Raw genomic sequence first — 98,443 nt, forward strand, 5'->3', positions numbered from 1 at the left:
CGGCACGGTTCAGATAGCCACGCGCAACCCCCGCCCCGCCTATGTAAAGCTCACCCACCGCCCCCAACGGCACAGGCGCGCCATGGCCGTCCAGCAGATACACACGCGTGTTGGCAATCGGACGGCCAATGGGGATAGTAGCCCCATCAAAATCAGCCGGGCAACTCCAGGCTGTAACGTCGATAGCAGCTTCCGTGGGGCCATATAGATTGTGCAGACCAGTCCAAGGCAATACGCGCCGAACCTTGTGCACAAGGGAGGCAGGAAGCGCCTCGCCACTGCACAGGAGACGCTGCAGCGAGCTGCAGCGATCAACACCCCTCGTGTCCATAAAGCTTACCAGCATGGATGGTACAAAGTGTGCAGTGGTAATGCGCTGGCTGATTATAAGGTTTACAAGCGCATCGGGGTCTTTGTGTGCAGACGGAGGTGCCAGCACCAGGGTCGCCCCTTCAAGCAACGTCCAGAAGAATTCCCAAGCCGAGACATCGAAGCCAAATGGCGTCTTCTGCAAGACGACATCAGTCGCATTGAGAGCGTAGGCTTTCTGCATCCAGACCAGGCGATTGATAATACCCCGATGCTCATTCTTTGCCCCTTTGGGGGTTCCGGTTGAGCCTGAGGTGTAGATGATGTAGGCGAGATGACGCGAGGTGAGGCCGAGGGCGCGCGGCTCGGGATCAGAGGCGGGCAGCTCGGCCCAGGCCGGGGTGGCTGTCGTAAGATCGACCACGCTCACATCGGCCAGCGCCTCGGCGCCGAGCGCGGCGCGACCGGCCGCATCGCAAAGCAGCAGCTGCGGCGCGGCATCGCCCAGCACCTGGCGCAGCCGCTGAGACGGATAGGCCGGATCCAGCGGCAGATAGGCGCCGCCCGCCTTCAGGATCGCCAAGAGCCCCACCACCATCGCCGGGCTACGCTGAAGGCAGATCGCCACCGGCTGATCCGGCCTGACCCCGAGCGCGATCAGATGATGCGCCAGCCGGTTGGCCCGCGCATTGAGCTCGCCATAGCTCAGGCGCTCGTCCTCATGGACGAGGGCGACCGCTTCGGGTGCGCGCCGGACCTGTTGCTCGAACAGTTCATGGATGCACCGCTCCGACGGATAGGCCGCCGCCGTCCGGTTCAACTCCTCCAGCAGATAGCTGCGTTCGTCGGCCGGCAGGATGTTGATGCGGCCGACCGGCTGCCCGGCATCGGCCATCACACCATACAACAAAGTTTGTAAATGCTGCGTCATACGGTCGATCTGCTTCGGCTCTAGCCGACTTGCATCAAAATGCCATCGAAGGCTCCCATCCAGAGCGGAAACCTCAAACGTCAGCAAATCGCCGCATAGGGCTGCCCCAGCACTTTGGCTCGTCGTCAGATCGCCAGCGCCGCTGTCTGTGGTGATTGTGATGCCAATCGGCCAGGGCTGGTGCGACTGTAGCGCCTCCACACCCCGCAATGCCGGGCAGCGCGCGATAAGATCCCGGGCAAAGCTACCGTGTTCCCTCAGCTGAGCGCATTCGGCCGCGACCGCTTTGCGCACTTCTTCAAAATCATGTGCAAGGTCGACGGTAATTTCCATCGGCACGACAGAGGTAATAAGCACCTCCACCGCTTTAGAGCCAGCTAGCGGTCCATCCGATACAGGCGTCCAGCCCAATTGAAGCTCTGTTTCTCCTGTGATGCGGGCGAGATAGATCAGACATGCCGTTACCAAATATTCCGTGCGATCATGTGGCGACAACTTAGCCAAAGCTCTTGCAATGAACCACGAACTCGACTGCCATCTGGGCGGCGCCTCAGCCACGGACAACGACAAAGGAAGCTGCAATATTCTAAGCTGCTCTAGCCGCTGTACCCAAAACTCCTCTGAAGGCGCCAGCAATTCATGGCTCGCAGTTATGCTCCGCGCCTCATCTTCGCTCAAAATAGGAAGGCGACCACCTTCATCCAGATTGGAGTGCCTGGCGAGGGCTTGCGCGTCCAGCACCTGACCATCGGAGCTGCCAAAGCAAACATCGACATCCTCTGTACCCGTCGCCACCCGCCAGTGGCTGGAGTGGACCTCAAGCAGGGAACCTGCCGGGAGGCCCGAGCGTTGAGGCAGCACCTCCAAGCGGCTGACTGTGACAACTTCATCGCCTACGAAAGCCTTGGACAGCCCCAATGGATTGGGATGATATGGCCCAAAGTTTAAGGCACGCGTCATCGCTGACAGATCTTGCGCGGGCCGATCCCATCGCAGACAGCCTGCCGCATCTGGGCGTCGACGTCTCGGAAAGTAGCTCCGGCTCACCAGTGCCTGCGGATAGGCAGTAAGCTCTCCCTTCGCTAAGCCAGTTAAAAGCTCACGGAAGCCCTCTATCGCGACTTCATAGCATTTGAGGTTCAGGGTCAGTGCCGTATCGGTGGGCGCAATCAGCACTTGGCGCTGAACCACGACGTCTCCTGTATCAACGCCATCATCGATCCGATGCCATGTGATGGCGTATTCGGTCTCCTGCGCCAGCAGCGCCCAGGACGTCGCGCGCGTTCCCGCATATCGTGGCAATGGACCGTCGTGGTAATTAAAAGCACCTCGACGAACCCGCCCCAATACATCCGCGGGCAATATGAACGGATTGGCAACGGAGAAAACCAAATCTACCGGTGCGGCCTTCAAAAAAGAAGAGAGCTCTTCAACGCTTGCTACAGACGGGATGTTCGAGCGAACAGCCCAATCGCGGAATACGCCGTCGGCACACAACGCTGCACCAATGACGTGGCCCATCTCAATTGCCAGCTGCGCGCATCTGATAGCGAGCGTACCACTGCCGACAACGACGGTAGAGGAGATCGATCGCGCTTCAGGTAGCCTGTCCTGATCGCGTGGTTGGCAGGCGCTCCCGCGCGCCGGAGATGCCCGATACGTCATCTTCACCGCTCCTGCAGTCCATCCATCAAGCTGGGCAGTTCCCACCACGTGCGTCGCGCCACGTAGCGACTCAAATCAGCCACACTGGTTCGAATTTGCTCGGGATAACCGCGCCCACAGTCGCTTGCGCAATATGGGTGTATTGACGGTGCCGAAACTCTTGCGCGCAGCCCAGATCTTCCCAATGTCGCCGGCAGGCCCCCACGCCTCCAGATATCGTCTCCGGCAGAATCGCAGCTGCCACCTTAGCCTGATCTGAGTTTCCGGTGAGCGTGATCATCGGACGACTTCTCCTCAGTCAATGCGCCTTTATAGAGGAGACTACGCATGTATCGTGCCAAAGGAGAAATCGTTCTCTGTCAGTATGCTAACCCTAACACTGCTATGTCACTCATCCGACATTGTCGGACATCTAACGTACTTGCGTTATCCACTCCGATCGGATTCGCCAGCTCCGCTCGCAGCCACAAATGGCATCTGGACGAAGTCGTTATCTCGATTCCCGGCGAACAACATTGGTTCTGGCGCGCTGTCGACCAGAATGGCCTCGTTCTCGACGTCTTGATCAAGCGCCGACGAGATTCGCGCGCTGCGCAGCGGCTCATGAAGAAGCTCTTGAAATCCACCGACACGTCGCCGCGCGTGATGATGATCAGCGACAAGCTCGGTTCGGTGCTGCAGGGGCGAAGATGACCTTTCACGTCCGCAGCACAAATCTCTCAACAATCGGGTCCGAGAATTCTCATCAGCCGGCCTGGCGACGCGATCGGATCATGACGCGTTCAAATCGTCCCGTCAGCCTCAACGGTTCCGTCAGTTCACGATCGGGTCGCGAACTTTCCCACATCCCCTATCCCGGATCCGTCACTGTCGACTTCCGTCGAGCTTCGCGCGAGCCAGCCTTTGCGACTTGCCGTGAGACTCCACGACAAACGCTATCGCCGAATCAATCGTCGATTTGAAGAGAATGAGCGGCAGCAAGGCTGCAGGCAAAAAAGAAGCCCTCTGTCTCCGATCGCGATCGAGGTGGTGCGTCGGACCGGTGCGGCGCGCTGGCGGGTTTCCGATTGGCGATGACGCTTGGGACAGAGAGGCGCATTGCTGCCGTGCGAAGCCTCGCAGTCGACATCCTTGCCGCTGGTTGTGGAAGGGCCGTCGGAGGAGCGTCACGATCCGGCGATCAAGGTCGAGATTGCGATCGGCGACGTCGTCGTACGGATGGGGAACAGCTATCTCGAGTGATCCGCCGCGGTGCGGGCATCACGATGATTGCAGCGGGCGCCAAACTGAAGATTTAGTCGTCCGTTAACAAGCGGGGTTGAGAGCGAACCGAGATTGCGAAGGCGCGCAAAAGGACGATCAGGATGAAGTGCAAGAGCTTACTGAGCCAGGCGAGGATGCGACGGAATATACTATGGGGTGACCGGCAGAGGCGTGAGAGTATTGATGCTGGTCATGAGCAATGGAGCACCCCATGCAAAAGGCAAATGATCTCGGCCGGTCTTCCACGGTCCTTGAACAGAATAGTACGCTGATCGCGGTCATGAGCCTCTCAAGCTGGCTGGTCGCTGAAATCGTCCTCGGGCTGGATCGTCATCTGTTGAAGAAGCTTGGCGCCGACGAAGAAGACGCGCTGCTCCGGTTGCTACACCGCTGGCGCGAGGAGGCGGCAAACTTTTGGCACGCGATTACACGCATAGCGGTCGCCTTTGAAGGCAGTCGCGATGGTTTTTGGCCGGCGAGCGTGATTCATTGGCTCCGACGAGATTCGGAGACGGTGCGTGCGCGTTGCCTCGACAATCGAACGGGCGAGTTGTTCAGCTACGTCGACCTGGAGTCGCGGGTGCGGCGCGATCATCCGCTGCGAGCGATCCGGAGGATGGTGAACGAGCCGCTGTCAGAGCTGGAGCGCGAGTTTGCCGCGCTCTATTCGCCGATTGGGCGGCCGTCGATCCCGCCGAAGAAGCTGCTGCGGGCGATGCTGTTGCAGGCGTTTTATTCGATCCGCTCGGAGCGGCTCCTGATGGAGCGGCTGGAATACGACCTGCTGTTCCGCTGGTTCGTCGGCATCGGCGTCGACGACGCAGCCTGGGACCATTCGGTGTTCTCGAAGAACCGCGACCGGCTGCTGGAAGGCGACATCGCGGCGAAGTTCTTGGCGGCGGTGCTGGCGCAGCCTATGGTGAAGAGGTTCTATCGAGTGATGACTTCTCGGTCGATGGTACGCTGATCGAGGCCTGGGCCTCGATGAAGAGTATCAAGCCGAAGGACGGCTCCGGCGAACCGCCGGCGCAAGGCGGCGGCCGCAATGCCGATGCGGACTTTCCACGGCCAGAAACGCTCGAACGACACCCATGCTTCGACTACCGATCCAGACGCCAGGCTGTATCGCAAGGGCAAAGGCAAGGCGACGAAGCTGTGCTTCATTGGGCACGGGCGATGGAGAACCGCCACGGTCTGCTGGTCGACGCCTGCCTGACGCAGGCCGACGGGCATGCCGAGCGGGTGGCCGCGCTGCACATGATCGAGCCTCGTGCTGACCGACCGACAGCGATCACGCTTGGCGCCGACAAAGCCTACGACGTGGAAGACTTCGTCAACGAGCTGCGCTCGATGAACGTGACGCCGCATGTGGCACAGAACACCAGCGGCCGCCGCTCTACGATTGACGGGCGAACGACCCGGCACGGCGGCTATGCTGTCAGCCAGCGCATCCGAAGCGGATCGAGGAGGCATTCGGCTGGATCAAGACGATCCCGGGGCAACAGAAGACCCGGTTCCGTGGCCGTGACCGCGTCGCATGGGCCTTTACCTTCGCTGCCACCGACTACAATCTGGTGCGGTTGCCCAAGCGGATCGCGGAGACCGGCTGATGGCCAAGGTGCCCGGCTTCGCCAAGGCCTTTGCAGGCCGCTGGCGCATCGTCGAGATGGACGTCTGGACAACGAGTACCTCGGTCTTCTCGAGGAAGCGCATCTCACCTTCCAGGGCAAGTCCAATGGCGAAATCGCGTTTGGGGCTCTCAAGAGCTTCTTGGACGTACGCTACGGCACCCGCGACGGATCGGCGTGCGCGGAGTTCTCATGGGAAGGGCACGACGAGAATGATCCGTCCTGCGGTCGCGGATGGCTATGATCGCCACTGCAGACAGGCTCCTCGGCCACTTCTACATCCACAATGGCGACGATTCTGCCTTCATTCTTGGCGGAATAGAACCCGGCGTCTGCTGCGACCAGGCGCGGCGTGCGGCCGAGCTTGGCTTGGTGGATTTCGATGGCCGGAACCAACAGGTCCGAATCACTCGGCCGCCGATCGTAGACTTCGTAGTCGATCACGATTTGGTTTTCGGCCTCCTGCAGCTTGACCATCTTGCCGAACTCGTTGGGCTTGCCGGCCTTACCCTTTCGAATGATCTCCGTCGAGGGCTCGAACACGCTGAAGAGCTTGTCCTCTGCCCGTGTGTTGCCGCGGAAGATGCGTTCCCGGGTCTGCCGCATCACCTGTCGCACGAGCGGCATCATCGTTTCCAGCTCCTGCCGCAAGCCTTTCAGCGCCAGCCGTTTCAAGATGCCCTTGGCCGATTCCATCGTCATGGTAGGACCCGTCGAGCACGACAGTGCGCACGTTCGGATTTTGGCACCCGGTACGTAATATATGCTGCAAGAAATCGACGAGTTCTTTGGAATAGGAATGCCCGCCATCGGTGATGACCCGCAATCTTTCGGTCATCACCCCGCGGTCATGCGTGCGAGGTTCCTCACGGTGATAAATGCCGGCGTCGGTCGTGCTGCGCCGTGATAGCCCCGCAAGATCACGGGTTCGACAGCCTCAGTAAGCTTCTCGATGTACTACTCGATGCGGGCGGTGGGCCCCCTTTTTGAGCACGCGTAATCGATCGGCATCATCACAGCACACATCGTAGAAAGTACCAGGCTTTTTCGCATACCGGGCTTGAGGCGTTTGAGCGTCGGGACAGTTACGATGCAGCTATCGAGTTCAATGGCGGCCGGTGCCGATAGAACGATTTTGGAGCTCCTGTTGCCGCTGAGTGAAAAGGGCGGCACAACCGATCGATTTCGGAAGCGACCCGAGTGGCCGGCTCTAGCAAACCGCCGCCGCTCGGCGGCGTTCAGACACTTTACGGCCGCCCGGTAGTCCGCAGACGCTTAGCGCTTGCATTGTCTATCTCTCACCCTCCCCTGAAACAAAATAGCCGATGGTTTTTCAGCACGAGCTGTCTAAAAGATGAAATCCGAAGAGAACGTTGTGCGTGATATTCAATGTGCTCCCTTCAAGGTCTGTCTGGTTATGGCCGCCATCTATCAAGCCGCTCGCAACCAGCGAACTTTCTGCCGCATATCGCCGCGGCATCTTACTGGACCGCGCAGGAAAGTATGGGAGCTGTTACGCATTCTCGCCTTTCGGCGGATAGCCCCTTGCATTTTCTTCGCCGCTTCACCACCCTGGCAGGTGAAGTGCAGCGATGCCAAGTCTCGCGGCAGCCCAAGAGCTTGACTCTGATGTGCCGAAGCCGCGCGCTCCACTGTGCTTCGCCGAGATTGCTGACTGTAGCGATTCAACCGGGCGGCCGACAGGGGGTGTAGATTCGCCCGGAATCATCAGCCGCCAAGCGAGATCCGACATCTCGTTGCGGGCCTTACGCGGCTCCGTCGTGAGTTGAGGCAGATTGTCCGCAGGTAGCCCCTGCCCCACGGCAAAGGAGCTTGCTATGCTTTATCGTAAAACCGCTTCAGCAGGACCACGCCTACACCTTTTTGAAGTTCCCCTATCTGCCGTAACGCTGCATCGCTTTCTGGGCCGCACGGAAGCCGCCTTGCTGACGATAGGATGCTGATTAGCAGTTGGAGCAGTTCCTCAATGGTGGCCGCGTCATCGCCCTTTTGAAGCCCGTCACTCATGCGAGCAGTCTCCTCCATCGCCTTCCAATCTTCTGGAAGCGGGACTTCTCGACAAAAAAGCATCGGTCGAGGGTTTAAAGCTGCCGGTACAGTGAGGCCGCAGACCGAAGAGTTGGAACAGGCGATGAACGGTGCTTTTGGCAATTTCCGTCTCTTTAGATGGGCGCACGCTCCAATGGATTGCGGCTTTGGGCTTGCGAGCAAGTGTCTTGCTGATCAGCTCGGCCACAGCCTCATCCTCAACCGTGCGGGGGTCCGCCGGTACGCGTCTCATCGTAGATGATCCTCGATGCGATTTGCGATAAAGCGATTGGGCCGTTTGCCGATCGTATGGGGCCGACCACCAGCCGCGTCGCCAAGACGACGTTGCTCGGCTCGCGTTGGCAGGCCAGCACGATCTCTGTTCGCAGCGTCAGCGCCGCGGCAGCGAGCGCGACCGTGTTATGGCCGTGAGCTGCGTGTCTTCGTCGCTGGAAATCGTCAGCATCGCCTTCGCCTGTCCGGTGCGCATCGATATCTCCTTCATCGGATACGCGGAACCCATGCAATAACCATGCTACGAACTTGCGGGACAGAACGCTAGCAGCGAGGCGGGTCACGGTTCTCTTCATCCATTGGCCGGGGAATGACCTGGGCAAACATCAACCGCGATGCTCTCGTGACGGGAACTTCGATCACTCGCGGAGAGCTGCTAACGATGCGCCGGCGGTATTGTCGACCAGCCCCCCGTAACTCGATCTGAATCTACGTGCATCGGGCGGTCGGCTATCGCCGGAGCAGCTCGGGAATGAAAGGTGCCACCACATCGAGATCGGGGGTGCCGCGATGGTGCCGGATTTGGAGTGTGCCTTGCTTCACGAGAGAAAACACACGCGTAGCCGCCAGCATGCCTTTGGATCGACGCTGCAGGTTGTCAGATCTCCGACATCTCCGTCTTGAACCCGACGTGTCTGATGTTGAAAGATGGAAGGTCATCTGATGACTATCGCCTCTCGTGCTGATCCGAACGGACGCCTGACGATCATACGCCGCTGTGCCGTTGGCCCCGACCTAGGCGCTCGACCTCACGTATCGTTAGGCGCTGCTTCTTCGCACGCGCTGGCCATCGGGGCTAGCCGGCTATCTGGTCGAATTATCGGCCCAATTTGGTGACCGTCGCGCCGGGTTTTCCCGATCCCTTTGGCGCTCTTGCCGCCAGGTAGTCGTTCGCGGCTCGTTTTCGCGGCTGGCACGGTGCTTGCTGGAGATCACTTGCTAAATGCGAGGTTTGCCTATGAAACCCGGTGACGTCACCTGCGCACCCAAGCGCTTCGTATCTTCTTGGAAGGACGAGATCGTATCCGCGATCGTAGAGAAGTTTCACCAAACCAATGATCGAAGGCAGTCTCGATGAGACTCTTCGAAGTTGAACCTGCCGGATCGTCGATCCTCAATCAAGCTAATGCTGCACCGAGGCAAGGGGCACCGGCGAGTTTCAGGCGTATCCCATCGAAAATGGTACGGATCAGCCGCGATCCATGCGTGGCCGCTTTTGCCTCGCACGAACAGCGCACCAACGGGCCGATTGCCGCGGATTTTGATGATTAGCAATCTAGCGTTCACCCATTCCGGGTCGCAGCTGAATGCGTTTGTTTGGTGAAGAAACCGCAAAGGCTGGAACATCCATGAGCGAAACGACCTTGATCGATAATGTCATTCCGCGTACCGATATCGTCAAACGCGCAGCGCGCATCGGCGCCGAAATCAGAAATATCAAGCTCTCGAGCGATTTGCCGGACCAGACGATCGCTGCACTCAACAGCTTGCTGCTCGACCACAAGGTGATCTTCTTCCGCGACCAAGGTCATCTCGATGACGCCGAGCAGGAGCGATTTGCTGCCCGTTTCGGGAAGCTGGTGCCGCATCCGATGCTCGGCGTTGCCAAGGGAACGGCATCGCTCCTCGAGCTTGACTCCGCGCGCGGCGGTGGCCGGGCCGATGTGTGGCACGCCGATGGGACCTTCGCCGATTCCTATCCCAAGATTTTGGTGCTGCGGGCCGTTGTGATCCCACTATTCGGCGGCGATACGGTCTGGTCGAACGCCGCGGCCGCCTATCTCGACCTGCCGCCACCGCTGCAACGGCTTGCAGACGAGCTCTGGGCCGTTCACAGCAACGTCTTCGACTATGCCGGAATGGCCCGAGTCCGCGAGGTCGATAAGAAGCATTTTGACGAGGTCTTCACCAGAACCAACTTCGAGACTGAGCATCCCGTGGTGCGTGTCCACCCCGAGACCGGAGAGCGGACGCTAGTGCTCGGCGCTTTGGTACAGCGTTTTCTTGGCATCCCCAAATATGACGGCCAAAAGCTGTTGGATATATTCCAGTCTCATATCACCGCGCCTGAAAACACCGTGCGCTGGAACTGGAGGGAGGGCGATGTCGCGATCTGGGATAACCGCGCCACACACCATTATGCGGTCAATGATTACGGCGACCAGCATCGCGTCGTTCGTCGCGCCACCATCGAGGGTGACGTGCCCGTCAGCATTGATGGCCGGTGCAGTGTAACGCGCGTAAGGTCACCAAGCAGCGGCCCAATGAAGACCGCCTAACGCGTTCGCAAATTCACTATAGACTATGCTCCCGCGTTCGTTGCTTGTGCTAGTTGAGGTCAAACGGCCAGCGCGGGTCTGACGAAGATCTGGTTTTCGCGAGCCTCATCGAAAGCGGGGTCGGCGCTGCAGTAGACGTACAGCCCTTCGCCGCCACGGCCTGTAGGCCACGAGGTGTGCGCGACGGCCGAGGTAATCAACGTCGAGGGAAAACGAGTTGACTTCAAGGTGCCGGCAAGCGACGGGATAGAGGAGATCGGCAGCGGCACCTATCAACGGGTGGTGATCGATCTTCGTTCGTCCAACGAGTGCCTTAAAAATGAGGAGCTCCTAACGCAACGGTCGGCCTGACATTGCGGCCAGCTTGTGATACAATGCATGCCGGATCTGCTCGTGAGGAAGCAGTAGCGCCTTGCGATGGGAAAAGGAGAATAATCGGGTGCGACCAGAAGGCGAGCATAGCGTGGCTTCTCACTGGCAGTATCAGGTTAGGTTCGATGTGAATGATTCCGCCACGGCGGAATCGGTAGGCCGAAAACTTCGTGTTCCGGCACTGGCACCGCTGTTCGATATCCTCGCCAAGCATCGCGCTGCGCCGAAATGCCAGTTCGATGCCTTTGCGGAGTATGTCGCCGCAGCAGAAGAGCACGGCGTCGAAAACTATCCGCTCTACCAGTGGACAAAGGCGACGATTGAGAATCCAGCGAAGAAGGAAAAGTATTTGAAATCCTTTGCACTCTACGTAGACGACCGGGAGATCTATGCCAAGGAGATTGCCGACGCGCTGGAGGCGGACTTGCAACCGCTCACCACTAGCGGGCTCATCACGCGAATATCGAAGTACGATACCAACCCCGCCAACAATCCTCAGCCGCGGCAGGGCCCCCGCGATTAGGGCTGGGAGCGAGCTGAACGCCGGCTATTGGCCCCAAGCCGAAGACCATCACTAAGGACGCGCGGTCCACTTTCTGGGGGATTGTGTTGCAAAAGTCGATTTTCGCCGATGACCAAAATTCTGCGGGCCGTGGGCGCGACTTTCGTATACAAAATGTGAGGGACCTCACGGCCTCACGCAAAATTCACAGGCAACTTCGATACCACGATTGAGGTCATACGAATCAGCGATCGCTCGCTGCTTAGTGCTTTCGCGAAAAATCTTGAGCCCTGCAACTTTCGACTTTTGCAACACTATCTGGGGTGAATCGGACAGGGTTGGCGCTGGCCTTCGACCGATGTTTGTGGGCCCAACTCGAACGTGTCAGCCTCGCGGGGCGGATCCGACGATTGTGATCAGAAGAGCGCTGGGGTCGAACCTCAATCAGCCGCATAGAACGCTTCCCGAATGGGATTCGAGATCGCGCCGGAGCCAATAATCGCCGTCTTGGTCATGAACCGCTCGGTGACAAACGATTCCAGGCTGTTTCCCGTCACTTTCTCGATCACGGCCCTCAGCACGTCCGTCGTAAGCGAGTATTCCCAGCCTGTACCAGGCTGATAACAAGCGGAACGGAGGCGAGACGCTGCATTGCTTCGACGCAACGAAGGGGGCGCCCAAAATGCCAGAATTGACAAATGGAGGCTCTGTCCAAACTTTCGACCGCTCCATCGCAGAGAGGTCATTGCCGGCTACTGCAACGTCGGCAATTTCGGCAGCGCCGATCGGATGGACTACAGTAATCTTATCCACCAAGGTTCCGCCGCGTCGTGCTCGCGTTTGGCAGCTTGGCGATGAAGTGTTCGGCATCATGCAGCGTTTGGGACTGCTCCTTAGCTGGAGGGTTAGCGGTTGCGCAGTACGACATCGCTCTCCCCCACTCGTCAGTGCAGAGGTTTGCCTACTAGACTAAGACTAGCAGGCTGCGGAAAAAGTATCGCGGATCGGCTGCGATTGTGATTCCTTTGTCCTGTTGAATCGGGGCAGAGGACAGCCGATGCGCGGAGAAGATGAGGCGTCAGAGGGCCTTTTTTCGTACGTGAGCTGCTCGGCGCGGGTTCCCAAAGATCACCCGCTGCGGGCCATTAGGCGGCTTGTCGATGGGGCACGTGAGGCGCTCTCAGGCGATTTCGCGAAGCTTGGCCAGCCTTCGATTCCGCCAGAGAAGCTGTTGCGGGCGCTGCTTTTACAAGCGTTCTACTCGGTGCGCTCAGAGCGCCAGTTGATGGAGCAACTCGATTACAATCTGTTGTTTCGCTGGTTCGTCGGGCTGTCGATGGACGCGCCGATCTGGGACGTGACGGTATTCACCAAGAACCGGAAGCGGCTTCTGGAAGGGGATGTGGCGGCGAAATTCTTCGGCGCGGTGTTGGACCAGGCTGAGGTGAAGCAGCTCCTGTCGAACGATCACTTCTCGGTCGATGGCACGCTTATCGAGGCGTGGGCATCAATGAAGAGCTTCCGACGCAAGGACGGCAAGGACAAGCCGCCGGATCCAGGCCGCAATGGCGAGCGCGGCTTCCACAAGGAGAAGCGCTCCAACGAGACGCATGGATCAACCACCGATCCGGACGCCAGGCTCTATCGCAAAGGTGATGGCCAAGGCGCCAAGCTCTCCTTCATGGGGCATTGGCAAGCCGTCCGCACATCGCAGGATCGCGCGGCACCGCTCAGATAGCGACCGCGCAACACGATGACGACGGACTTGTCTCTCCAAGTACGTCCGCTCCTGCGCACTCAGCACCAACGGCTCGATCGGCCGGCCTCTCACAGCTGCATTCGCCACAAGCGCTCTCCTCTACAGAGAGATTCGAGCTATCATTATAATGTGACGAACTTGCGTTCCAGATGACTAGAAGGGTTGCAGTACCACCGCTCGAAGCAGCTTCTCTGGTGCGATCGATGGCCGCCCGAAGTCCACGTAAAGCGCCGTGAAAGCCTTCGACACTCAACGCCGCGTTTGCTATTACCCGGATCGTTCGCAGCGGATGATCACCGCGGAGGCGGGCTTCCAAATCCACATAGCTGAATAGCGATCCATACTGCTCGTCAGAGCGGCGCATCTCCATTTCCCGATTCAATCACTCCAGAGAATTATGCCAAACGCCTGCCCGCTAGTGACTTCTTCAACAACCTGTTAGAGCTATCGCGACGTTCGAGAAACGGCCCGCTCGCAAGCCTTCCCGTCCGGACGCCCTGGGAGACTGGCCAGCGTTCGGCGAAAATGCTCTGGCCAAGGCCGTGCAACGGCAACTTGAGGCGTGGGCCGATCTCTGCAAAACCGGCCTTCAAATAGAAGGCCAAGCTGCGGTTGCGGCTCCACGTCGGCTGCCTCGGCGCCCCCAGTTCAAGCTGACCCCAGCCTTTTACCGTCCCCAGGCTCACGGCAGCCTCAATGAGGCGCATCGCGATCCCAGACGATCGCTGGTCCGGCACCACGTAGAGTTCGGTAATGATGCCGTAGGTTCCGCGCGCAAAAAGGGCCGCGCTTTCCGACAACATGATGATGCCCACAGGACGAGCCTCCGCGAAAGCCAGAAACCCATAGACGCGCTCTTTTATGAGGAGGTCGACAGCAAGCTGGGTATCTAGTCCGGCCTGCACTTGGCCGCCCTCAAGTTCGGCAAGTAGGGCAGCAACCATGTGGGTTACCGTTGTGACGTCATCGACAGACACTTCGCGCGTGGTCACCATGTCACATCCTCGTCCAAGCTCAAGCAACATGCCAGCTAGTTCAGTAGCGGCGCCGGAAGCTGCTGCAGCACCCAGCCTGAGGCTGATACACCCTCTGGTTGAAATTAATATGACGCCTTAGTTCACAATGAGGTGATAAGATGTTCGTGTCGCTCCTGGCCAAAAATATCACAGAAAATCGAAAGATAACCTGTCGACCACATCGTCATGGTCGTCTGGAGCGCTCTCTTCTTTGGACCTGCGTGCCGCCCCCCACATCGGGGCCCTCGTGTTCGTGCTGGGACGTCGCAGGAGCGCGGCTGACCGTTTGCGAGCAGCCCCGCGCATGTCGATCTATTCTCCCCCTTCGTGAACAGCTCGAGCGGCTGGCCGACCAGCGGCATCTGGGCAGCGTCAACAAAAGGACGCACACAAGTCATTAACAAGCTCTGCGCGTAACGGAATCACGATGTCGAAGATGTTGTTGCGCATCATGAGCTCCCTGACCGGCATCATTGCTTGATAATCAATCCTCTCAAAGAATTTTCGAATGCGCGAGTCTAAGATGAACCATTTTTCGTTGAGAGGAGATACTCAATTTTTCTTAATTTCGCAGCAGACGCATTGTTTGTTGCCGTGCGGTGACGAACAGCGTGCACGAACTCGTTACCTAACGAATTCGTACAATTCTGCTCCCTGCGTGCGCGATTGCAAGCGAGCGGCTCTCCTGTTCCTCCAACGACAATTGTCTCCATTCTGTCGAAGCGATTTGCGGCCACCTATCGCATGGTCGCTGAAAGCCCTCTCAAATCGTCGCCAGTCCGCGCTTCGCGGCATCATCTATCGTCCACTTGAATCACTTGCGTTTGCGACTTCGTCCGTTTGTTGAAATATTCTTCTAACGCCCCCGCCGACATCCACAACACGCGCGTCCTGTTGTGCTCAGTCGCCTCGCGAATAATAGAGACATCGCGTTCCGAAATATTATGAATAGACGGCATCGAACAAAAAATATCTCGGTTCGCGCGGGAGCAAGGTCTTCGGCCGTCCTCTGGCGGCCAATGGTGCAGAAATTCAGCGATTTCCGCCCCTATTGCGCAGGATCAATTAGCCGTAGCCCGAGCGATGCCAATTGATCGGGACGGACTGATACAGCAGGTTTGCGGAAATGCTTGCAAACGCGCATTTGGGGGAGCCCGCATCTGTTCATCATCTCATGCTCGATACTGTGGTCGTCGGGCGGTCAGCCTGGCCCTTTTCCAGACCTCACGCGATGTCCGGGCTGGAGCCCGGAATACGTATGATTGTGTTGAAAAAGTCCTTGTTCGCTGATGACTGAAAATTCTCAGGACCGCTGGTGCGTCTATCTCGCTGTGAGATGAGGGACCACATCAATTACCCAAAAACGATCGCTGGCGCTCGTATTGATTCTGCAAAGCTTTGCAGCGGCTGAAATTGCCAATGCGCGACACTTGCGAGATTTTCGGAGCCCCGCGATTTTCGAGTTTTTCAACACAATCCGTATCAAAGCGGAAGTCTGCGGACCATTCCGGATTTATAGGTTCACGTCCCTGATCCTGCTTGGTCGTTGGGATCTACGGATCGAGAACGTTTGCCATTTCTTCGATATGGGCATCGATCCGGCTGAGGACCTGGGCAGGCACAACATCGCGTTCTGGAAGAACCGACCACTTGTCGCGCACGGTCGCCGCCGTCTCGGCTACGGCTGTCACCACTGCCCCTTCCGGAAGACGACTTCGATTTGCGAAGTTGCGCCAGCGCTCTGGAGTAAGCGCCTTGAACGACTTTTCGCCGGCAAGGCTCAGCGCCATACCGTCCTTTGGGATGTAAGGAACTGTTGAAAGCACGTCGTAGACAGGCGACAGCGTTGGTGTCCGTCCGTCTCCGGGATACAGCAGCGACCAATTCTTGAGATGCATATCACCGTTCCCGGTGACCGCGGTGAGTGCAAGGCGCCGAACAAATTCGATGGCTGAATCAAAGGAGACGCCGCTGTTCAGCGCTGCTGCGATATTATGATAGGCTGCGCCAATGTATTTCTCCGACGGATAGCGGCCAAAGACCTGTGCGAAGTCTTCCATATGGACGCGCGCTCCGTCCGCGCCGCGGTCGAAGCGGCGGACAAGCAGCACCTTGCCCGTGGACATGGTGTTGAACTCTTCCGGAATGCCGGCGAACTCCTTCTTGTCGACGAGTTCGCGTGCCGGCACTTCCATCCCCAGCGCTTCCGCCAAGGCGAGAACTGCGAATTCGTTTTCCGAAAGCCCGATGTGAGTGAGCGAGGGAAATTTCGCGATATATTGCCCTTGCTCGCCGTCTACGGCGAGTGTGATCCCACCTTCCTTTCCTATGTTCTTCATGACGGAAAGCTTCATCTGCACACCGGCAAGCGAAAATCGCGCCTTTTTATTGCCCTCCGCTTCTGGACCAGTTGGAATGGGGATACCATCACTCGGCAAAGCGCATACCGCTCCTGGCAGGTTGATCCCCAGCGCAGCCAAGAGATCGAAGTCGTTTCCTGGTCTTACTGACGCCGCGTGGTGCTTTTCCATCGCCTCGCGCAGTTTCTCTTCGGGCAGCAGGTTCGCAAAGAACGGTGGCAGCGCGCCGCGTATGGGTTTTGGATCCCGGCGGAGGCTGCCGTCCGCTGAGCGAAGCGACAGGCTGAAGATTGGCGGGTTGTTTAAGTTCCGGTAAGCGGGCAAAAGGTTGAACGCATTGTAGTCGCCCGGCGTCCGCACGAGCGTGCCGACTGGAAGATCGTTCAACGAGATATCGAGCGACTGGATGCGCTCTGCCGCGAGAACGGTCGGACTCATGCGCCTTCCTCCTCTTCAACGTCTGACGTGAATGCGGGGCGATCATCATCGTCGGCGGCGGGCTGCAGCATCGACTGAATAGCGGGCACCATCGCCTGCGGGATCAACATCATTTCCATGCCAAGGGCGCGGGCGACGTTGACGAGCGTGGTTGCACGGGCGGCAGCGGCACCGGTTTCAATGTCCCGATAGCGGGGTCTGCTGATGTTCGCCCGAAGAGCGATTTGCTCCTGGGACAAGCCAGCGGCCATGCGCGCCTTTCTAAAGTGCATGCCAAGATCCTTGAGCAAGGGGTCTGGGGCGGACGTCATGATATGTTCCCGGATCATTTTGCCAGTGGGTGATACGTAGACAGATCATTTCGATCGGTCAAGATGAAACGTAAACGAATCTTTCGGATAGGAAATGATCCGTAAACGTATCTATCGAACAGTTTGGCTTGGGACGGTCAGTCGCACAGGTGCTGGCGCTCGGAAGGCGGGTGAAACGAGCCGGCCTCGGTCAATGGCCCGATCTGCCATACTCGCCGCATGCTGCTGCCGCTGATGATCCGGCCCTGCAGGACTAGCGCCCCTCAGGGAACACCGTCGTGCGGTCATGGAATTCCGGTGCCCTGAGGTGGCGCTGTCGTCGCTTGACCCGGGCCTCCGCGGGAAGGACCTGAGGTGCCACTACCACTTCGGCTCATCGCACAGCTCACTTGCCCCGCGCCCGGTCGATCTGCTGTTGCACCCAGCCATCAAATTCAGAAAGCGCTTCGGTGATAGCGTCATCCAAATAATCCATCTGCCGGTTGAGATCATCATGCGCCGCGGCTGCGCGCAGCCAATTCGTCTCCTTTCCGATGAGATTCGCCTTCTGCCGCCACTTAACAATGGGCACAGTCGAGTACCGTCGCTTCCACGTCGCCATGAGACGCGTTTTATGGCCCTGCATGAACGGCGCGTCCCATGGAATCCAAATGTTCTCGCCACTCTTCTTCCGAAGCGCGGAATTATGATCGTATGCAAATTGGAGATTTTCCAGCGTCGCAGCCGGCGGTGTCTCCCATCAAGATCACGACTGATGTAATTGAAGTGCTTTTCGATGCGTCCGATCCGCTGCATCAGTTCGGTCTTGAGCGACATTCCCAACGTGGCGCAATCCGACGTGATACAGTTCATTACGATAGGCATGCGCTATCGCAATGAAGCGTCTTTCATCCTCCGTGATTGCATCCACATGCCTCATTACGGCCAGCTTCGGCTCGAAGTAATCACCCGTCGCCTCGCGACGCATCTTGGGACTAAGCGGAGTCTTATCTTTTCGGCGCCGTGGGCAGCGTATTGCACGATCGGTGAATGAGCAATTCCGTGGCGTTATCGATCAGGATCAGCGCGAAGCGGCTGTGGATCGGCTGATCGACGGCAATCTCCGCAACCGCCATGTCCAACTGTTCGATGATAGTCGAAAAGAATTTCACAGGCTCTCGACCCTCGTATCCGTTGGCGCCGTGCGATAGGCGACACTACCGCTTTCCAAAACGACGCCTCAAAAGTACGAGACATTGCTGCATCGTTTGCTCCTCCTTGATGTAGACGCTTGGCGAGGCCAGTCCCGGCAGGTCCGGATCGCTGACTGTCATATAGAGACAAAGCTTGTCGGGGCGTGGAAACAGCTTGGACGCTTCCCGCTCCAACTCATCGACCCATTTCGCCGTCTTCGCAAACTCCGCCGCGAAATTGTGCAGCAGGCGTGTCGCGTTTTCGAGAAGTCCGGCGGATTGTGCTGCGGCTTCGCGCGGTGCCATCCCGTTGAGGCTTGAGTGCGGCGTCTCTATCCAATTCGAATGTGCTCGCCGATCGGTGCGTTTGACAGGGGCGTGATCGTGTTCAACCGCTCCAAACGCTTCAGCCGTTCGGCTTCATCTGCTTCAACATTGCGCTGCGCGGCTCGTGCTTCGTGAGTGGCACGCATTGCCTGAATCGCACCGCGGACCGGCAAGCCAAGATCTTCGGCTTCCTCCTCGCATTGATCTTTGAGAACCGCACGCGTGGTCGCGAGGGCTTTTTTCAACGTTCGCCGCCCGGCAGCCCCTCTACGGCGATTTGCTTCAAGGATCGCTCGCCATCCGAACTGTGCTCCGACCGACAAGACGTCGAAGCCCTGTATGGATCAATCAGGTCGAGCGCTGGTTCGCTGAACTCACCAGAAAGCAGATCCAGCGAGGTGTCCACACCTCCGTCAGGCAGCTCGAGGCCGACAGCCGTACCTTCATCGACCAGCACAACAAATATCAGAAGCCCTTCAAATGGACCAAGTCGGCGTACCAGATTTTGGCTTCCGTCAAACGCTTCTGCCACAAAGCCCAGGAGACTTTATGTGCCGAACTTTAGAGTCACGTGACTAGCCTTGAGGACTTAGAAGAATATCGAGGTAGACACCAACAAATTCAGAGCATGTCCCGTTTGGCGCGTGCGTGTAATGCTCGTCGGGTTGTTGATGTATGCCAGTCCTACACTTGCATATATCCCGGGGTGCCAGATGCGCGGTATAGGTGCCCAAGATCGCTGTGCTGTCGCGATGCACGAGATTCCCTTTAGCCAAGGCAGCGTCCACTGCAAAGTTGCTCCAGACGGTGTTAGTGGCAACAATAGCAATCTGATCACTGGGCCGGCTGTCAAACAGTCCCTTCGCATAGAGACGAAGCTCGTAATATTGACTGACTTTATTTAGGTCAGGTGGAGCGTACATTACAGAGAAACCACCATAGATACCACGATATGCCGAGCCCTGGACATCAGACTGCCAGAGTTGCCTGTCCGCTGCGACGTAGTAGACGCTGTTCGCGTCGGCTCTCGATTGCTGCTGATACTGCAAGTTCTTGTAGGTGCTGTTATTGAAACCGGCGCCCGCCCGCAACCAGGTCTCGGGTAAGCCCGGAGCAGCTTTGTTCTTGTAGCCAATTTCATCAAGCAAAAGAATGCCCGCGTTGGCCGTGCTCCAGCTTAAGCCGGTGGGATTTTCGGTGATCTGCGCATACTGACCGTCTGGACTGATTGAGCGCTGGATTGAGACCTTGTCATATAGGTGATCATCAAAATTGTACTTCACGTTGAGAGCTGGCGTAGGCGCGGCATTGTTGCTCATGCCAGCTTGATACAAAATATTCGACGAGGGGGCCAAAACGCTTGCTCCTGCGTTCCCTCCGACCAATGTGCCTGCGAACTCATTTACATTTCTGAGGTAACCCATTTTGAGTTCGAGTTTCCTGTCGAAAAACGTCTGGTAATAGGCCAATGTATTGAGACCCACTCTATCTGGCCCTCCGGGTTTCCATGTCCAGTACTGCTGCTCGGCTCCCACGACGATCTGACCATCGGGAATTCCAAAGCGGCTGAGATCGTAGGTCACAATCATGAAATTTACGGTACTAAATGTCGGATTCTGGCCCATATATAGCTGATTGGCGGTGGTGGCACTGGCTGCATTTGGCAGTTGATTGTCTACGAGGCTGATTACTGTCCCGCCAACGTAGCCGATCCCGACCTCTGCCAGCGCGGATCTAACGCCGCCTTTATCGTGATCTATCGTATCGGCAGGACCAGGGATATTGAGCCACATACCTTTTTCGCGGAGGTTCTCGAACTTTGCGAATGGGTCGATCTCCTTTTGAGTTCTGTTTTTAGCAATTTCATCCGCACTGTCTCGCTTTGCGGAAGGCAAACTGGCAGTTTGTGCTAGCGCCGAATTACCGACGAGAAGCGTTGCTCGTTTGAGCTGGCGGCTTCGGAATTTTGTGACCGAATCGGACTCCATCTCAATTCTTCTTTTAGCAACCTCATCTGGAATGTCGCGTTTTGGCTTAGGCCCATTGGCAGTCTGTGCCAGCGCCGAACTGCCGACGAGGCTCGCTGCCAGGGAGAGTGCGATAGCCAGCCCTCTGTGCTTCGTAGTTGATCGAAAGCTGACAACGTGTGCCGCAGCCGTCGCCACGACAAAGTAACCATGCATAGTGAACTCCGCGTCCGCATTGCTAGTCTTGAATGGATTACGCTCCGGCCTGATTGGCCCGGAGCTGACCCCCAACCTTCTAATGTCTGAAGGCTCCGGGGCTGATGCTTGGCAGCAATCGGCCCGTCTATCTCAGCGATACCCGCTGAGCCTTCCCGACCTCGTCACCGGCCGCCACGCGATTGGCTTTCGGCGACGCACGTGTCGAGCACGCCATACCGCGGCCAAGCCAATCGACTGTTCCAACGCAGTTCTGTTGCGCTGCCTCGGTGTCGACAGCGGCCGGCTCTATTCGGTGCCTTCGCTCGGCGAGATAGTGGCGACGGGCGGACGGCGCCGCCACCAATACACTGCGAACGACCCGCCTCTTCCACCACAAGCATGAGGATTTCGGCCGTGCAGCATTCTGATCGAAGAAGACGTCTCCTTCGAGAAGATAGCAGTCATCAGAAAGCAGGGCTCGCGCGCCAGCGACGACGCGTTGGCTCCATGATGCTTCACTGGCATCGCGGTAGCCGACAGACGAGGCAACTGACAGGCCCGAAGCCGAGAGACCGTTGAAACCTGTGCGCTCGGCGATCGCGCCAGAAGGTCCATCATGGGCTCGCATAAGAAAGGAGAGATCGCGGTTGGAGCCGATTTGATAGCCGCAGATGCGTTGGCACATCCATCAGGGCCGTTGGAGCGGCCAGTTCTATATTGCATCCCAGTTCCTTGACGTGTGACCCGCGCGACCTTTATTAACCGCCGATTGCCATGTGTCCGTCATCTCCTCCAACTGCTAACGTTGGTAGTTGACTGGGTCGCAAGGCGTTGCCTGTCGATGCACGGATCGTGGCTGTTTCGCTGCTCGGGGTGAGGCCCCTCGGCGACTAGACGAACTCTGGCGACGCTGGCATCGGTCCAGTGGAAATCGGGCGTCGGTCACTCGTGAGCGCTGCAGCCGCTCAGCTCTTTACGCGCCCATCTCTCGGCGGAAACGCAGTTAAACCGCGATTTGTTGATCTGCATCATTAGCGTCGTTCTCAAGCGACGGCTTTTAGGGGTTGCCCGGATCGGCCCAGGGAAGAAGTTGGCCGAGTTCATCGTTCGGGTGACCATTGACCATCATCCTCAGGATGTCGGTGACGTAGGCGAGAGGACCGACGTCATTGATCTTGCAGATTTATGCCGACCGCCGGACTCGCCGAACGGTTTGTTTTCCCCAAGATTTTTCTGTGCAATTGGGCTCGACATAGTTGGCGTTGTGCTCCGTATTCGACTGCGCAGGCCAGGATAGCTTGAAGAGTAATTGGGCATGAGCCGACTATTCCGGCGCGTGAAGAGTGGACCCACGGGCAGCTCGTAGAGCTCTAAGTGGCGCGTCTCGTCAAGGGATGGACTTGCGGGCCACGGCAAGTGGCGATGACTAGCTCGATACGAGCCTGAAAGATAATTCAGGAAATAACGACTGGCTCGCATTCGGTGCCGGCAAATGGAAGATTGTTCGCAGGCTTTTTCTGAATGCGAGGAAATGCTGCGCCATGGCCGATGAAGACGAGAACTATTGCTTTGCGGTGGCGCTATGATGTAGGAGCCGGCCATGCGCAAAAAGTGTCACATCGAACCGATCATAGGACTGGATGACCAAGCGATGAGGTCAACGTTGCGGATAACGATTTGTCGATGGTCGCGGCTCGCTGCAGCTCTTGACCATCGTGTGATAGCGCGTCAACGAGAAAAGCCAACACAGACCCGGACATCGAGCGAGGGACGATGGAGATGATGGATCAAACGGCCGGTTCGGACTTGCCGCCGGTATTGCACACGTCGTCGAGACGCGTTTCGTGGCTTTTACTACTCGTGGTTGTCCTCGTTGGCCTGTGCGCTGCAGGAGCCTATTTTTGGACCAACGTCGGACAATTTGTCGAGACGGTGGCGGCCGCCCGTGAAGTCGCCACAATGCCAAGCTTGTCACCGGAGGACCGGGCGGCCCTGTCGGAGATTCAGTCGGGACAACAGAAGGCTAGCGACGAGCTCGCCGAACTCAACCGCAGCATCAGTGCCCAGCTGGCCGATTTAACACGAATCTCAGATCAAATCGCAGCGCTGACTTTACGAATCGACTCATTGCAGAATCCCGCACCCACGGCTTCTCCTCCTCATGTTCCTCGTCCGACGCCTGGCCATGCCGTGTCGGAGCCGGCCAAGACACTCGTGCGCTCGTCGAAACCACAAGGGCCGGTTTCCGTCGGGGGCGCGCCACTGGTCTCAGGACCGAAGCCTGACGAGCCTTGATGACATCCCAGAGTGCTACAGGCTAGTCCAGCCCGCCACCTGCTCGACGCGGTTGATCGTTTCTTGCAAAGCTGGGCCTGCCGGGCGATTACGGTGCCCAAAGCTTACGGCAGTGCCGGGGTCTCCAACGTGACGCTCGCCGAGCGGCGTCGCCATCGTTGCCGCAGCCGACGGCAGTCTGGATCAGATTCCACAGAACCATTTCACTACATGGTCGAGGCGCCGTCCTGTTAGCGACGAGCGGTGATGCTTTTGGATCCGCTCACGCTGCTTGTTGTGCTAATAGGGTGAACGGTTGAGATAAGCGTCGAATGCGGCAGCAACAGCGCGAATCACAAAGCGGTGCTCCTGCCTCACGCGGATGAAACCCTTTTCGATGTCGACTACCCCGTCCTCGGCGAGCATCGACAAGCGTTCAGCTGATTCGAGAAAAGGGATCGCATAAACTCCGTGGGCGGCACAGATTGCCGGCACGTCGGCCTCCAGATCGCACATCAGCCGCTCGATGATCGCGGCTCGGACGCGGTCTTCATCGGTGAGACGGTAGCCATTTGACGTCGCCAGACGGCCAGCTCTGATGTGCCGGCTGTAGGAGCCTGTTGCAACATCGTTCTGGACGTAACCGTCGCCGAGACGGCCGATGGCCGACCTGCCGAAGCCGATCAGGGTTTTGCAGGTGTCGGCCGAGTAACCCAAGGAGTTACGCCGCAGGCGACCGGCTTTCTGCGCCAGCGCGAGCTCATCGTCCGGCAAGGCGAAATGGTCGAGCCCGATTTGGTGATAGCCGGCGGCGACAAGCGTATCGGCCACGGCCGCGGCCTGTTCGGCGCGGGCAGCGTTGTCCCCGGCAGCGCTGCCTCATCGATCAGGCGCTGACGTTTCATATACGAAGGAACGTGCGCGTAGCCGAAAACCGCAAGCCGGTCCGGGCGCATGGCCACCGCCGTCGTCGCGCTCTCGACGCAGGACTGCACCGTCTGATTTGGGAGACCGAAAATGAGGTCGAAGTTGATGCGGCTTATTCCGTGCTGGCGCAGATTTTCGACGGCAGCGGCCGTCTGCGCCTTACTCTGGACCCGGTTGATCGCTTTTTGAACAATGGGATCGAAGCTCTGCACGCCGAGGCTCGCGCGGTTCACGCCGGCTGCTCCTAAGGCTTCGGCCATCTCGACCGTGAACGTGCGCGGGTCGATCTCGACGGCGATCGCAGCCGTTTTCCTGAACGCGAAGCGGCGGCGCAGGAGTTCCATCAGGGCCAGGAACTCCGCTGGCTCGATGACGGTCGGCGTTCCGCCGCCGAAGTGCACGTCGCTCACGGGCAGCGCTTGCGGCGCTTGCTCCGCGACCAACCGGATCTCCTCGCGCAGCACCGACAAATAATTGAGGATCGGCGCAACCCGGCGAGTGATGGCCGTAGGGAAGCCGCAATACCAACAGATCGACCGGCAGAACGGAATGTGGAGATAGAGCGACACGGAGTCGTCAGCCGGCAGGCGCCTCAGCCATTTCTCACAATCCTGTGCACCGACAGCCGGGGAGAACTCCGGTACAGTTGGATAGATGGTGTACCAAGGCAGGCGGGCATCGCAATACTTTTTCAGGATTGAGGCCTGCAACGGTTACTATCCCACGCTTATATCAGCATCACCCTAACCGCTGCGCTCCCCTGTGTCTTTGCGCCATATCAATCGGTCCGCTTTAGCCGCGAAATCTGCGTTCCGTCGATGTCCATGCTAAGGAGACCAGTTAGCATGATAGCGGGAGCGATAGCCACTCCCTGACACTCATTTAATGATTGTGAGAAGAAGGAATTTATCACACAACTGATGTTGAGAGCAGGGCTTGATGTCGAGGATCGACGTGCGCGCCGTTCCGCTTCGAGTCCCATCCCGCATGTTCGGTCTGATTGATGCGCTCGAGGCGAACGAGCGCTTCATGAGAAGCGCAGGGCGATCTCCTCAAAGCAACAACGAAATGGCAGAAGTGCGATTGCGCTCAACAGATCCGGGGCAATTGTTCGCCCGACAGCCAATCGACAATTCGCCCGCCACCAAAGCTGGTTGACATCTGCACAAACTGATGATTGTCGGCTACGGCCTCGCCGATATCAGCCGCATCGCACCCGAGCGGATGCGCCTTCATGGCTGCAAGCACGGCATCGGCCATGTCAGGCGCCACGATGGCAACGAGCTTGCCCTCGTTGGCGACATGTAGCGGATCAAGCCCAAGGAGTTCGCAGGCGGCGGCAACCGCCGGCTTCACCGGAATGGCCTCTTCCTGCAGGTGGAACCCGAGGCCCGACTGATGCGCAATCTCGTTGAGCATCGCCGCAAGACCGCCGCGCGTGGGGTCGCGCATCACCCGGATGCTGCTGCCACCGGCCGCAACCATTAGGGCTACGAGATCATGCAGCGCTGCGGAATCCGAGACGATCTCGGTCTCGAAAGCGAGATTCTGGCGCCTCGACATGATCGCCGTACCATGGTCGCCGAGACTGCCGGAGACCAGCACGCGGTCGCCGACCCTTGCCTTCTCGGCGGAGAGATCGAGCCCATCGGCTAAAACCCCGACCCCCGTCGTCGAGATGAACAGGCCGTCCGCCTTCCCGCGCTCGACGACCTTGGTGTCGCCCGTGATGATGTAAACGCCGGCGGCGCGCGCGGCCTCGCCCATCGAATCCGCAATCGTCTTCAAATCCGAAAAGCGGAAGCCCTCCTCGATGATGAAACTTGCCGACAGATAGAGCGGACGCGCGCCGCCCATCGCGACATCATTGATCGTGCCGTGCACCGCGAGCGATCCGATATTGCCGCCGGGAAAGAACAGCGGCGAAATCACATAGCCATCGGTCGTCATCACCATCCTGCCGGCGCCAACATCGAAGGCCGCCTGATCGTTGCCGCGGGCGAGCCATTCATTGCCGAAGGCTTCGTGAAACAGGCCGGAGATCAGCTGCGCCATGGCGCGTCCCCCGGCGCCATGGGACAGGTCGACCCGTCCGTTCTTGATGTCGAGCTTGCGTTGATAGGCTCTCATCACGCCCGCCTCAACCGATAATCGCGAAACCGTCCATACGTCCATTGCGCGGCACAGGCGCCTTCCGATGAGACCATGCAGGATCCCATCGGGATTTCCGGCGTGCAGACGGTTCCGAACAGCTTGCAGTCAACCGGCCTCTTCACGCCGCGCAGGATGGCCCCGCACTCGCACGCCGGATTATCGGCGACGCGCACTTCGTGCATCGTGAAACGCATCTCGGCGTCGAATTGAGCGTAAGCCTGCTTTAGCTTTAGTCCGCTATGGGGTACGAGCCCGAGCCCGCGCCATTCGAACTGGTCACGCAATTCGAAGATATCCGACACCTCTTCCTGGGCGCGCCGATTGCCTTTCCGAGTCACCGCACGGCTGTATTGGTTCTCCACCTCATGTCGGCCTTCGTTCACCTGCCGCACCAGCATCAGGATCGCCTGCATCATGTCGAGCGGTTCAAATCCCGCGATCACGATCGGCTTGCCGAATTGTTCTGCGAGGACCTCGTAAGGTTCCGTGCCGATGATGGTGCTGACATGCGCAGGCCCGAGGAAGCCATCAATTTCGACCCGCCCGATATTGCGGATATCGGGACTCTCGAGAATGCTGTGCATCGCCGATGGAGTCAGCATGTGGTTGCAGAACACGCTGAAACTCTTCAGCCATTTCTTCTCGGCAAGCCGTATCATCACCGCTGTCGGCGGCGTCGTGGTCTCAAATCCAATGGCAAAAAAGACCACCTCTCGATTCGGCGCCTGTTCGGCGATCCGGATCGCATCGAGCGTCGAGTAGACCATCCGAATGTCGGCGCCGAACGCCTTGGCGCTCAGCAGGGATTTTCCCTGCGAGCCGGGCACGCGCATTAGGTCGCCATAGACACAGAGAGTGACCTCCGGCTGCTCGGCGAGCCTGATCGCCATGTCGATCCGGCTGGCGGGGAGAACACAGACGGGACAACCCGGCCCGTGGATCATGCGAACATTCGCAGGCAGCTTATCCTCCAGGCCATAGCGGGAAATCGCATGCGTGTGCCCGCCGCAGAATTCCATGAACCGATATTCCCTTTGCGAATCGGCTTCGGCGCCAATCACACGCGCTAGCCCCCGCGCGATGGTCTTGTCGCGAAATTCGTCGGCATATTTCATGACTGGAGGTCCTGCCCCACGCTGCCCAGCTCCTGTAGGAGCTGCAGCGTGCGCTTGGCTTCCGCCGGGTCAATTCTAGCCAGGGCATAGCCGACATGGACAAGGACGTAGTCCCCCACCGCGAGATCGTCGATGAACGCTATCGATATCTCCTTGCTGATGCCGTCGATGGACACGATGGCCATGTCATCAGAAAGAATTTTCGCGACCTCAGCTGGTACCGAGAGACACATATTAGGCTGTTCCTTCCAGGGCTGACGGCCGTTCTGCAATCTGCAGAGCGGCTATCCAGGCTTGTCCGAGGCTCAAGCCACCGTCATTGGGCGGAACCTGCCGTGGCAGCAGCGGAGTGAGGCCGGCCGCAATGCAGCCGCGCTCGATTTCATCCGCGAGTACCGCGTTCAGGAAGCAGCCGCCGCTCAGAACGACGGCGGTAACGCCAGTTGTCCGCGCCGCGCGCGCGACCCAGTCAACGCAGGCAGCGGCAAACGTGCCATGAAACAGCCCGGCTCCCTCCGTGGCGCCGACGTTGTCTGCAATCAAACGCGCAAACAGCGGGCGAAAGGACAGCACGTCGCCATCGATAATCCAGCCCGCTTCAAGCACCGCAGTCCGCCGCACATGCGCCTCGAGCTTCATCGCGGCTTCGCCCTCATAGCTCTGCAAAGTCGCGATCCCCAGCAGCGCCGCCGCTGCGTCGAACAGTCGGCCCGCACTGGTCGTGGTCGCCACGCCGGGCTGATCGAGCAATGACGGCAGACGCTCGGCCTGAGGCTGTGCTGCAAAGCGCAGCGTGATTTCGTTTTCCCGTCCCAACAAGTGAAGTATTGCGCTCGCCATGCGCCAAGGCTCGCGGGCTGCGCGATCTCCGCCAGGCATTTGCAACGGCGCGAAATGCCCGATCCGTCGAAACCCGGCGCCTTCGCACAACAAGAGTTCGCCACCCCAGTTGCCGCCGTCGGAGCCATAACCATGGCCGTCGAGGAGAAGGGCGAGCGTAGGCCCGGCAAGGCCATGCTCCGCGATGACGGCCGCAGCGTGCGCGTGGTGATGCTGGACAGCGACCAGCGCGCGGCCGCTTGCTTCCGCAAAGCGGGTGGCCGCCATGTTGGGATGCAGATCATGGGCAATGACGACAGGATCGATGTCGAGGGTCGATGTGAGGTGCCGGATCGTCTCCTCGAAGAAGCGGAAGCCTTCAGCCGTATCGAGATCGCCGATGTGCTGGGAGACGAAGGCCTCACTGCCCCGTGTGACCGTGATGGTCGATTTCAACCCGCCGCCGACGGCGAGCACGGGCGGCACAGACCTCGCAAGCCGGATCGGTTCGGGAACATAGCCGCGGGCGCGACGAATGAATTGGCGCCGCCCCGCCACCACCGCCACTACCGAATCATCGGCGCGCGTCAGAATATCGCGATCATGGGTCACAATAAGGTCGGCGATGCCCGCGAGCCGGCGCAGCGCCTCCGCGTTGTCGATCGGGAGCGGTTCGCCGCCGGGATTAGCACTGGTGCTGACAATGACCGGACCTTCAGCCCCATGCCATGCACCTGTCGAACGAAGCGCATGGAAGATGAGGTGATGCAACGGGGCCGCCGGCAGCATCACGCCGACGCGCGACAGACCAGGGGCTATCGCCGGCGCTAGATTGTTGCGCGACGGCAGGAGGACGATCGGACGGGCGACGGATTCGAGCAGTGGGAGCTCGGCGGCATTAGCCTGCGCAATCTCGCTGACCTGCTCTACGGAACCAACCATGACCGCGAACGGCTTCTGGTCGCGCTGCTTCCTCCTGCGCAAACGCTGCACGGCGTCATGGTTGCGAGCGTCGCAAAGGAGCTGGTACCCGCCAACCCCCTTTATTGCGACGATTTGGCCGCCATCGATCTCCGCGGCAATGTCGTTGATCCCATGACTGAGCCGAGGACCGCATGTCGGACATGCAATCGCTTCCGCATGAAACCTGCGGCTCGCCGGATCGGCATATTCGCCCGCGCAGGCGGCACACATCGCAAACTCCCCCATCGCCGTGTTGCGGCGATCGTAGGGAAGCCGTTCGGCGATGGTATAGCGCGGGCCGCAATGAGAGCAGTTGATGAAGGGATAGAGGTAATGGCGCCTGTTCGGGTCGAACAACTCATCGAGACATTGCTGGCATGTCGCGGCATCGGCGACGATCCGCGTCGAGCCCCTCCCGTGTTCGCTGGCGCGGATCGAGAAGTCTTTCGCCGCAAGCGCATCAATCTCCTGAACGGAGATGTGGTCGATCCGCGCCAATGGAGGGCTTTCGAGTGGCAAAGCGGCCACAAACTCGCACGTAAGGTCGCCCTCAACCTCGATGATCACGCCATCAGGATCGTTGGCGACGAACCCGGCCAACCTATAACGGGTAGCGAGACCATAAATATACGGACGAAAGCCGACACCCTGCACGGCGCCACTGACGCGCACCCGCAGCCGCGTTCCGCCGCGGATGATGGCGTCGCCGCTCGCGCTCATGGCAATGCGTCACCGACGGGACGCCTCTGATTCGCAGCCTGCTTCCAGATCCAGGCGTAGAGCGCGGCAAAGCCCTCGCCCGTACGCGCCGAAACCGTCAGCACCTCAATGTTCGGATTGACGCGTCTCGCATATTCGATGGTCTTGGCTGAATCGAAGTCGACCACCGGCGCCAGATCAATCTTGTTGATCAGCATCAGCGACGATGCGGCGAACATATACGGATATTTGAGCGGCTTGTCTTCACCATCGGCGGTCGAGAACACCACGATCTTGCAGGCCTCGCCGAGATCGAACGCCGCGGGACAAACTAGATTCCCGACATTCTCGATGAAGAGAATACCGCCCTTGAGCGGCGGCAAGCGGCGATAAGCCTCACCGACCATCGCAGCATCGAGATGGCAGCCCTTGCCCGTATTGATCTGAATTGCGGGCACGCCGGTGGCGCGAATGCGATCGGCATCGTTCGAGGTCTGCTGGTCTCCCTCGATGACACCAACCGGGCGGCTATCCTTCAGTTCGGAGACGGCGCGGACGAGCAGCGAGGTTTTGCCGGCGCCCGGACTGGAAACAAGATTGAACACGAGCAGGTCATCGGTCAGGAAGCGCGCGCGGTTGTCGGCGGCGATCCTATTGTTCTTGCCAAGGATGTCGCGCTCGATCCGAATGGTTCGCTCGCTGCTCATACCTGCGATCTTCAAGCCGGCCGGATCGGCACCGCAATCCACAAGCGCCCCTCCGCCCTGAGCATGTTGATGGCTATGACCATGATGGTGATAATGGCCGTGGTGATGGTGGTGAGAATCATGCACGTTTTGACCGCTATGCACATGATCACGGTGGTGACCGTAGTGATCATGCGCATGATCATGGTGATGGCCCTGGGTTTGCGCACTTTGCGCGTCGGCGCGTTCGATGGAGGGCGTTCTTTCGCTACAGCCACATACGGTACACATCAATCGACCTCCAGCTCTTTCACCAGCATCTCTTCGCCCCCGGTCACCTGCAGCTGATAGCTGCCGCAGCAGGGACACGGCTCATCGCGCTGCGCAATCTCAACACTCCTCGAACAGGCCATGCACCAGGCGACGCTAGGCAATTCGATGACCTCAATAACTGCGCCATCGGCGATGGTCCGCGCGGCAACGGCCGCAAAGCAGAACTTCATCGCTTCGGGAGCGACATGGCTGAGCGCCCCGATCTCCAGACACACGGTCTTCACCCTGGAAAACGATCGCCGGCGCGCCTCCTCCTCGATGATCTCGACGATGCCCTCACAAAGCGCCATTTCATGCATCGCCAATTTCGCGAAAATTGAGAGTGAACCCGACGCAAGGGTCGAAGGATGCGACCATCGCGCGAACCGCACCCAGTCCCCGCGGTTTCGCGGCCAGCACCGCGCCTTGCAGGCTGCGGACAAGCGGTCCGCGCGCGTGGAAATTCCACTCGGTTGGGGCAAGAAATTCCAAGCGCAACATCTGCCCCTGACGATCAAGCTCAACCGCGTGATAGAGACGTCCCCTTGCGCATTCGACCGCGGCCGCACCACGGCCCGGCCCCAGCCTGTAGCTTTCGACGATCCCATCCTCCGCTGTTTCAACATAAGCACTGGAGCGGAGCCAAGCGTGCAGTCGCACGATTTCCGCGATCCTCGCCTTCAGCCGCTCGGCCGGCCCCGACCGGCCTAGCGTGAGCTGATCACGCATCATTTGGCGCGCCCACGCACCTGTCTCGGGAATGCGGCCCTCCAGGTCGGGGCAACGGCAAAATCCTGCATCATCCGCGAGCAGCCGTTCAATGACGCCGCGGTCGTCGGCAACGGACAAAAACGAGTGCTGCGTCGGCATTGGGTTCAACGCGTCTTCCTCGAGAGCCGCGATGCGAAGCGCGAGTGGGTTACCGAGTGTCGGCGCGCCGTCTTCGTTCGTTATGCCAAGCGCTGCCAGCGCAATCGGAACCCGCGCTGTTGCCTCGCGTCGAACCTGGCCGCAGCCGGGCTCTGAGCTGCTGAGAAGTGCCGATACCCCCTCCATCAGGGCGCGGATCGCTGCGGCGCTGGTGGTATCCAGCGCGAAATGCCCGACAAACAGGCCCCGCAGCAATTCCGCCAGCCGCTCGGCAACGACCATGGCGATACGATGCTGCCGCGTCGCAAGGCTGATGTTTTCGCCGCGCGCCGCCTCGATCGCGGACAGGAATGCCACCTGGTGCGCGGCGGCACACAACGAGAAGATTCGCGGCAGCACGTTGAGCAACGAAGCGGCCGGCTTGCCGGCGAATAGCCGCGCCAGTGGCGGCCGGGCGCGCGGCAGAATCTCGACCGCGGCAATTGCGTCGCCAGCAAGCGATACGGTAACATCGATCTGGTTGCGGACGGCGAGGCTCATGCGCGCCGCTCCGTCAGTACACCGTGCAAGAAATGCCGGCGGTCGAACGAACTGATATGTGGCGCATCTGTCCCATGTGACGCCGCGCGATTGGCCGGCGACATCAGCGCCGCGAGCGCTGCTTCGGCGGTGGCGCGCGCGGACGCCATATCCTCGAACTCAAACATCGGCGAGAACAGTGAGTAGCTCGCGATCGAGCCCACGGGCACCAGATCACTGACGGTGAATTCGATCTCGCCGGCCGGAAATCGCAAGCGCAGGTTCGATCCCGGGCCCGGAGACGATTGCGAAGTGCCGTAACGCATGGGTGTGACCACGTTCATGAACCAGGGCGTGACCATCATGCCGACGACCCTGCCCTCGCGCGCGCGAAAGGCGATGGCTTCGACGCTCAAGGCCTCGTTGAAGATCGGCAGGTCGCGCATGGTGCGATCCGCGATGTCCCGATAGGCTGCCGCCAGCATCTCGCCCCACGCCGACGCATCGGCGTGCATGCTCGTGCGGGAATGCTGTTCGCGGTCAGACGTCATCTTCAATCGCCATGAACTTCGATTTGGGCGCATCGCAATTTGGACAACGCCAATTTTCGGGCAACCCGGCGAAAGGCGTTCCCGCTGCAATCTGCGTCGCCTCATCCCCCTCAGCTGGGTCGTAGACGATCCAACAGATGCCGCACTCCATGCGCGAGCCGTCTGCGATATCCTTCCGGACGCCACAATTCTCGAATCTCGTCATTCGAAGTAAGCTTTGATGATTTCTTGCAGGCGTTCGGCGGAATCCCAGAAATCTTCCTCGGCGGCCAACGCAGCCGTTGGCACGCCGCCGACCTCCAGCGTATCCAGAATGATGGTGTCCATGGCATTGAAGAACTGCACCGACCAGACGTTCCGGATGCCCGTCGCAAGCACTCGGCAAGTCCCGTAGCCGCGCGAGATGAGCTGGATCGGCCCGTTGCCGACGCTTTGCTGCAGAAACGCCAGGTCGACCGGGCTCATCGGCAGCAGGGTGAAGTTGATGATCTGCGAGCGCATGCCCGGCCGCCAGGCCAGTGCCCGCTCGCGGATTTCCGCGAGCACCGGCAGCACGTTCATCGCGCCGTCCGGTGCCGTGCCGATCATGAGATCGCTCGACGTCAGATCGGTTGCGGCGCGTCGCAAGATCTCCGGAATCGCACCGACCTCGACATATTCGTGTGCGGCGTCGGTCTCGATGCGCACGCGCCAGATTCCCGCAAGTACCGATTCCTGGATTTGCGCCACGCGGCCACCCGGCAGCGCCACGACGCCGGCGAGCTCGCCCTCTCCAAGCACGTCCGCAATCAGCTTGCGCTCGAGATCGCTGAGATTCCCGAGCCTGAACAGCTGCGTCGGCACGTCGCTCTTCTGGCCGGCAACGGCAGCCGCGACGGAAGACAACAGCGCGATGGCACTCTGACAGCTCCTTGCCAGCTCGATGCAATTGAGCGAAGCGGGCCTCGCGAGCGCACCCGCAGCCGTCAGCCCGCTATGGGCTGCGTCGAGACTTTCCGCGGCGATAGGAAACACGCTCATCGGCTGCTCGCATTTTCTCGGCGCTATCGGGCGCGACCCGGAAACCTGTTTCATGATACGACGTTCCGTTGGTGTGCTGAGGGATGATGCTTATGTCCACAGACGCGCCATTGGCGCGCGGGCGATCATGAGCTTCGCAATGCGGTCGATAGAGATCTCCCGGATCTTGGCGATTATGCCGAGTGTCTCGCGCTTGTGCGACGCTTTCGGTCCCCACCTCGGACAGACGGAGCCGCGTCAGATCATGTTTCCCGGGCTGAAAGTCCATCAGCCGCCTCCCTGATAATCCATGGTTCTGCTGGATGAGGTGTAGCAAGGCACGTGCCAATCATTGCTCTTTCGCGATTGCGTTCCCGCTCGGATCAGCACCCGCTCGACATATTCCGCGTGAACCTTGTTTCGGCTGCAAATTTGGTTTCCGCTGATATAGGCAAAGATGGGCAGGCCGTGTCCGGGAGGCGGCACCAGGCTAGCGCAGGTGCTCGGGCAGTTGCGGCTCTTGACCGATCAAGTCCGCAAAGAAACGATCGCAATCGTGGTCATTGAGAGCCGCATCACAGCCCTCAAGCGCGTCCGCGATCAGCCGCGCTTCGTCGTCATCCAAGAGCCGCACCGCGGTATCGATATGGACAAGCACCTTGGCACCGACCGGCGGCTCGGAGAGCAGCATGACTGAGACGCGCCGCTGTTCATTGGCATATTCGCAAAGCGCCGACATGCCGTCGGTCTCAATAATCGTCATTGGCAAGCCAAGGCACATGGTAATCGGCGAGCCGCTAGATCGGCCGCGCCCTCCTCTCATACTTTGCATGGTCGATGTCGTTCGCGAGCAGACGCTCCGACTCCGGTAGCGGCGCGGTCCGCAGTTTTGCCGGAGAACCCCACTGCGCCAGCAGTTCGCAAGCCAGTTCGATCGCAGGCGCAATCTGAGTGCGCACCGGAGCGGTCAGCGGCCCGCCCCAATCCTCCAGATCAAGTGGCTGACAGCCGATTAGAGCGAGCTCTCGCGGGCAGCGGCCAAGCAGGTCGGCCGCACTTAAGACCTCCTGGAAACCGGTCTGATGCAGGCTCACCTTCTTGGCGCCGGTGAATTTCGGCACCTCCTCGTCTCGCACGAGCTTCAAGTGCCCGGGCGCGAGTCCATAATCGATGGCATCGAACGCTATCAGGCAATCGGCCTCCTCGAGAAAATTGACGAGGTAGAGCCCCTGCGTGCCGCCATCGAGCATGGTGACATTGCCAGGGACGGCGTAGCGGCAGTGGAACTGCTCCACCACCCGCACGCCGAACCCCTCATCGGCCCACAAGATATTGCCGATGCCGAGCACCAGGATCCGTTTCGTGTTCTCCGGAGTTGGCATCTGCATCGTCAATCAATCGCGGAACTCGCGCTCGCCAGAAATGATCGAGGAGACGATGCTCTGGCGCGACACGATGTCTTCGCGAACCGCTGTATAGATGTGGATGAGCGCAAACGTCACGATCATCCACAGGCCGAGATGATGCCAGGTGTGGACGTCCTGGCTGTTCGGCCAAATCGAAAACACCCAGCCGAACAGCATGTACTGCCAGCTGTCGTTGCCGGTGCCCTGTGCGTACAGTGCAAAGCCGGTGACGATCATGGACGCGATCGCCAGCGTAAACATGAAGAACATCGCAAGCTGGGCCAGCGGATTGTGCGCGACGTATTTCTTTGGCTCGGCCGCAACGAAAGCGTACCAGCGAATCTCGTGCCACACCTCGCGCCAATAGCTCTTGCGCCAGAGCGGCACATAGAAAATCTGCTTAGCATGGGGGTTGCCCATGAACGCCCAGTAAATGCGGAAGAGGAAGCCGAGCGTGAGCACATAGCCTGCGAAAAAATGCGCAAAACGGATATGGCCGAACAGGAAATTGTCGCTTGTCTCTCCCGGCATGGTCGGTATCCCACTGCCGATGAAATAACCGGTGAGGCCCAACACCAGGATTGCCGCGGCGTTGATCCAATGCCACAGCCGCACCGGCGCCTCGTAGACGTAGACGACGCCACGCTCGGCGCTGCGGCCGGAGCGTACCGCGTCGGCCGCGACAGCGGCGGTTAGCGCGTGCGGAGATTTGTCCAGCAATGCCGCCTCCCCTAGCGGACCTTGACCGTTGCCATTTCCTGGCCATCCGGCCCCATCACATGGGTCGAGCAGGCCAGGCATGGATCAAAGGAATGGATCGTGCGCAAGATTTCCAGCGGCTTCTCCGGATCAGCGATCGGCGTATCCATCAACGAGGCCTCAAATGCACCGATATTGCCGTTTGGATCACGCGGCGAGCCGTTCCATGTCGTCGGCACGACGCACTGGTAGTTGTCGATCTTGGTCTCCTTGATCTTGATCCAGTGCCCCAGCGCACCACGCGGCGCCTCGGTGAAACCGTAGCCCTTGGCTTCCTTCGGCCAGCTCTCCGGCTTCCATTTATCGACGTTGGCGGTAGCGGTGTCACCCGTTTTGATATGCGCCATAAGCTTGTCCTGGAAATAGCGCATCTGGTGCGCGGCCCATTGGCATTCGAGCGCACGCGCCGCAGTGCGGCCGAGCGTCGAGAAGAGTGCAGCGAAGGGTAGATCGAGCGTCTTCAGCAGCTTCTCGGTCGGCTCCTTGAATTCCGCTTTGCCTTGCGCGTGACCTATGATGTATCGCGCCAGCGGTCCCACCTCGACGGCGTTGCCGCGCCAGCGCGGCGCCTTGATCCAGGAATACTTGCCGCCTTCGTCGAGCTCCTTGATGTGGGTCCTGGTGCCCTTGACGTTGGGCCCGAGCTGGAAATTCGGCTCGGTGATACCACCCCAGGGATGCAGCCCCCTGGTTTCATCGGGATATTTGTACCAGGAATGGGCGACGAACTCCTGGATCTGCTCGGGATCGCCGTGATCGATCGGCAGGACTTCGCTGAAATTGCCATTGAGGATCACGCCGCGCGGCAGCTTGAGGTTTTTTGCGGAATAATCATTGGCGTTCTCGGGAATGTCGCCATAGGACATTATGCTCTTACCCGAGAGACCACCGCCATAGAGCCAGTCTTTGTAGAAGGAGCCAATCACGGCAACGTCGGGCAGATAAACCTGCTCGACGAATTCGATCGAACGGCAAATGATCGAGGATACCAGGTTCAGCCGCTCCATATTGATGGCGCTCACTGCACCGGTACCATCGACATTGATGGCACAGGCCACGCCACCGACCAGCCAATTCGGATGCGGGTTCTTGCCGCCATAGATGGCGTGAATCTTGACGACGTCCTTCTGGAAGTCGAGCGCTTCCAGATAATGCGCCAAGGCCATCAGGTTCGCTTCCGGCGGAAGCTTGTAGGCCGGATGCCCCCAATAGGCATTCTTAAACGGGCCGAGCTGCCCTGATTCAACGAACTTGGTGAGCCTGATCTGCAGATGTTTGAAATAGCCTGGCGATGAGAGCGGCCAGGACGAGACCGATTGCGCCAACGCAGAGGTCGCCTTGGGATCGGCCTTGAGGGCGGAAATCACGTCGACCCAATCCAGCGCGTGCAGGTGATAGAAGTGCACAAGATGATCGTGCACCTGCAGGCAGAGCTGCATGATATTGCGGATCGAATTAGCATTCTCTGGAATGGTGATGCCCAGCGCGTTCTCCACCGCGCGTACCGAGGTGAGCGCATGTGTGCCGGTGCAGACGCCGCAAATCCGCTCGGTGAACGCCCAGGCATCGCGAGGATCGCGTCCACGCAGGATCGTCTCGATGCCGCGCCACATAGTTCCGGATGAGACCGCGTTGCGGATCACATTGTCGGAATCGAGATTGACCTCCACGCGGAGGTGGCCTTCGACCCGGGTCAGCGGATCGATGACAATGCGTTTGCCGGAATGGTCGAGTTTGAACCCATTGGGTGTCTGGGTGCCCATCGTTGTCCTTCTGAATTCGATTATTTTTCCTGAGCTACTCGGCCCGGTTTACGGGTCAGCCGCTTCACGGCCGTGACCGCCGCGTGCGCGGCAACGGCTAGGCCGACCGCGCCAGCAGCGGCCATGCCGATTTGATCGGCGTTGGCCTCGATGCCGAATTGCTTGATGGTCGTCAGTCGATCGTAAAACGAGCCCTTGTCCCAAAAGCCATCTTCGGAGCAGCCGAAGCAGCCGTGGCCGGATTGGATCGGGAAGGAAACGCCGCCGTTCCACCGAACGGCCGAGCAGGCGTTGTAGGTGGTCGGCCCCTTGCAGCCCATCTTGTAGAGGCAATAGCCCTTGCGCGCTGACTCGTCGTCCCACACCTCGACAAACTGGCCGGCGTCGAAATGGGGACGCCGATAGCACTTGTCGTGGATGCGCTGGGAATAGAACATCTTTGGACGCCCTTGGCGGTCGAGCTCGGGAAGCTTTCCGAACGTGGTGATGAATGTCACCAAGGCGGTCATGACCTCTGCGATGGGCGGGCAGCCGGGCACCTTGATGATCGGTTTGTTCGTGATCACTTTATCGATCGGCGTCGCCCCAGTCGGGTTGGGCTTGGCCGCCTGCACGCAACCCCAGGACGCACAAGTCCCCCAAGCGATGATCGCCATGCAATCTTCCGCCATCGCCCTGAGCTTTTCGACGAACGGCTTGCCGCCATCAATGCAGAACATGCCGCCTTCGTTCAGCGGCGGATTGCCTTCAACGGCAAGCACATACTCGCCCTTGTACTTGGCGCGGGTCTCCTCGAGGATGGCTTCGGCCTGGTGTCCTGCCGCCGCCATGATCAGGGCGTCATAATCCAGCGAGATCATCGACAGCACCACGTCTTTGACGAGCGGATGGGCCGAGCGGATAAAGCTTTCCGAACAGCAGGTGCATTCGAGCCCGTGCATCCAGATCACGGGCACACGCGGCTTTGTCTCCAGCGCGTTGGCAATCTGGCTTGCCGCGAGCGGACCGAGCCCGAGGCTCGTTGCCGTCAAACTGCAGAATTTGTGGAAACTGCGACGCGTGATACCCTGACGTCTGATGACGCCGTAAAACGTTTCCGCTGCCCCGCCCATAAATTCTTCCCCGAGATCTGTTAGCGACGACTTGCTGACGCTAGGGTAGCAAGAAGCAGGCCAACACCACACGTAAAACACTTGAGAGATACCAAGCCGTTTCCAGAAGAAGCGCTCAAATTAGTCACGCAAGGGCGATGAGAGCCGGGGAAACGGAACGCATTCAATCAGAAAGCGGCAAGTAAGCTGCCGGCTTTAGCTCGGTGGCTTTGCGATCAGTCCTCCGTACACATCACGCAGGGCCGAACGAACGCACGATATTCTGGTCGCAGCGTCTGCATGACCAAGTCGCTGTTCGACACTGTCTGATAGGTAACCATCACCTCAATGGGGGCATCGCCACGTCTTTACTCGTCGAGCTCACCTTCCGCGCTTCCGCGACGCCGCGCTTCTCTTGGTCGTCGCGCGCCGAAATCCTAGCGCCTCCACCTTCTTCAGCTTTTCACGAAGCTGGTCCCTCAGGATTAGACTGGATTATCCAGGTTCACAATGTCGTCTATCATGTGAGGTGGGTCATCCCGGCCGGTGAGCCGCTTATCGTAGAAAATCACTGCATATCCGTGCAACATCCCTTCCTTGCGGCGAACGTAGCCAGCCGTCTCATAAAGCCTTTGAGCCCCTACTTGGATATTTGTCGTGTCGAGAATTATCCACTTGAATCCTAGAGCACCGGCTAGCGATTCCAATTCACTAAGAATCCTCCTCCCAAGCCCTCGTCGGTGAAAGGCAGGATCGACCCGCATCCGCTTCAGCTCTGCGACATCACCGTCAACAGGTTTCAATCCACCCATGGCAACGAGTCGGGAACCAATATGCGCAACCACGAAGTCTCCGCCTGACGCGATGTATACTTCTCCAATGTTGCGTAGATCATCCTCCCACGCTCCTTCCGGGCCACGCACACCAACATCCTCCGATGCGCTTCTATGCATATGCCATACATCATCAGTATCCCCTGACTCAAACCGACGAAAGATCACCTCGTCTTGAGACATCGAACATCACCTTTCGACCGGTGTCGGGCGCCGCACGTCTGGCGCATACCGTCAGCTTACGGACGCGCCGCCGTTAATAGCCGCTGTGAAAGGACAACCTCAACACTTTCCGACGCCTCAACTCCGACAGTTGGACGACCCGGTTCAACCGTATACTTTAAGGCAGTAATACGGTGCATCCGGGTGAACTGATCCAGCGCATAAACACAAGACGCGCGCAGGTTTCCGATTTCATTGCCGTGGCGTTCCATGACGGACGAAATGGTTGCAGACTTAGGAAAGTCCGCTTTCCCTTCTAGCCAAGTTGGCGTGAGCTCCGCGCTTCTATTGTCCGGTGACAACCAGCGGAACACCTCGTGAATGCATCCCTGCGGATAGTATTCGGACAGCCGATATACATCCCTATAAAACTGCGGCCTCTGTTGGAAGAGTTCTTCACCGACCAGTAGCACCGAGACCGCCACTATGCGGGCAGAGAACCGGCCGCTCGGGCCAAGCCTGTTCTTGTAAGGGTTCTTTCCGTAAAACACACGGAATTGGCCAAATAGGTCAGGCGACATATGTTCGTAAAAGCGGGTCAGAACATTATTTGCTGACTCAAGGCGCTCCAAGCATACCGCAAGACATTGACGAGCGTCCGCGCCAGCCGCGTCACGCAATTCAAGTAGAGCGTCGATTGCTAGCTGTAGCTCGCTCTCGATGAGTTGGTGACCTAAGCAAAAATCTCGCTCCTCGACCCCGGCCGCGCCGAGGCAATACACGCGTGGATCGCTCTGCACCGGGTTCGCAAGGATCATATCTTCATACGAGAGGACCTCAATGCTAGGCTGCCGATGACAACTTAAGCAGGCAAGACGGCTCAGCTCCTCTCCCACCGTCAACTCCGCGTCCACGGGATCAAGACCGGCAAACGCTGACATCTGATAAGCACAGTTGACGAGATACTGGATGTCTGTCTTAGCGATCGCGAAGTCGGGCTGCGGCAGATTCAGCAGCTGTACCTCATAGTCAGTCGATGCAATCATCGCGTTGACGCTGCGTCCAAGAGCCTTGACCCCTTCATCTGGCCGTTTACTGCCTTTGATCTCGGCAATGCAGTGCGGAAGCTGATCGGCGACAAAATTGCTGACAAGCCCAAGCGGGCGTTTTCGCTGCCCGCGATCAATGCTATCGGCAAGATGAGAAAATATCTGCTGCTCCCGATAGGGCGGCGGCTCCGGAGTGGAAAGGGATAAACTATGGATCATAGACGAGCGCCCCGATTTCATCGAAAGACAGCTTGCATTTCTGCACTTGACCCGTATCTTGCGGCCGGCGAGTAGTCGTGTTTTTCGAGCAGATCGGTTCGCTTGTCTGTTATCCTGCCATCGTTGTACGCGACCCGCTCAAGCACATTGTCGGAGAAAAATAGCAGCGAAACAGCGCCCGAGTTGATATTGCCGGCGGCAGTTAACGACAGCACGCCATCGTTTGAGATGCAGACGAGACCCGCCTCCCTTAAGATTTCAAGCTCGCGGCAAAAGTATTCTTCAACCGATACTCCAAATTCCCGCTCGAATCGGGAGAGCAACACTCCGCTGCTTCGCAAAGCAAACATTAACGTTCGGCGCATAAGGTCGTCCTGCGACAGTACAACACCCCTCCACACTGGCTTCTCGCCTGCCTCAACCCTAGAGAGGTAGCGATCTAAGTCTGCCTCGTTATAGAACTGGCACTGGCTCATGTAACCAAATCCGCCAACCCCAAACGGGACAAGATTATTGTCGTTCCAGGAATCGTACTTACGGCGCTGTTGAACGGAGTGCGGCTGCGACCTCTTAGTCCAATAGAAAATCGGCCCGTGGCGATAGCCGAGTTTAGTGAGGATGTGCTCTGCCATAAAGTGCATTATGATGCGCTCTTTAGCCCCGGCGAATTGATATCGTCCTCTAGCCAAATGGCGGGCCACGGGGTCAGTCGATTTAAACATCAATGGGAATACATTGAACTTCTCTATTCCCATGTCCAATAGGCCGATAATTGAGTCGTACCAGCTTCGGAGCGTTTGCTGCGGCAGCCCATACATGAGGTCAAGCGACAGGTTCTCAACGCCCATTTCATTCAGCAATTTTACGGTTTGTATCACCTCCTCCACACCGTGCCCGCGGTTCAGTATGCGCAAAATATTCCAGTCTAGACTTTGAACGCCCAGTACGAAGCGGTTTACCCCACCTCTAAGTAGAGTGGATATGCGATCCGCAGCGTCCGCATGCTTCACAAGAGAGGGATGCAATTCGAAACTTACTTCGGCCCTCGATAAATCAAAGCGCTGATTAGTCATATCAAATAGCGTTTTGAGTTGATGGTTGGTCAAAAACGAGGGAGTGCCACCTCCAAAAAAAGCAGTCTCAACATCTCTGCCAGCAAGCGCCGCATCTGACCAACTCATCTCCTTATTCAAAGCCACCAAATAACGTTCCACTCGCTCGGAAGATGGATTGATTTCCTTGGCGAAGTGGCAAAAGGTGCAATACTGATTACAGAAGGGGATGTGGAAATAGAGATCAATTGACGACGCGACCTGAGTCAACAACCTTTCGGCATTCAGGTCCCCCATTGCCTTGAGAGGCGGATAGGTGCCGACGAGATAATCGTTGTGCGTATCAAGGTGCAAGTTTCGCGATCTCAACATGTCTAGGTTGATCTCGTACGAACGGTCGATCGCGAATTCCAGGGCCTCGGAATAGCTTGGCGCGTTCATGCTTTGGGACTCCTTTAGTTTTCGTGTGCAGGAAAGCCGCGATAGCAGCTGCGGCGGCGTCCATCAGTTTCTTCTTTGGCTCGTTACTGAAGCAGCACATTTCGATCAGCCACCTGCATTCGCCTCCCACTGGACCCCGATCAGATCGCACGTCGCGATGCGCTCAGCGAGACGCGCGGGATGACTAGAGATTGTCGAGGACAGGCAGGTGTCGCGGCCAACGCGAATATTCTTCGTGCGTTGCGAAACCTGACGGCACTCAGTGCGGCGTCTCGGGTGTTGATTTGGATCAATCGAGTAAAGTTCATTTAGCTCCTGCGCCAACGACTGGGAGAGCGGCATGGTCGTGCGGATCATTTACCTTGTCCCAGCAATCGACGTGCCACCAAGCACGTTGTGCGAGCCTTGCTTGAAGAGTCAAAATCATGTGCTTCGCGCCGCGGCGACGGAATACTTGCGCCTCGGCGTCGGTTTCCGGACATACGCGTCTTCAACCGGACACGCCGAACACGACACCACGGAGCATCGAATGACGATGGTCGTCTCTCGACGAGCTCAGTTGCCCCTTTCGGCGGCCGACCGGGAAGTCAGCACTGGGGGAGCGATGCTGCTTCACATCGCACCAGCTTATGGTTATTCTCGCTGTTGGCCTGATCATATCAGCCAGTGGTATAGGTTGCCGGCGATTTAGCCGTTAAGCCTGCAAAGCATGTCTCTACGCGGGACAGCTTGCCGCGCCCGCGACGACGCGCAGGAGATCCCCCGGCGACCGTTCGAGACGTTCGGGAGCTCAGTTAGCTCGACGCCCGACGCATCCGCAGGCCGGCTGATGTCGATTCCAGAACAGGGGCCGATGGCAATCAGCGCGGGCGCCCATCGCCGTCGCATTAACAAGGCACGAGCGCGGTCATGAAAAACCGGCCCTGACGCCAGGCAACAACGCGCCTTCCTTGCACGGCGGCGGCGCCGGGAGGAGTTGAGATACGCATTTTGCTCCGGCTGTGATATCAGTCCTTGGTCGCGGTAAACCGTCCGCGGGCGAATGTTCAAGATGTTTCTCGCATTGATAAGCATCTCGGAGATATGGGAATGGAAGGGGAAGCCTTTCTTTGGTTGGTCCGGCATGCGGTCGTCGATTCTATCGAAGGAACGATCTCCCCTTCGGGCGCTCCGGCCGATCTCAGCGATCGGGCGCATTTGGAAGCCGTGCGAAGGCGCTTGCCGCGGGTCGCCGCAAGCTATGCGAGTCCGTCTCAACGAACTCTCGATACCGCGCGCGCATTCGAGCTTGATCCAATCCTGGTGCCTGAGTTTCGGGAGCAGGACTTCGGGGATTGGACCGGCCGACGTCACGACGATCTCGCCGCTCTCGGAGAAGAAGGGTACGCCGAGTTCTGGAAGGATCCCGCTCGTTCAAGCCCACCCGGCGGCGAGAGCTTCGAAGATCAAATTGCGAGGGTTCGGGATGGACTTCGTAAAATAGCTGCTGGTCCAGCAACGCTCGTCGTGCATTCCGGCACTATTCGCGCCGCGCTCTGCGTAGCCCTCGACATCGCACCGCAAGCAGCGTTGCGCTTTGTTATCGATCCGCTGTCGATCACCCGAATTGATCGGCTACGGAACAATTGGCGGATTGTGTCGGTCAATCAGAATGTCGCGTTATGAGCGATTCGGAACGCTGGCTTGCGCGAAGGTCGCCATGCCATTGTGCAGAGCGCATGCAAGCCGCAGGATCGGCAATGCAAGCGCGGCGCCCGATCCCTCCCCTAACCTGAGGTCCAGATTGAACAACGGCTGCACATTCAGGGCCTCAAGAACCAGGCGGTGCCCCTGCTCGGCCGATTGATGCGAGGATAAGAGAAAGGGCCGACACGACGGATTAAGATGCACCGCCGTCAATGCCGCGACGGACACGATGAAACCGTCGATCAGGATAGGGAGGCGACGCTGTGCGGCGGCGATGATCGCGCCCGTAATCGCAGCAGTTTCGAGACCGCCTACCGCGCACAGGATCCGCTCGGCAGAAGTTCCTGGTCTTGTAAGGTCATGACGAGCCAGCGCTGCATCAATCAGGTGCGCCTTGCGTGCACGGGTGTCTGCATTGAGCCCGGTGCCATTGCCGGCCACCTGCTCGGCGCCCATGCCAAGCAGCGCGGCGGCGACTGCCGCAGAAGTCGTGGTGTTGCCGATCCCCATGTCACCAAGGATCAGAAGATCTGGTTCTGCTGAGGCCGCCCGCGCGACGGCACGCTTGCCGCAGTCGAAGGCAAAGGCGACCTCCCCCAACTCGAGCGCCGCTTCTTTGCTGAAATCCCGGCTGCCCCGGCGCGGCTTGTCTGTCGCGACTCCCGGGATGGGCTGTTCGGCGAGCGTCCCGGCATCGACGATCTCTAGACTTAAGCCCAGCTCGCGCGCAAGAACCGAAATTGCTGCACCGCCTGACGCGAAATTCGACATCATCGCGCTCGTAACTTCCTGAGGATAGGCCGATACTCCCTGCGCGACGATGCCGTGATCCCCTGCAAAGACGATGATCGGCACGCGCTCGGCTTGAGGCCGGTCGGTTTGTTGCAGACCGGCGAGCTCGATCGCGAGGTGCTCGAGGCGACCCAGCGCACCGGTCGGCTTGGTGAGCTCGGCCTGACGGGCCAGGGCGGCATCGCGATGGACGGTCGAAACGCCCGGGCACTCCTGGTAGACCCACTCGGGTAGCATGTCGTCCTGCCCTTGGTGATTGTTCAAGATGCCAGCGGCCTTCGCACGAGTGCTAGGACACGCGCTTGAGGATGTAGCTATCCATGATCCAGCCGTGCCTGGCGCGTGCTTCCTGTCGTGCGGCGACGATGCCTGGCCCCACTTCTGCAAGCGCACCTGACATGGTGATCTGCTCGGGCATCCCGAGATAGGCGCCCCACCAGATATGTAGTCCGTTCGGGTCGAGCGACTGGAACGCGGCACCGCCATCGAGCATGACGACCAAGGTGTCGGTGCCTGACGGCCAACCGACCTCGCGCAGCCGCCGTCCGGTGGTGACGAGAAAGGGTTCCCCGATATCGTTCAGCGGCAGTGCATGCGCGGCGCAAAGCGCCTGGATCGACGTGACGCCTGGCACGACCTCGATCATTGGCAACGGATCAAGCCTTCGTGCGATCCGCAGGCTCGAGTCGTATAGCGAAGGATCGCCCCAGATCAGCAGGGCAACGCGCCCGTCATGACCGAGATGAGCCGCAATTGCCCGGGACCAGGTCACGGCGACGGCGTCGTGCCATTCCTCCACTCCGTTGCGGTAGTGCTCCTGCGCGGTGCCGCGAACGGGCAGGTCGAACTCAGCAACGCGCGTGCGACTGTTCGTCAAGGCTTGCGCACAAATCAGCCGGCGCAGGTCGGCGAGATCGGACTTCGCGGCACCTTTGCGCGGAATCAGCACCAGGTCAGCCGCATTGATCGCGCGGATCGCAGCAAGCGTGAGCTGCTCGGGATCGCCGCAGCCAATGCCTATCAGGGAGAGTGTCAGCATCACGTTATGAGTGGGGGCGGCCGCGACTTGCGACCGCCCTTACGCCATCTTCAGGCGGCGTTGTGAAGGCGATAGGTAACAAGACCGTCGGCCATCACATCTCGCAGTGATTTCGCCAGTGCCAGCACGGCCAGATCGGCCAGCGGCTCAAATACTACGACGAGCGCGTAGGAAGCGGCGAAAGATGCGATGGAGGCGAGGTTCTCGGCCGCAAAGCCCGCACCATACAGCGCCCAGAAGGCGACCCACGCCACGATGCCGGATTGATAGGCGGTCGAAAGCGCAAGCGCCTGGCGATACTGCAGGTCAACATAGGCGGTGCTGCGAGGAATGATCCACCCGGCCAGCGCCTGGATCGCAAACAAAGGCACCAGCAGCGTGGTCACGTTCATACCATATTGCGGCAGGTCGGTCGGTACGAAGAACAGCCCCTGCAGCAGAAGACCAAGCGCCAGCCCGAATGCGGCTGGCGCTGCGCCGAACAGGAGAAACAGCGTCGAGCCGAGAATGAAATGCACCTCCGAGACCCCGATCCGGAAATGCGGCAGCAGTTCGAAGAAAGAGAAGACCAGGACCGTTGTTGCGACGGTGCGCACCGCGAATGAAACAAACCCCTGCTCGCGCACGGTTTCGACCGTGAGCTTGAGAGCGCAGCCGGCGGCAACGGCACCGGTCGCGTAACTCAGCACGAGCTTGGCGCCCGTAACGGTACCTGGTTCGATATGCATGACTTACGTCCCTTTTGCCGTCACACGACGGCGCTGGTGTTAAAAACTGCAGAGCCGGTCTCCTGGCTCGCGGTTCGAAACGGGTCCCGGCCTTCCCAAGCTGACGGCCCAGTGGCGGATTGGAGCCCCTCACCGCTTACAGGCGCGGGGGCGGCCGGGGCTTTGGGCGCCGCATTCAGGTCCGCCCTTCCCCGGTTCCCGATTATGCTCCGGCGCTTTGCGCCGCTTCGAGCACCATGCCTGCTCTGTGTGCTCCTTCCGACGAGGAGACGTCAAGGGGCTCGCGAGATCGGGCGACGGCATCATCATAGAGTCTCTCCCGCCAGCGCGCCGAAAAGAATGACCGCCGTCGTCGTTGCGGCGCTGGCTTGCGCGAGCTGCTCTGCAAGCTTTGCAATCGCGGTGCGGACAATCCGCTCCTCGGCGCGGCCCAGAGACTCCGCAAATAGCGCCCGCGTGTCGGGAGCCATGCCGTGCTCGAAGCTTTGCCGCGAGCGCCGGGAATGTGCGCTTGCCCATATAGACCACGGTCGTCGATTCCGGATCGGCCAGTGCCGCCCAATTGAGATTCGCGGGCAACCGCCCGGTGACATCTGCGCCGGTCACGAACTGGACGCGGCGCGAGGTGTGCCGGCGGGTGAGTGGAATGCCGGCGCGTGCTGCCGCAACGCAGGCCGACGTGACGCCTGGAATGATCTCGTAGTCAATGCCCGCAGTTTGCAGCGCCTCAATTTCTTCTTCAAGCCGGCCAAAGATGCCGGCGTCTCCCGATTTCAAACGAACAACGCGGGCGCCTGCGGCGGCGTAGTCGATGAGCAGCCGGTTGACGTGCTCCTGTTTGGCTGAGGGCCGGCCCACACGCTTGCCAACCGCTACCAGATTGGCCCCGGCTCGGGCGTAATCGAGGATCGCGCCCGAGGCAAGGTCGTCATACAGCACGACATCAGCGGCGCGCAGACGCGTGGCCGCCTTGAGCGTCAGGAGCTCGGGATCGCCTGGGCCGGCCGAGACAAAGGAAACAAAGCCGCTCACCTGTTCTCCGCAATGAGGTGGAAGAACGTGCCGGTGGCGTAGCCGCGCCGCGAGCCCGTCTCCGCAACGACCGCGCCAGTCGCGTCGCGCACGATAGCCAAAGGTGTATCGGGCTGCGAGACGATCGTGGAGTAATGGAATTCATGGCCGCGCAGTAGCGCGCCGGCCTGATATCCGGGCATCGGCAGAGCAAGTTCCGCAAGCCGATAGCCCAGCTGCATGCGACGTTGGGCAAAACTCGTATGCAGGCCGAGCAGTCCCGTCATCTCATGGTGTGTGCCGTTGGCGTCAGTTAAAGCGGTGCCAAGCAGCATGTAGCCGCCACACTCGCCATGCACCGGCCGTGTCTCGGCAAAGGATTTTAGCGCAAGGCGAAATCGGCGATTTGCCGCGAGTTGCCCGGCGTGCAATTCCGGATAGCCGCCGGGCAGCCAGCAGACGTCGGCACTGTCATCAGGACCCTCGTCGGCGAGCGGCGAGAAGGTCGTGATCTCGGCTCCGGCGGCACGCCAGGCCTCTAGCATGTGCGGATAGACGAACGAGAATGCGCCGTCGCGCGCCAGAGCGATGCGTTGCCCGGGTGGCTTTACGCTTGGGCCGTGCGCGGCGCATGGCGCCGTCCAGGCGCATGCCGCCGATTGCAGCACTGCATCGAGATCGACATGCTCAGCGACGAAGCGGGCGGCTTCAGCGATCAGGCCGTCGACCTCGCCCTGCTCCTCAGCCTGTACCAGGCCGAGATGCCGCTTCGGCAAGGTGATCGCGGCGTGGCGGGGCAACGTCCCGAACACCAGAATGCCGGCGCCTGCCATGGCACGGCGCACCAGGTCCTCGTGCCGCGTGCTGGCGACGCGGTTGAGAACGACGCCGGCAAGACGCACGCCCGCGCGGAAATCGCGCAGTCCCGCAGCCACCGCCGCGGCGGTTTGCGCCTGTCCGGAGGGATCGATCACAAGCAGGACCGGCCAGCCCATCATCTCGGCGATATCGGAGGTAGCGCCGGTCCCCGAGACGCCCCGTGCGGCAACGCCGTCGAACAGGCCCATCGAGCCTTCGGTCAGAACGAGATCCGCATTCGCACCGCGCGAGGCGAGCGCTTCGATCGCCTCGCGGTGCATGGCCCAGCTATCGATGTTGACGGAGGTGCGCCCCGTGGCGGCCGCATGAAAGGCGGGATCGATATAATCCGGCCCGCTCTTGAAGCACTGGACCTTCAGCCCGCGATCGCGATAGGCGCGCGCCAACGCCAGCGTCAGCGTCGTCTTGCCGACACCGGACGCCGGCGCGGAGATGACGAGGCTCGCCGTCATCACGAGCCTTCCGGAAAGCGCGGCGTCGGCCCGAGCGGCCGATAGCGGCGGTCATAGTCGACGGCATACAGGCGGCTCTCTCCGAAATCTTCCGAACCCAGTGTGCGGCCAACCAGAATAACGGCCGTGCGCTCGAGCTCGGTGCTTACAGCAGAGTCCAGGGTACCGAGCGTGGCGCGGATGATGCGCTGATCCGGCCAGCTTGCGCGCCAGACTATTGCGACCGGGCAGTCTCCTCCGTAGTGCGGCGTCAACTCATCAATCACCCTGGAAAGCAGATGGATCGAGAGATGGATGGCGAGCACCGCACCGGTCGCGGCGAAAGTGGCGAGCTTCTCGCCTTCGGGCATCGCGCTCGCCCTGCCCGGCATCCGCGTCAGCACGACCGATTGCACAAGACCCGGCAGCGTGAGCTCGGCCTCCAGCGCTGCCGCGGCGGCGGAAAAGGCCGGCACGCCGGGCGTGATTGAATAGGAGATTTGAAGCGCGCGCAGGCGGCGCAATTGCTCGCCCATCGCCGACCAGATCGAGAGATCTCCGGAATGCAGTCGTGCGACGTCCTTGCCCTCACGATGCGCGGCGACGATCTCCGACATGATGTCGTCGAGCGACAGCGGCGCGGTGTTCACGATCCGTGCATCCTTTGGGCAATGCGCAAGAACGCCCTCGGGCACGAGAGAGCCGGCATAGAGGCAGACCGGACAGGCAGCGATGAGATCGCGTCCGCGCAAGGTGAGCAGGTCGGCTGCGCCTGGTCCGGCGCCGATGAAATGCACCGTCATTCGCCGTCTCCTTCCGCGATCGCTGCGGTCGCCGTCCGATCCTGCGAGACGGCCCGCCTCGAAACGAGGCGCGCACCACGACCGGCGACCGCAAGCGCCGCGGCTTCGGCGATGGAGCCCGTACCGAACTTCGCCTTGATCAGTTCGGACTGTGTGGGCGTGGCAATGCTGGCCAGGACATCGGCCGAAACAAGCCTGATGGGCACGTTGAGTTCGCGCGCCAGCAATTTGAGCGCGGCGGTTTCGGCCTTGTCGCTGACCGTTGCAACTGCCGCGAGATCTTCAGGGCCGCCCGCGTCAACGAGAGCTTCGCGCAGCGCAGCCAGTGTGACGTCCCGCTTGAATCCAAAGCCCGCGACCTTCACTTGACTGCACTCCATTGAACGACCGGCCGCGCCGCTTCCCAGGACCGGTAGCGGCCGAGGTGACCTGCATGCGCAATCTCGATTCGCATCAACTCGCCACCGTGGCGTTGATGAAGGTCCGATAGTAGCGCCTCGGTCTCCAGCGTGACGGCATGCGCAACCACCCGGGCTCTCGGCTCAATGCGCGACCAGACCGCATCGAACATCCTGGCGTCGAGACCTCCGCCGATGAAGACGGCTTGCGGTGTCTGAAGGCTTGAGAGGATATCAGGCGCTGTTCCCTCAACGATGACGATCCGATGCGTCAGACCGAAGGTCGCGGCGTTGCTGTGGATATTCGCCAGACGGTCAGCCCGCGCTTCGATGGCGATCGCCGTGCCACCGCAGAGAGCCCATTCCACCGAGATTGAACCTGAACCGGCGCCAATGTCCCACAATATTGCCCCGAGCCTCGGCGCCAGCGCCGAAAGCGCGAGCGCGCGCATTGGCCGCTTGGTTATCTGGCCATCATGCACGAAGAGCGCGTCCGAAAAGCCGGAGCTGCGCGGAACGCCGTCCGGTCCAGTGGCTTCGAGTGCAACTGCCACGGGAGCCGCGATCGCATCGGCCGCGTAGCTCTCGGCGCGCTGTTGCGCCACGGATTCGCGGGCACCACCGAGCGCGGTGAGCGTCCACAGCCGTGACTCGCCCCAGCCGCGCGCCGTCAACCATTTGGCCAGATCGCCGGGCGCCTTGTCGTCGCGCACGAGACAAATGATGCGCGCTCCACGTGTCAGATGCGGCACCAGGCGTTCGAATGGCGCCGCGTGGAGTCCAAGACAGACGACAGATTCGAGCCGCCATCCGAGGCGCGCCGCGGCAAACGAGAATGTCGAAGGCGCGGGATGCGCAATCCATTCGCTCTTGCTGAGCCGTTCCGCGAGACTGGCTCCTACGCCGTACCAGAACGGATCGCCCGAGGCGAGCACCACCGTCGGACGACCGCGGCTGGCCAGCACGCAATCTGTCTCGAACGGCGCCGGCCAGCGACGGCCGCGGTCGGCAATCCCTGCCAGCGCAAGATGCCGTTCGCCGCCAAACACCGTCTCGGCTTCCGCTAGCGCCTTTCTGCTTGCATCCGAGAGGCCCGCAAGGCCATCTTCGCCGATGCCGATAATGGTCAGCCAGGGATCATGCATGATGCGCGCCCTCATTCTGGGCGGAACAAGCGATGCCAATCTGCTCGCGGACGCCGTTGCGCGCGCGGGATGTGATGCGATCTATTCCTATGGAGGTCGCACCCGCGCCCCCGCGAACCAGCCGCTGCCGACCCGCATCGGCGGCTTCGGCGGCGTGAACGGCCTTGCCGAGTTCATTCGGCGCGAGGGAATAACGCACCTTGTCGATGCAACCCATCCCTTCGCGGCCGAGATGAGCCGCAATGCGGTTGCAGCGTGCGAGACGACCGGAATACCGCTGATCGCGCTCGAGCGCGCGCCCTGGGCAAAAGGGGCCGCCGACACTTGGATCGAGGCCGCGGATATCACCTCCGCTGCCGCAGCGTTGCCGAACAATCGCGCGCTGGTATTTCTTGCGATCGGGCGGCAGCACATCGCAGCTTTCAGCGCCAGGCCGCAGCACGCCTACACTTTGCGGTTTGTCGATCCTCCCGATGGACCACTGCCGTTTCCGGACGTCGATGTCATCGTGTCGCGCGGACCATTCACCCTCGCCGGCGAATTGGAGATGATGCGCGCGCGCGGCATCGAATGGGTCGTTGCCCGCAACTCCGGTGGAGCGGGCGCGCGCGCCAAGATCGACGCCGCGCGCGAGCTCGGCCTTTCCGTCGTGATGCTCAAGCGGCCCGAATTGCCTGACAGGCCGCGGGTCGAAAGCGTGGCGGAGGTCATGCAATGGCTCGGTCATCGGGCATGCCTCGGTGCATAGACCCAGCGGCCGACGCGGCGCGTTGCCGAATTGCCGACGATAACAAGGGTTCGCATGTCGGCCATCTCCGGCCGCGCCTCGCGCAGCATCACCGTTTCAATTCGCTCCTCTGGCGTGCTGACAGCGTGCGCGAAGATCACGAGGCGTTCGCCGCAACCCGCCTCTTTCAGAACCGCGAGCGCGCGCCCAAAACCCTCGGGTCGGCTCACTGAGCGCGGATTGTACATTGCGATGGCAAAGTCGGCTTCAGCAGCGAGCCGCAGGCGTTTCTCGATCATCGGCCACGGCTTCAGATTGTCCGAGAGATTGATCGCGCAAAAATCGTGGCCAAGCGGCGCGCCGGCGCGCGCGGCCGCTGCCAGCATCGCGGTCACGCCGGGCAGAACGCGGATTGGAAGCCCCTGCCAATGCGGCGAGGCTTCGAGTGCTTCGAACACGGCGGAGGCCATCGCGAACACGCCGGGATCGCCGGAGGAAACCATGACGACGTGGCGTCCTTCCGATGCCAGAAGCAAGGCATCGCTCGCGCGCTGCAACTCCATGCGATTGTCCGACGGATGCAGCGTAAGCCCCTCGCGAGGGGCTACACGCGCAACATAGGGCGCATAGCCGAGTATGTCGGTCGCCACAGCGAGCGCAGCGGAGACTTCCGGCGTGACCAGCGCCTCGTCGCCCGGCCCAAGTCCCGCGATGGTCAATGTGCCGGTCATTCCGCTGCCTCCATCCGTCGCCCCTGCCCATGCACGAGCACGATCGCGAAATAAGGACACTCGGTCTCGTCCACTTCCTTCAGCCGCGCGACGCGCTCGCCCGGCATGGTGCCGCGTTCGATCAGCCATGCCTCGCCAAGGCGGCCGGCGGCCGCTAGCGCGTGGCGCACCTTTGTCAGATTGCGCCCGGTCTTCATGATGACGAGCGCGTCGGAATTGCGCACGCGCCGTTCGAGCTCGTCTTCCGGCAGCGTGCCCATCAGCACCGTCATCACATCGTCGCCAAGCGCGATCGGCAGACCGACCGAATTCCAGCAGCCGGCCATGCCGGGAATGCCTGCGATCACCTCGATCTCAACTCGTCCCTGCAGACGCGCGTGCAGGTGCATGAAGGAACCATAGAAATAGGGATCGCCCTCGCAGAGCACGACGATGTCCACTGCGCGGGCGAGCCGCGCAAGACGCTCCGCCCACTCGTCGTAAAAGCCGGCAAGGAGGCGAACATATTCCGGATTGTCGAAGGCGATCTCCGTGGTGACCGGATATTCCATTGGATATTCGCAGACATCCTTTGCCAGCATGCCCTCGACGATACGCCGGGCCTGGCCAGGGCGTCCCTTCTTCCGGAAATAGGCAACATGCTTGGCCGCACGGATCTCGCGATCGGCGCGCACGCTCATCAGGTCCGGATTTCCTGGCCCGAGGCCGCAACAGATGATACGCCCCATGGCTATACGCTCCGGCTTGCCAGCGCATTCACGGCGGCGACCGTAATCGCCGAGCCGCCAAGGCGTCCCTCGACCGTCAGCGCCGGCGCCGGCGGATCCATCATCAATGCGGCCTTGGCTTCAGCCGCGCCGACGAAGCCGACCGGACAACCGATGATCGCCGCGGGTCTTGGACAGTGGCGATCCTCCAGCATGTTGAGCAGGTGAAACAGCGCGGTCGGCGCATTGCCGATGGCGACGATCGCGCCGTCCAGATGCGGCCGCCACAATTCCAACGCTGCGGCCGAACGGGTGTTGCGCATGGATTGAGCGAGCGCGGGAACCGCGGGATGGTCGAGCGTGCAGATGATAGCGTTGCCGGCCGGCAGGCGCGCACGCGTAATTCCTTCCGACACCATGCGCGCGTCGCAGAGGATAGGTGCGGCATTCTGCAGCGCGGCCTTCGCGCTACGCGCCATGCCGGGCGTAAAGCGGATGTAGGATTCGAGGCCCACCATGCCCGCCGCATGGATCATGCGGACGACCACCGGCTCCTCGTCGGCCGAAAAGCGCCCAAGGTCCGCCTCGGCACGGATGGTGGCGAAGGATTGACGGTAGATCGCCGCACCATCGGTCTCATAGATGTGCGGCATCAGCGCGCTACCGTTAGAACGGAAGGATCGGCGATCATGTGGGCGGCGCTCAGTCCACGCAGGGCGGGCGCATCCCGCGTCGAGCCGCCCCGGACGAGGTCAAATCCCTCGCGGGTCGCAACCAGGGTGAGAGCGACAGGCCCCGAATGGGCACAGCCCTTGGCGCAGCCGGAGACATGAAGCCTGCTGTCCGCGGCAACATGCGGCGCAAGCGCCGCCGCAAGTGCACGTGTCTCGGCATGCGCTTCACGGCAGGCGGGTGCACCGCTGCAGGCGACGACGCGCAGGATCGGATCATCGGCCTGCGTGATGAGGCCCTCGCAGCGGGGCATCTCGTGCAACCCCTCCAGCAATATCATCCGCCATGGCGTCATCCGCAATCCTTGCGCGCATCCGGCGAGGTAGGTGAGCGCGGCATGTGTTACCTGCCCGAATGCCGCGCCGACCATCGCGCCTTGCGGATAGAGCCCCGGGCGCGGCTCGGCGATCGTTCGAACCGGCTCGGCGCGGCCACGAAGCGCGTCCGGCAGCTTTGCGCCGGCGCCGATATGCGCTGCCATCCGTCCTCGCCCATCCCTGGCTCCGCCGAAATCGACGAACCACTCGGCCAGCGCGAGCGCAACCTTGACGGCTTCGCTTCGTGCTACGGGACGACCATGCTCCGCGCCGTCGGCGCGCACGATCAGCTCTCCCGCGATGCTGCGCTCGATGCGGATGTCGGCTGAGGCACTGGCCAGCACGCGCTCTGCCCCGCAATCGACGGCGAAGCCGAATTTGGTCGGCAAGTCGGGCGGTCCCATCGCAAGCCCCCGTTCAAGCTCTGCGGCGAGCGAACAGGTATCATCGCTTGAGCTCCAGAACGGGGTAACCAGGATGTTGCGTCGCGCTTCCGATTCCGGATCTTTGTCGATCGGGTGCAGCCGCGAGAGTTCCTCGATCAGAGGCCGATGGCCATCATCGCTGACACCCCTGATTTGAAGGTTGGCCCGGCTGGTCAGATCGATCAGGCCGTTGCCGTAGCGCTCGGCCAATGCCGCAATTCCTGTCGCCTGCTTCGCATCGACCCGGCCACCATGCGGCCGGATGCGAACCACAAGCCCATCGCCTGAGCGCATCGGCCGCAACGCGCCGGGGCACCAGCCCTTGATCGCAACGGCGCTCATGAGGCCTCCCGCAGCGCGGCCGCGATCGAGTTGCGTCGCGTCCTCCAGAGCGACGCTTCATGCAAACGGGTGAAGCAAGTTCCGATCATCGCGAGCGCCGCCGGATTCTCGCACGCCATGAACGCGCGAACGTCGTCATTGCCGAGCGTCGCGTCGTAATAGAGATCGAACAGATGCGCCGGCACGGCATCCGCGAGATGAGCGAAAGCCGCCATATGCTCGAGCGTCGCCGCAATCTCGGCGGCGCCCCGAAAGCCGTGGCGCAGCATGCCCGCGATCCATATCGGATTGGCGGCGCGCGCACGCACGACGCGCGATATTTCCTCGGTCAACGAGCGTGCATGCGGCTGATCCGGATGCGTGGCGTCGAGATGATAGAGCGATGGGGCGGCCGCGCCGAGCCGCGCGGCTGCGGCTGCGACGCCCGCCTCATGCACGGCGTAGTCGGCAGCGAGCAGCAGGTCCGTTTCCGGGAGGTCCTGCACGTGCACGAAGGCATCGGCAGCGACGAGCCTCGCCTCGATACCTGCGCGGTCGGGCCGCATCGTGCCGTCAGACGCGAACGCCCAGGACGAAGCCGAAAGCCAGGCTTCACCGGCCGCCTCGCGCGACTCCTCCGTGAAGACATCCGGCATCGATGCCATACCGACGCCATACTGGCCGGGCTGCGGTCCGAACACGCGCGCCGCGCGATGACGGTAAGGATTGTCCTCGCCCTCCTCGTCCCGTTCGGAGAGGGCTTCGGTTGCCGCCTCAAACAATTGTGCAAGGCCTGAAAAGACGTCGCGAAACAGCCCCGACACGCGAAGCGTCACGTCGATGCGCGGGCGGCCGAGCGCCGCCGGCACGATGATGTCATAACCCGTCACCCGCCCCGAAGCAGGATCCCAGCGCGGCGCGATGCCTGCAAGATGCAGGGCCATCGCAAAATCCTCGCCTGCGGTGCGCATGGTCGATGATCCCCAGAGATCAACCACGAGCCCCTTCGGCCAGTCGCCGTGATCCTGCAGGTGACGGCGCAGCAATTCCTCGGCAAGCTTGATCCCCTGCGCATGCGCTGACGGCGTCGGCACCGCGCGGGGATCGACGGCGAACAGATTGCGCCCGGTCGGCAGCACATCGCGACGCCCGCGATACGGCGAACCGGCAGGTCCCGGCGCCACGCGCCTGCCCGTGAGCGCATCGAGCAGCGCGCCCTTCTCCGCCTTGCCGCAAGCCCCGCGACCGAACACATGCAGGCCCTCGCCGAACTGGCTTGCCTTCAGATCGCAGACGAAGCGATCGATCCGAGGAATAGCCTCGGCCGGCGCAGCCGACGCGCCAAGGCCGAGATCATCTTCCAGGCCCGCGGCACGCGCTTCATCGCGGATTGCTGCGATCAGTCGCTGCCGACGCGCGGGATCGAGACCATCGGCGGTCGAATATTCATCGAGCAGTTGCTCGAGCCGGCGCAGGCCTTCGGGCAAAGCGGCCCGCGCCAGCGGCGGCGGCAAATGGCCGATCGTGACCGCGCCGATACGGCGCTTGGCCTGTGCCGCTTCGCCGGGGTCGTTGACGATGAAGGGATAGATCACCGGCACGTCGCCAATCAGCGCTTCCGGCCAGCAGGCAGCCGACAGCGCGACGGACTTGCCGGGCAGCCATTCCAACGTTCCGTGAGCCCCCATATGGATGATGGCATCAATGCCCTCGCGCCTCAGCCAGAGATAAAATGCAACGTAGGCGTGGCGCGGCGTGCGCGAGAGATCGTGATACTCGGCATCGCGATTGCCGATATCGCCGCGTTCCGGCTGGACGGCGATAGTCATCTTGCGGCGCCGGATCGCGGCGAAACGAAATTCGCCGCCGCGACAGGCCGGATCGTCTTCCGGCGCGCCCCAGGCACTCGCGAGATCGTCCTGCAGCCGGCGCGGAAGCCTGGCCAGCTCCGTGCGATAATCGGCAACGCTCCAGGTCAATGCTTCCCGTAGGAGAGTTTCACCGAGCGCTTCTGCCGCTTTCACGTCGAAACCGGCAGCGTGGAGATCGGACAGCAGCGTTTCGACCGAAGCGAGCGCGTCGAGCCCGACCGCATGCCCGAGCTGGTGCGGACGGCCCGGATAGTTCGAGAGCACCATCGCCAGCCGCTTCTCGCCTGCCGGGCGGTTGACAAGCCTGTGCCAGGCGGCCACCCGCTCGACGACAGCGCATACGCGTTCGTCGTCAGGCCTGTGCGCCAGGTGCGCGAATTGCAGATCGGGATCGCTCTCCCCCGGCGACTTGAAGCTGACGACACCCGCAAACAGCCGGCCGTCAACCTCCGGCAACACCACATGCATTGCCAGATCACTCGGCGAGAGCCCGCGAAGCGATTCCGCCCAATCATCGCGCCGGGCTGTCGACAATGCGACCTGGAATATCGGACAGGATGCGGCATCGAAAGGCGTCGTGCCGTCATCGGCGACCGCAGAGAAGGCGGTCGCATTGACGATCACCGCCGGAGCGCATTGCTCGAAATGCCCCCTCATCCAATCCGCCACACCAGCAGCCTTCAGCGAGGTGATGAATACACCATAGGCATCAAAACCTTTTTGCCGCAATGCTGTGATCAGCGCGTCGACCGGGGCAGTATCTGCCGCGGTGAGATAGGAACGATAGAAGATCACCAACGCGCGCGGCCGCTGATCCGGATTTGGCAGCGCCGCGATTGCACCGCGACCCGGACCGTAGAATCCGATCTCGGGAATTTCGGTTTCACCGACGACCGGCCCCGCATAGAGACCCGACGCCAGTGCGAGTTGGGCGATTGCAGCCTGCGCCGCTATTGTTCCGCCCTTGTCGCACAGCGCCTTCAGCCGTCCGAGCGTCGAGCCGGGCAATGTCGAGAGTGCATCCAGGCGCGGATCGTCGCGACCATCAGCCGGAAGCACCGCAAGCGCGATGTCGCGCTGTTTGGCCAATTGATGCAAGGCGGCCAGTCCGTATGGCCAGTAGGATTCGCCGCCGATCAGGCGCACCAGCACGCCCCGCGCCTGCGACAGCGTACGCTCGATATAGGTGTCGACCGATAGCGGATGACGCAGCTCTGCCAGGTTCGCGAGCCTGAGCGACGGCAGACTGGCGCGGCCCCGCCGCCAGCCGGAAGCGAACGTGGCGAGATCGCTGTCCGAAAACGAGAGCACCACAAGGTCGGCCGGACCCTGGCCGAGATCCTTAGGGATCGCGGTCTCCTCAAGACCGCGGCTCTCGCGAAAGACGACGTGCATCAGACACCAAGTCCCGCCCTAATGGCAGCCTCATCGATATCGTCGTGTTCACCGATCATAACCAGCTTAGACCGCCTTGGGCGCGTGCCCCAGGGCATATCGAACTGATGCCGTACTCGCTCCCCGACCGATTGCAGCAGCAATCGCATCGGCTTGCCCGCGACCGCGATATATCCCTTGGCGCGCAGCACGTTCTGTTCGCGCGCAAGCCGCTGGATCGATGCAACAAGTGCATCGATACTCGCAACTTCCGGGAGCTCGATGACAACGGAGGCAAAATCGTTGTGTTCGTGCCCGTCCTCGCCGTCGTGGTGCGAGGGGCGCGCGGCGAGATCGTCTTCTGCCGCCGCTTCGAGACCAAGGACCACACGCGCATCGACTGCGCCGTCGACGGCCGGCAGCACCGGCACACGACGCGGCATCTCAGCGGCGATCGCCGCCCTGGCCGCTTCAAGTCCTTCCGCGCCGGCAAGGTCCGCCTTGGTGAGCAGCACGATATCCGCGCAAGCGATCTGATCCTCGAATACTTCCGAAAGCGGCGTTTCATGGTCGAGGTTTTCATCGGCCGCACGCTGGGCTTCGACCGCGACAGGATCGGGTGCGAAGCGGCCAGCCGCGACGGCCTCCGCATCCGCGAGCGCGATCACGCCGTCGACCGTGATCCGCGAGCGGATCTCGGGCCAGTCGAACGCCTTGAGCAGTGGCTTCGGCAGGGCGAGGCCCGACGTCTCGATCAGGATATGGTCGGGCTTCACGCGGCGCGAGAGCAGCTGCTCGATGGCAGGAATGAAATCGTCGGCGACCGTGCAGCAGATGCAGCCATTGGCGAGCTCTACGATGTTCTCGGCAGGACAGTTGGCGTCCGCGCAGGATTTCAGGATCTCTCCATCCACGCCTTCGCTGCCGAACTCGTTGACGAGCACCGCAAGCTTCCTGCCGTTCGCGTTGGTAATCAGGTGCTGGATCAGCGTCGTCTTGCCCGATCCGAGAAAGCCGGTGATGACGGTCACCGGGATCTTGGCAAGCGTGTTCATTCTGCGGCCTCCGGCACGACGGCGATGGGTGGAATGCGGGCAAGCGATTGCTTGCGAAAGGTCTCCGGCCGGCTGCGCCATGGCACGATGCCGTCGGGCGCCGCCGCATAGGCCGCAGCGCCGGCAATAACGTCCGGCGCGCTTGCATCGGACAGGCGCCCGTACACATAGGACCAGCGTTGCGGTCCAGAGAGCGCGATCGAGCAGCCCTGGCTACAGGCGGACAGACACTCGACCGGAACGACATTGACGCCTTCCGGCACGCCAGCCTCGAGGATGGCGATGTGCAGACGCGCGCCTGGCGTGGGTTCGTCCTCCCTTAAGGGTTGGCCGGCACGGCAGGTGATGCAAACATGCAACGTGACGGTCATCGCCTCTTCTTCAAAAACTTTTGACGGAGGCGATGAGGCACACGAACCCAGAGACGCGAAGGTTCGCTCCCCGTCGCGGAACACCCCGTCCGCCGGTGGTCAATCGGTGCGCTGGCAGGTCTCCCGGCTTGCGGAGCAGGTTTCCCTTCGATCTCCACCTTCCCAACCCAAACGGGTCAGTGGCTCTTGGAGATCTCTCCGGTCACGGTCGCGGGGGCGGCTGCTTTTCAAGGCTCAAGCTTTCGAGGCAAGAGCCCTATCGCATTCCCTCTTCGCCTGTCGTAGGACAGGAACCAACGCCGCCTCACCATTTGCTCAAGCGTGCAACTTGTCAAGCCAAAGGAACGTGCAGATGATTTCCGAACCGGATGCCGCTGAGGAGGAAGCTGTTGCCGCCGAGGCTTCGCTTGATACCCGCCATGCGGCTAAAATGGCGAAGAAGAAGGCCGCCCGCGACCGGATGATGGCCGCCAAGAGCGGCGAGAAGGGACTCATCATCGTCCATACGGGCGCGGGCAAGGGGAAATCCTCCTCGGCTTTCGGCATGATCATGCGGTGCGTTGCGCATGGCTTTCCCTGCGCCGTCGTGCAATTCATCAAAGGTGCGTGGGACACCGGCGAGCGCCGCCTGCTGACCGGACATTTTGGTAAATTGTGTCAATTCCATGCGATGGGTGAAGGCTTCACCTGGGAAACACAGGACCGCGCCCGGGATATCACCGCGGCGCGCGCCGCATGGGAAAAGGCCAAGCAGCTGATCGCCGATGAAGCCTTGCGCATGGTCGTTCTCGACGAGATCAACATTGCGCTTCGCTACGAATATCTGGAGATCGCAGAAGTCGTCGAGTTCCTGAACAATTCAAAGCCGCCGATGACGCATGTCGTCCTCACGGGGCGCAATGCCAGGCAGGAATTGATCGATGCCGCCGACCTCGTCACGGAGATGACGCTCGTGAAGCATCCTTTCCGATCCGGCATCAAGGCGCAGCCCGGCGTCGAGTACTGACGAATCAACCGCGGAATCCGACTCGATGGCGCGCGCATTGATGATCCAGGGAGCGGGATCTGACGTGGGCAAGTCGCTCGTCGTCGCCGGCCTTGCGCGCGCCGCGACCCGCCGCGGCTATCGGGTGCTGCCCTTCAAGCCGCAGAACATGTCGAACAATGCGGCCGTGACAATCGACGGTGGCGAGATCGGACGCGCGCAGGCGTTGCAGGCGCAGGCCGCAGGTGTCGAGCCGCACACCGACATGAATCCCGTCCTGCTCAAGCCGGAGACAGATGTTGGCGCGCAGATCATCGTGCAGGGACGGCGCGTGGCGACGCTGCGAGCCCGCGCGTACGCTGCGATGAAGTCATCGCTGATGGAGCCGGTCCTCGAAAGTTTCGGACGCCTGAAGGATCGTGCCGATCTTGTTCTGGTCGAGGGCGCCGGCAGCCCAGCCGAGGTCAATCTGAGGAGCGCCGATATCGCCAATATGGGTTTTGCCCGCAAGGCCGACGTGCCAGTCGTGCTGGTCGGCGACATCGATCGCGGCGGTGTGATTGCGCAGCTCGTCGGCATCAAGACCGTGCTGGATGCCGACGATGCGGCCATGATCCGCGGCTTCGTCATCAACAAGTTCCGCGGCGATCCGACGCTGTTTGACAACGGCTACCGGCTGATCGAAGCACGCACATCCTGGCGGGGATTTGGGGTTCTGCCCTATTTCGCCCGCGCTGGCGAGCTTCCGGCTGAAGATGCGATGGGGCTTGCTGACGCCCGCAAGGTAGGCAAGTGCAAGATTGCCTTTCTCGCGCTGTCGCGGATCGCGAACTTTGACGACCTCGATCCGCTGAAGCTCGAGCCTGATGTCGATCTTGTGATGATCCGACCTGGAGAGGCAATCCCGGGCGATGCAAAACTCGTGATCCTTCCCGGCTCGAAGTCGACACGCGGCGACCTCGCCTTCCTGCGCGCGCAAGGCTGGGACATCGATCTTCTCGCGCATCATCGTCGCGGCGGCCATGTGCTCGGCGTCTGCGGCGGTTACCAGATGCTCGGACGCAGTGTGGCGGATCCGACAGGAATCGAGGGACCGGCGGGAGAAACGCCCGGCCTCGGACTCCTCGACGTCAGGACGGTGATGACGCCACAAAAGACTCTCACGCGCGTTGCGGCGGTCCATGCCGCGACGGACCGACCGATCGAGGCTTACGAGATTCACATCGGGCATACCGACGGGCCTGACCGTGCACGGCCATTTGCTTTGCTTGGCAGCGCGCCGGAAGGCGCAGTTTCCAGCGACGGACGCGTGTACGGTAGCTACCTGCACGGCCTGTTTGCTTCGGACAATTTCCGCAGCGCATTTCTCGCGCAACTGGACATTCCGGCCGCAGACCAGCAGTACCGCGCCAGGGTGGAGAGCGCGCTCGATGCGCTTGCCGACCACATCGACAGCCATCTCGATGTAAATGGGCTGCTTGCGCTCGCGCGCTGAGGATTAGTGATCAACGCGAGAGCGCGGCAGCAAGCCGCGACCATTCCGTCCCGTTACCCGGCAAGCCCAGCCGGAGCCATCCCGGCCTTTGTTCAAAAACACGTGACCATATCTGGCCGCGCGCGAGCCGCGCCTGCGCGGCGCGCGCGTCGCCGGTCTCATAGAGCCGGAACAGCAGCGTCCCGCCGACCAGTTGCCAGCCCTGCGATCGCACTTCAGCATCCAGCCGGAGGCAATCGCGCGCCAGACGCGTCGCGGTTGCCTTTGCCCACTCGCGATCAAGCAAGGCGCGCCGTCCGATCGCAATCGCTGCGCCCGAAATCGGCCATGGACCCACCATCGCCGCCAGCGCCGCGATATCGGCCTCGCTGCCGAGAACGAAGCCGAGCCGCAGTCCTGCAAGCCCGTAAAACTTCCCGAATGAGCGCAGGATCAACAGCCCCGACGGTCCCGCCCCAGGTGCTAGCGACAAGCCGGAAACGGCGTCAGCAAAGCTCTCGTCGACCACTAGTCGACCGACGCGCGGCAAGAGCGAGAGAAACTCGTTCGGATGATGGCGTCGGCCATCCGGATTGTTGGGATTAACAACCACGGCGAGATCGGCTCCTGCCAGCGCTTCGAGATTAGAAACCTCGGCCACGTCGTCCCAGGCTGCGGCCGAAAGAACCGCCGCGTACTCGTTATAGGTCGGCGCAAGAATTCGCGCCCGGCCGCGCGACGAAAGACTCGGCAGCAATTGGATGGCTACTTGTGCGCCACCAAGGGCCACGATTCGGGCCTTGGTGGTGTAGGCCTGCTGTGCAGCCTCATGGAGGGATTCGATATCGGATCGCGACGGCAGCGCGCTCCAGTATCTTGGCTCCACCTCACCCACCGGATAGGGCTGCCGATTGATCCCGGTTGAGAGATCGATCCAGTCCTGCGCACGCCCGCCGAAGCGCTGAACGGCGAGATCGAGATTTCCACCATGCTCGAGCATTGCCTCTCCGTCACGCGAAGGCCAAAATCGCAAACGCACCGGCCAAAAGAACCATGGCGCGGACGTAGAGCCTCAACCCTTGCCGGATGTCCGCAGCGAACGGATCGCGCGCCCCCTCGTTGAGCCAAGGTTCGTCGGCGGTGCCACCGTGATAGATGCGCGGCCCGCTGAGCCGCACGCCGAGTGCGCCGGCCATGGCTGCTTCCGGCCAGCCGGCATTGATCGAGCGGTGGCGGCGCGCATCCCTCGCCATGCAAGATAACGCATTCGAAGGCCGCGTCGCCAGCACCACACACAAAAAGCCCGTGAGACGCGCCGGTATGAAATTGGCGAGATCGTCGATGCGCGCGGCGGCCCAACCGAAGGATTCGTGGCGCATCGTGCGATGGCCGATCATGGAGTCGAGCGTATTGATCGCCTTGTAGCCGACAATGCCCGGCAGCCCGAACAACGCTCCCCAGAACACGGGCGCCACAATGCCGTCGGAAGCGTTCTCGGCTAGGCTCTCGATGGCTGCGCGCGCAATGCCCGCCTCATCAAGAGCTGCGGGATCGCGTCCCACGATGTGCGCGACCGCTGCACGCGCGGCTGCGATATCACCGGATTGCAAGGGATTCGCAACGGCGGCCACATGATCATAGAGCGAACGCAGCGCGACCAGGGGCCATGCGAGAATTCCCAGGAGGACGATGCGGCTCCATTCAAAGGCGAGCGCGGCCTGAACCGCCCATCCAATTCCGGCCGAAACTCCAATCACGAAAAGCGCCACGGCTGCGCCAGCGATCCGCCTGACTCCAGGCGGATCGATGGGCCGGTTGAAGCTGATGTCGAGAATGTTGACCAGCCTCCCGAGCCAGGTGACGGGATGACCAATGCGGGCGAACAGCGCGTTGGGCCAGCCCAACAGGGCGTCCACGGTCATCGCCACCGCCATCGCTCCCGCAAAGCCCACGCATCATCTCCCGTCGTGCCTGGCCCTGATGTCACAAGAATTCGGTATCAAGGCAAGCCCCATATCGCCTGATTTCACCTTTGTCTTTGTCGAAGATTGGTGATTAGTGCTGGCCTTAAGCGGAGGACGTCATGGCCATCATACTCATCACGGGCGGCACCCGATCCGGCAAAAGCCTACGCGCAGAAGTCCGCACCCGCGCTTTTCCGGAACAGCCCGTCTATATCGCCACGGCAGAGGCGCTCGATGAGGAAATGGGCGAGCGAATAGCGAAGCATCGCGCGCGGCGAGGAAAGGACTGGATCGAGCGCGAGGTTCCGCTCGATCTCGTGCAGGCCTTGATCGAAACCGATGGCGGTGGCGCAAGGCTGGTCGATTGCCTCACGCTGTGGCTGTCGAACCTGCTCCACGCGGAACGCAACTGGTCGCATGAGGCTTCGCTGCTCGCTGACGCGCTTGCCCGCCAGCGCAGCCCGGTCATCATGGTCACGAACGAGGTCGGGCTCGGTATCGTGCCGGATAATGCGCTGGCGCGCGCATTTCGGGACGCGGCGGGTATCCTGAACCAGACGATTGCCTCCGTTGCGGACGAGGTCGAATTCGTCGTGGCAGGATTGCCGATGAAGCTGAAGTAATGCCGCGCTTGGCGGAATTGCGACGCGTCGTCGGGTGAGCGCGAGCGAGTTGACGGTTCGAGGGATGAAGAAACATGCATCATTTCGAGCATCTCAGGGGCATCGTCACTGACCTGAGAATCGCCATTTCGCTCTCCACGCTTCTGCCTCTCGGGCCGGCGACGCCGGTCAGCGATGGCGATGTTGCCCGCGCGAGCTGGGCGTTGCCAGTGGCAGGATTGCTGGTTGGCTTTGCCGGTGCGGCGGTCTACTGGATCGCACGCGAGGTGGGCTTGACGCCAAGCCCTGCAGCCATGTTGGCGCTAGCGGCCACGGTTCTCGTCACCGGCGCGATGCACGAGGACGGCCTTGCCGATACCGCCGACGGGCTCGGCGGCGGCCGGACGCGCGAGCGGAAGCTCGAGATCATGCGCGACAGCCGGATCGGTACTTACGGCGCGTGCGCGCTTATCGCATCGCTCATCTTGCGATGGAGCGCGCTCGAAACGATCGCCGAGCCAATGTCGATCGCGGCCGCGCTTTCGGTTGCACATGCGGCGGCGCGCGCCGGCATGCCCGCCTTCATGTGGCTGATTCCGCCGGCGCGATCGGATGGGCTTTCGGCCCGAGCCGGACGGCCGCCGGGGCGAAGCGCCGCCATTGCATTTGCTCTCGGGGCTCTTTGCCTCGTTTTCGGTTCCGGGCCGAGCAAGGCGTTGATCGGAGTGATTTTGCTCTCACTGGCCGGGTTGATACTGGCGTGGCTTGCCACGAGGCAGGTCGGCGGACAGACAGGTGATATATTGGGTGCGTTCGAACAGATTGGCGAGATCGTGGTTTTGCTGATGACAGCTGCCCTCCTTCACACGGAACCAGGACCCTGATGGTCGCTTTCGATGAAGCCTTTCGCCGGCAACTGCGCGAGCTCTTCGTGTGGCGCCGCGACGTGCGGCGCTTTCGTCCCGATCCGCTGCCGAGCGGCGCCATGGAGCGGCTGATTGAGATCGCCTGCCTTTCCCCGTCGGTCGGCCTGAGCCAGCCTTGGCGGTTTGTGATCGTCGAAGACAACGCAAGGCGCAGTGCCGTGGTCGAGGATTTCAGGGCCTGCAACGCCGATGCGTTGCATTCTTATTCAGGCGAACGCGCGGCGCGGTATGCGAGCCTCAAGCTCGCCGGTCTCGAAGAGGCCCCGGGTCACCTGGCCGTGTTCGCGGACAAGACGAACGATATGGGGCATCGCCTCGGGCGTGCAACCATGCCGGATGCGGTCGAATACTCCGTCGCCGCCGCCATCTGCTGCATGTGGCTCGCCGCACGTGCAGACGGCATCGGACTTGGCTGGGTGTCGATCCTTAACCCGGCTCGCATCCACGAGGTTCTTGAAGTGCCGGAGTCCTGGAAGTTCATCGGCTATCTCTGCGTCGGCTATCCCCAGAAAGAGTTTGATCGACCCGAACTTGAGCGCGCCAACTGGGAATATCGGCGATCGGCGAAGGAATTTACCACTCGACGCTAGCGCCCAGAATTTCAAGTTTCCACCCGGAGCCTTCGTCGCGTGTTAACGTCGTGTCGGTCAACCAACCAGGACTAACGACCTGGCGATTGGCCGAAGGGCAACGTTAGATTCCTCTCGGCTAGATATTGGCCCCACACTGGTTTGTCTGGCACTGCAGACCCGGGCCGCGATGTTTTTCGAGAGAGAGAGAGAGAGAGAGAGAGAGAGAGAGAGAATTTCCAGTTCCGGACGGCTGTGTTCGCTCGCAATACCCCGTGCGCAGCTAAGAAGCGAGAAACTCGTTCGGGTTGAGGCCCCGGATCGGCGCGACCGATGCGGCGCCTGTTGCTGGCTGCCGTCGAAACCGGTGGGCCTCGCGCTTAAAGCTAGGCGCTAACCGACATCGATCGCCCAGCAATGATGGGTAGAGCGCGTGAGAAGCCACCCGCAGCCATCTACCAGAGTACGCTCGCACGATGATCGATCAGTGTGCTCGCAATTCGACGGGAAAGAATAATACCCGGTCGCCACTTCAGCTGTACGAGGCCACAACTATTTGAATCAACGCACTTAGTGGTAATGCCATGCCTGTCCTTGACAAAACGCTTTTCTGCCGTCCCAGTATCGTTGCGAAGTAATAGGCCGGTGACAGACATCAACTAATCCGATGGGCCGTTCTGATTTAGCGATGGATTGGTGCGAGGACGCGGCCAACCCCTGAATTCATGGGCGTGAGTGAGATCAAATGCAAGATCTGCAAGCTGGCGCTCATACTCGCCATAGTAAAAAATGCCCGGCCCCCTTTCGGCGGCCGGGCGGAAGTCAGTCTGGGAGGAGCGACGCTGTTACACATCGCACCAGCTTCCGTCGGCAGAGGGAGGGTGCCGACGGTTCATTTACGGCGAGGGCATTCGCCGTTAACTTTAGCCACGGGAAGGCCGATATCCGTTCCAAATGAAATCTGGCTTCGCTTCCTTCTGCTCTATTCAGGGAATTCGGCCCAACGCTGCGCGGGAAGGTCGACAACGGCGTCAGTTCTTCCCTCACGTAATCTTAGGACGGTCACCAAGATCATGCTTCTGAGATGGACCCACGGAAAAGAGGCTGTCCGTCAATGCTACACCCGCCGACTGATCGTCATCCACGACGGAAATGACGCCGAGTGTGTGCGGCCATTTGCACCAGACTATGCGCTTTTTCTATGCAGCATTCCGTAAAATTGGTGAAATCGATTGTTTTGATGGGATGCATCTATACTGTTGATACATAAAGACATGCGTTCAGCGGCCTTGATCTAAATCGCGTCGTTCGCGCCGGACGCTGTGATGACCCAGCGTAAGCTCTGGCCTCATAGCAATCTATTCTATCAAGACCTCGCGGTGGCCGACTTTTTTGCGCGGCCTCGGCCCTTTTCCCACCTGCAAGGCCCGCTGCGGGCTTGCGCTGCTTTTACGGATCAGCCAGGGCACGCCGCGGAAATCTCACAATTGCGCGTTTAGGGCTTCAATCGCGAAAGACCGCTGAGGGGGCGCGTTGGCCGACGGCTGGTGCGAAGGTAATCATCGAGGCTTGCACGGACACGGCTCGCAAACGGCGAGGCACCCGGCTCATCATGGCCCATGATTGTTTGATGCCCGACAAAGTCTCACTCGGCAACGTGGTAATTGCGACACTATTCTCAATCCAAGAATATCGCGCGGCCGTGCCCCGGGCCGACTAGACGCACATCATCGACAGCCTTCGAGCGGCACGTCATTTGCAAAGATGATGTTGGGCGTGGACACGGACGTTCACCCGTGCCGATGCCCGCAACCTCCAGGTTGCAGCCCGACGCACCTCTTGCTTCCCCCTTGCAAAGTGCGTCGGGCTTTTTCGGTCGTCAAGTTTCCACGCATCTGCCTATCCTCCGCGTGAATGCAAATTGGAACGCCTATGAACTATACGCGCGCATTTTCGGAGACGCCGAACGCCATGTCGGCGCCAATCATCGGATGCATGGCGATGTTCTCGGCGACCAGCGGCATTGCGGTCGCTGAGATTTAGTCCACTTCCTCCTGCGCCAGACGCAGCGGTAACGTTCACGGTGAGCAGGAAGCAGGGCTTGCGCCAGAGCGTAGCGACGCTGAAAAGTGCAGTTCCCTACTCGCTGAAAGGAGTGATCACCTTCAATAGTTCTTTCGGTAGCGTCCAATCCGATTAGAAGTGCACGCTGCTCCGTATCCGGATTTTTGTATCCGGGATGCGACAATGCAGCAGACTGTCGGGGAGCCATCGAAAAACATTCCCAAATTGATAGTTTCCCGGTGATTTAGAACACTACCAACGACAACCTTGACGATCAAGCCCATTGGCTTTGAATCGCTGATCTCGCCGGTCATACTCCCTGACCCAGCGCAAAGTCCAGTTGGCGCTAGGCTCTTATGTGGCTAGGAATGGGGGGAACTCGAATATGCGATCGGATTTGGCTGACATCTACGGGCAAGACAAGCTCCCACGGTACACCAGCTATCCAACAGCCCCGCACTTCTCTTCTGCAATCGGCGAGAAGGTGTATCGGCATTGGCTCAGATCGGTTTCGGCCCACCGACCCGTCTCGCTCTATTTTCACATACCTTTCTGTCGCTCAATGTGCTGGTACTGCGGATGCCATACATCGGTGGCCGAGCACGAGGAGCCGATCGCCGCGTTCGTCGCAGCTTTGCGTCGGGAGGCGCAACTAGTCGCGGACACGATAGAGAAAAGCCTGCCGGTCGCGCATCTGCACTTCGGCGGGGCACTCCGACCATCATGGCTCCGCAACTGCTCGTCGATCTCGCTTACGCCTTGCGCTGTATCTTTTTCGTGGTTCCGGATGCCGAGATTGCCGTTGAGGTCGATCCGCGAACTCTGACCAACGACCTGACGCAAACTTTAGAATACTGCGGGGTCACCCGCGCGAGCCTCGGAGTCCAGAGCTTCGACCCAAGAGTGCAGCGCACAATAAATAGATTGCAAAGCTTCGAGCAGACGGCAGCTGCAGTCGAAAGGCTTCGCCGGGCAGGTGTGCGGGGGATCAACTTCGACCTTCTCTATGGTCTTCCTTTTCAGACGGTAAGCTCTTGTCTAGACAGCATTGCCAAGTGCGTCGAATTGCGCCCCGACCGGCTTTCGGTGTTCGGCTACGCGCACGTCCCCTCATTCAAGAAGCATCAGCGCAAGATCGCGGAGGAGAGCTTACCTGACAGTGTCGAGCGACACGTTCAGTCCGAGACCATCGCAGAGGCCCCTCAGGACGCGGGGTATGTGCGCATCGGGTTGGATCACTTCGCGCTCCCAGACGATGCGCTCGCGACGGCGCAGCGATGGCCGATTGCGGCGCAATTTCCAGGGCTACACCGATGACGGCGCTGACACACTCATCGGCCTCGGGGCGAGCGCGATCGGTCGGATGCCACACGGCTTTGTCCAGAACGTGGTGGCCATCCGCGACTACCTGAACCGCATCGCGGAGGGCCGGCTAGCCACGGTGAAGGGTTATGCTTTCACCGAGGATGACCTTTTCCGCGCTGATATCATCGAGCGGATCATGTGCGATTTGACCGTTGACCTGGAGCAGATATCCCGCATCCATCGTCGGGATCCACGGACAGCAGTCGTCGATCGCGCCCGAATCGACCGGCTTTTAGCCGACGGAGTCGCGACAATGTCTCAAGGTCGGCTAACCGTCAGCGAACGATCGGAATTCCTGGTGCGTAGCGTCGCCTCAGCGTTTGATGCTCACCTTTCGCGGTCAACAGGCGTGCACAGTCGCGCGGTTTAAAGACCGAGAGGCCCTTAGACCATTTGTAGCTTGTCAGCAGCAGCTCGGACCACGAACGAGATCCATCGCATCTGGCTTTGGCTTCGTCCGCAGCGCATCGATCGTGTAGCTGTTGGCGCAGTATTCATGAAGGTGCTGCGCCGTTGTTTCCGCCTCTATCTCGCGGTTGCATCGGGTCTTTTCGGCGCACAGTGCACACACCAGCGTCATGTCGCGCAGCACGCCCGGCTCCTTGCGCGCAATGGCCGTCTCGTCGATGCCGAGCGCCTTGAGTAGTCCCGACAGCTCATCAGCGCCGCGCCGCCCACGGTAAGTGAGGGTTTCGAGCTCGGTCGGTGAGACGCGAAGGTCGCGCGCGATGCAATCGAGCTCGGCGGCTCCAAGGGCGCGGAGGTCGGCGGTATCACGGAGCCGGCCGAGCCACTCCGAAAACCTGCCCATGAGCCTACCTCCGATCGATTCCTTTCTTATAGCCGATGCCATAGTACCCTCCCGGTACGGTTTGAGCACGTCAAGTATGCGGGGCGAATAGCCGACCGTATTGCGTCAGATCAAAATTGGAAGCATCCCGGGACGCGCAACGACGAGGCATTACGGTCGCGATTCCGACCTCAGCTCGACGCGGCGTGGAGCCTGCGTTTCGTCGTCGTCAGAAATCGCGCGCCAGGCGGCTCCCTCGAGATCGTCATATTGGCCGTTCTTGAGGGACCACAGAAATCCGAGCAGCCCGAACAGGCCGAGCAAGAGCGCCAGCGGCACCAGGAACACGATCACCTCCATCACAGATTCTCCTGCGGGAGAGGTCGCGCACGCAGCGCATTCAGCATCACCAGGATCGAGGAGCCCGACATCGCGGCGGCCGCGATCAGAGGCGTCACGAAGCCCAGAATGGCGATCGGCACGGCGAGGCAATTGTAGCCGACCGCGAGATAGAGGTTCTGCCGCATCAGGCGCAACGCTTTCCGCGAATGGTCTACCGCGGCAATCACCGGCGCGAGGCGGTTGCCGAGGAAGACGAGATCGGCCGTCGCCTGGCTCAAATGCGCCGCCGAGATCGGCGACATCGAGACATGCGCCGCCGCCAGCGACGGCGCATCGTTGAGCCCATCGCCGACCATCATGACTTTAAAACCCTGCCGCTTCAGTTCCCCGATCCGGGCGATCTTGTCGGCGGGCGTGACGCCGGCGCGCCATTCGGGGATTTGAAGCATCTCAGCCGCGGCGCGCACCGCCGGCTCGCGGTCACCGGAAACAATTTCTACCGCCACGCCACGCTTCTGCAGCGCCGCGATGACCGCGCGCGCGTCCGGCCGCAGGCTCTGGCAGACCGCGAACACATAACGTTTTTCACCACGCGCGAAGGCAACGACGGAAACCTCGGGATCGCGGCTCAGGACTTCGTTCGCGAGATCATCGGCCTTGCAGAAAGTTGGACTTCCAAGCCTCACCTCTTCACCTTTAAGAACGCCGCGAACGCCCTGCCCCGGCTGTTCCGTGATCCCGGGCAGCGGCGATTTCGCGCCGGCCGCGCGCGCCAGCGCCGAGGCGACGGGGTGATGGCTCGCCAGCGCAAGCCGGCCCGCGAGCTCGAACACATCGGCGGGCACGGCCGCCGAGTTCACCACATCGAGCTCAGGTAACGTCAGCGTTCCCGTCTTGTCGAAGATGATACGGTCGATCTCGGCGACGCGCTCGATGGCATCACCCGAATTGAGCAGCACGCCAGCGCGGAACATCGCGCCCGACGCCACTGTCTGCACCGTCGGGATCGCAAGCCCCAGCGCACAGGGACAGGTGATGATCAGAACGGCGATCGCGGTGATAATGGCGTCATGGACGCTGGCGCCGGCGATCAACCAGCCGATCATGGTCAGGAAGGCCGTCGCGTGCACCACCGGTGCGTAGAGGCGCGAGGCACGGTCGGCAAGTTGCACATAGCGCGAGCGGCCCTGCACGGCGTGATCAAGCAGCCGCTGGATGTCCGCAAGCAGCGTGCCTTCGGAGGCGGCGGAAACGCGCATGCGCAAGGAGCCGGAGATGTTGAGCGAGCCGGCGTAGACCGCACTGCCCGGCTTGACCGCCGCATGCGACGTCTCCCCCGTGATCAGGCTCTGGTCGATCTCCGACCTGCCGTCGATGACCGTGCCATCGATCGCCGAACGCTCGCCGGGCCGCAGCAGAACGATGTCGCCGGCCTTGACCGCTGCGGCCGGCACCACGGAGATCTCGTCTGGACCGACGAACTTGGTCGCCGTCTCGGCCTTCAGAGCGGCGAGATTGCCGGCCACCGCGCGGGTTCGCCGCTGCATGTTCTGTTCGAGATAGCGCCCGATCAGGAGGAAGGTGAGCAGCATGATCGCCGCGTCGAAATAGGCGTGCTCGGCATGGCCGATGGTCTCGACGATCGAGGTCGCGAGCGCCAGGATGACGCCGATGCTGATCGGCACATCCATGTTGACGTTGCCGCTGCGCAGCGCGTTGAAGGCGGAGCGGAAGAAGGGCTGGCCGGCATAGGCCGCGGCCGGCAGCGCGATCAGCGCCGATATCCAATGGAAGAAATCGCGCTGCTCTGGTAGCATGTCGCTGACATTACCGGACCACACCGGGATCGACAGCATCATGACGTTCATGGTCGCGAACGCCGCAACGCCCAGGCAGCGCAGCAGGAAGCGGGAGTTCTCGGCCTCTGCCGCTTCAGCGGTGACAGCCTCGAACGGATAGGCCTTGTAGCCGAGCTCGACCAGGCAATCGATGAAGCGCGCCGGATCGAGCGCGCCCTCCTTCCACTCCAGCGCGACACGGCGGTCGGTCAGGTTGACGCGCGCCAGCGTCACGTCCGGGATGGCTGAAAGGCCACGCTCGATCTTCGAGATGCAGCCGGCGCAGCTGATGCCTTCGACAGCGAGGTCAATATGCGCCACTCCGGAGCCGAGATGCTTAACATAATGCGAAAAGTCCCGTGTCGCCTGCATGACGCGTTCCCCTAGTTCAGTACCACGCGGTTCCTAGACATGAACAGACGCCGGCCGTCGGCTTCGCTTTCCAGCACCAGATTCCATTGCCCCGGTCCGACGGCGCGGCCGCTGCCCCGATAAATGCCGCCCGTCACCTCCGACAGCGCGATCACCCGGTCCGCCCGCCGGTCGGTCGGCCGCTCCAGGCGACCGGTGAATTTCAGTCCGGTCAGCGCCTTTCCGCTCCCGTCGCGTGCCTTGACTTCCAGCGCCGTGTCCCCGTCCGCACTGCGCGCAAGATGCGCGTCCACCTTCCAGCTGCGTGCATCCTGCTCGCGTGCGGCGGCGATCTCCTTCTCATAGGCAAGGCTCGCCGCATAGGCGCTGTCGACCTCGGTGCCGGGCAGCGTCATGGAAGCAAGCCTTATCATGGTGAGGTTGACGCCGATGACGACGCCAAAGAACGCAAGCAGCATGAAAAGCACCTTGCGGCCGGTGAGCGGCTTTGGCGATGCACTGGCTCTGTTCACGACAGCTCCACTTGTTCTCATGGCGAGACAAAATTGTCGATCGCGGAAGCGACCTCGCCGAGACCGATATCGGTGATCCGGAATTTAGTCGGGATCGATTTTTCGGTATTCTTCTCCGACGGAGCAGTCACCAGCACACGCAATTCTGTGGTGCCGTCGCGCCCGAGCACGACCATTGGCCGGTCGGGCGTGATCGAATCGTCGCCCACGACGTGGAGAACGGCATCCTGCGGACCATCGACGTCGATCGTCACCACGCGGTCAAAACCGCGCTTGTTGAGCAAACGGACCGTGTAGGCGTTGCGGATCGAGCCGTCGCTAAGCTTCACCGCGACAGGGTTGCGATCGTGCAGCACGTTGATGTCGAGCAGCGAACGGGTGAGCAGCGCATACAGCATGATCCCACCGACGAGTGCGATCAGCGCGGTGTAGATGATCGTGCGTGGCCGCACGATGCGGTAGATCGGCGGCTCGCCGGCCATCCGGCGCTGGATGTTAATGTCATTGTCGTAGCCGATCAGCCGAGTCGGCCCGCCGATCTTCTTCATCACGTTGTCGCATGCGTCGATGCACAGGCCGCACTGGATGCAATCGATCTGCGGGCCATTGCGGATATCGATGCCGGTCGGGCAGGCCGCCACGCATTGATAGCAATCGACGCAGTCGCCGGCAGGCAGGCCGAGCGCCCGCAGCTCGTTCGCCTTCTTTACCGACATGCGCTTTTCGCCGCGGTCGTAGCGATAGGTGACGTTCAGCGCCCACTCGTCGGTCAGCGCCGCCTGGATACGCGGCCAGGGGCACATGTAGACGCAGACCTGCTCGCGCATGAAGCCGGCGAGCAGATAGGTCGTGGCGGTGAGGATCGCGATCCAGATATAGGCGATCGCCGGCGCCTGGAAGGTGACGAGCTCCTTCACCAGCGTCGGCGCGTCGGTGAAATAGAGCACCCATGCGCCGCCCGTCCACCAGGCGATCAAGAGCCAGATCGAATGCTTGAGCACGATTTCGGAGACGCGCCCGAGTTTTAGGGGATCGGCGGAAGCCGCCTTCCTCATGCGCTCGCGCCGGTCGCCCTCGATCAGGCGCTCGACCGCATAGAACAGGTCGGTCCAGACCGTTTGCGGGCACAGATAGCCGCACCAGATGCGGCCGCCGACCGAATTCATCAGGAATAGTGTGAGCGCGGCGATGATCAGGAGGCCGGTGAAGTAATAGACCTCCTGCGGCCACAGCTCGATGAAAAAGAAATAGAAGCGACTGTTCGGCAGATCGATCAGCACCGCCTGATCTGGGGCGCCAAGGCCGCGATTCCAGCGCACGAAGGGCAGCAAGTAGTAGACGCCCAGGCAGAACGCCATCAGGCCCCATTTGATCCGACGGAAGGTGCCAAAAACACTCTGCGGGTAGACGTTCTTGCGGGCCGCGTAAAGCGGCCCAACATCTTCGACTTGGTCGGGGTCTGTTTGGATGATTTTGTTCATGGGCCCGTGCTCTCTTAGTCTCCTCCCTCTCTGCCGGGTTGATCCAGCGCAAACCCAACGCCGCTTCCCTTTGCTCCGCTACTTGCCGCCGCCGAGCGTGTGGACGTAGACCGCCAGCGCCTTGATGGTGGACGGATCAAGCCGGCCCACCCACGCCGGCATCACGCCGGCCCGACCATTCGTGATGGTCTCACTCAGGGTCGCCTCGTCCGATCCGTAGAGCCAGATCTTGTCAGTGAGATTGGGCGCGCCGAGCTCCTGGTTGCCCTTGCCCGCCTCACCATGGCAGCTCGTGCAATTCTCGGCGAAAATTTTTGCGCCGGCGGCGACATCGTAACCCTGGCGCGTCGGCAAGCCCGAGAGCGAGCGCACATAGTTGGCGACCGTGCCAATCTCGTCCCGCTTCAAGATGCCATCCTTGCCGAAGGCGAGCATCGCGCCCTCATGGGTCTTGGTGTGACCCGAGCGCGCGCCGAATTGGATGGTCTGCACGATCTGGTCGAGCGAGCCGCCCCACAACCAGTCGTCGTCGTTCAGGTTGGGATAGCCTTTTGCGCCGGCGCCGCCCGAGCCGTGGCACGGCGCGCAGTTGTCGCCGAACGCGGCCTTGCCGCGGGCGCGCGCCAGCGTCAGCAGCGCCGGATCCTTTTCGATATCGGCGAGCGAAGCAGCACCCAGCGCAATCATCTTGTCGCCGCGGATCTTTTCCAGAATTGCAAGCTCGACGCCGACCGCGGCGCGCGTCGAATAGTTGAGCGCGCCCCTGGTGTAGCTCCACAGAAGCGGCCAGGCCGGGTACACCACCCAATAACCGATCGCCCACAGGATGGAGGCGTAGAAGGTGATCAGCCACCAGCGCGGCAGCGGTGTATTGAGTTCCTTGATGCCGTCCCACTGGTGACCGGTGGTGGTCTTGCCGGAAACCTCGTCAAGTTCGCTTTCCGCCATGACCTCTCAGTCCTCCCGCAACGGCATCCGAGATGCCTGGTCGAAAACCGCCTGGTTCCGCGGCCAAAGCGCGTAGATCACGATCGCAATGAACAGGCCGACGAAGATCGGCGTCCACACACTGGTGACGAGGTCCGACGCGATGTTGTGAACGATCAAGATTGCTTTCATCGTCCTGCCTCTCAGCGAAGATTGGCTTTTTCGTTGTAGAGCTTGAAGTCGACCAGCGTGCCGAGCATCTGCAAATACGCGACCAGCGCATCCATCTCGGTCGGCGCACCGGCCTTGCTGTCGAAATTGCGGATCACAGCTTTTGGATACCGTTTCCCGAACGCGTCGGTGCCGACACTATCCGGATCCGCCTGCGCCTTCAGGTCGGCGACCGCGTTCTTGATTTGCTCGTCCGAATAGGGCACCCCAACGATGCGGCTGGCCTTCAGGTTGTCGGCGACAACAGCGGTGTCGACCTCGGTCTGGGCGAGGAACGGATAGCCCGGCATCACCGACTGCGGCACAATCGCGCGCGGATTGGTCAGGTGAGTGACGTGCCACTCATCTGAATACTTTGCGCCGACCCGCGCGAGATCCGGCCCAGTGCGCTTCGAGCCCCACTGGAATGGATGGTCGTACATGCTCTCGGCAGCGAGCGAGAAGTGGCCATAGCGCTCAATCTCATCGCGGAGCGGCCGGACCATCTGCGAGTGGCAGAGATAGCAGCCCTCGCGGACATAGATATTGCGGCCTGCCAGTTCGAGCGGTGTGTAGGGCCTGACGCCATCGACCACCTCGATCGTGCTTTTCAGGTAGAACAGCGGCGTGATCTCGACCAGGCCGCCGATCGCAATCACAACCAGAATGCCCGCGATCAGGATGATGGAATTCTTCTCGAAGATTTGATGGCGGGTCCAAAAGGACATCCGATCGCTCCTTATTCCGCCGCCTGCAACGCGAGCTCTGTGCCGACGTCCGCCTCGCTTGCCCGCACCGTCATCCAGAGATTGTAGGCCATGATCAGCGCGCCGATCAGGAACAGCGCGCCGCCGGCGGCACGGATGACGTAGAACGGGTGCATCGCTTCCACCGTCTCGATGAAGGAATATTCGAGGAAGCCGAGCGAGGTGTAGGCGCGCCACATCAGGCCCTGCAGGATTCCGGAGACCCACATAGCCGAGATGTAGAGCACGATGCCGATGGTCGAGATCCAGAAGTGCCAGTTGACGAGCTTCAGGCTGTACAGTTCCTTGCGGCCCCACAGCCAGGGCACCAGGCAATACAGCGCACCAAAGGAGACGAAGCCGACCCACCCCAACGCACCGGAGTGAACGTGGCCGATGGTCCAGTCCGTATAGTGACTCAGCGAGTTCACCACCTTGATCGACATCAGAGGACCTTCAAAGGTGGACATGCCGTAGAAGGCCACGGAAACCACCAGCATGCGCAGCACCGGATCGGTGCGCAGCTTGTCCCAGGCGCCCGACAGCGTCATCAGGCCGTTGATCATGCCGCCCCAGGATGGCATCCAGAGCATCACAGAAAAAGTCATGCCGAGCGTCTGCGTCCAGTCCGGCAGCGCCGTGTAGTGCAGATGGTGCGGGCCGGCCCAGATGTAGAGGAAAATCAGCGACCAAAAGTGGATGATCGAGAGCCGATAGGAATAGACCGGGCGCTCCGCGCGCTTCGGGATGAAGTAGTACATGATGGCGAGGAAGCCGGCGGTCAGGAAGAAGCCGACCGCGTTGTGGCCGTACCACCACTGGAACATCGCATCCTGCACACCGGCCCAGGCGATGTAGGATTTCGAGCCGAGCAGTGACACCGGCAGCGCCAGGTTGTTGCCGAGATGCAGCACGGCGATGGTGACGATGAAGGCGAGATAGAACCAGTTGGCGACGAAGATGTGCGGCTCCTTGCGCTTCACCAGCGTCATCACGAACACGACGAGATAGACGACCCAGACGATCGTCAGCCACAGATCGGCGTACCATTCGGGCTCGGCATATTCCTTGGATTGCGTCACGCCAAGTAGATAGCCGGTGCCTGCGATCACAATGAAGAAGTTGTAGCCGAGCACGACGAACCAAGGCGCGAGATCGCCCACGAGCCGCGTCCGGCAGGTCCGCTGCACCACATAGAACGAGGTCGCGATCAGCACGTTGCCGCCGAAGGCGAAGATCACCGCCGAGGTGTGCAGCGGCCGGAGCCGGCCAAAACTGGTCCAAGGCAGATCGAGATTGAGCAAGGGCCATGCGAGCTGGGATGCGATCAAGAGCCCGACGGCGAAGCCGGCGATGCCCCAGAACATCGCCATGAAGGAGGCAAATTTGATCGGACCGAGATTATAGTTCGGCTTCCCGCTGATCTCCTCCGGCGGCAGCGACGCGGGGCGGTCGAGATACCGATTCATGATGGCGAAGGAGGCGACGCCGCTCGCCACTGCAGCGAGCGAAGCATGAAACGCGAACGGCGCGTCCAGCGCCTTGGCGGCTGCGAACGCGCAGACGAAGGCTGCCATCGCGAAGAATAGCATCAGCCCGGCTTCGCCGTGGGTCATCCATTTCGTGGATTGAGTTTGCTGCATGTGTGATTCTCTTTGCATGGGCGCCTGCCCCGTCAGCCCGGGTCTCGCTGTGTTGTCCTTGATTGAGATCAACCCGATCAGCTACCCCCACGACCGGCGGGCATTTTGCACCCGCTCCAGCGGCTGCCTGAAGGAATCAGAATGGACGACGCTTGCGCGCTCCCGGTGTTGCCTGATGCGACCTTGGTGATTGGACACTGGCCCAAGCAAGAGCAGCGGCGAAAATCACGAAGACCGAGATGACGGCTGCGGAAACCAAGAGCGCATCGGCGGGCATGACGACCTCCATTGAAGCTGATGCGAATATATCGCCGTTTCAACAGAGGCGTCTTTGATCTTGATCAAACTAGGACAAAAGAACCCAACGCGACGCGCTTCAACTTATGCCCGCAGACAAGGCTTCGGCGCGCGGGGTATCCAACAGGACGACGCCACTCGCAAAGGTTTGGATCACACCATCACGTTCGAGCTTCGAGAAGGTACGGCTCACCGTCTCGATGGTGAGCCCCAGATGATCCGCGATGTCCAGCCTTTTCATCGGCAGCGGCATAATTTCTCCACCACGTCCAATTCCACTCAGTCGGTCGCGCCAGCCGATCAGGAAGCTCGCTATCTTCTCTTCGGCGGAGCGCCGTCCGAGCAAGACCATATGTTCCTGTGCCCGGGCCAGCTCGCGGCCCGCCAATTCAATCATGCGGCGCAGCAACTGCGGCCGGTTCTCGGCGAATGTCGCGAACGACTCCTTGGAGAACTGACACAGCGTGACACGGCCGATCGCGTCAGCGGAGAATTCGTGGCGCGGCAAGCCGGGGAGCCCGAGGAAATCGCCTGGCAATGCAAAACCGACGATCTGCCGCCGGCTGTCCGGCAACAGCTTGTAGAGGCGCAGGGTACCCGCATGCACGCTGAAGAACGACGTTGCTATGTTTGCCTGTGCGAACACGGTGGCGCCTGATTCAAAACGAACATGCCGCGACAGCTGCGCCAATTCGCGCAATTCGGTCTTGTCGAGCGCTGCGCAGATGGCAAAGCCCCTCGCCGTGCAATCGTGACACAATCGACAACGCGTTCCTTCCCCCAAAACCGAAATCTTCACACGTCCCTCCGATTGCCGCCTGCAGGCGCCTCATGGGCGCGTTTCCCTGCCGGTCGATGCAGTGTAGCGTCCTGGGATGAGGTGTTGTTGATGCAGATCAATCGCCGGAGACGCCCTGAAGCTGCGTCGTTCCGCGCCCCGCGTAGGTCGTTAAGGGCGCGAGCTCGAGCTTGCCACTGAGATCCACGGCACCTCGCTTGACGCGCTCCAGATCGAGGCGCCCAGCTATCGCTGGTCTCGGGCCTGCTGCACCATCCCCTGAACGGACAGTCAGCCTGCTCGTACCGGTGGTCAGCATCATTATCAAGGCCTGACCAAGCCCGCAGCTAGCCAGCTCCCACTTAAGCTGCCTGTTGAACAGAGCAAGATCGCCACGAAGAAACCCTCCCTGAAGCCGATTCTTAAACCCTCCCTCCCTCCCATCGCAGTTATCGCAAGATCCGGCTGGAGCCTGCGCAACAGCCAGGTCGCCCCGAAGGCGGCGCGGGCACCGGCCATGTGATCGTTGCGCCGCTGGACGATGACTTCAGGATCGACGCCAATTCTGGCGGGCCCGCCGCGAAGCGTGCCGCTTCGCAAAATGCGGTCCTATGAGGAAAACGCCCTCGGCCAACTCGTTCGCCGTCAAGGAGGTGGCTGGGTGTTACACTATGATTCCTCACTCCGCCTGGCCCACGAAGTCCGATTCATTGCAAGGACGAGCGTTCGCTCCCGGCGAATATGTCTCGATCGGCGGTCTGATCGGGTCGCCGCCCTGCGGGGTCCGCGAGGGAGCGGAAGGCGGCAGTGCCGTTCCACCTCACCAATCCGAATTGTGGAATATTGTGTTGGTTTGGACTGTCCGGATCAATCCAATCTCGGATTTCGTGTTGGAGTCACCAGCCGCGTGTGCGACTATCCTTTCGAGGCCATGCTGCCGATGGTGCCCAGTCACCCTGGCGTTGTACTGGCTGATCGACCGCGCAGCACCTCTTGGGAGAAACGACCGATCAAGACATGCCTGGCGAGCACCCGATTCGCGCTCATCGAAGTGCTGCGAACGTTTGGCTGCGTTGCTCGAAATCGACTGAACTCTGGCCCCCGGAGAGGGAAGGCCGCTATAGAACCCACACGAACCAATGCTCTACCAGACATCGCAGTTCAACACGACAATCCAGATGGCCCACATTCGCCGCCGGGTTACTTCGGAGGATGGCGCGCCCGATCCGAACGAGCCGCTCAACTCATTGACCCTCAAGCGACTGCTGGTCATACGCGGCACTGCTGCGATCAGACTCGGTCAGCGTCCGCCGTGGCGCAATCCTGCAGCGCCCGCATCACGTCCTTCCGCGAAATAATGCCGGCAAGCCGCTGCTCGCTGTCGAGCACTGGCATGCTGCGGAGTCGGTGGTTGACCATCAGCTCCAGCACGCGGGTCAGCCTGGTTTCGGGAGCGACATAAATGAATTCCGCTGTCATTAGATCAACGGCAGTCCGCTGCATCAGGTCGCGGTAGCGCGGGATGATGCGCGCCGGCGTGAAAACGAAGCAGGACAGGTAGTCAAACTTGGAGATGACGCCGACCACCTGCGATCCGTCCATGACCGGATAGGCATTGAAATCTTGCTTCTCGAAGAGATCGCCGAGTTCGCACATCGTCATATCGCGCGCAACCGTCCTAGGCTCGCGCGTCATGTAATCGGCAACCGTCTGCTCGAGAAACTTGTACAAGGCGAAATCCTCGCTGTCGACGGCGCCACTTCAAGCACGCGGGGCGGCCGCGCATATTGAGCGAGGTCAAACGGATGAAATCAGCGCGATCGTACATATTTTCTCGCCCTTGAGTGCGGCCGGGCATTCGGCCCATAATCGGGAAAATCTCAACCGAATCCGCGCTCCGGAATTGGAAAAGGACAATTGAGCGGCATAGCCCCCTTCCCGTGTGACGACGGCAGCCACGATCAGCGCTTTCGGCTGGGTGCCGAGGGCGCTGGCGTCGGCGGCTGGGATATCGATCTGTCCACCAGGGAGTTGTTCTGGTCGAATATCGCGCGAAAACTGTTCGGCGTTTCCAATGCCGCTGCGGTCAGCTACGACCTGTTCCTTTCGCTGCTCGAGCCTGAGGACCGCGAGCGAACCGAGCAGGCGATCTCCCGTTCACGCGAGACCGGCGCCTCGTTTGACCTCTCCTACCGGCTAAGACGCGAGGACGGCGGCAGCCATTGGGTCCGCGCCCGCGGCAGCGTCATCAGGAACAAGGATGGCATTCCGTCCCACCTTTCCGGCGTCGTGCTCGACCTCGAGGAGGAGAAGCGGCTCGAGGAGGACCTGCGCACGCGCGAACGGCACCTGCAGTTGATACTGGAGACCATCCCGGACGCGATGATCGTCATCGACAGCCGCGGCATCATGCAGTTCTTCTCGAGCGCGGCGGAACGCCAGTTCGGCTACATCCAGAGCGAGGCAATCGGGCAGAATGTCAGCATCCTGATGCCCGAGCCCGACCGTTCACGCCATGACGGCTATATGGCGCGATACGTCGCCACCGGCGAACGGCACATCATCGGCATCGGCCGCATCGTCACCGGTCAGCGCAAGGACGGCACCACCTTCCCGATGCACCTGTCGATCGGCGAGATGCAATCCGGCGGCATGCCCTATTTTACCGGCTTCGTCCGCGACCTCACCGAGCATCAGCAGACCCAGGCGCGGCTGCAGGAATTGCAGTCCGAGCTCGTCCACATGTCACGGCTGAGCGCGATGGGAGAGATGGGTTCTGCATTGGCACATGAGCTTAACCAGCCGCTTGCTGCCATCAGCAACTACGTGAAGGGCTCGCGCCGGCTGCTTGCCGCGAGCCCCGATCCGAATCGCGCTAGAATCGAGAACGCGATGGATCGCGCCGCGGAACAGGCGATCCGCGCCGGGCAGATCATCCGGCGGCTGCGCGATTTCGTCGCCCGCGGCGAATCCGAAAAGCGCGTCGAGAGCCTTTCGAAGATGATCGAAGAAGCCGGCGCGCTTGGCCTAGCCGGTGCGCGCGAACAGGACGTGCGGATCCGCTTCAGCCTGGACCCGCAGCATGACCATGTCCTGGTCGACCGCGTCCAGATCCAGCAGGTGCTGGTCAATCTGTTCCGCAACGCGCTGGAAGCCATGGCCCAGTCCGCACGGCGCGAGCTCATCGTCTCTAACCGGCCGATCGACGGGGACATGACCGAAGTCTCGGTGTTCGACACCGGTCACGGATTCCCCGAAGATGTGGAGAAGCACCTGTTCCAGACCTTCTTTACGACCAAAGAAACGGGCATGGGGGTCGGGCTGTCGATCAGCCGCTCCATCATCGAGGCCCATGGCGGCAGGATGTGGGCCGAATCCGATCACGCAGGCGGCACGACGTTTCGCTTCACCCTGCCGGCGGCACCCAACGAGAGTTTGACAGATGGCAACTAGAGGAAATGTCTACGTCATCGACGATGATGAGGCCATGCGTGACTCGCTGCACTTCTTGCTCGATTCCGCGGATTTTGAGGTCAGTCTGTTCGAGACGGCGCAGAAATTCCTCGATCACCTTTCCACCATCGAATTCGGCTGTGTAGTCTCGGATGTCCGCATGCCCGGCATCGATGGCGTCGAGTTGCTAAAGCGCCTCAAGGTGAGCCGCGCCTCCTTGGCCGTCATCATCGTGACCGGCCATGGCGACGTCCCCCTCGCCGTCGAGGCGATGAAACTCGGTGCGGTCGATTTCCTGGAGAAGCCGTTCGAGGATGACCGCCTGGTCGCGATGATCGACGCCGCGCTCCGGCAGGCTGAAGCCGGCGCCCGCGACGAGGCAATGACGCAGGACATCGCCGCGCGGGTCGCCTCGCTGAGCCCGCGCGAGCGGCAGGTGATGGAGGGATTGGTGGCTGGCCTATCCAATAAGATGATCGCAGGCGACTACAATATCAGCCCGCGCACCATCGAGGTCTACCGAGCCAACGTGATGACCAAGATGCAGGCTTCGAGTCTTTCGGAACTCGTCCGCCTCGCCATGCGAGCCGGGGCGCTTAAAGATTGAGCTGAATCAAGTCGGGCCCGCTGGAAGGCCTTATGGATGCTCTGATCGACCGCATGGCTGATCAGAAAGCCGCATAAAGCCTGTGATGCCCTCTCCTAACAGAACGCCCCTTGTCTACGTCGTCGATGATGACACCGATGTGCTCGGATCGCTGCGCTTTCTCCTGGAAACCGACGGTTTTTGTGTCCGCACTTTCCGCAGCGGCGAGGCGCTCCTGAACGCCATGACTATGGGCGGCGTCGATTGCTTCGTGATCGACTACAAGATGCCGGGCATGAGCGGCATCGACCTTGCCAGTCTCTTGCGCCGGCGCGATATCGATACGCCGATCATCCTGATCACCGGTCACCCCGACTCGTCCATTCCGGCCAAAGCAGCAGTCGCCGGTATTCGCCATGTGCTGGTCAAGCCGCATGTCGAGGACAGCCTTTCCTCCCATATCTGGGACGCGATCAACACGGAGCGGCCCTCGGCGTCCTGAAAACCGGCACACAGCTCCGGGATTCTACTTAAGGCATTGCCCCTAAGGCATGAAGCGAAATTTCCCAGCCGTTTTGTTCCACTTACCAATTCGCCATCCGCTGCACAGGAGATGGCTCATGCTCACCCGATCGATCGCCCCGTCCCTCAACGTCAACCGAGCCGCTCCCGGCGCGTTTGGGCCTGTCGAACCGTTTTTCGGCCTCACAGGCCATGCTGGCCTGATCGCCACGGAGTTCACCTACCGCAAGGACGAGGAAATCTACGGTGAGGACGAGCCGGCGGAGTATGTTTACCAGGTCGTTCGCGGCGCGATGCGCACCTACAAGCTGCTGTCCGACGGACGTCGTCAAATCGGCGCGTTCCATTTGCCTGGCGACGTGTTCGGGCTAGAGTCTGGCACCAAGCACCGCCTGGCCGCCGAAGCCATCATCGACAGCACCGTGCGCCTGGTGAAGCGCCGCAGCCTCGAACATGCGGCCGGCACCGACGTCCGGGTCGCCCACAAGCTCTGGACCATAACGGCTGATGACCTCAAGCGCGCCGAGGAGCACATCCTGCTGCTTGGTCGCAAAAGCGCGATGGAACGAGTCGCCAACTTCCTCCTGGAGATGGATCGCCGCCTTACGGTGGCCGGCACGATGGCGCTCCCGATGTGCCGCCGCGACATCGGCGATTATCTCGGGCTTACGCTGGAAACGGTGTCACGTGCCCTGTCGCAATTGAACGACGAAGGCGTGCTGGGCTTTTCCGGTGCCCGCCAGATCGTGCTGCGCAACCACCAGCGCCTGCGCACCATGGATATCTGATCGGCCTCATATGGCGAAGCCAAGTCGAGCGAATTCAGGTTGGCCGATGTGAATAAGCAGTCGCTCCAACCTGAAGCGTTCCGGCGTGTTGACAAAGATCCAGTGATGCCGGGCGTGAGGCCAAAACAATGCGCAGGCTATAGATGTCTCCAAACGAAAGTTTCGCGAGATGCATGGCGTTCCCGATTGGACGTTGCATCCGACCGGGTCGAGGTAACGGGAGCGCAGCCGACGGGAGATCGCAATTGAACGCGATCGCCGCCTCGCGTCCGCCCGCTTGGTCCGCGAGCAGGGGCTTGATGTTGCACCGCCTGCCGAGACCTGGCCACTTACCTTGCGAGGTAACCGCTAATGCCTGTCCGAAAATATAAGGACTTGCTCGGTCCTAATGAAAAGGCGTGATTGCGGGGCGACTGGGATTGCGGGTTCATGGAGTGGGAGAAGCTAGAGGCGCTTTGGAACGCCGGTGATAAGAAAGCCTTCGTATGGTGGCCGGGAATGACTCTGCCCAAGTCTCTATGATCAACCGATCACGACCTTTTCGGCTCGACTACGTCCGGTCCTGCGGTCTACACCGATTTCATAGCTGACGCGGTCTCCTTGCTTGGGCGTTACACCGGGCAACAAGCTGCTCACGTGGAAGAATAGGTCTTCACCGCCGGTATCAGGCGCTATAAAGCCGAACCCCTTATCGTCCTTAAACAGCTTCACCTTGCCTTGGGGCATGTTCTTCTCTCCGAATCACATAAATTAACGGCGTATCAGATCATTAAACTCGACAGACCTGCTCGCCTCAAGTGATTTGCGGAATTAGGATTAGCTTTAGTGCGCCAACTCCGCCGCGTTGAGCCGTGGTAGCAGCAATGCAGCCGGCAGTTTCTGACGACGCCTTTCGACAATGGCACCTGCCGGATAGGCGCAGCGATCTTCCAGCGCGAACAGATCGCCCTGTCTCAGGAGAACGACGACGGTTCGCTCGCGAGACGAGGAGCAAAAGCGTTCTCCGGCCTGATCTCACGCGACCAGGCAAGAGCATGCCCGTCCGGATGCGCATCGCCCGTTCGCAAATCGACCGACACTTCGCCGGTTCCGGTTCCCAAAGTCTGCAACACTCGACTCAATAAACCCCACCGAGATGGATCGAGAGATTTCGTCCGGCGTCTCGTTCACCTCGATCGTTTGGGCGTTGCTTCCGACAAACTCCAGGATCGTTTTCTCGCCATCACGCCACATCTCCTCGACAAGCGAGAAATTCACGCAACAGGGCTCCTCCTTTCCAAAGCGGGTGCATTTGATCCAGAAACGCATCGGCGCTCCCTGTGAAAAAAGACGCCGGACATCGGCGATTGCCTCGGGATCAGGACGCCGCCCGCAATTCACGGGCAGCGGCGACCATATTGATGAGCGCGGGACGCACCTCATCCCATCGGCGCGTTTTAAGGCCGCAATCTGGATTGATCGAGAGCTGCGCATCGGAAAGCCGCTGCCGCGCCAGCGCAATGAGGTTCTTCATCTCGGCCGCGTCCGGCACGCGCGGCGAATGGATGTCGTAAACGCCGGGTCCGATCTCGTTCGGATATTTGTAGCTCTTGAAGGCGTCAAGCAGTTGCATCTTTGACCGCGACGTCTCGATCGAGATGACGTCGGCATCCATTGCCGCGATCGCATCGATGATGTCGTTGAACTCGGAATAACACATATGGATGTGGATCTGGGTCTCGTCGGCCACGCCCGACGAGCAAATGCGGAAGCTGTCTACGGCCCAGCCGAGGTAGGTCTTGCATTGTGACTTGCGCAGCGGCAATCCTTCTCGGAGCGCAGCCTCGTCAATCTGGATCATCATCGCGCCGGACCTCTCGAGGTCGATCACCTCGTCACGGATCGCTAGCGCGATCTGACGGCATGCTTTGCTCCGTGGAATATCATCACGGACGGACGAACGACCAGTTCAGGATCATCACCGGTCCTGTCACCATCGCCTTCAGTGGCTTCTTGGTCAGCGATTGCGCGTAGCGCCACCACTCCACCGCCATCGGCTTCGGCCGGGAGACATCACCAAAAAGGATGGGCGGCCGGACACAACGCGAGCCGTAGGACTGAACCCAACCATGCTTGGTGAATGCGAAGCCGGACAGCTGCTCGCCGAAATACTGCACCATGTCATTGCGCTCGAACTCGCCGTGCACGAGAACGTCGAGACCGATGTCTTCCTGCCAGCGCACCGCGCGTGCCGTCTCCTCTTTGAGAAACTGCTCGTGTTGTGCGTCGCTCATCGTTCCCCGCGCATGGGCCGCGCGGGCTTTGCGAACTTCCGCCGTCTGCGGGAACGATCCGATCGTCGTCGTGGGTAATGTCGGCAATCCGAACCGCGCGCGCTGAACCTCGGCGCGCCGGGCGAAAGAACTGCGACGACGCCGCATGCCGTCATCGATTGCAGCCATTCGCTTGGCGACGTTCGCATTGTGAACGTTGGGCGACGTTTCGGGCGTGACGGCCGCGCCTTCTGAGGCCGCAAGTACATCCGCCGCTTCCTCCCAGCCTTTAGCCAGCACGCGTCCCAACGTTGCGAGTTCTCCGATCTTCTGGACGGAGAAAGCAAGCCAGCTTTTCACATCGGGATCGAGATCGGTCTCGAGATCGAGGTCGATCGGACATGAAGCAGCGAGCATGAGGGTGCAATCTGCACGCGGTCCTCGCCAAGCTTTGCGACGGCAGGTTCGAGCCGGTCGAGCACCGCTGGAAGGTTCGAACGCCAGACATTGCGGCCATCGACGACGCCGAGAGAGAGGACAATATCCCTTCGAGCGTCGGCGACAATCGGGCTCAACTGCTCTGGGGCGCGGACCAGGTCGATGTGAAGGCCCGCAACCGGCAACGTCAAAGCGGTTTCCAGGTTGTCGCCGATCGTTCCAAAATAGGTAGCGAGCATGATCTTGAGGTCGGGAACCTTCTTGGCCAGGTGGGCGTAGGTCCGGCGCAGCGCGTCGCGTGTAGCGTCGTCGAGGTCCAGGACCAGACATGTTTCGTCCAGCTACACCCACTCGGCGCCCCTTAGGGTGAGTTCGCGGAGAACATCTACATAGACCGGCAGCAGCCTATCGAGGAGCAACAGCGGATCGAATGCAGGATCTGCGCTCTTGCCGAGCTTCAGAAAGGTGACCGGACCAACCAGCACCGGGCGCGTCTGACAACCCAGGCTTTTCGCCTCTTCATACTCCTCGATCGGCTTGCGAGAGGAAAGCGTGAAGGTCTGGTCCTTGTGAAATTCCGGCACCATGTAGTGATAATTGGTGTCGAACCATTTGGTCATCTCCTGCGCTGCGGCGCCGTGCTCGGCGTGACCGCAATTCGCATCATGGTCATCGCGCTGTGCGCCCCCGTGCCATCGCAAAGTAGGTCTTGAGCGAAACAGGGCCTGCGCTCCAACCGTAAATTTCCGGAATGGCACCGACCATCACGCTGGTATCGAGCACATGGTCATAAAGCGAGAAGTTGTTTGAAGGAATAACGGTTACGCCGAGCGATTTCTGCCGCGCCCAGTTGGCGGCGCGAAGCGCAGCCGCAGCCTCAAGAAGCTGCGTTTCGTCAGACTTTCCGGCCCAATAGCTCTCGAGCGCGAGTTTGAGTTCGCGGCGCGGACCGATGCGCGGCGTGCCGAGGGTAGCGACAGGAATCGAGAGAAGAGACATAGCTTCAACCCTATGTTGGGAGCAAAGGCCATGGCGGACGCGTGCAGAAAAAGCCGCCGAAGCGGCAACTGCTTGGCGCACCACCGGGACACCCCGCCCGTGGACGAATATGTTGTCGGGCCAGGTCTCCCGGCTCGCGGGTCGTCGCTGCTATCCGGCCTTCCCGAAGCCGCGTGGCTTCAGTGACTTCTATTGGACAGCGGCTCGCCGCTTACAGTTGCGGGGGCAGCGCCGGCATCGCACCGGCTTCCCTCTTAGCTCCGGATCAATCCGGAGAGCCTCGACATCTCCGATTACCTGCAAGAGGGCCGTTCCGTTCGGTTCTCGGGAGCGATCGTCTGGACAACGGAGGCATCTAGCGCCTCGTCGTCGTGCGGCCCGATCGTCGCATAGAGTTCGGCGCGCGTCTGGATTCGATCGACAATCTTGTGGGTGCCGTGGTCGCGCGATCGCAGCTTACAGATCTTCCTGCGCCTTGTTAGCCACCCGCAGCGCAGACACCGGCCAGATCACCATTGAATAGTTACCTCGAATTCTGCCACCGCAAAGCAACGGCGTCTTGCCGAAGGCGGTCATGTTGGCGAGCAGCGGCACGCCCGGCATCCGCTCGGCAAAGGCAGGAACATTTCCGCGGTGTTGAGCGCGCCGGGAAAATCGGTAGGCGCCCGCCTCCAACTCTGCACGCGCTTATGTGCTGTATCGCGAGGCACACCCATATCTTTGCCGAAAGTACTGTCGCATCGCCGTACCCATGCAGTGACGTAGCCATTGCCCGAGGGTTGCCCACCTGCGCGCATCTCTATCCCCTGCATCCGCTCCGCGACCACCTTGGCCAAAAACGCCCGTTCAGGCATGACTGCCGCATCACCTTTCAGGCCCTTGCTTGAAAGTTACGGGCAACCCCGATCTCGTGGCCTTCGAGCGGCATGTCATCCATTCCGTCGTCTGCGGACTTGAACCATCCACCGTCGCACTCCGAAACGACCATTTTGCCTGCGCCATATTCCGCGTGACGCTTCGCCAGGTGCAGGCCTTGGAGCAGACATCGGCAGTGCTTGCGGCTTGGCTGTCGGCCTGGGACGAGCTCGGTCCGGTGGACGCCGACGACCCATCGATGCGCTACATTGACATCCCTATCGGCCTGTAGCTGCTCAAGATTCTGAATTCGCAGTGTACGTTACATACAGACTATAATAGATCACCGAAACACGTGACGAGTGTCGCCGAGATGACCATCCCTCCTGAACAACGAAGGGAAACGGTGACCTCCCTAGGCATCCGGGCTTATCGCGGTAGACCGACCGATGCGTTGAGCTGCACGCTGCGTCCAGTTGATCATCTTTGCACAAAAGATGCGACACATGCGCAAAAATCACCGCCAAACGGCGCAAGAACTCGAGTATTCGATCATTTGTTCGCGCGACTAGAGACGACTAAAAGGGCATCTCGTAACACTGATGTTCTCACAAGCTTGGAGTTCTCGGTGAGTGATCGATCTACTCATCTCGATGCTCCTTCAGCGGCCCCTTGGGGCGTTTCCTCCCTGACTTGGCCGCGCGTAACATTCGCGCGGCCTTTTTTCTGCCTCCAGCAAGAGATTGACTTGCAGGATTCAATGGGCTTTGAACGCAAAAACGCATGGTGCGAGTAGGTTCTCGCGCAGATACAGGGTCATTAGCCCCTTGGCGAAGAGTTGTTCGTAAATGCCGGCGTACGGTCACCCATCCAATTTTCGATTTGATTTCGCGAATAGGACGCCTCCGCAAGGCCGGCGATTGACGTCTTCGTAATTGTAATAAGCTGCCTTCGCGTCTTCGGGCGAGCGGCTCTGCAAGAAAGGTTGCGGTCGGGTATCTTCAAGCGGACTCCAGAGCGTCGCTCATGTATATCGAGTTCACGAAATCGGCCACATCGAATCAACCGTGAGCCGCCAGGTCCGTCGGAATACTTCCAGACGACCAATTAGTTGCGCCGTGCTTTGTCATCTGAGACCGTCGGTCTCATCCGTCTGTCATACCGTTCCGCTAGGTCCAGCAGCCTTTTTCTGGTGAAAGGGTCTGCCTTGTCCGCTAGATCGCGAATGATCTGGGCCCGGTCCTTTAAAAACTGCTCATCCACGAAAACACCTATCCAGTGCAAGTTTCCGTTTTTTCTTAGCACTCAGTCGGTTGGTTCTCATCGGCTTTCCTTCCCTGCACCTTGGATCCACCCATGACATTAACGCTCTGAGGGGTGAGGCCGAGACGGTTCGTCATAGGAATTTCGGAATCGACCAAGGCACGCGCCATTTCGACACGCTTGGCACCACCCTTGAGCTTCACGGCGTCGCTGCCACGCTGAAGGAAGCCTCCGGCGTTCCGCCAGAAGCAAGGCATGGGTCTGGCCTGTGTGCGCGCAACCGCATCTAAGTAATAATTCCCATGGCCACTGACCGGCACTGTGTTTGCCGAATCCGAGGCAGACGTTGCCAACGCTATCTCCGGCCAGGATGACGTCGACGATGCGTGTCGTAATAGCCTCGTACGCTGTGCCCCGGCGACACGACGTCCCTCCACTGTCCACCGCTGCAGCATTGGATGGCGACACGTTCAAGAGGTTGCTCCGAACTGTGGCTCATTTTAGATCCCGGTCGATCGCTCGCCCCGTATCCCTGCAGCCAATGATTCCTAGGGAAGTCGAGAGAAAACCGTCAATGGTAGAGGGAAGGAAGGATCTTGCCTCTCCAAAATTGGAGAACTACGCACAAACGTTAGTCGTCGCGCAACCATCTCTGTCGCTAATTCCCATCGCAGCGTCCGGGGATTGCTCACGAAGGCTCCTGGTCCGACGCGGGCAGATCCAGCAAACCAAACGGGATCCAGGCCAGAAAAGGCCAGAAGAAATAGAAGGATGCGACCGCTCGATAGGGCGCGGTCGAGTAAACTTCGTCGCGCGACAGCTCAGCCGCAGCACGCTTGTTCATCCTGTAAGCAGTGAAGTCGATGATTGTTGCCGACGTGTCTGTCACTTGATGCTTCCATGCTACTCTAGCGTCACACCGAATTCTAATGAGAAGTTTGTCAACTCCGCTAATGCGCTTCTGCCGCGCGCCTGTCTCCCGCGACTCGGTGCCACATTTAAGCCGCTCGCAACCAGCGAAGCCATCTGTGGTCGGCCTCCCGCCGCGCCTTGAAGTGGTCGACGCATTTGTTCGAACAAAGGGCCGTTCGCCAGCAGTAGTAGCGGATCAGCCCGAACTTTCCGCCGCATATCGCACAGCACCTCACTGGACCGTAGTAGGGAATTTGGGAGCTGTTGCGCATTTTCGCCTCCTATCGGCGTTAGGTGGATAGCCCCTGCACTTTCTTCGCCTCAGCACCACGCCCGCACGTGAAATGCCGCGTCGGCGATGCCAAGTCTCGCGGTAGGTACGGGCGCTGGGGGCAAGAGTTTGACCCTGATGTGCGCCTCCCTGGTGAAGCGACGGCTCAATCGGAGTCCTTCGCTGAGATTTCCAATCTGTAACGAATATTTTCGTCTTGATTGATGCAATGAGCGGCGCGTTGACGGTTAAATCCTGCGCTCGCACGCGTTTCTTCGACCGATTTCAACAGGCCTTGCTGATGGGGTGCGTGTGCTAGCACTCGCCCCGATCTCGTCGCTGCCACCTCGTGCTTTGCGGTGTCAAAGGGCGGCAATCCGATTTTTATCTCCAGCTGCTCGAAATGCATGGTCACTGTGGGCTGGGTGAGATGTAGATTTTGCGGCTGCCTAGGGGAATCCGAGGTGTTCGCGTTCCTTAGAGAACGTGCGGAGACGTTTAATGGTGGCTACACGCACCAAGCGCGTCCTCAAGCCTGCGCATCGGCAAAATCCCTGATCGCGGCATAGATTTGGTCAAGATCTATCGCCGTGACGCAATAAGGCGGCATCACATAGATCGTGTTGCCGAGCGGCCGCAGCAGCAGATTACGGGCTTTAAAGAAAGCCTGAAGCTTCGGACCGATGCCCGCGAGATAGCCCGCATCATTCGTTTTCAGATCGAGTGCCGTAATGGTACCAGTTTGACGGATGTTTGCAAAGCGAGGGTCGGCGCGGAATGGCTCAATTGCCTGCTCTTGCATCGTGGCGACCGATGCAACACGTTGGCGAGTTTCCTGATCTTGCCAGAGATCCAGGTTGGCCTTTGCGGCGGCGCAGGCTACAGGATTCGCGGTATATGAACTCGAATGAAAGAACGTACGCGTACGATCTTTCGAATAGTGTGCGCCGAAAATATCTGCGCGGCAGAGTGTCACGGCGAGCGGAAGCGCCCCTCCCGTAAGTCCCTTCGAATAGCACGCAATATCGGGCGTGACATTGGCCTGCTCACAGGCAAATAACGTTCCGGTGCGGCCCCAGCCCGTCATGACCTCGTCGGCAATGAACAGGACATCCGAGGCCTCGCAGATCCGCTTCATCTCTCTTAGCACCCAGGCTGGGTACATCAGCATCCCGCCTGCCCCCAATATCAGAGGCTCCACAATAAAGGCGGCCGGCATTTCGTTTCGACATGCGGACTCGAGCGCGTCGAGCGTCGCCTGCTCACGACCTCCCGCGGGGAATGGGATTGAGGTGACGTCGAACAGCAGCGGCCCATACGCAGCGTTGAACACGCCTCGGGCACCGACCGACATCGCCCCAACCGTATCGCCGTGGTAGGAATCTTGCATCACGATGATGCGTATTCGCTGTTTGCCGATATTATGCCAGTAGCCGAGTGCCATTTTTAAGGCCACTTCCACACTGGCTGAGCCACTGTCGGAGAAGAAGACATGGTCGAGGCCGCGGGGTGCCAGTTTCAAGAGTAGCGCCGCAACCTCCTCGGCCGGATCGTGGGTATAGCCGGCGAAGATGATCTGGTTGAGCTTGCCTGCCTGTTCCCGGATGGCGCTCACGATATGTGGATGGCAATGACCATGCGTCACGACCCACCAGGATGAGATTGCATCGATGATGCGGCGACCATCGGCGGTGTGGAGATAGGCCCCTTCACCACGCACAACCTTTGTCATCTCGTTTTGAAGCGCGTGTTGCGTGAACGGATGCCAGATCGGCGACTTCGTCTTTGGCATCATGGCTTGAAATCATCACCGCGGAATGAGGCCTTGAACGCGGCCTGCAGCGTGTCTGCCGTGAGAGGAGAAAGCCAGGGCAATCGCCCTAACCAACGCACCCGCCCGATCTCGCAAATTGCGCTCTCAGTCTCAGAATTTCTCTCGCCAATGAACGCAATCCCAAGAAGCTCGATCTGGCGCTTTCGCAGAGCCTCTATCGACAGCAGCGAGTGATTAATGGTGCCCAGCGCTGTTCTTGCGCAAAGCACGACTGGAAGCCGCCATCGCTCAAAGACGTCAGCATAAACTGCGCCGAGACTCAGCGGCACCATCAGCCCGCCGGCACCCTCGATCACTAGCGGTCGTTCCCCGGTATCCGGCACATCCAGCGAATCCGCGTCAATGCGAACTCCATCAATTTCGGCGGAATGATAGGGCGAAGCGGGCGTTCGAAGGCGGTAAAGCTCCGGCACGATGCGATCGGCTGAGAGGCTGCCCAGCCGTGCGACGAGCTCCGTATCGGTCTCCCCTTCGAGGCCGGCCTGAATCGGTTTCCAATAGTTCGCGCCGAGGAGATCGGCGAGTCCCGCAGAAAAAACCGTTTTTCCGATCCCGGTATCTGTGCCTGTTACCACGATCCGCTGACTCATCGAGATTCACCTCTCGTCTCCTCTATGAGAGCATCGAGCATCGCGCGCACGTCGTCCTCCACAACGTTGAGTGTCAGTGAAATTCGCAAACGGGCTGTGCCCGCCGGCACAGTTGGCGGCCGGATTCCGCGGATATCGAAGCCGCGAGCCTGCAGCCTCGATGCAAGCCGCATCGCACGCGAGTTGTCGCCAACAATATAGGGCACGATCTGCGAGTCCGAAGTATTTCGCAAACCGCGCACGCCGATCTCCCGATGCGTGAATGCGACCAGGTTGGCCAAACGTCGCTGACGCTCGGGTTCCTGCTGCAGGATCAAGATTGCCTCGCGCACGGCGACAGCCGTCAAGGGTGATGGCGCCGTGGCGTAGATAAACGGACGGCAGCGATTGATCATAAAGTCGCGCAGCACGCCGGAGGCAGTGACAAGCGCGCCGGCCGTACCCAGCGCCTTGCCGCAGGTATGAACGACCAAGAGATTTTCGCGCCTTTCATGGTGCGCGGTGAGTCCTCGTCCCTGCTCGCCGTAAACGCCTGTGGCATGAGCCTCATCCACCATCAGGAATGCATCGTGCCGGTCCGCAATCGCGACCAGCTCTTCGAGCGGCGCGAAATCGCCATCCATGCTGTAGAGACTTTCGACCACGATCCAGACGCGGCCCACTCCGCCTTTGGCCCGCCAGTCATGAATTGTGTTTTCGATCGACTGGAGGTCATTATGGACGCTTATCCGAAAGTCGGCCCGGCCAGCTCGCGCTCCTTCATGAATACTCGCGTGCACAAGCGAATCGAGGACAAGCAAATCGCCCCGCTGCGGCAGCGTTGTTAGGATAGCAAAGTTTGCGACATAACCGCCGCTAAAGAAAAGCGCCGTCTCTGCCCCAAAGAACCTGGCAGCGGCTGCTTCGAGAACTTCGTGCTCCTCGCAATTGCCGCGGAGAAGCCGCGACCCGCCAGCGCCGATTGGTGTGCCAGCCTGGAGAGCGGCCATGAGAGCCTTTTTCATACGCGGCGCGCTCGCGAGCGCCAGATAATCGTTCGATGCGAAATCAATTCCCGCGCGCGGCCTGAGACTCCGCAGGCGATTGTCGTGTTTCAGGGCATGCAAGGCCGCGACATAATCGGCAACTTTGGCCGCGTGGTTTGCGTTCATTCTTCACTCCAGGGTCACGATCCATCGCGCAAGAATTCCATTGGCCGCTAAGAACAACTGCTTCAGCAGCGACCTTAGCTTTCAACGTGACAAGATGCGATTTTCTCCGTCGACCAGCACAACACGCGGCCTGAAGATTTTTGCTTCCGCCTCATCAAAGGAGGCATATGCAACGATAATAATTTTGTCTCCGGGCATCGCGAGCCGCGCAGCCGCACCGTTCAAATCTATGGCGCCAGACCCGCGGGGCGCTTCCATCACCTCGGTGGCGAAACTCGCTCCGGTTTCGATGTTGTAGATTTCGACGCGCTCGTTGATCAGGAATCCCGCCGCGTCCAGCAGCGCCCGATCAATCGAAATCGAACCTTCAAGGTACAGATCGGCTTCGGTTACCGAGGCGCGATGGATTTTGCCTTTCATCAACGTAATCTGCATTTCTCACCTAAGCCGGAGTTTGCGCACAGCGCCCGTTTAGCTGTTTTCAATCAGGCAAGCCCGGACGTGATGCCGAGCCGGTGCAACAAACTCGCGTCGCGGTCGCGCTGCGGGTTCTTGGTGGTCAACAGTACATCGCCGATAAAGATCGAATTTGCGCCGGCCAAAAAGCACAGCGCCTGCAGTTCGTCGGTCATGTACTGCCGTCCTGCGGATAACCGCACCACGCTCTTCGGCATCATGATTCGGGCCGTCGCTATCAGGCGCACCAGCGCGATCGGATTGGGGCGCTCCGCGGTGTCATAGACCGGTACGCCCGTGACCTCGTTCCATAGATTGATTGGCACGCTTTGCGGATGGCTCGGCAGATTGGCGAGCAGGACGAGCATGCCGAGCCGGTCCTCGAGGCGCTCGCCCATGCCGATAATGCCGCCACTGCACACCTTGATGCCGGCATCGCGGACGTGCGCAAGTGTGTCGACGCGGTCCTGCAGGGTGCGGGTGGTGATGATTTTGTCGTAGAACTCCGGCGAGGTGTCAACGTTGTGATTGTAGAAGTCGAGACCGGCCTCAGAGAGCCGTGCGGCCTGCTTAGGCGTCAGCATGCCGAGCGTGACGCAGGTTTCCATGCCAAGCCCTTTAACCGCGGTGACCATGTCGCAGACCTGATCGAGATCGCGATCTTTTGGACCGCGCCAGGCGGCGGCCATGCAGAAGCGAGTCGCGCCGGCATCCTTGGCGCGCTGCGCAGTGGCGACCACATCGGCGCGATCCATCAGGCGGGTGGCTTTCAGGCTGGTGTCGTAGTGCGCGCTCTGCGCGCAGTAGCCGCAGTCTTCCGGACAACCGCCGGTCTTGATGCTGAGCAGGCTTGCTGTTTCGACGCGGTTTGGATCGAAGTTATCGCGATGAATGCTCTGCGCCTGAAACATCAGGTCGGCAAACGGCAGGCCATAAAGCGCGCCGGCCTCGGCTCGCTCCCAGTCACTTCGGACCGGCACGCCGTTGCCCCTGTCATTCCCTTCTACTCCCACGACAGCAACCATATAACTTGCCTTCCCAAGTTTTAATAGATAAGGACGTCGATTATTTATTATGTGTGCCCGTCCGTTGGGCCCTTCTATGCGTTCTCCAAGACGAACATAAAGATGTGTCAACGCTCAAAGGCCCCGGAAATCTGCCCGGATTGCAGAAAATCTGCAAAAAGAGGCCATTCTCGATTGCTACGGCCGAGTCGTCGCGCACGGCCGGCGCATAATTTGATAGATAATCTATGACGGACGACGAGAACACGACGATGGCGGGTCGCATTGCAGCGGCAATCGCTGCGCGCATTGTCAGCGGCGCGCTGCAACCAGACGCCCCACTCCGGCAGGATCATGTCGCGCGAGAATTCAACTCCAGCCACGTCCCGGTGCGCGAGGCGTTTCGGCAACTTCAGGCCCAACAGCTTGTCGTCGGCGTGCCCCGTCGCGGTATGCGGGTTGCTCCGCTCGATACCAATTCGGTGAAGGAGATCGCCGAGATGCGTGCCGCGCTCGAAGTGGTCGCGTTGCGCAATGCGGCGCCAAAGCTCACCTCTAGACATTTGGCACGGATCGAGCTTGCCCTGATTGAAGGAGACAATGCCCAAACGATTCAGGACTTTGAAATGGCCAACCGCGCCTTTCACCACGCGCTGGTGGCGCCCTGCGCGATGCCGCGCCTGCTCGCGAGCCTCGACGGACTACAGCTTGCAAATTCACGAGTCGTGTTCGCGGTGGCGCGCAGTAGCGGCTGGCGACCGCGGTCCAATCAGGATCACCGCCTGATTCTGCAAGCCCTGCGAGCGCGCAACACCGACCAGGCCTGTAGTCTGCTCGCGCGCCACATTCAAACGATTGAGCGCCTCGCCCTTCCCGCGTCCTGACCAGGAATGAGATCTGGCGAGTTGCGTTGCCGACCGCGGGCGAAGCGCAAGAGGGTCAAACCTTCGACCGTCTTGCCGCGCGAGGCGGCTTGCGGCCGCCCGCCGTTGCAGCGGGCTCGTTCCTAAGCTAGATTAGCGTTTTCTTGGTTCGAATCATATCAGGCGGCGTCGGCGAGTTTGTAGGTCCACGTGTGGATGACCGGATGGCGATTGACGTCGTCGATACCGGCCATGATGCGCTCCTTGAGTTCGTG

At 60.6% G+C, this 98,443-nt stretch carries 89 protein-coding genes, 13 pseudogenes and 3 riboswitches; of the genes and pseudogenes, 26 read left to right on the forward strand and 76 right to left on the reverse strand.

The genetic code is table 11. The annotated features are described in order from the left end of the window. Together C7G61_RS32615 and C7G61_RS32620 are read right to left on the reverse strand one after the other, a co-directional pair. Positions 1 to 2,761 (reverse strand): amino acid adenylation domain-containing protein (locus C7G61_RS32615; protein WP_190242073.1); only part of this gene is annotated, 2,761 nt, incomplete at its 3' end. Positions 2,762 to 2,975: 214 nt separating this feature from the next. Next, on the reverse strand, positions 2,976 to 3,185 hold the full coding sequence (locus C7G61_RS32620; protein ID WP_108521671.1) for a hypothetical protein: 210 nt from the start codon (positions 3,183 to 3,185) through the stop codon (positions 2,976 to 2,978). Positions 3,186 to 3,364: 179 nt separating this feature from the next. On the opposite strand from C7G61_RS32620, the pseudogene C7G61_RS46275 reads away from it, so the two are divergent. The 4 genes and pseudogenes from C7G61_RS46275 to C7G61_RS47265 form a co-directional block, all read left to right on the forward strand. Continuing rightward, positions 3,365 to 3,854, forward strand: a pseudogene (locus C7G61_RS46275) (DDE-type integrase/transposase/recombinase); the annotation flags it as partial. A gap of 131 nt (positions 3,855 to 3,985) precedes the next feature. Further along, on the forward strand, positions 3,986 to 4,147 hold the full coding sequence (locus C7G61_RS45030) for a hypothetical protein (protein WP_190242074.1): 162 nt from the start codon (positions 3,986 to 3,988) through the stop codon (positions 4,145 to 4,147). Between the two features lie 535 nt (positions 4,148 to 4,682). Then, positions 4,683 to 5,778 (forward strand): annotated as a pseudogene (locus C7G61_RS32630) (IS5 family transposase). Then, positions 5,778 to 6,105, forward strand: a pseudogene (locus C7G61_RS47265) (hypothetical protein); the annotation flags it as partial. The pseudogenes C7G61_RS32630 and C7G61_RS47265, both read left to right, overlap by 1 nt. Here the strand turns inward: C7G61_RS47265 and C7G61_RS32640 are convergent. The 3 genes and pseudogenes from C7G61_RS32640 to C7G61_RS44125 all read right to left on the reverse strand — a co-directional run. Beyond that, positions 6,100 to 6,492: pseudogene (locus tag C7G61_RS32640) on the reverse strand (ISNCY-like element ISBva1 family transposase); the annotation flags it as partial. The pseudogenes C7G61_RS47265 and C7G61_RS32640 overlap by 6 nt on opposite strands. A 1,140-nt stretch (positions 6,493 to 7,632) precedes the next feature. Then, complete coding sequence (locus C7G61_RS32645) at positions 7,633 to 7,824, reverse strand: hypothetical protein (RefSeq protein ID WP_145963726.1); 192 nt, start codon at positions 7,822 to 7,824, stop codon at positions 7,633 to 7,635. Continuing rightward, the gene (locus C7G61_RS44125) at positions 7,817 to 8,053 is read right to left on the reverse strand and encodes a hypothetical protein (protein WP_145963727.1); all 237 of its coding nucleotides are present in this window, start codon (positions 8,051 to 8,053) and stop codon (positions 7,817 to 7,819) included. The genes C7G61_RS32645 and C7G61_RS44125 overlap by 8 nt, the downstream gene beginning before the upstream one ends. 1,435 nt (positions 8,054 to 9,488) lie before the next feature. Between C7G61_RS44125 and C7G61_RS32650 the strand changes: the two genes are divergently transcribed. The 3 genes from C7G61_RS32650 to C7G61_RS32655 all read left to right on the forward strand — a co-directional run bounded on the left by C7G61_RS32650 (position 9,489) and on the right by C7G61_RS32655 (position 11,313). Continuing rightward, entirely contained in the window at positions 9,489 to 10,418 is a 930-nt protein-coding gene (locus tag C7G61_RS32650) for a TauD/TfdA dioxygenase family protein (protein WP_108521678.1), read from the forward strand. Positions 10,419 to 10,592: 174 nt separating this feature from the next. Next, entirely contained in the window at positions 10,593 to 10,769 is a 177-nt protein-coding gene (locus C7G61_RS47580; protein WP_420807625.1) for a thioesterase, FlK family, read from the forward strand. A gap of 112 nt (positions 10,770 to 10,881) precedes the next feature. After that, positions 10,882 to 11,313, forward strand: a complete 432-nt coding sequence (locus C7G61_RS32655) for a hypothetical protein (RefSeq protein WP_057852039.1) — start codon at positions 10,882 to 10,884, stop codon at positions 11,311 to 11,313. A 419-nt stretch (positions 11,314 to 11,732) separates the two neighbouring features. Here C7G61_RS32655 and C7G61_RS32660 read toward each other — a convergent pair whose 3' ends face one another. Continuing rightward, positions 11,733 to 12,038: a beta-lactamase family protein gene (locus C7G61_RS32660; protein WP_244608568.1), complete on the reverse strand. Its 306-nt coding sequence runs from the start codon at positions 12,036 to 12,038 to the stop codon at positions 11,733 to 11,735. A 311-nt stretch (positions 12,039 to 12,349) separates the two neighbouring features. On the opposite strand from C7G61_RS32660, the pseudogene C7G61_RS32665 reads away from it, so the two are divergent. Then, positions 12,350 to 12,982, forward strand: a pseudogene (locus C7G61_RS32665) (IS5 family transposase); the annotation flags it as partial. Here C7G61_RS32665 and C7G61_RS32670 read toward each other — a convergent pair. The 9 genes and pseudogenes from C7G61_RS32670 to C7G61_RS32705 all read right to left on the reverse strand — a co-directional run. After that, a pseudogene (locus tag C7G61_RS32670) lies at positions 12,983 to 13,138 on the reverse strand (IS630 family transposase); the annotation flags it as partial. Positions 13,139 to 13,207: 69 nt separating this feature from the next. Then, positions 13,208 to 13,415, reverse strand: a pseudogene (locus C7G61_RS32675) (transposase); the annotation flags it as partial. 31 nt (positions 13,416 to 13,446) lie between these two features. Next, positions 13,447 to 14,046, reverse strand: coding sequence for a GNAT family N-acetyltransferase (locus C7G61_RS32680; RefSeq protein WP_082646336.1), 600 nt, complete (start codon positions 14,044 to 14,046; stop codon positions 13,447 to 13,449). Between the two features lie 1,574 nt (positions 14,047 to 15,620). Beyond that, positions 15,621 to 16,865, reverse strand: coding sequence for a type II toxin-antitoxin system HipA family toxin (locus C7G61_RS32685; RefSeq protein ID WP_108521680.1), 1,245 nt, complete (start codon positions 16,863 to 16,865; stop codon positions 15,621 to 15,623). Next, positions 16,862 to 17,176, reverse strand: coding sequence for a helix-turn-helix domain-containing protein (locus C7G61_RS32690; protein ID WP_057854146.1), 315 nt, complete (start codon positions 17,174 to 17,176; stop codon positions 16,862 to 16,864). The genes C7G61_RS32685 and C7G61_RS32690 overlap by 4 nt, the downstream gene beginning before the upstream one ends. Positions 17,177 to 17,561: 385 nt before the next feature. Further along, positions 17,562 to 17,801, reverse strand: coding sequence for a hypothetical protein (locus C7G61_RS32695; RefSeq protein ID WP_145963728.1), 240 nt, complete (start codon positions 17,799 to 17,801; stop codon positions 17,562 to 17,564). Between the two features lie 361 nt (positions 17,802 to 18,162). Continuing rightward, a complete protein-coding gene (locus C7G61_RS45035) occupies positions 18,163 to 18,327 on the reverse strand; it encodes a hypothetical protein (RefSeq protein ID WP_190242075.1) in 165 nt (54 codons plus the stop codon). Between the two features lie 45 nt (positions 18,328 to 18,372). Next, positions 18,373 to 18,654, reverse strand: coding sequence for a hypothetical protein (locus C7G61_RS32700; RefSeq protein WP_108521685.1), 282 nt, complete (start codon positions 18,652 to 18,654; stop codon positions 18,373 to 18,375). A gap of 26 nt (positions 18,655 to 18,680) precedes the next feature. Next, positions 18,681 to 18,920 carry a hypothetical protein gene (locus C7G61_RS32705; RefSeq protein WP_108521687.1) on the reverse strand — a complete coding sequence of 80 codons (240 nt, stop codon included), beginning with the start codon at positions 18,918 to 18,920 and terminating at the stop codon, positions 18,681 to 18,683. An 86-nt stretch (positions 18,921 to 19,006) separates the two neighbouring features. Here C7G61_RS32705 and C7G61_RS32710 point away from each other — a divergent pair. Next, positions 19,007 to 19,240: pseudogene (locus C7G61_RS32710) on the forward strand (IS630 family transposase); the annotation flags it as partial. 10 nt (positions 19,241 to 19,250) lie between these two features. Here C7G61_RS32710 and C7G61_RS32715 read toward each other — a convergent pair. The 3 genes from C7G61_RS32715 to C7G61_RS47270 all read right to left on the reverse strand — a co-directional run bounded on the left by C7G61_RS32715 (position 19,251) and on the right by C7G61_RS47270 (position 22,023). Continuing rightward, on the reverse strand, positions 19,251 to 20,858 hold the full coding sequence (locus C7G61_RS32715) for a carbohydrate porin (RefSeq protein ID WP_244608569.1): 1,608 nt from the start codon (positions 20,856 to 20,858) through the stop codon (positions 19,251 to 19,253). A 127-nt stretch (positions 20,859 to 20,985) separates the two neighbouring features. Further along, positions 20,986 to 21,525, reverse strand: coding sequence for an isocitrate lyase/phosphoenolpyruvate mutase family protein (locus tag C7G61_RS47585; RefSeq protein ID WP_108521689.1), 540 nt, complete (start codon positions 21,523 to 21,525; stop codon positions 20,986 to 20,988). 372 nt (positions 21,526 to 21,897) lie between these two features. Beyond that, positions 21,898 to 22,023 carry a transposase domain-containing protein gene (locus C7G61_RS47270; RefSeq protein WP_082646342.1) on the reverse strand — a complete coding sequence of 42 codons (126 nt, stop codon included), beginning with the start codon at positions 22,021 to 22,023 and terminating at the stop codon, positions 21,898 to 21,900. Between the two features lie 590 nt (positions 22,024 to 22,613). On the opposite strand from C7G61_RS47270, the gene C7G61_RS32730 reads away from it, so the two are divergent. Beyond that, entirely contained in the window at positions 22,614 to 23,135 is a 522-nt protein-coding gene (locus tag C7G61_RS32730) for a hypothetical protein (protein ID WP_108521691.1), read from the forward strand. A 279-nt stretch (positions 23,136 to 23,414) separates the two neighbouring features. Here C7G61_RS32730 and hemN (C7G61_RS32735) read toward each other — a convergent pair. The 20 genes and pseudogenes from hemN (C7G61_RS32735) to C7G61_RS44130 form a co-directional block, all read right to left on the reverse strand. Beyond that, a pseudogene (gene hemN / locus C7G61_RS32735) lies at positions 23,415 to 24,751 on the reverse strand (oxygen-independent coproporphyrinogen III oxidase). Positions 24,752 to 25,130: 379 nt separating this feature from the next. Then, positions 25,131 to 26,171, reverse strand: a complete 1,041-nt coding sequence (gene hypE / locus C7G61_RS32740) for a hydrogenase expression/formation protein HypE (RefSeq protein WP_057902171.1) — start codon at positions 26,169 to 26,171, stop codon at positions 25,131 to 25,133. After that, a complete protein-coding gene (gene hypD / locus C7G61_RS32745; RefSeq protein ID WP_108521693.1) occupies positions 26,171 to 27,310 on the reverse strand; it encodes a hydrogenase formation protein HypD in 1,140 nt (379 codons plus the stop codon). Before hypD ends, hypE begins: the two co-directional genes overlap by 1 nt. Then, positions 27,307 to 27,543 carry a HypC/HybG/HupF family hydrogenase formation chaperone gene (locus C7G61_RS32750; RefSeq protein ID WP_108521695.1) on the reverse strand — a complete coding sequence of 79 codons (237 nt, stop codon included), beginning with the start codon at positions 27,541 to 27,543 and terminating at the stop codon, positions 27,307 to 27,309. Before C7G61_RS32750 ends, hypD begins: the two co-directional genes overlap by 4 nt. A 1-nt stretch (position 27,544) precedes the next feature. After that, positions 27,545 to 29,812, reverse strand: a complete 2,268-nt coding sequence (hypF, locus tag C7G61_RS32755; protein WP_108521697.1) for a carbamoyltransferase HypF — start codon at positions 29,810 to 29,812, stop codon at positions 27,545 to 27,547. After that, the gene (gene hypB / locus C7G61_RS32760; RefSeq protein ID WP_108521699.1) at positions 29,809 to 30,768 is read right to left on the reverse strand and encodes a hydrogenase nickel incorporation protein HypB; all 960 of its coding nucleotides are present in this window, start codon (positions 30,766 to 30,768) and stop codon (positions 29,809 to 29,811) included. The genes hypF and hypB overlap by 4 nt, the downstream gene beginning before the upstream one ends. Next, positions 30,768 to 31,109, reverse strand: a complete 342-nt coding sequence (gene hypA, locus C7G61_RS32765) for a hydrogenase maturation nickel metallochaperone HypA (protein ID WP_108521701.1) — start codon at positions 31,107 to 31,109, stop codon at positions 30,768 to 30,770. The genes hypB and hypA overlap by 1 nt, the downstream gene beginning before the upstream one ends. Further along, positions 31,102 to 32,058: a hypothetical protein gene (locus C7G61_RS32770; RefSeq protein ID WP_338026149.1), complete on the reverse strand. Its 957-nt coding sequence runs from the start codon at positions 32,056 to 32,058 to the stop codon at positions 31,102 to 31,104. Before C7G61_RS32770 ends, hypA begins: the two co-directional genes overlap by 8 nt. Positions 32,059 to 32,195: 137 nt before the next feature. Further along, on the reverse strand, positions 32,196 to 32,729 hold the full coding sequence (hybE, locus tag C7G61_RS32775) for a [NiFe]-hydrogenase assembly chaperone HybE (RefSeq protein WP_244608570.1): 534 nt from the start codon (positions 32,727 to 32,729) through the stop codon (positions 32,196 to 32,198). Beyond that, positions 32,719 to 32,934: a rubredoxin gene (locus tag C7G61_RS32780; RefSeq protein WP_108521705.1), complete on the reverse strand. Its 216-nt coding sequence runs from the start codon at positions 32,932 to 32,934 to the stop codon at positions 32,719 to 32,721. The genes hybE and C7G61_RS32780 overlap by 11 nt, the downstream gene beginning before the upstream one ends. Further along, a complete protein-coding gene (locus C7G61_RS32785; RefSeq protein ID WP_244608571.1) occupies positions 32,931 to 33,749 on the reverse strand; it encodes a hydrogenase expression/formation protein in 819 nt (272 codons plus the stop codon). Before C7G61_RS32785 ends, C7G61_RS32780 begins: the two co-directional genes overlap by 4 nt. A gap of 469 nt (positions 33,750 to 34,218) precedes the next feature. Beyond that, a complete protein-coding gene (locus C7G61_RS32795) occupies positions 34,219 to 34,509 on the reverse strand; it encodes a HypC/HybG/HupF family hydrogenase formation chaperone (protein ID WP_108521711.1) in 291 nt (96 codons plus the stop codon). A 16-nt stretch (positions 34,510 to 34,525) separates the two neighbouring features. Continuing rightward, positions 34,526 to 35,110, reverse strand: coding sequence for a HyaD/HybD family hydrogenase maturation endopeptidase (locus tag C7G61_RS32800; RefSeq protein ID WP_057846121.1), 585 nt, complete (start codon positions 35,108 to 35,110; stop codon positions 34,526 to 34,528). 12 nt (positions 35,111 to 35,122) lie between these two features. Continuing rightward, a complete protein-coding gene (gene cybH / locus C7G61_RS32805) occupies positions 35,123 to 35,854 on the reverse strand; it encodes a Ni/Fe-hydrogenase, b-type cytochrome subunit (RefSeq protein WP_420836809.1) in 732 nt (243 codons plus the stop codon). 11 nt (positions 35,855 to 35,865) lie between these two features. Then, complete coding sequence (locus C7G61_RS32810) at positions 35,866 to 37,656, reverse strand: nickel-dependent hydrogenase large subunit (RefSeq protein WP_108521715.1); 1,791 nt, start codon at positions 37,654 to 37,656, stop codon at positions 35,866 to 35,868. A 20-nt stretch (positions 37,657 to 37,676) separates the two neighbouring features. Continuing rightward, positions 37,677 to 38,768 (reverse strand): hydrogenase small subunit, encoded by a 1,092-nt coding sequence (locus C7G61_RS32815; protein WP_108521717.1) that lies wholly within the window; start codon positions 38,766 to 38,768, stop codon positions 37,677 to 37,679. Between the two features lie 464 nt (positions 38,769 to 39,232). Next, positions 39,233 to 39,763: a GNAT family N-acetyltransferase gene (locus C7G61_RS32820; RefSeq protein WP_108521719.1), complete on the reverse strand. Its 531-nt coding sequence runs from the start codon at positions 39,761 to 39,763 to the stop codon at positions 39,233 to 39,235. A 56-nt stretch (positions 39,764 to 39,819) separates the two neighbouring features. After that, positions 39,820 to 41,010, reverse strand: coding sequence for a hypothetical protein (locus tag C7G61_RS32825; protein ID WP_244608572.1), 1,191 nt, complete (start codon positions 41,008 to 41,010; stop codon positions 39,820 to 39,822). A gap of 17 nt (positions 41,011 to 41,027) precedes the next feature. Next, positions 41,028 to 42,503, reverse strand: a complete 1,476-nt coding sequence (locus C7G61_RS32830) for a coproporphyrinogen-III oxidase family protein (RefSeq protein WP_190242077.1) — start codon at positions 42,501 to 42,503, stop codon at positions 41,028 to 41,030. Between the two features lie 105 nt (positions 42,504 to 42,608). Then, the gene (locus tag C7G61_RS44130; protein WP_145963729.1) at positions 42,609 to 42,860 is read right to left on the reverse strand and encodes a hypothetical protein; all 252 of its coding nucleotides are present in this window, start codon (positions 42,858 to 42,860) and stop codon (positions 42,609 to 42,611) included. Between the two features lie 732 nt (positions 42,861 to 43,592). Here C7G61_RS44130 and C7G61_RS32835 point away from each other — a divergent pair. Continuing rightward, positions 43,593 to 44,168, forward strand: a complete 576-nt coding sequence (locus tag C7G61_RS32835; protein WP_057846123.1) for a histidine phosphatase family protein — start codon at positions 43,593 to 43,595, stop codon at positions 44,166 to 44,168. On the opposite strand, the gene cobT is transcribed toward C7G61_RS32835, so the two are convergent. The 8 genes and pseudogenes from cobT to cbiE all read right to left on the reverse strand — a co-directional run bounded on the left by cobT (position 44,163) and on the right by cbiE (position 51,415). Then, positions 44,163 to 45,218 (reverse strand): nicotinate-nucleotide--dimethylbenzimidazole phosphoribosyltransferase, encoded by a 1,056-nt coding sequence (gene cobT, locus C7G61_RS32840; protein ID WP_108521723.1) that lies wholly within the window; start codon positions 45,216 to 45,218, stop codon positions 44,163 to 44,165. The two genes, C7G61_RS32835 and cobT, sit on opposite strands and share 6 nt — an antisense overlap. A 52-nt stretch (positions 45,219 to 45,270) precedes the next feature. After that, on the reverse strand, positions 45,271 to 46,020 hold the full coding sequence (gene cobF / locus C7G61_RS32845) for a precorrin-6A synthase (deacetylating) (protein ID WP_108521725.1): 750 nt from the start codon (positions 46,018 to 46,020) through the stop codon (positions 45,271 to 45,273). A 50-nt stretch (positions 46,021 to 46,070) separates the two neighbouring features. Continuing rightward, positions 46,071 to 46,748, reverse strand: coding sequence for an energy-coupling factor ABC transporter permease (locus C7G61_RS32850; RefSeq protein WP_108521727.1), 678 nt, complete (start codon positions 46,746 to 46,748; stop codon positions 46,071 to 46,073). Between the two features lie 35 nt (positions 46,749 to 46,783). Continuing rightward, positions 46,784 to 47,002: riboswitch (cobalamin riboswitch) on the reverse strand. A 51-nt stretch (positions 47,003 to 47,053) separates the two neighbouring features. Continuing rightward, positions 47,054 to 47,780, reverse strand: a pseudogene (gene cobA, locus C7G61_RS32855) (uroporphyrinogen-III C-methyltransferase). Continuing rightward, a complete protein-coding gene (locus tag C7G61_RS32860; RefSeq protein ID WP_108521729.1) occupies positions 47,777 to 49,090 on the reverse strand; it encodes a cobyrinic acid a,c-diamide synthase CobB in 1,314 nt (437 codons plus the stop codon). The pseudogene cobA and the gene C7G61_RS32860 overlap by 4 nt, the downstream one beginning before the upstream one ends. Beyond that, positions 49,090 to 49,872: a precorrin-4 C(11)-methyltransferase gene (gene cobM / locus C7G61_RS32865; RefSeq protein WP_108521731.1), complete on the reverse strand. Its 783-nt coding sequence runs from the start codon at positions 49,870 to 49,872 to the stop codon at positions 49,090 to 49,092. Before cobM ends, C7G61_RS32860 begins: the two co-directional genes overlap by 1 nt. Continuing rightward, positions 49,869 to 50,237 (reverse strand): cobalamin biosynthesis protein, encoded by a 369-nt coding sequence (locus C7G61_RS32870; RefSeq protein ID WP_190242078.1) that lies wholly within the window; start codon positions 50,235 to 50,237, stop codon positions 49,869 to 49,871. Before C7G61_RS32870 ends, cobM begins: the two co-directional genes overlap by 4 nt. Beyond that, the gene (gene cbiE / locus C7G61_RS32875) at positions 50,234 to 51,415 is read right to left on the reverse strand and encodes a precorrin-6y C5,15-methyltransferase (decarboxylating) subunit CbiE (protein WP_108521735.1); all 1,182 of its coding nucleotides are present in this window, start codon (positions 51,413 to 51,415) and stop codon (positions 50,234 to 50,236) included. Before cbiE ends, C7G61_RS32870 begins: the two co-directional genes overlap by 4 nt. Here cbiE and C7G61_RS32880 point away from each other — a divergent pair. Continuing rightward, a complete protein-coding gene (locus C7G61_RS32880) occupies positions 51,414 to 52,163 on the forward strand; it encodes a cobalt-precorrin-6A reductase (protein WP_108521737.1) in 750 nt (249 codons plus the stop codon). The two genes, cbiE and C7G61_RS32880, sit on opposite strands and share 2 nt — an antisense overlap. On the opposite strand, the gene cobJ is transcribed toward C7G61_RS32880, so the two are convergent. Genes cobJ through C7G61_RS32915 form a run of 7 tightly spaced genes read right to left on the reverse strand, consistent with a single transcriptional unit; the run spans position 52,139 to position 60,046 of the window. Next, positions 52,139 to 52,873: a precorrin-3B C(17)-methyltransferase gene (gene cobJ / locus C7G61_RS32885; protein ID WP_108521739.1), complete on the reverse strand. Its 735-nt coding sequence runs from the start codon at positions 52,871 to 52,873 to the stop codon at positions 52,139 to 52,141. The two genes, C7G61_RS32880 and cobJ, sit on opposite strands and share 25 nt — an antisense overlap. Next, positions 52,870 to 53,601 carry a precorrin-2 C(20)-methyltransferase gene (locus C7G61_RS32890; protein WP_108521741.1) on the reverse strand — a complete coding sequence of 244 codons (732 nt, stop codon included), beginning with the start codon at positions 53,599 to 53,601 and terminating at the stop codon, positions 52,870 to 52,872. Before C7G61_RS32890 ends, cobJ begins: the two co-directional genes overlap by 4 nt. A gap of 2 nt (positions 53,602 to 53,603) precedes the next feature. Next, complete coding sequence (locus tag C7G61_RS32895; protein ID WP_108521743.1) at positions 53,604 to 54,233, reverse strand: precorrin-8X methylmutase; 630 nt, start codon at positions 54,231 to 54,233, stop codon at positions 53,604 to 53,606. Continuing rightward, a complete protein-coding gene (cobG, locus tag C7G61_RS32900; RefSeq protein WP_108521745.1) occupies positions 54,233 to 55,396 on the reverse strand; it encodes a precorrin-3B synthase in 1,164 nt (387 codons plus the stop codon). The genes C7G61_RS32895 and cobG overlap by 1 nt, the downstream gene beginning before the upstream one ends. Further along, the gene (gene cobN / locus C7G61_RS32905; RefSeq protein WP_108521747.1) at positions 55,393 to 58,641 is read right to left on the reverse strand and encodes a cobaltochelatase subunit CobN; all 3,249 of its coding nucleotides are present in this window, start codon (positions 58,639 to 58,641) and stop codon (positions 55,393 to 55,395) included. Before cobN ends, cobG begins: the two co-directional genes overlap by 4 nt. After that, positions 58,641 to 59,675, reverse strand: a complete 1,035-nt coding sequence (gene cobW / locus C7G61_RS32910; RefSeq protein WP_108521749.1) for a cobalamin biosynthesis protein CobW — start codon at positions 59,673 to 59,675, stop codon at positions 58,641 to 58,643. Before cobW ends, cobN begins: the two co-directional genes overlap by 1 nt. Next, positions 59,672 to 60,046, reverse strand: coding sequence for a DUF1636 family protein (locus tag C7G61_RS32915; RefSeq protein WP_108521751.1), 375 nt, complete (start codon positions 60,044 to 60,046; stop codon positions 59,672 to 59,674). Before C7G61_RS32915 ends, cobW begins: the two co-directional genes overlap by 4 nt. Positions 60,047 to 60,142: 96 nt before the next feature. After that, a riboswitch (cobalamin riboswitch) is annotated at positions 60,143 to 60,359 on the reverse strand. A gap of 39 nt (positions 60,360 to 60,398) precedes the next feature. Between C7G61_RS32915 and cobO the strand changes: the two genes are divergently transcribed. Together cobO and C7G61_RS32925 are read left to right on the forward strand one after the other, a co-directional pair. Beyond that, a complete protein-coding gene (cobO, locus tag C7G61_RS32920; RefSeq protein ID WP_108521753.1) occupies positions 60,399 to 61,052 on the forward strand; it encodes a cob(I)yrinic acid a,c-diamide adenosyltransferase in 654 nt (217 codons plus the stop codon). 25 nt (positions 61,053 to 61,077) lie between these two features. After that, complete coding sequence (locus C7G61_RS32925; protein WP_108521755.1) at positions 61,078 to 62,526, forward strand: cobyric acid synthase; 1,449 nt, start codon at positions 61,078 to 61,080, stop codon at positions 62,524 to 62,526. Between the two features lie 10 nt (positions 62,527 to 62,536). Here C7G61_RS32925 and cobD read toward each other — a convergent pair whose 3' ends face one another. Both cobD and cbiB read right to left on the reverse strand, forming a co-directional pair. After that, the gene (gene cobD / locus C7G61_RS32930; RefSeq protein ID WP_108521757.1) at positions 62,537 to 63,505 is read right to left on the reverse strand and encodes a threonine-phosphate decarboxylase CobD; all 969 of its coding nucleotides are present in this window, start codon (positions 63,503 to 63,505) and stop codon (positions 62,537 to 62,539) included. 10 nt (positions 63,506 to 63,515) lie between these two features. After that, positions 63,516 to 64,457 carry an adenosylcobinamide-phosphate synthase CbiB gene (gene cbiB, locus C7G61_RS32935; RefSeq protein ID WP_190242079.1) on the reverse strand — a complete coding sequence of 314 codons (942 nt, stop codon included), beginning with the start codon at positions 64,455 to 64,457 and terminating at the stop codon, positions 63,516 to 63,518. A 131-nt stretch (positions 64,458 to 64,588) separates the two neighbouring features. On the opposite strand from cbiB, the gene cobU reads away from it, so the two are divergent. From cobU to hemN (C7G61_RS32955), 4 genes and pseudogenes are all read left to right on the forward strand, one after another. After that, the gene (gene cobU, locus C7G61_RS32940) at positions 64,589 to 65,092 is read left to right on the forward strand and encodes a bifunctional adenosylcobinamide kinase/adenosylcobinamide-phosphate guanylyltransferase (RefSeq protein ID WP_108521761.1); all 504 of its coding nucleotides are present in this window, start codon (positions 64,589 to 64,591) and stop codon (positions 65,090 to 65,092) included. A 74-nt stretch (positions 65,093 to 65,166) separates the two neighbouring features. Beyond that, entirely contained in the window at positions 65,167 to 65,955 is a 789-nt protein-coding gene (cobS, locus tag C7G61_RS32945) for an adenosylcobinamide-GDP ribazoletransferase (RefSeq protein WP_108521764.1), read from the forward strand. Beyond that, positions 65,955 to 66,587 (forward strand): 5,6-dimethylbenzimidazole synthase, encoded by a 633-nt coding sequence (bluB, locus tag C7G61_RS32950; RefSeq protein WP_108521767.1) that lies wholly within the window; start codon positions 65,955 to 65,957, stop codon positions 66,585 to 66,587. The genes cobS and bluB overlap by 1 nt, the downstream gene beginning before the upstream one ends. Before the next feature lie 2,428 nt (positions 66,588 to 69,015). Then, a pseudogene (gene hemN / locus C7G61_RS32955) lies at positions 69,016 to 70,365 on the forward strand (oxygen-independent coproporphyrinogen III oxidase). Positions 70,366 to 70,398: 33 nt separating this feature from the next. Here the strand turns inward: hemN (C7G61_RS32955) and C7G61_RS32960 are convergent. From C7G61_RS32960 to C7G61_RS33020, 11 genes are all read right to left on the reverse strand, one after another. Then, on the reverse strand, positions 70,399 to 70,806 hold the full coding sequence (locus tag C7G61_RS32960) for a DUF6455 family protein (protein WP_057854144.1): 408 nt from the start codon (positions 70,804 to 70,806) through the stop codon (positions 70,399 to 70,401). Positions 70,807 to 70,956: 150 nt separating this feature from the next. Then, positions 70,957 to 71,145, reverse strand: a complete 189-nt coding sequence (gene ccoS / locus C7G61_RS32965; protein ID WP_108521769.1) for a cbb3-type cytochrome oxidase assembly protein CcoS — start codon at positions 71,143 to 71,145, stop codon at positions 70,957 to 70,959. Beyond that, on the reverse strand, positions 71,145 to 73,337 hold the full coding sequence (locus C7G61_RS32970) for a heavy metal translocating P-type ATPase (protein ID WP_108521771.1): 2,193 nt from the start codon (positions 73,335 to 73,337) through the stop codon (positions 71,145 to 71,147). The genes ccoS and C7G61_RS32970 overlap by 1 nt, the downstream gene beginning before the upstream one ends. Positions 73,338 to 73,348: 11 nt before the next feature. After that, positions 73,349 to 73,870: a FixH family protein gene (locus C7G61_RS32975; RefSeq protein WP_057854475.1), complete on the reverse strand. Its 522-nt coding sequence runs from the start codon at positions 73,868 to 73,870 to the stop codon at positions 73,349 to 73,351. Continuing rightward, positions 73,867 to 75,330 (reverse strand): cytochrome c oxidase accessory protein CcoG, encoded by a 1,464-nt coding sequence (ccoG, locus tag C7G61_RS32980; RefSeq protein WP_108521774.1) that lies wholly within the window; start codon positions 75,328 to 75,330, stop codon positions 73,867 to 73,869. The genes C7G61_RS32975 and ccoG overlap by 4 nt, the downstream gene beginning before the upstream one ends. Before the next feature lie 78 nt (positions 75,331 to 75,408). Then, the gene (gene ccoP, locus C7G61_RS32985; RefSeq protein WP_108521777.1) at positions 75,409 to 76,278 is read right to left on the reverse strand and encodes a cytochrome-c oxidase, cbb3-type subunit III; all 870 of its coding nucleotides are present in this window, start codon (positions 76,276 to 76,278) and stop codon (positions 75,409 to 75,411) included. A 6-nt stretch (positions 76,279 to 76,284) separates the two neighbouring features. After that, positions 76,285 to 76,449 (reverse strand): cbb3-type cytochrome c oxidase subunit 3, encoded by a 165-nt coding sequence (locus C7G61_RS32990; RefSeq protein ID WP_057846728.1) that lies wholly within the window; start codon positions 76,447 to 76,449, stop codon positions 76,285 to 76,287. 11 nt (positions 76,450 to 76,460) lie between these two features. Next, positions 76,461 to 77,195 carry a cytochrome-c oxidase, cbb3-type subunit II gene (ccoO, locus tag C7G61_RS32995; protein WP_057854472.1) on the reverse strand — a complete coding sequence of 245 codons (735 nt, stop codon included), beginning with the start codon at positions 77,193 to 77,195 and terminating at the stop codon, positions 76,461 to 76,463. An 11-nt stretch (positions 77,196 to 77,206) separates the two neighbouring features. After that, positions 77,207 to 78,829, reverse strand: a complete 1,623-nt coding sequence (ccoN, locus tag C7G61_RS33000; RefSeq protein ID WP_108521779.1) for a cytochrome-c oxidase, cbb3-type subunit I — start codon at positions 78,827 to 78,829, stop codon at positions 77,207 to 77,209. Between the two features lie 403 nt (positions 78,830 to 79,232). Beyond that, positions 79,233 to 79,952, reverse strand: coding sequence for a cyclic nucleotide-binding domain-containing protein (locus tag C7G61_RS33005; RefSeq protein ID WP_108521781.1), 720 nt, complete (start codon positions 79,950 to 79,952; stop codon positions 79,233 to 79,235). Positions 79,953 to 81,221: 1,269 nt separating this feature from the next. Beyond that, complete coding sequence (locus C7G61_RS33020; RefSeq protein ID WP_108521783.1) at positions 81,222 to 81,662, reverse strand: CBS domain-containing protein; 441 nt, start codon at positions 81,660 to 81,662, stop codon at positions 81,222 to 81,224. Here C7G61_RS33020 and C7G61_RS44135 point away from each other — a divergent pair. From C7G61_RS44135 to C7G61_RS33040, 5 genes are all read left to right on the forward strand, one after another. Beyond that, positions 81,655 to 81,852, forward strand: a complete 198-nt coding sequence (locus C7G61_RS44135; protein WP_145963730.1) for a hypothetical protein — start codon at positions 81,655 to 81,657, stop codon at positions 81,850 to 81,852. The genes C7G61_RS33020 and C7G61_RS44135 overlap by 8 nt on opposite strands. Further along, a complete protein-coding gene (fixL, locus tag C7G61_RS33025; protein WP_108521785.1) occupies positions 81,849 to 83,384 on the forward strand; it encodes a sensor protein FixL in 1,536 nt (511 codons plus the stop codon). The genes C7G61_RS44135 and fixL overlap by 4 nt, the downstream gene beginning before the upstream one ends. Continuing rightward, positions 83,374 to 83,991 carry a response regulator FixJ gene (gene fixJ, locus C7G61_RS33030; RefSeq protein WP_057854466.1) on the forward strand — a complete coding sequence of 206 codons (618 nt, stop codon included), beginning with the start codon at positions 83,374 to 83,376 and terminating at the stop codon, positions 83,989 to 83,991. The genes fixL and fixJ overlap by 11 nt, the downstream gene beginning before the upstream one ends. An 85-nt stretch (positions 83,992 to 84,076) precedes the next feature. Then, positions 84,077 to 84,472 (forward strand): response regulator, encoded by a 396-nt coding sequence (locus C7G61_RS33035; RefSeq protein WP_108521787.1) that lies wholly within the window; start codon positions 84,077 to 84,079, stop codon positions 84,470 to 84,472. A 118-nt stretch (positions 84,473 to 84,590) separates the two neighbouring features. After that, positions 84,591 to 85,280 (forward strand): helix-turn-helix domain-containing protein, encoded by a 690-nt coding sequence (locus tag C7G61_RS33040; protein WP_108521790.1) that lies wholly within the window; start codon positions 84,591 to 84,593, stop codon positions 85,278 to 85,280. A 522-nt stretch (positions 85,281 to 85,802) separates the two neighbouring features. On the opposite strand, the gene C7G61_RS33045 is transcribed toward C7G61_RS33040, so the two are convergent. From C7G61_RS33045 to C7G61_RS47275, 3 genes and pseudogenes are all read right to left on the reverse strand, one after another. Next, entirely contained in the window at positions 85,803 to 86,006 is a 204-nt protein-coding gene (locus C7G61_RS33045) for a cold-shock protein (protein ID WP_057846719.1), read from the reverse strand. A gap of 631 nt (positions 86,007 to 86,637) precedes the next feature. Then, a pseudogene (gene metE / locus C7G61_RS33055) lies at positions 86,638 to 88,969 on the reverse strand (5-methyltetrahydropteroyltriglutamate--homocysteine S-methyltransferase). 102 nt (positions 88,970 to 89,071) lie between these two features. Continuing rightward, positions 89,072 to 89,267: riboswitch (cobalamin riboswitch) on the reverse strand. A 158-nt stretch (positions 89,268 to 89,425) separates the two neighbouring features. Further along, positions 89,426 to 89,644: a hypothetical protein gene (locus C7G61_RS47275; protein WP_197427507.1), complete on the reverse strand. Its 219-nt coding sequence runs from the start codon at positions 89,642 to 89,644 to the stop codon at positions 89,426 to 89,428. A gap of 14 nt (positions 89,645 to 89,658) precedes the next feature. Between C7G61_RS47275 and C7G61_RS47590 the strand changes: the two genes are divergently transcribed. Both C7G61_RS47590 and C7G61_RS33065 read left to right on the forward strand, forming a co-directional pair. Then, positions 89,659 to 89,856: a DUF6925 family protein gene (locus C7G61_RS47590; RefSeq protein ID WP_374226579.1), complete on the forward strand. Its 198-nt coding sequence runs from the start codon at positions 89,659 to 89,661 to the stop codon at positions 89,854 to 89,856. After that, positions 89,853 to 90,116 (forward strand): hypothetical protein, encoded by a 264-nt coding sequence (locus tag C7G61_RS33065; RefSeq protein WP_145963731.1) that lies wholly within the window; start codon positions 89,853 to 89,855, stop codon positions 90,114 to 90,116. Before C7G61_RS47590 ends, C7G61_RS33065 begins: the two co-directional genes overlap by 4 nt. Before the next feature lie 1,039 nt (positions 90,117 to 91,155). Here C7G61_RS33065 and C7G61_RS33080 read toward each other — a convergent pair. The 7 genes and pseudogenes from C7G61_RS33080 to bioB form a co-directional block, all read right to left on the reverse strand. After that, positions 91,156 to 91,586, reverse strand: a pseudogene (locus tag C7G61_RS33080) (3-methyl-2-oxobutanoate hydroxymethyltransferase); the annotation flags it as partial. 189 nt (positions 91,587 to 91,775) lie between these two features. Further along, positions 91,776 to 91,976 carry a hypothetical protein gene (locus C7G61_RS44140; RefSeq protein WP_145963732.1) on the reverse strand — a complete coding sequence of 67 codons (201 nt, stop codon included), beginning with the start codon at positions 91,974 to 91,976 and terminating at the stop codon, positions 91,776 to 91,778. An 823-nt stretch (positions 91,977 to 92,799) separates the two neighbouring features. Then, positions 92,800 to 94,065, reverse strand: a complete 1,266-nt coding sequence (locus C7G61_RS33090) for an adenosylmethionine--8-amino-7-oxononanoate transaminase (RefSeq protein ID WP_108521799.1) — start codon at positions 94,063 to 94,065, stop codon at positions 92,800 to 92,802. Continuing rightward, the gene (bioD, locus tag C7G61_RS33095) at positions 94,062 to 94,694 is read right to left on the reverse strand and encodes a dethiobiotin synthase (protein ID WP_057854461.1); all 633 of its coding nucleotides are present in this window, start codon (positions 94,692 to 94,694) and stop codon (positions 94,062 to 94,064) included. Before bioD ends, C7G61_RS33090 begins: the two co-directional genes overlap by 4 nt. Continuing rightward, a complete protein-coding gene (locus tag C7G61_RS33100; protein ID WP_108521801.1) occupies positions 94,691 to 95,845 on the reverse strand; it encodes an 8-amino-7-oxononanoate synthase in 1,155 nt (384 codons plus the stop codon). Before C7G61_RS33100 ends, bioD begins: the two co-directional genes overlap by 4 nt. A gap of 81 nt (positions 95,846 to 95,926) precedes the next feature. After that, on the reverse strand, positions 95,927 to 96,280 hold the full coding sequence (panD, locus tag C7G61_RS33105) for an aspartate 1-decarboxylase (RefSeq protein WP_057846713.1): 354 nt from the start codon (positions 96,278 to 96,280) through the stop codon (positions 95,927 to 95,929). Between the two features lie 50 nt (positions 96,281 to 96,330). Then, the gene (gene bioB, locus C7G61_RS33110) at positions 96,331 to 97,326 is read right to left on the reverse strand and encodes a biotin synthase BioB (protein ID WP_108521803.1); all 996 of its coding nucleotides are present in this window, start codon (positions 97,324 to 97,326) and stop codon (positions 96,331 to 96,333) included. Positions 97,327 to 97,553: 227 nt separating this feature from the next. Here bioB and C7G61_RS33115 point away from each other — a divergent pair, with 227 nt between their 5' ends. Next, positions 97,554 to 98,189 (forward strand): GntR family transcriptional regulator, encoded by a 636-nt coding sequence (locus tag C7G61_RS33115; RefSeq protein ID WP_057854457.1) that lies wholly within the window; start codon positions 97,554 to 97,556, stop codon positions 98,187 to 98,189. Positions 98,190 to 98,443: the final 254 nt, after the last annotated feature.

It is taken from the genome of Bradyrhizobium algeriense, assembly GCF_003062295.1.
Classification (GTDB): Bacteria; Pseudomonadota; Alphaproteobacteria; order Rhizobiales; family Xanthobacteraceae; genus Bradyrhizobium; species Bradyrhizobium algeriense.

Excerpts from the sequence above, each read along its gene's own strand:
- C7G61_RS32620 (WP_108521671.1), bottom strand. The coding sequence starts at position 3,185 with ATGATCACGCTCACCGGAAACTCAGATCAGGCTAAGGTGGCAGCTGCG.
- C7G61_RS32645 (WP_145963726.1), bottom strand. The coding sequence starts at position 7,824 with ATGAGTGACGGGCTTCAAAAGGGCGATGACGCGGCCACCATTGAGGAA.
- C7G61_RS32650 (WP_108521678.1), top strand. The coding sequence starts at position 9,489 with ATGAGCGAAACGACCTTGATCGATAATGTCATTCCGCGTACCGATATC.
- C7G61_RS32660 (WP_244608568.1), bottom strand. The coding sequence starts at position 12,038 with ATGACCTCTCTGCGATGGAGCGGTCGAAAGTTTGGACAGAGCCTCCAT.
- C7G61_RS32680 (WP_082646336.1), bottom strand. The coding sequence starts at position 14,046 with ATGGTGACCACGCGCGAAGTGTCTGTCGATGACGTCACAACGGTAACC.
- C7G61_RS32685 (WP_108521680.1), bottom strand. The coding sequence starts at position 16,865 with ATGAGTCCGACCGTTCTCGCGGCAGAGCGCATCCAGTCGCTCGATATC.
- C7G61_RS32690 (WP_057854146.1), bottom strand. The coding sequence starts at position 17,176 with ATGACGTCCGCCCCAGACCCCTTGCTCAAGGATCTTGGCATGCACTTT.
- C7G61_RS32695 (WP_145963728.1), bottom strand. The coding sequence starts at position 17,801 with ATGCAGGGCCATAAAACGCGTCTCATGGCGACGTGGAAGCGACGGTAC.
- C7G61_RS32700 (WP_108521685.1), bottom strand. The coding sequence starts at position 18,654 with ATGGCACCGCGCGAAGCCGCAGCACAATCCGCCGGACTTCTCGAAAAC.
- C7G61_RS32715 (WP_244608569.1), bottom strand. The coding sequence starts at position 20,858 with ATGCATGGTTACTTTGTCGTGGCGACGGCTGCGGCACACGTTGTCAGC.
- C7G61_RS47585 (WP_108521689.1), bottom strand. The coding sequence starts at position 21,525 with ATGTGCCAACGCATCTGCGGCTATCAAATCGGCTCCAACCGCGATCTC.
- C7G61_RS32730 (WP_108521691.1), top strand. The coding sequence starts at position 22,614 with ATGGAGATGATGGATCAAACGGCCGGTTCGGACTTGCCGCCGGTATTG.
- hypE (WP_057902171.1), bottom strand. The coding sequence starts at position 26,171 with ATGAGAGCCTATCAACGCAAGCTCGACATCAAGAACGGACGGGTCGAC.
- hypD (WP_108521693.1), bottom strand. The coding sequence starts at position 27,310 with ATGAAATATGCCGACGAATTTCGCGACAAGACCATCGCGCGGGGGCTA.
- C7G61_RS32750 (WP_108521695.1), bottom strand. The coding sequence starts at position 27,543 with ATGTGTCTCTCGGTACCAGCTGAGGTCGCGAAAATTCTTTCTGATGAC.
- hypF (WP_108521697.1), bottom strand. The coding sequence starts at position 29,812 with ATGAGCGCGAGCGGCGACGCCATCATCCGCGGCGGAACGCGGCTGCGG.
- hypB (WP_108521699.1), bottom strand. The coding sequence starts at position 30,768 with ATGTGTACCGTATGTGGCTGTAGCGAAAGAACGCCCTCCATCGAACGC.
- hypA (WP_108521701.1), bottom strand. The coding sequence starts at position 31,109 with ATGCATGAAATGGCGCTTTGTGAGGGCATCGTCGAGATCATCGAGGAG.
- hybE (WP_244608570.1), bottom strand. The coding sequence starts at position 32,729 with ATGACGTCTGACCGCGAACAGCATTCCCGCACGAGCATGCACGCCGAT.
- C7G61_RS32780 (WP_108521705.1), bottom strand. The coding sequence starts at position 32,934 with ATGACGAGATTCGAGAATTGTGGCGTCCGGAAGGATATCGCAGACGGC.
- C7G61_RS32785 (WP_244608571.1), bottom strand. The coding sequence starts at position 33,749 with ATGAGCGTGTTTCCTATCGCCGCGGAAAGTCTCGACGCAGCCCATAGC.
- C7G61_RS32795 (WP_108521711.1), bottom strand. The coding sequence starts at position 34,509 with ATGTGCCTTGGCTTGCCAATGACGATTATTGAGACCGACGGCATGTCG.
- C7G61_RS32800 (WP_057846121.1), bottom strand. The coding sequence starts at position 35,110 with ATGCCAACTCCGGAGAACACGAAACGGATCCTGGTGCTCGGCATCGGC.
- C7G61_RS32810 (WP_108521715.1), bottom strand. The coding sequence starts at position 37,656 with ATGGGCACCCAGACACCCAATGGGTTCAAACTCGACCATTCCGGCAAA.
- C7G61_RS32815 (WP_108521717.1), bottom strand. The coding sequence starts at position 38,768 with ATGGGCGGGGCAGCGGAAACGTTTTACGGCGTCATCAGACGTCAGGGT.
- C7G61_RS32820 (WP_108521719.1), bottom strand. The coding sequence starts at position 39,763 with ATGTCTCAAGACGAGGTGATCTTTCGTCGGTTTGAGTCAGGGGATACT.
- C7G61_RS32825 (WP_244608572.1), bottom strand. The coding sequence starts at position 41,010 with ATGATCCATAGTTTATCCCTTTCCACTCCGGAGCCGCCGCCCTATCGG.
- C7G61_RS32830 (WP_190242077.1), bottom strand. The coding sequence starts at position 42,503 with ATGAACGCGCCAAGCTATTCCGAGGCCCTGGAATTCGCGATCGACCGT.
- C7G61_RS44130 (WP_145963729.1), bottom strand. The coding sequence starts at position 42,860 with ATGATCCGCACGACCATGCCGCTCTCCCAGTCGTTGGCGCAGGAGCTA.
- C7G61_RS32835 (WP_057846123.1), top strand. The coding sequence starts at position 43,593 with ATGGAAGGGGAAGCCTTTCTTTGGTTGGTCCGGCATGCGGTCGTCGAT.
- cobT (WP_108521723.1), bottom strand. The coding sequence starts at position 45,218 with ATGCTACCCGAGTGGGTCTACCAGGAGTGCCCGGGCGTTTCGACCGTC.
- cobF (WP_108521725.1), bottom strand. The coding sequence starts at position 46,020 with ATGCTGACACTCTCCCTGATAGGCATTGGCTGCGGCGATCCCGAGCAG.
- C7G61_RS32850 (WP_108521727.1), bottom strand. The coding sequence starts at position 46,748 with ATGCATATCGAACCAGGTACCGTTACGGGCGCCAAGCTCGTGCTGAGT.
- C7G61_RS32860 (WP_108521729.1), bottom strand. The coding sequence starts at position 49,090 with ATGACGGCGAGCCTCGTCATCTCCGCGCCGGCGTCCGGTGTCGGCAAG.
- cobM (WP_108521731.1), bottom strand. The coding sequence starts at position 49,872 with ATGACGGTGCATTTCATCGGCGCCGGACCAGGCGCAGCCGACCTGCTC.
- C7G61_RS32880 (WP_108521737.1), top strand. The coding sequence starts at position 51,414 with ATGATGCGCGCCCTCATTCTGGGCGGAACAAGCGATGCCAATCTGCTC.
- cbiE (WP_108521735.1), bottom strand. The coding sequence starts at position 51,415 with ATGCATGATCCCTGGCTGACCATTATCGGCATCGGCGAAGATGGCCTT.
- cobJ (WP_108521739.1), bottom strand. The coding sequence starts at position 52,873 with ATGACCGGCACATTGACCATCGCGGGACTTGGGCCGGGCGACGAGGCG.
- C7G61_RS32890 (WP_108521741.1), bottom strand. The coding sequence starts at position 53,601 with ATGGGGCGTATCATCTGTTGCGGCCTCGGGCCAGGAAATCCGGACCTG.
- C7G61_RS32895 (WP_108521743.1), bottom strand. The coding sequence starts at position 54,233 with ATGCCGCACATCTATGAGACCGATGGTGCGGCGATCTACCGTCAATCC.
- cobG (WP_108521745.1), bottom strand. The coding sequence starts at position 55,396 with ATGAGCGCCGTTGCGATCAAGGGCTGGTGCCCCGGCGCGTTGCGGCCG.
- cobN (WP_108521747.1), bottom strand. The coding sequence starts at position 58,641 with ATGCACGTCGTCTTTCGCGAGAGCCGCGGTCTTGAGGAGACCGCGATC.
- cobW (WP_108521749.1), bottom strand. The coding sequence starts at position 59,675 with ATGAACACGCTTGCCAAGATCCCGGTGACCGTCATCACCGGCTTTCTC.
- C7G61_RS32915 (WP_108521751.1), bottom strand. The coding sequence starts at position 60,046 with ATGACCGTCACGTTGCATGTTTGCATCACCTGCCGTGCCGGCCAACCC.
- cobO (WP_108521753.1), top strand. The coding sequence starts at position 60,399 with ATGATTTCCGAACCGGATGCCGCTGAGGAGGAAGCTGTTGCCGCCGAG.
- C7G61_RS32925 (WP_108521755.1), top strand. The coding sequence starts at position 61,078 with ATGGCGCGCGCATTGATGATCCAGGGAGCGGGATCTGACGTGGGCAAG.
- cobD (WP_108521757.1), bottom strand. The coding sequence starts at position 63,505 with ATGCTCGAGCATGGTGGAAATCTCGATCTCGCCGTTCAGCGCTTCGGC.
- cobU (WP_108521761.1), top strand. The coding sequence starts at position 64,589 with ATGGCCATCATACTCATCACGGGCGGCACCCGATCCGGCAAAAGCCTA.
- cobS (WP_108521764.1), top strand. The coding sequence starts at position 65,167 with ATGCATCATTTCGAGCATCTCAGGGGCATCGTCACTGACCTGAGAATC.
- bluB (WP_108521767.1), top strand. The coding sequence starts at position 65,955 with ATGGTCGCTTTCGATGAAGCCTTTCGCCGGCAACTGCGCGAGCTCTTC.
- C7G61_RS32960 (WP_057854144.1), bottom strand. The coding sequence starts at position 70,806 with ATGGGCAGGTTTTCGGAGTGGCTCGGCCGGCTCCGTGATACCGCCGAC.
- ccoS (WP_108521769.1), bottom strand. The coding sequence starts at position 71,145 with ATGGAGGTGATCGTGTTCCTGGTGCCGCTGGCGCTCTTGCTCGGCCTG.
- C7G61_RS32970 (WP_108521771.1), bottom strand. The coding sequence starts at position 73,337 with ATGCAGGCGACACGGGACTTTTCGCATTATGTTAAGCATCTCGGCTCC.
- C7G61_RS32975 (WP_057854475.1), bottom strand. The coding sequence starts at position 73,870 with ATGAGAACAAGTGGAGCTGTCGTGAACAGAGCCAGTGCATCGCCAAAG.
- ccoG (WP_108521774.1), bottom strand. The coding sequence starts at position 75,330 with ATGAACAAAATCATCCAAACAGACCCCGACCAAGTCGAAGATGTTGGG.
- ccoP (WP_108521777.1), bottom strand. The coding sequence starts at position 76,278 with ATGGCGGAAAGCGAACTTGACGAGGTTTCCGGCAAGACCACCACCGGT.
- C7G61_RS32990 (WP_057846728.1), bottom strand. The coding sequence starts at position 76,449 with ATGAAAGCAATCTTGATCGTTCACAACATCGCGTCGGACCTCGTCACC.
- ccoO (WP_057854472.1), bottom strand. The coding sequence starts at position 77,195 with ATGTCCTTTTGGACCCGCCATCAAATCTTCGAGAAGAATTCCATCATC.
- ccoN (WP_108521779.1), bottom strand. The coding sequence starts at position 78,829 with ATGACCCACGGCGAAGCCGGGCTGATGCTATTCTTCGCGATGGCAGCC.
- fixJ (WP_057854466.1), top strand. The coding sequence starts at position 83,374 with ATGGCAACTAGAGGAAATGTCTACGTCATCGACGATGATGAGGCCATG.
- C7G61_RS33035 (WP_108521787.1), top strand. The coding sequence starts at position 84,077 with ATGCCCTCTCCTAACAGAACGCCCCTTGTCTACGTCGTCGATGATGAC.
- C7G61_RS33040 (WP_108521790.1), top strand. The coding sequence starts at position 84,591 with ATGCTCACCCGATCGATCGCCCCGTCCCTCAACGTCAACCGAGCCGCT.
- C7G61_RS33045 (WP_057846719.1), bottom strand. The coding sequence starts at position 86,006 with ATGCCCCAAGGCAAGGTGAAGCTGTTTAAGGACGATAAGGGGTTCGGC.
- C7G61_RS47590 (WP_374226579.1), top strand. The coding sequence starts at position 89,659 with ATGTGCTGTATCGCGAGGCACACCCATATCTTTGCCGAAAGTACTGTC.
- C7G61_RS33090 (WP_108521799.1), bottom strand. The coding sequence starts at position 94,065 with ATGATGCCAAAGACGAAGTCGCCGATCTGGCATCCGTTCACGCAACAC.
- bioD (WP_057854461.1), bottom strand. The coding sequence starts at position 94,694 with ATGAGTCAGCGGATCGTGGTAACAGGCACAGATACCGGGATCGGAAAA.
- C7G61_RS33100 (WP_108521801.1), bottom strand. The coding sequence starts at position 95,845 with ATGAACGCAAACCACGCGGCCAAAGTTGCCGATTATGTCGCGGCCTTG.
- panD (WP_057846713.1), bottom strand. The coding sequence starts at position 96,280 with ATGCAGATTACGTTGATGAAAGGCAAAATCCATCGCGCCTCGGTAACC.
- bioB (WP_108521803.1), bottom strand. The coding sequence starts at position 97,326 with ATGGTTGCTGTCGTGGGAGTAGAAGGGAATGACAGGGGCAACGGCGTG.
- C7G61_RS33115 (WP_057854457.1), top strand. The coding sequence starts at position 97,554 with ATGACGGACGACGAGAACACGACGATGGCGGGTCGCATTGCAGCGGCA.